Source organism: Rhizomicrobium sp., assembly GCA_037200385.1.
Lineage (GTDB): Bacteria > Pseudomonadota > Alphaproteobacteria > Micropepsales > Micropepsaceae > Rhizomicrobium.
This window is the reverse complement of sequence record JBBCGL010000001.1, coordinates 2,437,725-2,553,067: the sequence shown is the minus strand read 5'-3', so window position 1 is coordinate 2,553,067 and position 115,343 is coordinate 2,437,725. Positions and strand designations below refer to the sequence as shown.

The following is a 115,343-nucleotide window of genomic DNA, read 5'->3' as shown; positions in this document are numbered from 1 at the left end:
CGAACAAATGCGATCCCGGCCCTGCCGCTGCCGGCAATGTCTCGCGCGAGCCGGACATGGCGCTGCCCTTCGCGCTCGACGACGCGCTGGCGCTGCTCAAGGCGGCAAAGACCGTTCCATCCTATCTCGGCGCGGAGACGGTCGCGCTCTATGGCGAGACCAAGCGCCTCGAAGCCAGGCGCTTCGCCGGGATATTCTCGCCCGCCGAGTACGACTGGTATCTGTGAAACGCGCCTGGGCCGCGGACGCGCTTCCGCTAGGGTCTGTACGCGATTGGCGTCAACCCAACCAACAACTTGTCATGGCCCGCGACTGCGGGCCACCCAGTTGGGTTCTGCAAATGCCGGTTATCCTGTGGCGCCTGAGAAGGCATTGCTGGATTTCGCAGGGTTTCACCTGGGTGGCCCGCAGTCGCGGGTCATGACATTTATTTTTGTTATTGGGTCCGGACCCTACGCCTTCGGCAGGCGCAGCTCGGCAACGCTACCGCCGCCCGGCGTGCCATCCAGCCGAAGCGCGCCGCCCATCCGGCGCGCCAGCGACATGGCGATCGCCAGTCCTAATCCTGAGCCGGTCGTCGCACCGCGGCGGTCGAAGCGCTTGAAGGGAAGGCCCGCCAGCGCGGCCTCGTCGCGCGTGAAGCCCTGGCCATTGTCGATGACGCGCAGGACGACCGCGGCCTCTTCCTCGCGCACATCGATCCGCACGCGGCCGCCTTCCGGCGTGTAGCCCAGCGCGTTGTCGATCAGGCTGCTCAGCACGCGATGCACGCCAAGGGCGTCGGCTCGCGCGTCGCAGGCATCGGCGAAACCCAGCTCCAGTGCGATCCGCCGCGAGAAGGCGCGTCCCATCTGCCCGTTTACGCAATCCGACGCGATAGCGCAGGCATTCACCCGCGCGAGCTGCAGCGGGTAACGCCCCGCCTCGACATTGGCGAATTCCAGGATGTCGCCGATCTTGGTGTGCAGGTTGCGTCCCGCCTCGTTGATGTCATGCGCGTACTCGACGTATTTCGCGTGCCCGACCGCGCCGTAGAAACCGCGCTCGATCACCTCGGAAAAGCCGATGATCGCGTTCAGCGGGGTGCGCAATTCATGGCTCATATGCGCGATGAACTCCGATTTGGCGCGGCTGTCCTCCGCCGCGCGGCGCTCCGCTTCGGCGAGCCGCACCAGCAGCCTGGCTTCGACCGGCCGTGTCGCGCGCAGCGAGCGGATCGCCTCCGAGGCGCGCGCCCGCCGCTCGAATTCGCGCACGAACACCGTTGCCAGCGCCGCGCCCGCCAGCGCCGGTCCCAGGATCACGAAGAGATAAAGCGGCAGCGAGCCGGTCCAAGCCGCCAGCGCCGCGTCGTCATCGACCGATGTCCGCACCGTGACCGGCCAGCCCGGCACCGCGATCTGCGTGCCGCCCGCCCGCCAGGCCGGATCGCGCAGCAGCACCTGCCCGTTCCCCGCCAGGGCGGCCCGCGCGAGCAGGCGCGGCGGCACGAGCACACGCGGATCGAACGACACCGCGACGATCTTTTCGCGATAGGGAAAAACCAGCGTGCCCGGCGCGGAGACCAGCGGAGCGCCGGCTGCGGCGGCACCCGGGGGCAGGGCCTGGCTTTCGCCCAGCGTGGTCAGCGCCAGCCCCGAACGGTCGAACACCGTGATGCCTTCGATGCCGTCGGCCGTGCCGGGCGCGCTCCCGCCGTCGGCAAAGCCACGCCCCAGCGCCGCGAGCCGGTCCAGCGTGACGGCCGCCGCGGCCGCGATGTCGGCGGCGCGCGCGTTTTCGAACATCCGCGCCTGGGCGAGCGCATGGGCGCGGTCGTTGCGCATCTGCAGCATCGTCGCCGCCGCGAAGCAGCCGCAGATCAGCGCGACACAGACCAGCACCGTCAGCCGGATGTTCTGTGCCGCCAGCCGCGCGATGCCGGCTGTGAAGGGCACATTCTGGGCTGCACGCGCCGACACGGATAACCCTCGGAAGCGAATCAGTTCGCTTCCGAACGATTATGCGAATCGCCGAGTCGCTGTCACGAAAGTTAACGAGTGGTTACTCGAGCATCTTGGTCGCGACTTCGAACAGGTTCGCCGACAGCCCATCGAGCTTCGTCAGCTTTTCCAGCTCGCCTCGCATCATGCCCTGCCGTGCGGGGTCGTAGCGCCGCCAGGCCTCGAAAGCGCCGGCCATCCGCGCCGCGACCTGCGGGTTGATCTTGTCGAGCGTCGCGATGACCTGCCCGACCAGCGCATAACCCGACCCGTCCGCCGCATGGAAGCGCAGGTGATTGCCCGCGAACGCGCCGACCAGCGATCGCACGCGATTGGGATTCTTGATGTCGAATACCGGGCTGTGCATCAGCGCGCGCACCGCCGCCGCCGTTCCCGGCAGGCAGGAGCCGGCCTGCAGGCTCATCCATTTGTCGAGCACCAGCGGGTCCGCCTTGAAGCGCTCGTGGAAATGCGCGAATGCCGCCTCGCGCCGGGGCGACTCCATCCGGGTCAGCGCCGCCAGGCCCGCGATCATGTCGGTCATGTTGGTCGCCGAGCGGTAATGGGCCTCGGCCAGCCGCGCCGCGTCCTCGTCATCCGCTGCGGTAAGGAAGCGCAGGCAGGCATTGCGCAGTGCCCGCCGCCCGGCATGCTTGGCACCCGGATCGAAGACGCCCGGCGTCACCATCTTGTCGTAGAGCGCTTCGATCCGCGCGCCATGCGCCGCCGCGACGCTTCGCACCAGCGCCATGCGGCCCGCGAAGATGCCGTCCGGATCCGGCGTCTGCATCGCCTGCGCCAGTTCGGTGTCGAGCGGCGGCAGCATCATGTAGGCCGCATAGGCCGGATCGTTCTCCGCCTCCGCCAGCACCACGCCGATCGCTTCGACATAGGGCGCTTCGTCGGTCAGCACGCCGCCATTCGCCGCGGCATTCAGCAGAATCCCCGTCGCGAGCTTCTGCGCCGCCTCCCAGCGATTGAAATCGTCGTGATCCGCCTTCATCTGGAAAGCGAGTTCCTCCGGCGTGAAGCCGGTCACGAAATTCGCCGGCGCCGAGAATCCACGGCCCAGCGAGACAAGCGGCTTCTGCGCCACGTCGACAAAGCGGAAGGTCTGCTCGCTCTGGGTCAGTTCGAGCACACGCTCGTCCGGCCCGGTCCGGCTTTCGCCCTCCAGCGTCAGCGGCATGGGATTGCCGTTCTGCCCGATGAAGCCCAGCCGCACCGGGACATGCAGCGGCTTCTTCTCCGGCTGCCCCGGCGTCGGCGCCAGCGATTGGCTCAGCGTCAGTGCAAATGTCTTCTTCGCGGCGTCGTAGAGGCCCTTTGCCTCGACCACCGGCGTGCCGGCCTGGGCATACCAGCGGCGGAACTGCGTGAGATCGCGGCCGCAGGCATCCTCGAAGCATTTGACCCAGTCCTCGACCGTCGCCGCCTGTCCATCGTGCCGCTTGAAATAAAGGTCGGTCGCCTTGCGGTAGCCCTCCGGCCCCACCAGCGTATGCAGCATGCGGATGACTTCCGAGCCCTTTTCGTAGATCGTCGCGGTGTAGAAATTGTCGATGGTGATGTAGCTCTGCGGCTGCACCGGATGGGCCAGCGGCCCCGCATCCTCGACGAATTGGCGCATCCGCAGCGCCTTGACGTCGGTGATGCGGCAGACGCCATGGCTGCGCATATCGCCGGAGAAGCTCTGGTCGCGGAAGACGGTGAGTCCCTCCTTCAGCGAGAGCTGGAACCAGTCGCGGCAGGTGATGCGGTCGCCGGTCCAGTTGTGGAAATACTCATGCGCCACCACGCTTTCGATCCGCGCATAGTCGTCGTCGGTCGCGGTCTCTGGTGAGGCCAGGAGCAGCTTGTCGTTGAAGATGTTGAGGCCCTTGTTCTCCATCGCACCGAAATTGAAGGCGCTGACCGCGACGATCATGAAGATGTCGAGGTCGTATTCGCAGCCGTATTTCTCCTCGTCCCAGCGCATCGCGCGCTTGAGCGAGTCCATCGCATAGGCGACCTTCGGCTCGTTGCCGTGCTCGACATAGATGCGCAGATCCACCGGCTTGCCCGAGCCGCGGACGAAGCTGTCCTTCAGCACGCCCAGATCGCCGGCCACCAGCGCGAAGAGATAGGACGGCTTGGGGAACGGATCGTTCCACACCGCGAAATGCCGGCCGCCCGCCAGGTCGCCCCTGTCCACCGGATTGCCGTTCGACAGCAGGATCGGATAGGCCGCCTTGTCCGCTTCGATCCGTGTCGTATAGACCGCGAGATTGTCGGGCCGGTCGAGGAAATAGGTGATGCGGCGGAACCCTTCCGCCTCGCATTGGGTGCAGAACATTCCCTTGGAGGTGTAGAGTCCGTTCAGCGTCGTGTTGTTCTGCGGCGAGATCTCCGTGACGATCTCGAGCGTGAAGGCGTCGGGCACGGCCTTCAGCGTCAGCAGGTTGTCGCCCAGCGTGTAATCGCTCCCGTCCAGCCTGCGACCGTCGATCGCCACCGACAGCAGCTTGAGCTCCTCGCCATCCAGCGCCAGCGGCGCACCGGCCGCGCCGGTGCGCGTCACCTTCGAGGTCGCGACCACCTTGGTCGCGAGCGGGTCGAGTGCGAAATCCAGCGCGATCTCGGCGATATGATAGTCCGGCGCGCGGTAGTCCTTGAGATTGATGGCGCGCGGCTCGTCGGTGCGCATGGGCGGTCCTTCGGTTTTGAAGCGCAGATATAATCCTTCGGCAGGACATTGTCACAGCAGCAGTTTGCCATTCTGGACCAACGCGATCGCGCCATTCCCGCGCTGCCGCGGTGGGGCCGGATATGTCGCGGCTGGCTCGATCGGATGTTTCGTGATTACTTTGGTTTTCGAGCGGAGCGCTTGCGGGGTCGAATCGAATGAAGTCGTCGTCGGGCGGTGAACTGGTCGTCTTCATCGGGCACGCCGAAGACGCGAAAGCCGAGGCCAAGTTCGTCTACGGACTGCAGGCCGACTTCCAGCGGGAGTTGAAATTCCGTCTTGAGCATGCGGAGCATCCGCCCTTCACGTCCGTCGACGCATGGGAATGGAATGCGGATACCAACGGCTGGAGTGGCGGCCAGGACATTCTCATCACGCCCCATTTGGAAGATGCCCATTTTGCGGTCTTCGTCTTCAAGGGGCGCGTCGGCAAGGGTACGGTGGCGGAATTGGACCGTTGCCGGGAACTGCGGGAAGACCGGCCGGCCATCGCTGCCGTGTTTCCCAAATCCTTTCCGTACCCCGAACGCGTGGACGATGACGTGGCGCTCGCCGATTGGCTCGACGTGAAGCGCTATAAGCAGAGCCTGTGCCAGGGCTGGGCCGATGCGGGCAGCACGGCGATACGGCCGCTCGACGACTATACCGATCACGAGAGCCTGAAGCAGATCGTCCTTGCGCAGTTCAAGATTGACCTGGGCGAGATCATCAAGCGGGCCAAGGCGCGTGCCGGATTCGCGCATGTCCCACCGCCTCCGGCCTCTGCGATGCCGAAGGAGATTTACGACCGCATCGAGCAGGTCTCGTTCGACCGCAGCCTGCTCCTGTTGCTGTCTGTGGCGGATCTGGACCAGGCCGCGGTTTCGGCGCTGCTGTCCCAGCCCCTGATCCAGAGCGAGCTGCTGGCGGAATCGCTGACCAGCATGCCGCCGGCGCTCCAGCTCGAGCAGCTGGGACTGGCCTCGAACGGACGGCCGACGGTGGGCCTGTTCCTGTGCTGCGCACAGCGCAAGGACCTGATCGACAAATTCTCCTGCTGCAGCCTCAGGATGGTAGTCTATAGCGAGATCAACCGGGCGCAGGCGCAGGTCACGTTCAACGACGAGCCGTCCGGCAGCCTGCTGTCGCTTTTCGAGAAGGGGCTGGTCTTCCTGGAGCGGTCCGCCGGCCTGATCCGCGTGGGGAACGTCGGCTCGACCGATCGCGACGAGCTTGAGATTCCGATCGCCGTGCTGCGCGAGGCGCTGGTGAACGCCTTCATCCACCGCGACTATGAATCGCCCATCGCGCGCGCCCAACCCACCCGCATCGAGGTCTATCCCGACCGTGTCGAGATATCGAGCTTCGGCGGGTTGCCGGACGGCGTGTCGATGAACCTCATCAACAGCGATCCGGAGAAGGTCGGCTCGGTGCGGCGCAACGAGATCGTCGCCAAGATCTTCGTCTGGCGGCAGCATGCCGAGCTCAATGCGAGCGGCGTGGCGCGCATCCAGGCCCTGCTGTCGCAGCGCGGCCTTCCACCGGCGCTCATCGCGGAGGTGGAGGGCGACAAGGTCGTTCGCGTGACGCTGTACCGGCCGTTCCGTCCACGCAGCAAGTTTGAATCCGCCGAGCGAGTCCGGCCTCCCGAGGCGCCGCGGCGGCGCGAGACGGTCTATATCAGCTCGACCATCCGCGACCTGCCGGACCATCGCGAGCAGGTGCGTCTCGCCTGCGAGCGCGCGGGTTTTGCTCCGGTGGAGGTCGAAAGATCCGTCGCGTCGGCGCAGGACGATCTTCAGATGATGTTCGATCGCATCGCGCAAGCGGATGTCTTTATCGGTCTGATCGCACATCGCTACGGCGCGATTCTGCCCGGGTTCGATGTTTCGGCGTCGGAATTGGAATTCGACCATGCCGTGAAACTCGGCAAGCCCGTGCTGATGTTTCTCATGGCGGCCGATCATCCGGTCACCGTGTCCGATATCGAAGTGGACCCAGTCGCGCGAACCAAGCTGAAGGATTTCCGCAGCCGTGTCGCCTCGGAGCGCGTCGTGGGATATTTCCGCTCGGCCGGCGATCTGCGCGCGCTGGTGGTGGAGGCGTTGTCGGAAGTCGAGCTGGCGCTTCACACCGCCCAGCTCGACGGCCGCGCCCAGGCCGACGCCGCCGAGGCGGTCACGCGATATTCGGCCATCCCCGCGCCCCCCGCGCCCTATGTCGCCCATCCCTACACGCTGCTGCAGTCGACCGGCCTGGCCGGGCGCCGCCAGGAGCTGGCCGCCTTGTCAAAATGGGCGGCGCCGTCGCAATCCAAAACTGGCGGTAAACCGATCTTCCTGCTGGCCGGCATAGGCGGCGTGGGAAAAAGCGCGCTGGCCTGGACGTGGTTCAGCAATGCAAGCCCCAGGAAGACGCGGGCAGCCGGATTGTTGTGGTGGAGCTTCTGCGAATCGTCGTTCGAGATGTTCGTGACGCGCGCACTCGCTTATGTAGAAAATATCCCCGAGGCCGATGCCGCCAAGCTCCCCTGGCAGGAGCGGGAGGCGCTGCTTCTGAAGCGGCTTGAGGAGAAGCGCTATCTGATCGTGCTCGACGGACTCGAGCGCATCCTGGGCGCTTATAGCCGCACCGGCGGTCTGCGCGAAGAAGCCGATTCATCGTCATCGGTCGGTCCGCGCGCGACGATCGATCCGCGTGCTGATCACTTTCTGCTCAGGCTTGCCCAAATCCGCCGCTCGCGAATTCTGATCACGACCAGGCTGATACCCGACGCGCTTCAGCTGGCATCACGGTCGGTGCTGCCGGGCTGCGTTGCGATGACCTTGGGCGGCCTCAGCAACCAGGACGCGCTGTCGCTGTGGCAAGGTCTTTCCGTGTCGGGGTCGTCTGACGAGCTTCTGCCGCTCTTCAACAGTGTCGAAAACCATCCGCTGCTGATCCAGATGCTGGCCAGTGCTGTCGCGAACTATCGGAGGGCACCCGGGGATTTCGCGCGATGGCGCGCCGATAATCCATCGTTCGATCCGACTTCGCTTTCGTCGGTTCAGGCGGCTGCCAGCGTCATGGCGAAGGCCTTCGCTGGGCTGAACGGAAAGTCCCGCAAGGTCCTGGAGGCGATCGTGCAATTTCGCGTAGCCGTCGGCTATGACGCCTTAGTCGCGGTGTTGAGCGGTCCGGGCCGGGAAATCCTGTCGCCGGTGGAGCTGGATGTTGTGCTGACAGATCTGGAAGACCGCGGCCTCGTCGCCTGGAATCGTGCCCGCGATCTATACGAAGTCCATTCCATAATCCGCGCCTATGTCCTCAACACGATGACGCGCGGGCCTTCGGGGACAATCCAGGCAGACATCGAAAAATACTTTGCTGCCCATCCTGAACGAGACACGCGCGACAAGTGATGTGTGGGCTCAGTTGAACGCCAAGCAATGCAGCGATATCCCGCTGCGCCACGGCTTCAGGCAATCTTCGCTCGCCGGTATCGGTCCCTTGTCTTCCCGGCGCAGCCGCGCCGCGCGCGCTGCCGTATCGGGATGATCTCCCAGCCAGCTCGGCGGGCAACCCGTCTTGCCGCAGACTTTCTTGTCGAGCCGCTCGAGGAATTCCGCCATATGCGAGGGGTGTTCGCCCATGGCGCGCAGCGTCGCGGCGCCGTCGTCGTCGGCCTGTTGTTCGAAGCCGCGCGAATAAGCCGACTCCACGATCAGCGACGGCAGGATCGCGGTCATCTGGCTGACCTGCGACATGTCGCCGGTGAAGATCACCAGCGTCGCGGGGAACAGCGACGCTTCGTAGACGCGCTGCAGCTGGTGCGCGTGATCGACATGGCTCATCTCATGCGCGAACACGCCTTCGACCTCGGCATCGTTCTTGACCTCCTTCCACAGCTCGTCGGTCATCACGACGGTCCCGTCGGGCAGGGCGAAGGCGTTCGGCCCGATCGGCCCGCCGCCGCGGAACACCAGGCGATAGGCGCCCGCGCCGCCGCCGGCATGCGCCGCGGTGCGCGTGAACAGCGCCTGGGCTCGCGCCTGCTCGGCCGGCTTCAGCGTCGTATCCTTCAGCGCGAAACGGTCCAGCGCACGCAGCGTCTGCTCCGACATCGTATGCGCGACCAGCGGCACGGTCTTGCGCGCCAGCCACTCGGCCGCCATCGGCATCGCTTGCACGAAGAAATAATAGCCGGCGGCCAGCGTGATCGCGGCCGAGAGCAGCGCCACCGGCCAGGCCCGCTCCAGCCGGTCGGTGAGCCGGCCATGGCGGAGCTTGCGCAGTGTCCGCAGCAGCGCATCGGCGCCGTCATTGTCCTCGGTCTCGAAGCGCGCGCCGTCCGGCAGGTCGAAGCGCCGCGTCAGTCTCGCGAGCCGCGCGGTGCTTTTCACGCTGCGTGCCGCGGCCTGCGCCAGCACCGTGCCGCTCTCATCCTCGATCCGCAACATGCGGTCCGCCGTGGCGCTCGCCCGCGCCGGGACGTGCCGGGCGGCATTGGGATGGAAATAGCGTCCTTCGAGCGGCGCGGTCATAGCCCGAACCCGAAATCGAAGAAGCCGGCGATCTCCTCGCCGATCGCGTTCTGCGCCGTCAGCGCCTCGGAGGCGAAGGCATCGAGATCGCCGTCGCCGCGCACCGCATATTTGCGCATGCGATAGCGCGCCAGCCGCACGCGCGCGAACGGATAATAAAGCCCCAGCGTCAGAAGGATCAGGAATGTGTTGCTCAGCACGATCCAGGCCACGCGCAGGCCGGAGGCGCGCGACACCAGCTTGAACCCGCCTTCGAGCGTCGTGTTGCCGATCGACAGATTGGTGACGAGCGTGGTGATGAAGCTGCCGACGAACAGCGATCCCAGCCCGAACACGACGAACGCGATGGGTGCAAAGTCGTTGGGCCCCAGCGGAATGGTCACGCCGCCCAGCAGCTTGTGGATGTGCAGCTCGACCAGCGCGCCCGCGATGGCCAGTGCCGCGACGACCATCGCCACGATCAGGATGAAGCCGAAGAGATAGATGACGTAGATGCGCCGCCCCGGGAAATCGGTCGTGAAGCTGCGGCCGCCGAAGCGGTGGTGGTTGATGTAGAAATAGTCGTGCACCCGCCGCGTCAGCGGCGCCAGCGGAAACAGGGCGAGCGCCGCCGCCGTCCACACCACATAGGCCATGAAGGCTTCGAAATAGGTGCCGCTGAAATCGAACCGCACATTGCGCCACGAGGTGTTGCGGGCATTGAAGCGGATCGACGAATTGGCCAGCCAGGGCATGGCGGCGGCGAGGATCAGGAACCACAAGCCGAAGGTGAAGGGAAAGAAGACGACGCTCAGCGTGTAGCCGACGAAAAGGGTCAGCGCGATGGCGCGGCCGATCAGGATGCGCCAGGGCTTGGCGTGATATTCGAAGGAATGCCCGGCAAGGATGGTGTTGCCGTAGAAATAGCGCTGGGTCCGCACCTTGGCCCAGGCGCTGTAGAGGCCCAGCGTCAAAAGCGTGAGCGCGAGGTTCACGATCCAGATGCGGAAATACTCCGCGCCCCGGCCGCGAAACTCGACGCCGTGGATCGCCGCCGAGCCGTCAGGCTGCGCAGCCGAATCCGTCATGAATGGATGCCCGTTCCCCGTTCATCCATCACTATGATGATGTTGCGCGGTCTTCGCTACCGCCGAGTGTGACAGGCCGGGAAAGAGGTTAATCCGCGGGCTTTTGCTCCGTTTCGGTGCCGGCCCGAAGCGCTCAGCTGTCGCCGTCGATCGCCGTGAGGAGGTCCTGCGCCTCATGCGCCAGCTCGACGAGCTGTTGCGGCATGTCCTCGCCCGAACGCCGCGCCCATTCGATCAGCGAGTTCGCGAAGGCGAGCAGGCGGGGCGAATTGGCGATCATGCGCGCCTGACGCTCGATCCGCAGCGGATCCAGGTCGTATTCCGCGCCCGGCACGCGCCAGCCGCCCCACTCCGCCTGGCCCGTCACGACGACCGGATAGGTTCCGGGCACCGGATGGCGGGCACAGTCTTCCGAAGGCTGCCACTTGTTGCGGGCGCGGACGACGCGCCAGAAGTCGCCGTCCGGCTTGCGCTCGCCGGTCGCCGGCTCCTCGGCCTGCAGTTCGTCGGCGACGAATTCGCGGCCGAGGCCCACGTCGTAATGCACGCGGATCGGCTCATCGAGGCCTTTTGCCCAATGCGGCACGACATGCTCGATCAGCGCCCAGGTGCCGACCGGCTTCACATAGACTCGCTGGTTCTTGTGAAACTGTGCCTTGGCCATGGATGAACCCGCGCTTACCCAGCGTAAGCTGCCACAGGCGCAATTAAGCCCGCGTTAACACGCCGGACTCGCTTTGCTGCATTGCCGTGTTCTATCGTCGGTTAACGACATACAGACGAGGCAGGGAGCCCGATGAATTTCGATTTCTCCGACGATCAGAAAATGCTCAAGGACCAGGCGCGAAAGTTCCTGACCGAGAAATGCTCGACCAAGGTCGTCCGCGGCGTGTTCGAGGGCGGTGCGCATCACGACGCCGCGCTGTGGAAGCAGGTGGCCGAGATGGGCTGGACCGGCACCGCGATCCCCGAGAATTATGGAGGCCTCGGCCTCGGCTATCTCGAGCTCTGCGTGATCGCCGAGGAGATGGGCCGCGCGCTGGCGCCGGTGCCGTTCTCCTCCACCGTCTATCTCTTCGCCGAGGCGCTGCTGATCGCCGGTTCCGAGGAGCAGAAGCATAAATACCTGCCCAAGGTCGCGAGCGGCGAGATCGTCGGCACCTTCGCGCGTGCCGAAGGCCCGGGCGCCGTGCTGCCCAAGAACATCCGGACCACGCTGAAGGGCGGCAAGCTCAGCGGCAAGAAGATCGCGGTGGTCGACGGCCCGATCGCCGATTTCGCGGTCGTGCTGGCGCAGACCTCCGAAGGCGCCGGCGAGCGCGGCCTGCAGCTTGCCCTCGTCGACCTCAAGGGGGCGGGCGTGAAGCGTACCGACTGCAACACGCTCGACGCCTCGCGCGGCCATTCCGACATCGTGTTCGACAATGCCGCGGCCGAGCCGCTCGGCAAGGCGGGCGAGGGCTGGAGCGACATGCAGCGCGTGCTCGACCGCGCCGCGATCCTGATGGCGTTCGAGCAGGTCGGCGGCGCCGATGTCTGCCTCGCCATGGCGAAGGACTATGCGCTCAACCGCTATGCCTTCGGCCGCCCGATCGCCTCGTTCCAGGCGATTAAGCACAAGCTCGCCGACATGTACGTCTTCAACGAGCTGGCGCGCTCCAACGCCTATTACGGCGCCTGGGCGCTCTCGACCGGCGCGCGCGAGCTGCCGCTCGCCGCCGCCTCGGCCCGCGTCTCCGCGACGCAAGCCTTCGACTACGCCTCGAAGGAGAACATCCAGACCCATGGCGGCATCGGCTTCACCTGGCAGATGGATTGTCACTTCTACTACAAGCGCGCCAAGGAGACCGGTCTCGTGCTCGGCCCGCAGCGCGCCTGGAAGGACAAGCTGGTCACCGAACTCGAAACCTCGAACGCGTAAGGCGCGGTCAAAAAATTACGGGAGAATATCAATGGACTTCGAAGACAGCCCCGAAGAGGCCGCGTTCCGGAAGGAAGTGCGCGCCTGGCTCGATGCCAATGCCACCAAACGCAGCGGCAAGCGCGAGATCGATCCGGAAGACATGGAGAACGGCGCCGCGGGCGAGATGGCCGCGTCGAAAGCCTGGCAGAAGACCAAGGCCAAGGCCGGCTATGCCCGCATCACCTGGCCCAAGGGCATGGGCGGGATCGGCGGCACGCCGATGCAGTCGATTATCTTCAGCCAGGAAGAATCGAAATACGATGTCGCGAACGGCGCGCCCTTCGCGATCGGCCTGGGCATGTGCATCCCGACGCTGATGGCCTATGGCGACGAAGAGGCGAAGAAGCGCTATGTCTGGCCGGCCGTACAGGGCGACGAGATCTGGTGCCAGCTCTTTTCCGAGCCGGCCGGCGGTTCCGACGTCGCCAACCTGCGCACCAAGGCGGAGAAGAACGCCGACGGCACCTGGACCATCAACGGCTCCAAGATCTGGACCACGGGCGCGCAGTTCTCGGACTACGGCATCATCCTCACCCGGACCGATCCCAACGTGCCCAAGCACAAGGGCCTGACGATGTTCTACATCGACATGAAGGATCCGGGCGTCGATGTGCGTCCGATCAAGCAGGCGAGCGGCGGTTCGGGGTTCAACGAGATCTTCTTCACGGACGTGAAGGTGAAGGACAGCCAGCGCCTTGGCGAGGTCGGCCAGGGCTGGACCGTGGCGCTCACGACGCTGATGCATGAGCGTCTGGCCGTCGGCGGCGGCCAGGGCGGCGGCCTCGACGTGCCGCAGCTGATGCAGCTCGCGCGCGAGCTCGAGCTGGAAGACGGCCCCGCGATCAAGAACGCGGCGGTGCGCGAGAAGATCGCCGACTGGTATGTCCGTTCGGCGGGCCTGCGCTACACCACTATGCGCACCATGACCGCGCTCTCCCAGGGCAAGCAGCCGGGACCCGAGGCGTCGATCGCCAAGATCGTCGTGGCGTCGAAGCTGCAGGATCTCTCCGCCTTCGCGATGGAGCTCGAAGGCGAAGCCGGCATCCTGCAGGGTGACGGCGCACCGATGGGCGGCGCCTTCCAGGGTGGCTGGCTCTCGGCGCCCGGCCTGCGCATCGCGGGCGGCACGGACGAGATCCTGCGCAACATCATCGCGGAACGTGTGCTGGGCCTTCCCGGCGACATCCGCGTCGACAAGGACGTCCCGTTCAACAAAATCCCGACGGGACGGTAGGAAGACAAACGTCCTCTTCCCCGCCTTTGGCGGGGGAGAGGGTTTGGGGGCGGCAATGCGGGCTCTCTGGATCGCGCGGTACGGATTGCTGCTGAGCGGGGTCGTCTATGCCGCGACCCTGATCCTTGGCCTGCTTCATATCGGCCATGGCGAATGGATGTTCGGCCTCGGCATCTGGGCTGCCCTGGGCATCGGCGTCTGTGCCGTCCTCTGTGTCGTGCTGCAATTCGTTATTTTGCCTTCGATGCGCTCGAAGACGTAGACGCCATGCTCGGCTGCGTCACCGCCGGCTCCGAAAAGATGCGCGCAATTCTAACCCGGCGTTAAGCGTGCCCATGGCGTAATGCGCCTATGCGCATCGCCGTCCTTTTCCTCCTCGCCGCGCTCGGCCTTTCGGCCTGCGGTGCCGCGCCCGACACGCCGCTCGCCCACGCGCTGCTCGCGCTGAAGGCGGGCGACCGGGCCGCCTTCCTGCGCGCGAAGGACGAGGCGCAGGCCGCCGCGCGCCAGGGCTGGCAGCCGCCCGGCGACGCGACCTGCAACATCAGCGCCGCCGACCTGCAGAAACTCGGCGAAGCCTCGCTGATCGACAAGCTCGACCATGCCGAGTTGTTCGGCCTGGATGAGGACGAGCGCTTCGTCTACACGATCCATATCGCGGGCCGCACCGACGCGGCGTGGAAGGACGATTGGGAATCGCCGACCCTCGGCCCCATCCTGCATCCTGGCTTTGCCGAAATTACCGCTGCGATCCACGCCGGCAGCTGTTCCGGGGTCGCGCTCACCGCGGTCACCAACGGAATCCCCGGCGAACGGGAGCGCGCCGAGGTGCTCGGAGACTGGCAGCAGGATCTGCAGGATCGCGACGGCGGCGAGGTGGCTTTCCAGGACCGGATGCACCGCGCCGTCGCTAACCTGGACGGTCGCGGCTTCATTGCCGAATGGCCGCCGAAGCAGGATTCGGACGGCAACTAGAAGCGATGGCGTCCGTCGGTGCCGTGATGTTATGAACCGCGCATGCAACTCTCCTCGCCCTGCATCAAAGTCTGCGTGATCGACGGTCCGACCGATCTTTGCCTCGGTTGCGGCCGCACGCTGCCGGAGATCGCGAGTTGGGGCCGCATGAGCGAGGAACAGCGCCGCGCCACCATGGCGGCGTTGCCGCAGCGGATGAAGGACAAGGGACTTCCCGTCGTGCCGCAGCCCTAGCCGCGCTTGCGCCAGGCCGCCCGGTCCCGCTGCACGGCGCCGGCCATCAGGCGCGCGGCATCGTGCAGCCAGTCGTCCTCCTGCTTGGCCAGATGCTTGCGGATCCGCACCGCCGCGCCGCGCGTGCCGCGATGGATATTCGCGGTCTCCGCTCCCATCGCGTTCAGCACGTCGCGCCGTCCGGCCGCGTCGTCGATGTCGGAAAGCGCGATGCGCTCGCAATGCGGCGCCAGACGCCGCACGATCCAGTTGGTCTCGACGATCAGGAACGGGTCGTGCGGCCGGATCGCGCGTCCCACGATCTCGGCATAGTTGCCGCGCGCGTCCCTCGCACCATCCGTCCAGCAGCGCACCGACGGCCCGCGCGCCTTGGCTTCGCGCGCGACGAGGCTGCGGTCGAGTTCGCGCAGCGCCACGAAACGCGGCAACCCGAGACTGCCCGCGCCGGCCGTCCGCCGCTTGAAGGCGATCTCCGGCGCACCCTTGGGCAGATGTTTGAGCAGCAGCGCCTTGGCTTCGGGCGGCGGCTCGGCATCGTCGGCCTTCTGCAGCCGCTTCCAGAATTTGCGCGGGCTGTGGCGATCGCCCATCGCGATCTCGCGCAGCGAGCGGTTGCCTTCTTCCAGCACGAAGGGCCGCGCCTCGGGCGCCGCCATCGCCTTGGTATAGCCGTCGAGGATTTCGTTGCACGCATGCCGCGCGCCGATCGAAAGACTGCCTTCGTCGATCGCGATCAGCACGCTGGTCGCCAGCCGGATGAGGTCGGCGGCATAGGGCAGGGTGGTCGCCTCGTCGAAATCGTTCACGCCCCATACCAGCCGCGCCTCGCCGTCGCGCCAGGTACCGAAATTCTCCACATGCAGGTCGCCGATGCCGAGCACGGCCGGCGCCTCGGCAGCCTCCGGGCACAGTGCGGGCAGTTGCTGCGTCCACCGATAGTAAGTCGCGCGCAGGAAGCCGAAGGCGCTTTTGCGCATCACGTCGTGCTTGGCCTTGAGATCCTCGGGCACCAGCGGCACGGCTTTGCCCAGCCAGGTCTCGTAGCTTTGCGTCGCTTCGACGATGTCCATGGCGCGCCCTCGCTGGGCTGCCAGTCTAGCTCAAATCGCGTCGCTGAGCTTGTCGCGGCCGAGCGGCCAGGGCTCCAGCACGCGGCCGGCGATCGCGCCCAGCCAGTCCAGCCCTTCGCGCAGCTTCACATTCTCGCCGATCACGATGATGGCCGGCGCGTTGCCGGCCGCCGTCTCGCCGAGCCGGCCCAGCGTCGTGACCGTCACGGTCTGTGCACCGGTCGTCGCATCGGCCACCAGCGCCGCGGCTTCGTCCGCATCGCGGCCACCGGCGATCAGCTTGGCGGCGATCATGCCGATGGTCTTGCGCGCCATGTACAGTACCAGCGTCGGCGAGGCCTTCGCGACCGCGTCCCAGTCGAGATCCGGAATCTTGCCGTCCACGCCATGCCCGGTGATGAAGGTCACCGCATGGTTGGTGTCGCGATGCGTTGCCGGGATGCCGGCATAGGCCAGCCCGCCGATCCCGGCCGTGACGCCGGGCACGACGCGGAACGGCACGCCCGCCCGCACCAGCGCCAGCGCCTCTTCGCCGCCGCGCCCGAACACGAAGGGATCGCCGCCTTTCAGCCGCAGGACGCGCTTGCCCTTCTTGGCAAGCGACACCAGCGTGCGCGAGATATCCGACTGCCGGCACGATTTCACGCCGGCGCGCTTGCCGGCGAAGACCAGTTCGGCGCCCGGCCGCGCCAGCTTCAACAAGGTCTCGTTGATCAGCGCGTCATAGAGGATGACATCGGCACCCTGGATCGCATGCGCCCCCAGCACGGTGATCAGCCCGGCATCGCCCGGCCCGGCACCCGCCAACCATACCCAGCCGCGCTCGAATCCGGGCAGACCCAGCGCTACGGCAAGAGCGCGCGATTCGCTATACAGGGGCTCGGGAGCGGCCATTTCACATCACAGGCGTTGTAGGAGAGATTGTACCACAGCCGATGAACGGAAATAGCCGTCATTCCAGCGACGTCAAACAATTTTATTGCCGAATGCACACGCAACGGCCAAACCGGCGCTGCGTTAGACTAGGAACTCCAAGGAACGGACCCCGCATGACCGAAAAGACCGGAGAAATCGTGCGCGCCGCCGGCGAATATCGCTGCGAGCGCTGCCACAAGACGACCCATTTCGTGAAAGACGACGTCTTCAGCCTCTGTCCGCATTGCGGCTTCGACACTTTCGACATCTCCAATCCGCGGTTCGAGACAAAAGACGGCAAGCTCGGTCCCCACGAGCCGGAGCCCGACGGCACCTGAACCGGGGCCTCCTTCGCCGCACCTCCGTCACACCCTTGCCCTTACGGACCCAGCATGACCATCCGCACCGATCTCAAGCCCAACACCTTCGAATACGAGATGCAGCCCCTCGTCACGCAGAACGGCTTTCGCGAATATGACGCGCGCTGGCTGTTCGGCAAGGAGATCAACCTGCTCGGCGTCCAGGCGCTGGGCCTGGGCCTCGGCACTTATTTCCACGAGCTCGGCATCCAGCCGAAAGTCGTGACCGGCCACGACTATCGGTCCTACGAAATGTCGATCAAGCAGGCGCTGATCATCGGCATGATGCAGGCCGGTTGTGAGGTCGTCGATATCGGGCTCGGCACCACGCCGATGGCCTATTTCGCGCAGTTCGCGCTCGACTGCCCGGCGCTCGCCGTCGTCACCGCCAGCCACAATGAGAACGGTTGGACGGGCGTGAAGATGGGCGCCGCCCGGCCGCTCACCTTCGGTCCGGACGAGATCAAGCGCCTCAAGGCCATCGTGCTGGGAGAGGAAGGCAAGCCGCGCTCCGGCGGTTCCTACCGCATGGTGGAGAATTTCCGCGACGCCTATCTCGACGAGTTGACCAAGGGTCACAAGCTCTCGCGGCCGATGAAGGTGACGGTCGCGTGCGGCAACGGCACCGCGGGGCTGTTTGCCCCCGAAGCCTTGCGCCGGATCGGCGCCGAGGTCGTCGAGGCGCAATGCGACCCGGACTACAATTTCCCCAACTACAATCCCAACACCGAAGACCTCCACATGCTGGACGCCATGGCGAAGGCGCTGAAGGAGAACGGCTCGGAGATCGCACTGGGCTTCGACGCCGACGGCGACCGCTGCGGCGTGGTCGACGACAAGGGCGAGGAGACCTTCGCCGACAAGATCGGCGTGCTGCTGGCGCGCGACATGTCCGCCGCCCACAAGGACGCGAAATTCGTCGCCGACGTGAAGTCGACCGGCATCTATGAGATCGATCCGGTGCTGAAGGCGAACGGCGCCACCACCGATTACTGGATCACCGGCCATTCCTACATGAAGCGCCGTTGCCAGCAGATCGGCGCGCTCGCCGGCTTCGAGAAGAGCGGCCACTACTATCTGTGTCCGCCCTATGGGCGCGGCTATGACGACGGCATCGTCGCCGGCATCGCGGTGCTCGAGATGCTTGACCGTGCCAAGGGCAAGAAGATGTCGGACCTCGTCGCGTCCCTGCCCAAGACCTGGAGCTCGCCGACCATGGCGCCGTTCTGCCCCGATGCCGTGAAGTACGACGTCGTCGCGGCGATGGTGAAGGAATACACGGAGGCCAAGGACAAGGGGGAGCAGATCCTCGGCCAGAAGATCGCCAAGCTGGTGACCGTGAACGGCGTGCGCGTCACGCTGGAAGACGGCACCTGGGGCCTGGTCCGCGCCTCGTCGAACAAGCCGAGCCTGGTCGTGGTGGTCGAAAGCCCCAAGTCCGAGGCCAATATGCGCGGCATCTTCGCCGACATCGACGCCAGGCTGAAGAAGCACAAGGAGGTCGGCGAATACGACCAGAAGATCTGATCGTCGTGCTCAAATCCAGTGCAGCCCCAGTGCGTCGTACAGCATGCGCGCCGCGGTGATCGCGATGAACAGCGCGAAGATCATGCGCAGCGCCCGCTGGTCGGTGCGGTGCGCGATTTTCGCGCCGATCGGCGCCATGACATAGCTTACCGGCGCGATCAGCGCGAAGCCGAGCAGGTTCACATAGCCGAGCGAATAGGGCGGCAGATGCGCCGCGCTCCAGCCGCCGATGACGGCGCCCGCCGTACCGGGTATCGAGATGATCGCCCCGAACGCCGCCGCCGTCCCCACCGCGCGATGGATCGGCACGCCGCACAGCGTCATCGCCGGCACGCCGACCGTGCCGCCGCCGATACCCATCATGGTCGAGACGCCGCCGATCCCCGCCGGCAGCAGCAAGCCGCCGATGCCGCCCGGGAGATGATCCGCTATCCGTCGCGTCTCGCCCCACAAAGCGAGATGCACCGCCACCGGCAACGCCACGACCGCGAAGAACAGCGCCAAAGCCTGCCCCTTCGCCCAGCCGGCCAGGATGCTGCCGATAATCACGCCGACGACCATCGGCACGACCCAGCGCCGCAGCAGTGCCCAGTCGACTGCGCCCTTCGCGTTGTGGGCCCGCACCGATGAGATCGAGGTCGGGATGATGGTCGCCAGCGACGTGCCGACCGCGAGATGCATCCCGACATTCGGATCAAGGCCCAGGAGCGCCAGCACGTGGTAGAGGACCGGCACGACGACGATGCCGCCGCCGACGCCCAGCATGCCGGCCACCAGCCCGCCCGCGACGCCCGACATCAGCAAGCCGATGACCAGCGTGCCGAGCTCGCCGCCCGCGGCGGTCCTGAAGAATTCCATCGCCCATCCTGCGCCGAAGGCAACCAGTGAACCGGCATTCGCAGGCCGGCGCAAGCCGACACCCGCTGCGGGACGTCGTGCCTTCTTCTTGTGTTGCCGCGCGGTCTTGGCAAGCAGCGGCGTGGCGGATTGCGGTGGTACATTGGCGGTGCCGTCGGCGGCGGGCCCTTCGACGGACTTGCGATGAATGGAAAGTCGGTGCGAGGGCTGCTTCGCAGCATAAGCGACGAGCGCGGTGCTGCGGCCGAGCGCGGGGAAGGTCATCGCGCGGGCAGGGCCCGGCAGGCATCGTGGGATGTCCGGACCTCACGAATCCGACACGCCCTCGGCGCGGGCCGCTAGGCCGCGACCGGCTCGGCGCGCTTGAGCAGGGTCAGCGCGTCGCGCAGCGTCTGCACGTCGGCGCCCTTGCGTGTCGCGTTCTCGCTCAGATGCCGCCGGAAGAGGCGCGCGCCCGGCCTGCCATTGAACAGCCCCAGCATATGCTTGGTCATGGCGTTCAGCGGCGCGCCGTCATGCAGCTTGCGCGCGACATAGCGGAGATAGTCGTCCACGGCGGCATCGACATCGCGTGGCGCGCCGCCGAAGAATCGCGCGTCCACCTCCGCCAGCATCGCCGGCGTATGATAGGCTGCGCGGCCCAGCATCACCCCGTCGACATGGGCGAGATGCATCTCGGCCTGGTCGAGCGTGGCGATGCCGCCATTGAGCACGATGGTCAGCGTCGGGTTCTCGCGCTTCACGCGATAGACCAGCTCGTAGTCGAGCGGCGGCACGTCGCGGTTTTCCTTCGGCGACAGGCCCGCGAGCCACGCCTTGCGTGCGTGTACCGCGAACACCCGAGCGCCCGCCGCCGCGCAGGCTGCGAGGACCGCCCGCAGCGATGTCTCGGGATCCTGGTCGTCGACGCCCAGGCGGCACTTCACCGTCACCGGCACGGCGACGGCGGCACGCATCGCCGCGACGCAGTCCCCCACGAGATTTGGCTCGCGCATCAGGCAGGCGCCAAAACGTCCCGACTGCACACGGTCCGAAGGGCAGCCGACATTGAGATTGATCTCGTCATAGCCGAAATCCTCGGCCAGCTTCGCCGCCTCGGCCAGCCGCGCCGGCTCCGAGCCGCCCAATTGCAGTGCGACGGGATGCTCGCTCGCGTCGAACCGCAGCAGCCGCGCCCGATCGCCGCGCAGGACGGCCTCGGCGGTCACCATCTCGGTATAAAGCAGGGCGCGGCGCGTCAGCAGACGATGCAGCACCCGGCAGTGCGTATCCGTCCACTCCATCATGGGGGCAACGCAAAATGCATATCCCTGATCTTGCTGCATTATTTCGCTATATTCCAAAACTTGGACGTCGAAGTGCTCGCTTTCGTATCCGGAAATACGACCTGTTTCGCCACGCTTCAACGCCTGAGTGTGATGGATTTGTGCACGAAAAGAGCACTGCGATGGCCACGATCAAACAGTTATCATCAGGTCGCTTGCAGGTCCAAATTCGCCTTAGGAGACGCGAAGCGACGGAGACCTTTCTTCGGCACGACCATGCCCGCGAACGGGCAACGGAAACAAAAGCGAAAGTCGATCACGGTCGCGCGCCTTCCGGCTGCCGTGCCAAGATCTTCGGCGCTTTGACCGATTTGCCGAAGGCAGTCGGCAAGATGCCCGGCCGGTCGAAGAGCACGACAGCAAAAATGCTGCAGCAGAGGTTGGGCGCGCTTCAAAACCTTGCTGCGCCTGGCGACCGGCGATCGCTTCGGAACGGTAATCCGGTGGCGCCACAATTGGTTGCGGCACTGGGAAAGGTGTTGCGGCTATTCGCATAACCTTTGCGCATCCTGGCGCGAAGATCGGCGCTGATGACCACATTTGCGAGCATCTATGATGAAGGTTTCCACCATGGCAATTCCGCACGGCATAATGATCACCGCCCCGCCTTTGTCGGGAGTCGAAGATATCCTCACGCCGGAGGCACTTACTTTCATTGCCGATCTCGAACGGAATTTCGGCGCACGGCGCATTGCGCTGCTGGAAGCGCGCCGGACACGGCAAGCCACGTTCGATGCCGGCGGTCTGCCCGATTTCCTGCCTGAGACGCGCGCCATCCGTGAGGGGCAGTGGCAAGTCGCGCCGATCCCGAAGGACTTGCTCGATCGCAGAGTGGAGATCACCGGACCGGCGGACAGCCGCAAGATGGTCGTCAACGCCCTCAACTCCGGCGCGCAATCCTACATGACCGATTTCGAGGATGCGCTGGCACCCACCTGGCACAATGCGATCGGCGGCCAGATAAACCTGCGCGATTACTGGTTGGGCCGGATCGGCTTCACGGAGGAGGGCAGCGGCCGCAGCTATGACATTGCCGCCAAGCCGGCGACGCTGATCGTGCGGCCGCGCGGCTGGCATCTCGAGGAGGCGCACGTCGAAATCGACGGCAAGCCCATGTCGGCCGCTCTGTTCGATTTCGGGCTCTATTTCTTCCACAATGCCGCGGTCCAGCTTCGCCGCGGCACGGGACCTTATTTCTACCTGCCGAAGATGGAGAGCCATCGTGAGGCGCGTCTGTGGAACGATGTCTTCGTCCATGCCCAGGCGGCGCTTGCCGTTCCGCAAGGCACGATCAAGGCGACGGTGCTGATCGAGACGCTGCCCGCCGCCTTCGAGATGGACGAAATCCTGTTCGAATTGAAGGAGCACATCGTCGGACTGAATTGCGGCCGCTGGGACTACATCTTCAGCTACATCAAGCGGCTCGGGAAGAACCCCGCCTTCATCCTGCCGGATCGCGCCCAGGTCGTAATGGGCAAAGCGTTTCTCAATGCCTACTCGCTGCTGCTGATCAAGACCTGCCATGCGCGCGGCGCCTTCGCGATGGGCGGCATGGCGGCGCAGATTCCCGTGAAGGGCGACGCGGCGCTGAACGGAGCCGCCTTCGCGCGCGTCCGCGCCGACAAGGAGCGCGAGGCCGGCAACGGCCATGACGGCACCTGGGTGGCGCATCCCGATCTCGTCCCGGTGGCGATGGAGGTGTTCGGCATGCTGGCAGGCCCCAACCAGCTCGAGCGCAAGCGCCAGGACGTTAACATGGTGCGGGACGATCTGCTGGCGCCGCATGAGGGCGTGCGCACGCTGGAAGGTCTGCGCGAATGCTGCCGCGTCGGCGTTCAATATATCGAAGCATGGCTCGGCGGCCGTGGTGCCGTACCACTTTATAACCTGATGGAGGACGCGGCCACCGCCGAGATCTGCCGCGCACAAATCTGGCAATGGATCCACCATGGCGTGACGCTCGATAGCGGCGATACCGTCACCGCCGATCTGTTCCGCGCCATTCTCACAGGGGAAATGGAGACGCTTCGCCTGTCGCTCGGCGAGTCGCGGTGGGACGGCGGTCACTTCGCCGCGGCCATCGCGCTGTTCACGCAGATGGCGACCGCCGCGGATTGCGCCGAATTCCTCACCCTTCCGGCCTACCGGCGGCTGCTCGAAGCCGGCGGCTGACCGGACTGCGGTGCGGCTGCAACACTGGACGAAGGTTTACGCGAAGGCGGGCCGAGGTCTTGTGAAAGCGTGATGTCATGTTAACGTCACCTGCCTGCGTTGTTGGCGAGGTGAGTTGACTGTGCTGCAGACAACCACAGGACTGGGTGTACCACGCTTCCGGACCGAAGATGCGGGAGCTTGCCGCGAATACATCATGGCGACGACCGGTACGCACCGCTTCGAGATCGCGCGCAAGTCCAGTCTTCTCGATTTCGTTCACCAGGAATGCTCGATCGGCCGGATTTCGCTGCACTGCGTTGATCTGAGCACGACCGACGGCTTTCGCATCAGCAAGACCGACGCGGCATCCTATTACTCCTTCCAGTTTCCGTTGGACGGCGAATGCCGGCTCGACGGTTCGTTCGGCAGCGTGATGGCCGGCCCCGGCGACGTCTTCGTGCTCGATCCCGATCAGCTCACGCGGGAGTTCTGGCCCGGCCGGTGCCTGCAATTCCTCATGCGCGTCGACCGCGAAGTCATCGAGCAGGCGGTGGCCGCCGAGCTGGGCAAGAGCCTGACGCGGCATCTGGTGTTCGAGCCGATCATGCGCGATCCCGGCATCTCGTCCTGGCTCGGCTACGTCACCGGCGCCATCCGCAGCGAGAGCGCCGCAGTGCTGACCGACCGGCGGGTCACCAGGAGCCTCGAGCATACGCTGGTCACGATGCTGCTGGCCGGTCTGCGCCACAGCGAGTCCGAAGATTTCGCTCGTCCAGGGCCGACCGCCGCGCCTTATTACGTCAAGCGCGCCGAGACCTATATCCGGGCGCATCTGCGCGACGAGCTGACGGTCGACAAGATCGCGGCGGTGGCGGGCGTCAGCGCGCGGTCGATGTTCTACGGCTTCAGGCGCTGGCGCGATGCGACGCCGATGGCCTATGTCCGCAATGTGCGGCTCGATATCGCCCGCAAGGAACTCGAGAAAGGCCGCACGACCGGCGCAACGGTCAGCCAGGCAGCGATCAATGCGGGGTTCTCCAATTTCAGCCAGTTCTCCAAGATTTACAAAGCCCGGTTCGGCGAGACTCCGTCGGCCACCTTGATGGGTACCTGAATCCGGGTGCCGGCAAGCCGCTGTCCCTTTCTTGTCTCCTGTCCGCAAGCTTTTGTATGTGGCTGCACCTATATAGGGCGGCCGGTTTGATGGACGCCGCCTGCAATTTCACGGGCAACGCGCTTTTGCTAGCGTCGCATATTGCCGGGGTGCCGAACGCAGGCAGGCGACCCAGGCATCGTGTCCGGAGGCTGTCATGAACGCCCAATCCAAGATGCCGCTTCTCGCGCCCTATCCCGAGCTGGGCGAGGCTCCGATTCCCGTCGAGCCGTACCTGTCGCAGGACTATTACGACAAGGAGATCGAAAAGATCTTCCGGCGCGACTGGCTGGTCGTCGGGCGCGAGGAAGAGATCGCCAAGCCGGGCGACTACAAGGTCAAGCGGCTGGACTTCGCCCGCACCTCCGTCATCCTGATCCGCGGCAAGGACGGCAAGATCGGCGCCTTCCACAATGTCTGCCGCCACCGCGGCAACAAGGTCGTGACCGAAACCGGCGGCGAGGAGACGCTCGGCAGCAACAAGGCCGCGGTCGTCACCTGCCGTTTCCATGGCTGGGTCTACAATGCGAAGGGCGAACTGGTCGACGTGCCGCAGCAGCAGAAATTCCCCGCCTGCTTCGACCGCGCCGAAAACGGCCTGATCCCGATCCATGTCGACAGCTGGGCTGGCTTCATCTTCATCAATCTCGCGGAGACGCCGTCCAGGACGTTGACCGAGTTCCTCGGCGGCGTCGTCGAGCATTTCGACGGCTATCCGTTCGACGACATCACGCACTGCCACACCTACTACGCGCACATAAACTGCAACTGGAAGACCGGCATGGACGCCTTCTGCGAGGGCTACCATGTGCCGACGATCCATGCCGGTTCTTTCCCCGGCCTGACCGATTACTGGCAGGGCGATGTCGCGTTCAACGGCGAGCACCGCAGCATCGCCTTCTATTCGAACGGCATGAATCCGCCGACGCCGGTGGGCACGGCGGCAAACGCGCTGTTCGGCGCGTCGATCGCCCTGGCGCGGGACGAGCCGTTTCCGCTTCCCAAGCTGGTCAATCCCGGCCGCCATCCCAATTGGGGCTTCGAGCAGACGACGGTGTTCCCGAACTTCCTGATCCATGTTGGCGCCGGCCTGTGGTTCACGCATCAGTTCTGGCCGGTCGCTCAAGGCAAATGCCTCTGGGAAGGCAAATATTATCTCAAGGCGCCGAAGACCAATGCGCAATACTGGGCGCAGCGCTATGCCGTGATCCTGCAGCGCAATGCCTGGCTGGAGGACACGGCGACCATGGAAGACACGCAGGAGGCGCTGCTGTCGGGCGTGCTGAAGCAGATGAATCTTCAGGATGACGAGATCATGCTGCGCCACCAGTTCCATATCGTGAACGGAAGGGTGAACGGCGAATGACGGGGACTGCTGTGATGACGGGGATATTGCCGCAGGAATTCGCCGAGCTTCAGCCCTTCGCCGGGAAATGGGCCAAGCCGACGGAATATGAGAGGGCCGCCGAGCGCCGCAGCGCGACGCCCGAACAGCTCAAAGCCTTTTACGATGCGATCCTTCTTCGCCTGCCCGACATTCTCGAACGGATCGACCGTTATCCGCTGGGCGAAGTCACGGGCGGTGACCGTCTGCTGCTTCACATGGCCCTCTCTTTGGCGGAGATCGCGCCGCATGTGGAATTCTACAAATCAGACCCGCATGTGCCGTTTGCCTTCAAGGAGGAACGCATGTTCGGGATGCATAGCGGGATCGCAGATTGACCGACCGCGTCATGCCGTCCGCCATGGATGAACTCGGATCGAAAAAGGCTTCGCAAGGCATGGTTGCGCTGTGCCGGACGGACGACGTGCCGGACGAAGGTGGCTTTCGGGTCGAATTGGAGGGGTTGGAGGCGCTGGCGGTGTTCCGCTCCGGCGGCGAATATTTCGTGACGGACGACGAATGCACGCATGGCAACGCCTCGCTCTGCGACGGGGAGGTCATCGGCGAGGAGATCGAGTGTCCGTTCCATCGCGGTACGTTCAATCTGCGGACCGGGGAGCCGACATCTTCGCCCTGCACCATCGCGCTCAGGACCTATCGGTCGGAAATCCGCGATGGCGTCGTCTATGCCGAGATCGCCCGGCCGGGCACGCGCTGAATCGCCGGCCGGCGTTGCGGCGCCGCCTTCTTTGCAGACAGGGGACAGACGGTGCGGTTGCTGTCTAGAGCCGGTGCGCCGCGGCATGGTCGGGTCGGATGGCATCCTCCGAAAAGGTCGCGCATGTCCATCTCGAGCCTTGCCTATGTCGGCCTGAACGTCGCCGATGTCGGCGCATGGACACGGTTTGCGGTCGACATCGTCGGCGCGCAGGACGCCGGCGACGGTGCCGGCGGCGAACGGCAGTTGCGCCTGGACGGGCGGGTCTGCCGGCTGGCGCTGCACGACGATGCCTCCGACGACCTGGCCTATGCCGGCTTCGAAGCGCCGGACGAGGCGTCGGTCGCCGCGCTGGCGGCCGCCTTGCGGGCGAAGGACATCGCGGTCCGCGCGCTGACGGCGGCGGAAGCGGACCGGCGCCATGCGCAAGGCGGCATCGCGGTGCGCGACCCCGATGGCCTGGCGGTCGAAATCGTCCACGGCCTGCGCGAGACGTCGATGCCGTTCCGGTCGCAGACGGGTGCGGCCTTCGTCACCGGCGCGCAGGGCCTCGGCCACATCGTCATCTCCGCGCCGGACGTCGCCCGCAGCCTCGAATTCTACCGAACGCTGGGATTCAAGGTCAGCGATTACATCGAGACCTCGCTGGGGCCCGGCACCCATGTGAATCTGGTGTTCCTGCATTGCAATGCGCGCCACCACACGCTTGCGCTGCTGCCCCTGCCGACGCCCAAGCGGCTCAACCATCTGATGTTCGAGGTCGCAGCGATCGATGGCGTGCTCGAGGCCTATTACCGCGCCCAGCGAAGCGGCTTTCCGATCGTCCGCCACATGGGCCGGCATACCAATGACCGCATGCTCTCCTTCTACGCGCGGACGCCGGCGGGGTTCGACGTCGAATATGGCTGCGACCCGATCCATGTCGGCGCCGACTGGGCGGTGCGGACCTACGACGCCATCAGCCTCTGGGGCCACGAGGCCTGAGCCCGCCGCTCAGAACAGGCCGGGATATTGCCCGCCATCGAGCAGGAGGTTCTGTCCCGTGATGTAGCCGGCGTGCTTGCTGCACAGGAAGGCGCAGGCGGCGCCGAACTCGTCCGGCTGGCCGAAGCGGCCGGCCGGGATCTGCCGGCCGGCGTCGGCGCGGAAATCCTCATAGTCGATCTTCCGCGCCGCCGCGAATTTCCGGTGGTTCGACCGCAGCCGATCGGTGTCGAACTGGCCCGGCAGCAGATTGTTGAGCGTGACATTGTGGGCGGCGACGTCGCGCGCCACGCCGCCGACGAATCCGGTGAGACCCGAGCGCGCGCCGTTCGACAGGCCCAGCAGGCCGAGCGGCTGCTTCACCATATGGCTGGTGACGTTGACGATGCGGCCGAAGCGCCGCGCGATCATGCCGTCGATCGTCGCTTTGATGAGCAGGATCGCCGACAGCATGTTGGCGTCGAGGGCCTTGATCCAGTCCTCGCGCGACCAGCTGCGGAAATCGCCGGGCGGCGGGCCGCCCGCATTGTTGACTAGGATGTCCGGCTGGGGGCAGGCCGCAAGCAGGGCGCCGCGGCCGTCTTCCGTGGTGACGTCGGCCGGCACCGCGTGGACCGTCCCGTGCGTCTCCGCTGCGATCTCGCCGGCAGCCCGTTCCAACCGCGCCTTGTCGCGCGCGGCGATCCAGACGACGACGCCCTCGCGCGCCAGCGCCGATGCGGCGCCGCGGCCGAGCCCGGCGCTGCCGCCGCACACGATGGCGGTGCGGCCTGCTATTCCAAGATCCATGGTCGATGTCCGTCCGGTTGTCTAAAGCTTGGGAAGCACGCGTCTTGCGATGGCGCGTTCGACGAGCCGGCCGACGGCCAGCAGCAGCCGGTCGCGGCCCAGCGCGGTATAGAGCGTGATGCCGAACGGCGTTCCCGTCGCGTCGAGGCCGAAGGGGATGGCCAGCGTCGGGCCGCCGGCCTTGCCGGTCAGCTTGGCGGCGGCGCCCATGGGCGCAATCAGCACATCGGCATCGCCGGCATAGAGCGCGGCATCGATACCGCCCTGGCGGCTAAGCGCGATGTCGCGGGCGCGATCCGCCAGATATTGCGGATCGGAAAGGCCGCGCGTTTCCTCCGCCGCAAGCAGCAGCGACTGGCCATAGGGGATATGCTGCGGATGCGCCTCGTTCCAGCGGATCAGCGCCGCGAGCGATGCGATCCCGCAAGGCGCATTGTAGTCTTCAAGGAAGGCATTGAGCGCCGCCTTGAACTCGGTCCGGAACACGCAGGAGCGGACCTCCTGCATCTGCTCGGCGCTGGGAAGATCACAGGGATCGACGATCTGCGCGCCCGCTTTCGACAATGCGCTCAGCGCCGCTTCGAATTGTGGCATGACGCCGGCGAACTGCTCGCGGTTCGCCATCGCGATGCGCGGCACGCCGATGCGCACATGGCCAAGGCTCTCCAGGCCGCGCCCCCGGGCATTGTCGCACTGCATCTGCATCTGGATCGAGACGGCGTCGCGCGGATCGGCGCCGCCGATCGCTGCGAACACCAGCGCGGCATCCCCGACGCAGCGCGCGATGGGGCCAGGCGCATCCTGACTCGGCACCAGCGGCATGATGCCGGTGCGGGCGATCATGCCGACGCTGGCCTTGAAGCCGACCACCGAGGAATAGCTCGACGGCGTCTGGATCGAATTCTGCGTCTCGCCGCCGATGGCGAGCGGCGCGAAGCCCGCAGCGACGGAGGCGGCCGAGCCGACGCTCGATCCCTGGCCGCGGCCATAGGAGATGCCGTGCGGATTGCGCACGACGCCGCCGGCGCCGCTGAATTCGGCCGGCATGATGTCGGAGACATAGTCGGCGAATTCCGTCAGCTTGGTCTTGCCGAGAATGATCGCGCCCGCGTCCTGGAGCCGGCGGACGAGCGTCGCCGTCGTCTTGGGCACGAAATCCTTCAGCGCGGTCACGCCGGCGGTGGTGGTGTATTCGTCGGCGATGAAGACGTTGTCCTTGATCAGGATCGGAATGCCGTGAAGCGGACCGCGGTCCTGGCCCGCGGCCAGTTCGTCGTCCAGCGCCTTCGCGTCCGCCACGGCGTGGCTCGAGACGTCCTTCACCGCATTGAGCGCTGGCCCTTTCTGGTTGAACGCCTCGATCCGAGCCAGGTACCAGCTCACCGACTCTCGGATCGAGATTTCCTTCTTGCGGAGCGCCGCGCCGATGGCCGCGACCGAACCCGTTAGCAGCAATTGATCGGTGTCGTTGGTTGCCATGGACCCGCTCTCGTTTGGTTGCGCGCAATTGCGCAAAGCCCGGCCATTCTCTCCGGATTCTGTGCGGCGTGAATTCCGCGCCGACGACCGGGCTCGCTTTGTTGCACCAGGGTGCTAGCGTTTGCGCAAATCCGGTCCGCCCCGTGGCGGGGGTGGAGTAGCCTTGCAGCCGCTGAGGGCGGTTACGCGTCCGCGGCGCGAAGTCCTAATGTGTCGAAGGGGATCGGGAATGAGCAGGAACAAGGTTGCGATCGTCACCGGTGCAAGCCGCGGCATCGGTGCGGCAATCGCGCGCGAACTGGCGGCCCAGGGCTTCGCGATTGCGGTGAATTATGCCAGCCGCCGGGACGGCGCCGATACGACGGTCGAGGCCATCGTCAAAGCCGGCGGCAGCGCCATGGCGATCCAGGGTGCCGTCCAGGACACCGCCGACCTCGACCGGCTGTTCGCGGCCGTCCAGGACAAGTGGGGACGGCTCGATGTCCTGGTGAACAATGCCGGCGTCGGCGCCACGGCGCCGCTCGACCAGATCGACGCCGCGCAGATCGACGCCGCGGTCGGGGTCAATTTGAAGGGCATGCTTCTGGCAAGCCAGCGTGCCGCCCGCGCCATTGGGCCCGACGGGGGCTCCATCGTGAACGTCAGTTCGGCGCTTGCGGCGCAGCCGATGCCGGGTCAGGTCATCTACGCTGCCACCAAGGCCGCCATCGAATCCGCGACGCGCGTGCTGGCGCAGGAACTGGGCGGCCGCAAGATCCGAGTCAACGCGGTTGCGCCTGGCCCTGTCGAAACCGATCTTCTGCCGCTGAACGACGATATGCGGGGCTATATCAACAGCAAGACACCGCTCGGCCGTGTCGGTCAGCCCGTCGACATCGCAAAGGTTATCGCTTTCCTGGTCAGCGAAGCCGGCGGCTGGATCACGGGCCAGGTCATCGGAACCGACGGCGGTCTGCGCCTTTGACGGTCACCGGCGCGGGATCGATCCGCCTGCAGGGAGCGGCATGTGAGCAACGCGCCGCATAGCGGCCTTTCCCGGCGCGCCGCCATCCGCCAGGCGATCGCATGCGGCACCGTTGCGGTTCTCTTGCCGGGTTGCCGCGAACAGGCTTCGAACGCCGCGCCGGCGATCTTCACGCAGAGCGAACGGCAAACGCTGGCAGCGATCGGCGAAGCGCTGGTGCCGGGCGCCGCCGCCGCCGGGATCGTCGATTTCGTCGCCGCCATGCTCGCCGATGCCGATCCGATGCTCTGCTACCGCTTCGTGAGCTTCCCCATGCCGCCGGCGGATTTCTACAAGGCCACGTTGGCCGCGATCGCCGATCTGTCTCACGGCGTCATCGACGCCGCGCTGATCGGCCGGATGCTGTCGCCGGATTTGAAAGGCTGGCAGGGACCGCCACCGGCATTGGCCTATTTCGTCATCCGCAACGATGCGGCCGATGTCGTGTATGGCGGCGAAGATGCTTACACGCGTCTCGACGTGCCCTACATGGCGCATATCGCGCCGCCCGGCCGCTGGTAGCGCCATGAGCGAAGCCGATGTGGTGATTGTCGGCAGTGGCGCGACCGGCAGCCTGCTGGCGGCGCGGCTGGGATCGGCCGGCCGTAAGGTCGTGGTCCTGGAAGGCGGACCACAGCGCAGGCTGGAGCAGTTGTACAGTTCGACCGTCTGGTCGCGGCGCCTGAAATGGAACGGTCCGCCGGCACGGATGGCGGGCGAGAATCCGGTGACGTTTCCCTTCGAGGCTGGCTGGGGCACGGGTGGCTCCGCACTGCATCACTATGCGTGCTGGTTCCGCCTGCATGAGAACGATTTCAAGCTCGCCACGCTGTACGGCAAGGGCCTGGACTGGCCGCTCGCCTATGATGATCTGCGACCCTGGTACGATGCGGTGCAGGAAGAAATCGGCATCTCGGGCGATGCCCGGCAGGAAGTCTGGCGGCCGCCGGGGGCTCCCTATCCCATGCCGCCGCAGCCCGTGTTTCGCCAAGGCGAAATCCTAGCCGCCGGCTTTGCCAAACAGGGTCTTCGCGTCGCCCCGCTGCCGATGGCGATCAACTCGGTCGCCTATAAAGGCCGGCCGGCCTGCATCCAGGACGGCTGGTGCGATGCCGGATGCCCCACCGGCGCGCTGGCAAATCCGATTACGATCTTCGGCCAGACCATGCGTCGCACGGGCGTGGAAATCCGCCACGATTGCTTCGTCTCCCGCATCCTGACGGACCCCGCCGGGCGCCGCGCCGATGCGGTGGAGTATTTCGATAAGGACGGCGCAAAACGAACCATCACGGCCAAGCTCGTGATCGTGGCGGCCTTTGCCGTGCAGACGCCGCGCATTCTCCTCAATTCGGCCAGCGATCGTCACCCGGCGGGCCTTGCAAACTCCAGCGGGCTGGTCGGCCGCTGTTTCACGGCCCATGCCGCCACGAATTTCTACGGAATGTTCGCGGACGAAACGGACGTCTATCTGGGACGCACCGGCGGCCAACTGATGTCCCAGGAAAGTTACGCGAAAGACCCGCGCAAGGGATATGTGAGCGGCTACACATGGCGGCTCGGTTCGGCGCTCAAGCTTGCCGACCTCGGCGGTATCGCAAACGCCCGCGCCGATCTGTTCGGCGCGGATTACGCGGCGTTCATGGAGAAGGCGGCAAAGCATCTGGCGACGGCCAGCGTTCTGGTCGAAAACCTGGCCTCGCCGGACAACAGGATCGCGCTCACCGCGGAAAAGGACCGTTTCGGCGTGCCGCTGGCCAAGCTAACCCACACGTTGGGACCGGACGCCAGAATGTGCATGACTGCTGCGGCTGCGGAGGGAAAGGCGATCTTTCAGGCCGCCGGTGCTTCAGAAGCCTGGTCTGCGCCGATCCGCACCGAACACATGATGGGCGGCACGGTGATGGGCAGCGACCCGCGCAAATCGGTCACCGACTCCTATGGGCGCGCGCACGATCTCGACAATCTCTTCATCGCGGGGCCGGGGCTGTTTCCGGCGGTCGGCGCGGTCAATCCGACCTTCACCGCAAGCGCTTTGGCGGCGCGGACGGCAAGCCATATCGTAGACCAATGGTCTGCCCTCGGTGGCGCCTGACCCTTGCTGTAGACACGGTCTGATGAATCGCGCGGTTTGCGGAATGCGGCGGCATGGACAGTAGCGCGCGCATGACAGGATCGGCGATCCTTGCGGTCTCCAACAAGTCGGTGCACCGCAGGGACAGCCATTCGATACGTTGCGGGTAACTATCGACACTGGCCAATCGCCTTGCGGCCGTTGGCTGAGTCGTGGAGTCGCCATGGGGATGGCGACAGAGTTTGAGGGGCAACAGCAGATGACCGCCGATTCCGTCGCCAAAAGACGTCGTTGTATACTTCTCGCCGGTGCCGCCATCGGCGCGCTTTTCTGCAGTATGCCGGCGGCCGGCGCGGCGGACACGATCGAGATGGTGGTCGTGACCGCGCAGAAGACCGCGCAGCCGGTCTCGAAAGTACCGTTGACGATCTCCGCCCTTGCCGGCGACCAGCTCGCCAATCACCATTACGACGATCTCGAGGACTTCAAAGGCCTTGTGCCGGGCTTGAACGTCAACAACTATGCAGGCGAGGCGCGCGTCAACATTCGCGGCATCGGCATGAACAGCCTGAGCTTCGGCGTCGACTCCCAGGTCGCGGTCAATCTCAACGATGTTTATCTGTCCAGCGCACGTGCTGCGGACCAGGCGTTTCTGGACGTCGACCGCATCGAAGTCGTGCGCGGTCCGCAAGGAACGCTGTATGGGCGCAATGCGACCGGCGGCGCCGTGAACATCATCACCAAGCTGCCGACCGACCAATTCGAGGGCTACGCCCAGCTTAAATACGGCAACTACAACGACATCGGCTCGCAATTCGTCGTCAGCGGCCCCCTGGTCGACGACACGGTGCTCGGCCGCTTCGCCTTCAGCAGCGAGGACCATGACGGCTATTCGCTCAATCTCTTCGACGGCAAGCGCTATGACGACGCCCACACCAAGACCGCGCGCGGCACGCTGGTGTTCAATCTCGCGGACGATCTCACGCTCAACCTGATCGCGGACTATCACCAGGAAGACGACGGCAACAATGCCGACCACCTGTTCGGGAAGTCGCCGGGCTTTCCCGTCATGACCGGCGTCTTCCTGGGCGGCTCGACCGTTCCGCTGAATGCCGCCGGACAGTCGGTCGATCCGCGACTGCTCGATATCAACACGCTGCCGGAGAACAAGCAGAAGGTCGGCGGCATCGTCGCCAATCTGACCTGGAAGCTGAACGACGTCCTCACGGTGCGGTCGATCACGGCCTATCGCCAGGAAGACATCGCCCTGACGCTCGATTTCGACGAGACCACGACACCGTTCCCGACCGCCGTGCCGGGCAAGGATTTCGAAGCTTATGAAGGCGAGGCGCAGACGACCGAAGAGCTGCAGCTGATCGGCGATCTGGGCTGGATCAACTGGGTGACCGGCCTTTACTACATGCACGACGACGTCGATCCGGGCTATTTCTACGACGGCGTCAATTTCGGTGCGCCGACGGCCCCGTTCCTCGGCTATCTCCGCCTCGGCGGCACGACGGTGACGGATGCCTATGCCCTGTTCGGCCAGGCGACCGTCAAGCTCACCGACAAGCTCAATTTCACGGCCGGACTGCGCTACAGCTACGAGGAGCGCTCATCCACGTCGCTCCAGGCCATCCCGGCGTTCGGCGCCGTCGCCACCGATGCGCGGTCGGCCGGCTTTCACGATCTGTCGCCGAAATTCACCGTCGATTATCAGTGGTGGGACGGCCTCATGACCTTCGTGACGATCGGCAAGGGCTTTCAGAGCGGCGGCTTCGACATCAGCGCCTCGCCGCCGCTGGTCGCGTTCCAGCCCGAAGTGGTCTGGGACTACGAAGGCGGCGTGAAATACTACAATGACTGGCTTGCTGCCGACGTTTCCGCCTTCCACTACGACTATTCGAACCTGCAGGTGGCGCAGATCGTGAACGGGCTGCCGACGACGACCAACGCGGCGAGCTCGAAGATCAACGGCGTGGAGCTGTCCGCCACCGTGCTGCCGACGACGGGCCTGTCGCTCACCGAGACCTTCGCCTACACCGATGCCTATTTCACCAAATTCGTCGAGAACGACACCTTGACCGGCCTGCCGGTCGATCTGGCCGGCAACCAGCTTCCCGGCGCGCCGAAATATTCGTCGAACCTGACGGTGGAATACACAGTGCCGATCGGCGGCGATTCGCTGAGCCTGCTCGGCGAATGGAATTGGCATGACCGGCTATACTACACGGAGTTCAACTCCGACCAGATTTCCCAGCCTGCGGTATCCACCTTCAATGCGTCCATCCGCTATACGTTCGACGACGGCAACTGGGTGGCGGAGATCTACGGCAAGAACCTGTCCGATGCGCTGATCAAGTCGCAGGTCTGGATCACCGGTGCGGGCTATGGCGCAATGGCGGAGGGCCAGCTGGCGCCACCGCTGACCTTCGGCGCCCAAGTCCGCTATTCCTTCAACTGATTGCAGCGCCCCGAATCGTCTGGACTTCAGGGCGCCGCTCGCCCCGGCTGCGCAACCGGTGGGATACCGGCGCGCCCGCTATCGTCATGGTGCGCCGTTATCGACTTTCTTCTAAAGAATATTGTTTTCCAGAGAGGAGGATTGGCATAGGCTTTTGCGGCGTTCAGGGAAAGCTGCCGATGGCGTTGAGTATGGCAAGCGCGCAAACCGATCGCGGATCGATGCGCATACACACGAACAATGTGCGGGAGTGCCGGGATTATTTTCGCGCAGTCGAGGGCGGCACCCATTTTTTCGACATCGCGCGCCCGCCCAGTTTCGGGGATTTCGAACACCACGAATGGGCCCTGGGGCGGATTTCGCTCAACCGCATCGACATAAGCTGCGCCAGCGATTTCACCGTGACGAAGTCCGCGCCGGTGCCGTATTTCCAATTCAATTTTGTTTTGGAAGGCGCGTGCGAGGTCAAAGGGCGCCACGGCAGGTTGGTCGCCAAGCCGGGCGATATTTTCGTCGTCGATCCGGAGCAGCCCGCCACGGAATTGTGGCAGAGCCGCATGCTGCAATACCTGCTGCGCATCGAACGCAGGGTCGTCGAAAACGCCTTGGCTGCCGAACTCGGCGTGGGGCTCTCCAAGCACCTTGTCTTCGACCCGGTGACGCCGGATCCCGGCATCTGCGCCTGGCTGCACCAGATCGCCAATGGCTGCGTCGACGGTGCCGGCTCGGCCTTGATGGCGAATCGCCGCGTCGCCAAGAGCATCGAGGATACGCTGATCGCCATGGTGCTGGCCGGGTTTCACCACAGCGAATCCGAGGTGCTGGCGCGCAAGAGTCCCAGCGTCGCGCCTTATTATGTGAAGCGCGCCGAGGAGCATATCCGCCTGCACGCCCGCAGCGATCTGTCGATCGAAAGCATCGCCGCCGCCGCCAAGGTCAGCCCGCGGACACTGTTCTATGGCTTCAAGCGCTGGCGCGGGAAGTCGCCGATGGCCTATGTGCGCGAATCGCGCCTCGCCCTGGCACGCAAGGAACTGGAGCAGGGCCAGGAGGCGGGAACAACGGTCAGCAAGGCCGCGATCAATGCCGGCTTCACCAATTTCAGCCAGTTTTCCCGTATCTACAAAGCCCGTTTCGGGGAGACGCCATCGGCCACGCTGCTCGGCCATTAGGGCGCGCGGGCTGCCGGGGATCGTTGCGCGGTCAAGTCAATCGCTGCGCTCCCCCACTAGCCCGGGAGCGCGCCTGCCGCCATTGTTGCCGGGCCGGCCGGGACACGACCACGCGACGACCGCGACCCGCCGGCGCCGCGGCGCCCAGCCGCGCCATCGCACGGAGAGTTTGTCGATGACCACGATGCCCAGACTGCCCCATCACGACAGGCTGCCGGAGCTCGGCACCGGGCCCGTCTCGGTCGAGCCCTATGTCTCGCAGGACTATTACGAGAAAGAGATCGAGAAGATCTACAAGCAGGACTGGCTCTGTGTCGGCCGCGTGGAAGAGATCCCCAAGCCAGGCGACTACAAGGTCAAGCGCCTCGACTTCGCGCGGACCTCGGCCATCGTCATTCGCGGCAAGGATGACGTCGTCCGTGCCTTCCACAATGTCTGCCGCCATCGCGGCAACAAGGTGATCACCGAAACGGGCGGAGAAGAAACCTTCGGCTCGAATCGCGCCGCGGTGGTGACCTGCCGATTCCATGGCTGGGTCTACAACGCCAAAGGCGAGCTGGTGAACGTCCCGCAGGAGGATCGCTTTCCGGAATGCTTCAAGAAGTCGGACATCGGCCTGGTGCCGATCCACGCCGACGTCTGGGAAGGCTTCATCTGGATCAACTTGGCCGAGACGCCCACGCGCACGCTGCACGAATTCCTGGGCGGGCTGGTGGAGCACTATGCCGGCTATCCGTTCGGGTCGATGACCGACGTGCACACCTATTCGGCGCACATCAAGTGCAACTGGAAGACGGGCATGGACGCCTTTTGCGAGGGCTATCACGTACCGACGATCCACGCCGGCTCGCTGCCCGGCCTCACCAATATGTGGAGCGACGACCTGATGGTGTTCGGGGAGCATCGCAGCCTCTCCGCCTATGCCAGCGAGATGAACCCGCCGACGCCAGTCGGCAACGCCGCCAACGACATCTTCAGCGCCTCGATCGCCACCAAGACGGACGACCGCTTCGCGCTGCCCAGGGGCATCAATCCGAACCGCAGCAACAATTGGGGCTTCGAGGAGACGATCGTGTTCCCGAACCTGCTGATCATGGTCGGCGGCGGCTTGTGGTTCACCCACCAGTTCTGGCCGACATCGCAGAACAGCTGCCTGTGGGAAGGCAAATACTATCTCCAGGCGCCGAAGAGCAATTCGGAGCTCTGGGCCCAGCGCTATGCGATCACCTTGCAGCGCAACGCCTGGTACGAAGACACCGCGACGATGGAGGACACGCAGGAAGCCCTGTCGTCCGGCGTCCTGAAGGAGATGCACTTCATGGACGAGGAGATCCTGCTGCGCCACGCCTTCGAGGCGATCGACCGGCGCGTCAAGGGCGCGTGAAGCGAGGGGATATAGGACGCATGACCAGTTTCCCCGAGGAATTTTCCGTGCTCGAGCCGTTCGCCGGCCGCTGGGCGCTGGCGACCGAGTATGAGCGCGGCGCGCAGCGCCGCGGCTCCAAGCCCGCCGAGCTCCAGGCGTTCTACGATGCGATCCTGCCGCTGGTGCCGACGATCCTGAAGCGGGCCGACCAATATCCGGTCGGCAAGGTCGAGGGCGTCGATCGCACGCTGTTCCACATGGCGCTGTCGCTGGTCGAGATCGCGCCGCATGTCGAATTCTACCACGGCAATCCGCAGGTGCCGTTCGCCTTCCAGGAAGACCGCATGCTCGGCGCGCATTGCGCCGACCCCGACTGACGGCGATGGAGGCGATCGAGAACAGATTGCGGCGGCTCGAAGCCTGCGAGTCGATCCGCGAATGCGTCCAGCTCTATGCGCTCGCGGGCGACCGCAAGAACGACGGCGCCACGCTGCGCCATGTCTTCGCGGCCGACGCGATCTACGAGCTGGTCGGCATGGGCCGTTTCGAGGGCATCGAAGCCATCCTGAAAGGCTTGGCCGAGATCGCGCAGTCCGCGGTGGTGTGGTCCTACCACCTGCCGGGCGGTCCGCTGATCAAGCTTGCCGATACGCTCGATCGCGCCGAGGTGTTCTGGTGGGTCTGGTGCCCGGCGCGCGTGCGCAACGACGACGGCAGCACCGCGCCCTACTGGGGCGCCGTCCACTACAATGGCGAAATGATCGAGCAGGACGGCGTGTGGAAATTCCGCCGCCTGCTGTTGGAAACGCGGCTGCGCGTGCCGTTCGAAGGACCGTGGAGCGAGATCGAGGGGCCGTTCCAATGGCCCGGCTGGGCGCACGATCCGCGCAGTCCGGCACGCTAGCCCGCCAGAGATTTTCCGATTGCGACCGCGACGAAAAGCAGCGCGGCGTTCCGAGGAGACGTTTCGTGACTCTTGCCGCCATATCGCTCGACGACAAATTCGCCCTGGCCGAGGGCCGCATCTTCGTGTCTGGGCCGCAGGCCGTGGTGCGCATCGCCATCGAGCAGATCCTGCGCGACCAGCGCGCCGGGCTGAAGACCGCCGGCTTCGTCTCCGGCTATCGCGGCTCGCCGCTGGGCGGCATCGACAACGCCTTCTGGCAAGCGCGCGAGCCTCTGACGGGTTACGACGTCCGCTTCGTTCCCGGCGTCAACGAGGAGGCGGCAGCCACCGCCTGTCACGGCACGCAGCAGGTGCAGCTGGTGGCCGGCAGCGACTACGATGGCGTCTTCGCGCTGTGGTACGGCAAGGGTCCCGGGGTGGACCGCGCCGGCGACGCGCTGAAGCACGGCAACCTCGCCAGCACCTCGGCGCATGGCGGCGTGCTGGTCCTGGTCGGCGACGACCACAACGCCAAATCCTCCACCACCGCGCATCAGTCGGAGCAGGCGCTGGTCGCGTCGATGATCCCGATCCTCTATCCGGCCTCGGTCCAGGAATATGTCGATTTCGGCATCCTGGGCATCGCGATGTCGCGCTATGCGGGCCTCTGGGTCGGGTTCAAATGCGTCAACGATACCGCCGACGCGACCGCCTCGGTCCATGTCGGCCCCGACCGCATCCGCATCGAGACGCCCACCGATTTCGCGATGCCGCCCGGCGGCATCAATGCGCGGCGCCCCGACAACCGCTTCGACCAGGAGCGCCGGCTGGTGCGCCACGGCCTCGCCGCGGCACAGGCCTTCGTGCGGGCAAACCGCATCGACCGCACGGTGTATGACAGCCCGCGGCGCGAACTCGGCATCGTGACGGCGGGAAAGGCGAGCCTCGATACGCTCCAGGCGCTGCGCACGCTCGGCATCGACAAGGAGCGCGCCGCCGCGCTCGGCATCCGGGTCTACAAGCTGGGCATGACCTGGCCGGTCGAGCCGGAAGGCTTGCGCGAGTTCGCCCGCGGTCACCGCGAAATCCTCGTCGTCGAGGACAAGCGCGCCTTCATCGAGCCGCAGGTCCGCGACCTGCTGTTCGACCTGTCCGAAGCGGAGCGGCCGCGCGTGCACGGCAAGTTCGACGACCGGCGCGAGCCGCTGCTGCAGCAGGACGGCGAGCTCAACCCGATCCTGATCGAGCAGGCGCTGGTCAAACGCATCACCGCGCTGGGCATCGTCGATCCGGCACTCGAATCGCGCATGGCGGCGGCGAATGCGGGCGGCCGCCTGGCGCCGGCCGAGGCGGCGACGGCGGTGGTGCGCGTGCCGTTCTATTGCTCGGGCTGTCCGCACAACACCTCGACGCGGACGCTCGCCGACGGCGTCACGCTGGGCGGCATCGGCTGCCACACGCTGGCGACCTTGATGCCCGATCGCCCGACGCAGTCCTCCATGCAGATGGGCGGCGAGGGCATGAACTGGATCGGCATGGCGCCGTTCGCCAAGACGCAGCACGTCTTCCAGAATCTCGGCGATGGGACGTATTTCCATTCCGGCCTGCTGGCGATCCGCGCCGCGGTCGCCGCCGAGGTCAACATCACCTACAAGCTGCTGTTCAACGACGCCGTCGCGTTGACCGGCGGCCAGCCCATCGACGGACCGCTTGCGGTGCCGCAGCTCACCTTCCAGCTGTGGAGCGAGGGGGTGAAGACGATCGTCGTCGTCACCGACGATCCCGACAAATACCCCGCCGACGCGCAATTCGCGCCCGGCGTCACCATCCGGCATCGCGACGACATGGACGCCGTGCAGCGCGAGCTCCGCGACATCGCCGGCACCACTGTGCTGATTTACGACCAGGTCTGCGCGGCGGAGAAGCGCCGGCGGCGCAAGCGCAACACCTTTCCCGATCCACCCAAGCGGGTATTCATCAACGAGCTGGTCTGCGAAGGCTGCGGCGATTGCGGCGTCAAATCCAACTGCGTCAGCATCCAGCCGAAGGAGACCGAATTCGGCCGCAAGCGGCGGATCGACCAGTCGAGCTGCAACAAGGATTATAGCTGCCTCAACGGATTCTGCCCGTCTTTCGTCACGGTGGAGGGCGGCGATGTCGTCAAGCCGGGCGGCGGACGGCGCAAATTCGACATCCCCGCGCTGCCGGAGCCACACATCGTGGCGCTGGAAGACGCCTACAACATCCTCGTCACCGGCATCGGCGGCACCGGCGTGGTGACGGTCGGCGCCATCCTGGGCATGGCGGCGCATATCGAGGGCAAGGAATTCTCGATCACCGACATGACCGGCCTGTCGCAGAAGAACGGCGCCGTGCTCAGCCATGTCCGCATCGCCGACCGGCCGGATGCCATCCTGGCCGCCGGCATCGGGCGCGAGGAGACCGACCTGCTGCTGGCCTGCGATCTTCTGGTCGCCGGCGCGGTCGAGGCGTTCTCCACCATCCGCCCGGCGCATTCGGCCGCGGTCCTGAACACCAACGTGCTGTCGCCGGCCGCCTTCGTCCGCAGCCCCAATCTGGACATCCAGGAACGCCGGCTGGTGGACCGCATCGTGCGCGTTGCGCGCGAAGGCGCGGTGCACGACGTCAACGCGACGGAGATCGCCACCGCGGCGCTCGGCGATTCGATCGCCACCAACCTGTTCATGGTCGGCTATGCGAGCCAGAAAGGCCTGCTGCCGGTGTCGGTCGCCGCGATGGAGCAGGCGATCCGCCTGAATGGCGTGGCGGTGGAGATGAACCGGACCGCCTTCCATCTGGGACGCTGGACCGCGCAGGACGGCGCGGCGGCGCGGCGGGCGATCTTGCCGGCCGAGACACTGCCGCCCGCGCCGTCCGAAGCGACACTGGCCGATCTGGTGGCGCGGCGGACCGCGTTCCTGGCCGCCTACCAGAACGACGCCTATGCCGAAGCCTACCGGCACTTCGTGGCGGACATCGCCGCGGCGGAGAGCCGCCTGCTGCCCGGGCAGGACGCGTTCGCCCGCACCGTGGCGCGCTATCTGTTCAAGCTGATGGCGTACAAGGACGAATATGAGGTGGCGCGGCTTTATACCGATGGAAGTTTCCGGCAGGCGCTCGGGACGCAGTTCAAGGGCCGTTATCGCGTGAGCTTCCATCTGGCGCCGCCGCTGCTGGCACGCCGCAATCCTGCGACGGGCGAGCCGCGCAAGGTCAAGCTCGGTCCTTGGATAATGCCGCTGTTGCATATTCTCGCCGGCCTCAAAGGCCTGCGCGGCACGGCTTTCGATCCCTTCGGCTACACCGCCGAGCGCAAGCTGGAACGCCGCCTGATCGCGGATTACAAGGCGCTGGTGCAGCAGCTGGCCGACGCGCTGACGCCTGCGCGTCTCGACCTGAGTGTCGAGATCGCCGCGCTCCCTGAGCAGATTCGCGGCTACGGTCCTGTCAAAGCAGCCAGCGTCGCGGCGGCGCTTGCGGCGCAGGAGACGCTGCTGTCGCGGCTCGACGCCGCGGTTCCGGGCGGCGCGCCGCTGGCGCTGGCGTCCTGAGACGGCTCGAAGCCCGCGTCCGCGGCCGCCGCGATCTTTGCAGTGAGCCGCAAGTGCGTGCGCGACCGGTACAGCGCGGCGGGGCCAAAGAACGGATCGTCGCTCGGCGCCGGGGTCTCGACAGTCCTGTGCGCCAACATGGGCCATCGGCGGCCGGACGCAAAAAAAGAGCACGCTATGTCTGGAGGACGCGTCAAGGTTGCCGGGGTCGAGGTGTCGACCGATCATTTCATCGGCGGCCGTCGCGTTCCTTCGCGGGAACGTTTCGCCGACCACTCGCCGATCGACGGCGCGCATCTCGCCGACATGGCGGCGGGCAGCCGCGCCGAAATGGACGAAGCAGTCGGCGCGGCGCGAAAGGCCTTTCCGGCCTGGGCCGCTCTCGGCCCGGAAGGCCGGTTGCCGATTCTCCAGCGTTTCGCCGCCGGCATCCTGGAACGCGCCGAAGACCTGGCCGCGGTGGAGACGGCCGACAATGGCTCGCTGCATGCGGGCAACCTGCACCGCCTGGTGCCGCGCGCGGCGCAGAACATCTCCTTCTTCGCGGAGTTCGCGACCCGGCTGGGAAACAAGGTAATCGACCACCCGGAAGCGGAAAACCATGTCCGCTACGATCCGGCCGGCGTGACGGCGCATATCACGCCCTGGAACGGGCCGCTGATGCTCACGACGTGGAAGATCGGTCCCGCGCTGGCGGCGGGAAACACCGCTGTCGTCAAGCCGCCCGAATGGGCACCGCTCACCTGTTCGCTGCTCGCCGACATCGCCCAGAAAGCCGGCGTGCCCGATGGCGTCCTCAATGTCGTGCAGGGGATCGGCGAGGATGCCGGCGCGGCCCTTGTCGAACATCCCGACATCGACCGGATCAGCTTCACCGGCTCGACCGCGACCGCGCGCAGCATCGGCACCGCCGCCGCCGCCTCCATCACGCCGATGAGCGCCGAGCTCGGCGGCAAGTCGCCGTTCATCGTCTGCGCCGATGCCGATCTCGACGCCGCGGCACAGACCGTCGCGCTGCAATATATGAACGCCGGGCAGGTCTGCCTGGCCGGCACGCGCATCGTCGTCGAGCGCGCGGTCGAGGACGTCTTTCTCGAGAAGGTGCGCGCCGCCGCCGCGGCGCAGGTGGTCGGCGATCCGCGCGATCACGCGACGCGGGTCGGGCCGCTTATCCATCCCGAGCACTATGCGCGCGTCTCGGGCTTCGTCGAGCGGGCCAAGGCCGCGGGCGCCCGCACGCTGTGGGGCGGCTCGCACCACAATTTCGGCGAACTCTATTTCCAGCCGACGATGTTCGCCGATGCCGCACCCGACGCCGAGATCTCGCAACAGGAAGTGTTCGGGCCGGTTTTGACCTGGCAGACCTTCGACGGCGACGACGAGGCCATCGCCATCGCCAACAACACGAAATACGGCCTGGCCGCCACGCTGTTCAGCCGCAACGAGGTGCGCGCCATGCGCATCGCCTCGGGCGTGGTCGCGGGCACGGTCTGGGTCAATTGCTTCTTCGTTCGCGACCTGGCGGCGCCGTTCGGTGGCAGCCGCATTTCGGGAATCGGCCGCGAGGGCGGCATCTGGAGCTTCGACTTCTACTGCGACATCAAGAACATCGCGGTTCGCAAGGGCGCGTTCGCGTAAGGGGACAGGGCATGGGTAAAATTGTTGGCGCCGCGGTGGTCTGCCACCAGCCGGCGATCATGGCGCCGCGCGAGTTCCGCGAGCGGCTCGGGCAGGGCGCCGACACCTCGATGATCGCAGGCTTCACGCTTGTGCGCGAGGCGATCGATACGGTGCAGGCCGACACGCTCGTCATCTTCGATACGCACTGGATGACCACGGTCGAGCACATCTATGCCGGGGCCGACCGCTATACCGGCATCTATACGTCCGACGAACTGCCGCTGCTCATCACCGATCACGAATATGATTATGCCGGCGCGCCCGCGCTGGCGCGCGCCATCGAAGGCACAGCCAAGGAACGCAATATCCCGGCCCTGAACTGCACCAACACGCGTGTGGCGCAGCACTATCCCACGCTCAACGTGCTTCATTATCTGAAGAAGGGCGGCAAGGTCGAAGAACGGGTGCTCTCGGTCGGTTCCTGCCAGACGGCGCAGAAGCACAATTTCCTCGATTTCGGCGCGGCGCTGTCCGCCGCCATCGACCGCACGGATGGGCGGGTCGTCCTGCTCGCCTCGGGCGGCATGAGCCACACCTTCTGGCCGCTGGACACGATCTTCGACCATTCGGCCTACACGACCGACAATGTGCGCTCGCCCGAGGCGCGCGCCATGGACGAGCGCATCATCGATCTGTGGCAGGACGGCGACCATGCGTCGGTTATCGATCTGCACACGGAATATCTGCCGTTCAACCCCGAGGGCCAGTTCGGCCATTACCTGATGATGGTGGGAGCGCTCGGCGGCCGGGCGTGCAAGGCACGGGGGCGCAAGATGTCGAATTACGAAAACGCCGTCGGCACGGGCCAGGTGCATATGTGGTTCGACGTCTGATCGGGAGAAAACGATGTCCGTGCTCGACGGCCCGCGCGAAGAACGCCGGCGGATATTCCACGAAGGCCTTCCCGTCTGGGTGCGGGTCGACGGCGAGCGCCTGGTGCTTCCGGACGGCCGCAGCGTGGCCGAGACGGAGGCGACCTATCTTGCGCCCTGCGATCCGACGAAGATCCTCTGCATTCACCTGAATTACGATTCGCGGCGCATCGAGTTCAAGGCGCCGGCGCTGACCACGCCGACCTATTTCCAGAAGCCGACCACCGCGCTCAACGTCCACCGCGGCAAGCTCAATCGGCCGGCCGGCTGCCAGTATCTGAATTACGAAGGTGAAGTTGCGGCGATCGTCGGCAAGCCGATGCGCAACGTCTCGCGCGACGAGGTGTGGGATTGCCTGGCCGGTTTCGCGCCCGCCAACGATGTCGGGGCGCATGACTTTCGCGATACCGATTCCGGTTCCATGCTGCGCGTGAAGGGACAGGACGGGTTCTGCCCCATCGGTCCCGGCATCGTTCGCGGCGTCGACATACGCCGATCTACCCTCAAAACCTTCGTGAACGGCAAGGTGGTTCAGGAAGCCGCCGTCGCGGACATGACGTTCGGCATCGACTATCTGCTGGCCGATCTGGCGCGGCACATCACGTTCCTGCCCGGCGATATCGTTCTGACGGGCACGCCGGCCTTCTCACGCCCGATGTTCCCCGGCGACAGCGTCGAGGTGGAGGTCAGCGGCATCGGCCGGCTGAGCAATACGGTTCAGGAAACCCCGGCGCCAAGCCACCGGATCGGACATCAGCCCACCGATAGCGTCGAGGTCCGCCGCGTAGCACTCGGCTCGTCGGGCGCCGCATCGTGAGTCTGCGGCGATATCGACAGAGGTCTGCGATTGCGTCACTAATGCCGCCGTTCGTCCTAGAGAACGTCCATGACGAGACCGGCACCCGATTCCGACGAGAGTGCGAACGAACTCGAAACCGGCTCCGGCGCGCCCAGCGTCACCGATCGGCCGCTCGAGCGTGCCATCGGTATGCAGATACGCGAGTTGCGCCGCCGCTTTCATCTCTCCGTCGCCGATCTGGCGAGCGCGGCGTCGATCTCGGGCGGCATGCTGTCGAAGATCGAGAACGGCCAGATCTCGCCGTCGCTGGCGACGCTGCAGGCCGTGGCCGGTGCGTTGAACGTCTCGATCTCGACCCTGTTCTCGACCTTCGAGGAGAAGCGGGACTGTTCCTATGTGCGGGCCGACCAGGGCGTCGTCATCGAGCGGCGCGGCACCAAGGTCGGCCATGTCTATCGGCTGCTCGGCCACGCGCTGGGCGGCGACGTCACCGTCGAGCCCTATCTCATCACCTTGCGCGACGAGGCGGCGCCCTACACGGCCTTCCGGCACGCGGGAACCGAGTTCATCTACATGCTGACCGGCGAGGTGGTCTACCGCCATGCCGACCAGACCTATCTGCTGAAGCCCGGCGATGCGCTGCTGTTCGATTCCGGCGCGCTGCACGGTCCGGAGGCGCTGGTGACGCGGCCGATCAGCTATCTTTCGATCATCATCTATCGCCCAGAACCGGACTAGCGGCACCTCTGCCGTTTCTCTGCGGGAATAATTATTTCTCCCCAGTTGACTCTATCCCGCCTTATCTTCTATCGATAAAGCCGCTGGATAAGGAGCGGCCGTGATGTGCGGCATTGTCGGGTTGTTCTTCAAGAACAGGTCGTTGGAGCCCGATCTCGGCATCCATCTGGCCGCGATGCTGCACGTCATGAGTGACCGCGGCCCCGACAGCGCCGGCTTTGCGATCTACGGCGCCGGCCAGCCGGGCCGGGTGAAGCTGACGCTGCGCTTCGCACCGGGAAGCACGCACGACCTGTTCGCGGCTTTCGAAGACGCCTTCGACATCGACGCCGATTATGTGCGGCGCGGCTCGCACGCGATCCTGGTTGTGCCGGCGTCGGAAGAAGCCAAGGTGCGGGCCTGGCTTTCGCAGTCCTGCCCCATGGTCGGGATCGTCGGCGCCGGCGCGCGCATGGAGATCTATAAGGAAGTCGGCGCGCCCGACGACGTGGCGCAGGGCTTCGGCCTGGCGCGCATGGCGGGAAGCCATGGCATCGGCCATACGCGGATGGCAACCGAATCCTCCGTCACCACCGACGGCGCCCATCCGTTCTCGACCGGTGCCGACCAGTGCCTGGTGCATAACGGTTCGCTGTCCAACCACAACGCGCTGCGGCGCATGCTCCGCCGCGAAGGCCTCGCCTTCGAGACCGAGAACGATTCCGAAGTCGCAGCCGGCTATCTCACCTGGCGGATGCGGCAGGGTGCGAGTCTCAAGGATGCATTGACCGCCAGCCTCGACGACCTCGACGGTTTCTATACCTTCGTCGTGGGCACGGAGAGCGGCTTTGCCGTTCTGCGCGATCCGATCGCCTGCAAGCCCGCCGTGATGGCGGAGACCGACGATTATGTGGCGTTCGGCTCCGAATATCGCGCGCTCGCAGTTCTGCCCGGCATCGACCTGGCGCGTGTGTTCGAGCCCGAGCCGGCGACGGTCTATGCCTGGGACCACAACTGATGTCGGTCGTGGATCTGGCGGAAAAATCCGTGCGCGAACTGAACGCAGCGCTGCATGGCCTGTCCGGCGAGACCAACGAAACGCTGTGGCGCGTCGAAAATCCCCAAGGCAAGCATGCGATCGCCGTCGGCGTCGATGCGCCGGTCGCGATCGAGATCGCGGGGCATGTCGGCTATTACTGCGGCGGCATGAACCAGCAGGCCAGCATCGTCGTGCACGGCAATGCGGGTCCGGGCGTCGCCGAGAACATGATGTCCGGCTCGGTGCGCGTCACCGGCGACGCCAGCCAGTCCGCCGGCGCGACCGGGCATGGCGGCCTGCTGCTGATCGAAGGCAATGCCTCGGCGCGGTGCGGCATTTCCATGAAGGGCATCGATATCGTCGTCGCCGGCTCGATCGGCCCGATGAGCGCCTTCATGGCGCAGGCGGGCAATCTCGTGGTGCTGGGCGACGCGGCGGAGGACCTCGGCGATTCGATCTATGAAGCGCGTCTCTTCGTGCGCGGCACGGTCAAGAGCCTCGGCGCCGACTGCATCGAGAAGCCGCTGGGCGATGAGGACCGCGAAGCCCTGGCCAAGGTTCTCGCCAAAGCCGATCTGCTGGACAAGGTGAATCCCGGCGAGTTCCGCCTCTACGGCTCGGCGCGGACTCTCTATCACTTTCACGTCGACAATGCCGGCGCGTATTAGGAGAACGACGTGAGCGGCGCCAGGACGATCCCCAGATATTCGGCGACCTTCGATCCCTATGCCATCTCCGAGATCCAGCGCGCCGCGGCGACCGGCATCTATGACATCCGCGGCGGCGGCGCCAAGCGCAAGCTGCCGCATTTCGACGATCTGCTTTTTCTCGGCGCCTCGATCTCGCGCTATCCGCTGGAAGGCTATCGCGAGAGATGCGGCACCGATGTCGTGCTCGGCGCCCGCCATGCGAAGAAGCCGATCCATCTGAAGATTCCGGTGACGATCGCTGGCATGAGCTTCGGCGCCCTGTCGGCGCAAGCCAAAGAGGCGCTGGGCCGCGGCGCCACGCTGAGCGGCACTTCGACGACGACCGGCGACGGCGGCATGACGGCGGAGGAGCGCGAACATTCCGCGCTGCTCGTCTACCAGATACTGCCGTCGCGCTACGGCATGAATCCCGACGACCTGCGCAAGGCCGACGCCATCGAGGTGGTGATCGGGCAGGGCGCCAAGCCGGGCGGCGGCGGCATGCTGCTCGGCCAGAAGATTTCCCCCCGCGTCGCCGCCATGCGCACGCTGCCCGAAGGCATCGACCAGCGCTCGGCCTGCCGCCATCCCGACTGGACCGGTCCGGACGATCTGCAGATCAAGATCGAGGAGCTGCGCGAGATCACCGACTGGCAGAAGCCGATCTATGTAAAGGTGGGCGCCAGCCGGCCATACTACGACACCGCGCTTGCGGTCAAAGCCGGCGCCGATGTCGTGGTGCTCGACGGCATGCAGGGCGGCACCGCCGCGACGCAGGAAGTCTTCATCGAGAATGTCGGCCTGCCGATTCTCTGCGCCATCCGGCCGGCGGTCCAGGCGCTGCAGGATCTCGGCCTGCATCGCAAGGTCCAGCTCATCGTCTCCGGCGGCATCCGCAACGGCGCCGACGTCGCCAAGGCGCTGGCGCTTGGCGCCGATGTCGTCTCCATCGGCACCGCGGCGCTGATCGCGCTCGGCGACAACGATCCGCGGCTGGAGAAGGAATACACTGCGCTCGGCAGCACCGCCGGCGCCTATGACGACTGGCACGAGGGCCGCGATCCCGCCGGCATCACCACCCAGGATACGGCGCTGGCGGCGCGGCTCGATCCGGTCGCGGCCGGGCGCCGGCTGGCCAATTTCCTGTCCGTGCTGACGCTCGAAGCGCAGACCATCGCGCGCGCCTGCGGCAAGAGCCATGTCCACAATCTGGAGCCGGAAGACCTGGTGGCGCTCACCGTCGAAGCGGCGGCGATGGCACGCGTGCCGCTCGCCGGTACGGCTTGGATCCCGGGCACGAGCGGACTTTGAGGCAAGCAAGGGGGCAGGCGATGGCGGCGACAAATCTGGAGAAGCTGGCGAAGGCGCGGGGCATCAAGTATTTCCTGATCTCGTTCACCGACCTGTTCGGCACCCAGCGTTCGAAGCTGGTTCCGGCACAGGCGATCGATGCGATGGCGAAGAGCGGCGCGGGCTTTGCCGGATTCGCCACCTGGCTCGACCTGACGCCGGCCGATTCCGACATGTTCGTCGTGCCCGATCCGGACAGCCTGATCCAGTTGCCTTGGAAGCCGGAAGTCGGCTGGTTCGCCGGGGACGCCTGGATCGACGGCAAGCCGGTGGCGCACGCCCCCCGCAATGTCTTGAAACGTCTGATCGCGACCGCGGACACCCACGGCTATGAGATTAAGACCGGCGTCGAGTGCGAATTCTTCCTGATCGCGGCCGATGGCGCGGCGATTTCCGACGCCGCCGACAGCCAGTCCAAACCGTGCTACGACCAGGCGGCGCTGATGCGGCGCTACGACGTCATCTCGGAAATCTCCGACGCGATGCTGGCGCTGGGCTGGAAGCCCTATCAAAGCGATCACGAGGACGCCAACGGCCAGTTCGAGATGAATTGGGAATACGACCGCGCCCTCGTCACCGCCGACCGTCACTCGTTCTTCAAGTTCATGGCGAAATCCATCGCCGAAAAGCACGGCATGCGCGCCACCTTCATGCCCAAGCCGTTCACGGGGCTGACAGGCAATGGCTGTCACGCGCATGTCTCGCTGTGGAAGGGGGGAAAGAACCTGTTCGCCGACAAGGGCGGAGAACTCGGCATTTCCACCCTGTGCCGGAATTTTCTCGCCGGCATCATCGCCCATGCCGACGCGATGTGCGCGCTGACCAACCCGACGGTGAATTCCTACAAGCGCATCAACGCGCCGGTCACGCTGTCGGGCGCGACCTGGTCGCCGAACACCGCGACCTGGTCCGGCAACAACCGCACCCACATGATCCGCATCCCGGAGCCGGGCCGGTTCGAATTCCGCCTGCCGGACGGCTCCGCCAATCCCTATCTTCTGCAGGCGGCCATCCTCGCCGCCGGCCTCGAAGGCATTGCGGCCGGGCGCGATCCGGGCAAGCGCCTGGATATCAACATGTACACGCACGGCCACACCATCAAGAACGCCAGGAAACTGCCGCTCAATCTTCTGGACGCGCTGCGGGCCTTCGAGAATTCGGCTGCACTGAAAGAGGCGTTGGGCGGCGAGTTCATGACCGCCTATCTCAAGCTGCGGCACGAGAACTGGAACGATTATGTGCGGCAGTTGACGGCCTGGGAACGCGACACCACGCTCGATTGCTAGGCGGATGCGCTATTCGGCTTTCTCCCTGTTCGCGAACGCGCTCGGTGGCCACAAGAGCTGGCAGCCGGCCTGGCGCGATGCGGCGCCCAAGCCGGCCTACGACATCGTCATCGTGGGCGGCGGCGGCCATGGCTTGGCGACGGCCTATTATCTGGCGAAGGCGTTCGGCCTCGCCAGCATCGCCGTCGTCGAGAAGGGCTGGATCGGCTCCGGCAATGCCGGCCGCAACACCACGATCATCCGCTCGAACTACCGCGAACCCGGCAACCTGCCATTCTACGAACTGTCGATGAAACTGTGGGAAGGGTTGGAGCAGGACCTCAACTATAACGCGATGGTCAGCCAGCGCGGTGTGCTGAACCTGTGCCACTCCGATGCGCAGCGCGACGCCTATGCGCGGCGCGGCAATGCGATGCGGCTGCACGGCGTCGATGCCGAGCTTCTGGATGTCCAGGGCGTGCGTCGGCTCGCACCGTTCCTGGATTTCGACAATGCGCGATTTCCGATCACCGGCGGACTGCTGCAGAAGCGCGGCGGCACCGCGCGACATGACGCTGTGGTCTGGGGCTATGCGCGCGCCGCCGACAGCCGCGGCGTCGACATCGTCCAGAATTGCGAGGTGGTCGGCATCCGGCAGGGACCGCGCGGCGTCGAGGGCGTGGAAACCACAAGAGGCTTCATCGGCGCCCGCAAGGTCGGATTGTCGGTCGCCGGCAATTCCTCGCGTCTCGGCGACATGGCGGGCCTGCGCCTGCCGATCGAAAGCTGCGTCCTGCAGGCGATGGTGACCGAGGGCATCAAGCCGCTGATCCCCGGTGTCATCACCTTCGGCGCCGGACATTTCTACATCAGCCAGTCCGACAAGGGCGGCCTGGTCTTCGGCGGCGATATCGACGCCTATAACTCCTATGCCCAGCGCGGCAGCCTGGCCATCGTCGAGGATGTCTGCGAGGCGGGCATGGCTTTGATGCCGATGCTGGGAAGGCTCAGGGTGCTGCGCAATTGGGGTGGTCTCGTCGACATGACCATGGACGGCTCGCCGATCATCGATTCCACTCCGATCCGCGGCCTCTATTTCAACGGCGGCTGGTGCTATGGCGGCTTCAAGGCCACGCCGGCCGCCGGCCTGTGCTTCGCGCATCTGATCGCGCGCGATGCGCCGCATCCCGCCGCCGCCGCCTTTCGCCTCGATCGTTTCGCCACCGGCCACGTCATCGACGAGAACGGCCTCGGCGCCCAGCCGAACCTGCATTAGCGATGCGGATCGTCTGTCCCTTTTGCGGCGAACGCGACGGCGAGGAATTCGCGACCATCGGCGGCGTGGCCGGCCCGCGTCCGGATCCGGCGGCGCCGGATGCGCCGGCGCAGTTCCACGCTTATGTCCATCTGCGCGACAATCCGGCGGGGCCGCATGCCGAGCACTGGTATCATGCGCAGGGTTGCCGCCGCTGGCTGACGGTGACGCGCAACACCCGGACGCACGAAATCCTTTCCGTTGCGTTGGTGTGGCCATGAGTGCGACGCAGCCGAACCGCCTGCCGGTTGGCGGATTGATCGATCGCACGAAGCCTATTTCCTTTCGCTTCGACGGACGGACCTTGCAGGGGTTTGCCGGCGACACGCTCGCATCGGCGCTGCTGGCGAACGGCATCGGGCTGGTCGGCCGCTCCTTCAAATATCATCGCCCGCGCGGCATCCTGACCGCCGGGCCGGAGGAGCCCATTGCCCTCGTCGAATTGCGCAGCGGGGCGCGGCGCGAACCGAATTGCAAGGCGACGACGGTCGAACTCTTCGACGGTTTGGAGGCGCAGAGCCAAAACCGCTTTCCGTCGCTCGCTTTCGACCTGCTCTCCGTCAATGCGCTGCTGGCGCCCTTCCTGCCGGCCGGCTTCTACTACAAGACCTTCATGTGGCCGCGCGGGGCGTGGGAGAAATTATATGAGCCGGCTATCCGGCGCGCCGCGGGCCTCGGCCGCGCCAGCGGCGAGCCCGATCCCGATGCTTATGAGAAAGCGCATGCCTTCTGCGACGTGCTCGTGGTCGGCAGCGGCCCGGCGGGATTGCTGGCGGCGCTGACGGCGGCACGGACCGGCGCGCGCGTCATCCTGTGCGAAGAGGATTTTGCACTCGGCGGGCGCCTGCTCGGCGAGCGCACGGAAGTGGACGGCGGGACCGGACTGGCCTGGGCCCGTAACACTGAAGCGGAGCTGCGCAGCCTTGCCGGCGTGACCATCATGACCCGCACGTCGGTCGTCATGCTCCATGACGGCAACAGCTTTGCCGCAGTCGAGCGCGTGTCCGACCACCTGCCCGTGCCACCATCGTTCCAACCACGCCAGCGGCTGTGGAAGATCGTGGCGCGGCAGACCGTGATCGCAACCGGCGCCGTCGAGCGGCCGATCGCGTTCGGCGGCAACGACCGGCCAGGCGTGATGATGGCGTCCGCCGTGCAGACCTATGTCCATCGTTTCGGCGTGGCACCGGGCAAGCGAATCGGCGTGTTCACAGCGGGCGACAGCGGCTGGTCGGCGGTCGGCGATCTGCTCTCTGCCGGGATCATCGTCGAGGCCGTGGTCGATCCCAGGTCCGAGGTCGCCGCGCCGGTCACCGCCGCCGCGCGCAATGCCGGCATCCCTATTTTCCTGGGCGGCCATGTCACCACCGCGCACGGCGGACACGGCGTGCGGCGCGTCGACGTGCGCAGCCAAAGCGGGCAGACGCAAAGGATCGCGGTCGACCTTCTCGCTGTCTCGGGAGGCTGGAATCCGGCGCTTGGCCTGACATCGCATCTTGGCGCGCGCCCGATCTGGTCGCAGGATATCGCCGCTTTCGTTCCCGGCAAGCTGCCGCCGAACACGCAAGTTGCCGGCGCGGTTCGCGGGATATTCGCGCTCCCCGACGTGCTGGCCGATGGCGCCGGGGCTGGTGCGGCCGCAGCCGAAGCTGCTGGCTTTCGCAGCGGCGCGTTGCATCTGCCGTCCGCATCGCGGGATGCAACCGCACTCAGGCCCTGCTGGCGTTCGCCCGGCGCATCGGGAAAAGTCTTCGTCGATTTCCAGAACGACGTGACCGATAGCGACATCGCGCTGGCACATCGCGAAGGCTATCGCAGCGTCGAGCATCTGAAGCGCTACACGACGCTCGGCATGGGCACCGATCAGGGCAAGACCGGGGCGCTGCTGGGACAGGCGCTGCTGGCGGACGCCGCCGGGCGCAGCATCGCCGAAGCCGGTACCCCGATCGCCCGCCCGCCCCAGGTGCCGGTCGCGATCGGCGTGCTGGCCGGGCTGCATCGCGGCAAGGATTTCCGCCCGGTGCGGCTGACTGCCGGCCATGACTGGGCGGAGGAGCAGGGCGCCGTCTTCGTCGAGGCCGGCCCGTGGCTTCGGGCGCAATGGTTTGCCCGCGCCGGCGAGAACGACTGGCTTCAGAGCGTCTCGCGAGAGGCTTCCGGCGTCCGCGCCGGCGTCGGCGTGTGCGATGTCTCGACCTTGGGAAAGATCGATATCCAAGGCCGCGACGCCGGCCGGTTTCTCGACTTCGTCTACATCAACCTGTTTTCGACGCTGCCGGTGGGCAAAGCCCGCTATGGCGTCATGCTGCGCGAAGACGGCTTCGTCCTCGACGACGGCACGACCTCGCGGCTTGCGGACGATCATTTTTTCATGACCACGACGACGGCCAATGCCGCGCGAGTCATGCAGCACCTGGAATTCTGCCACCAAATCCTGTGTCCCACGCTGGATGTGCAGATGATCTCGGTGACCGAGCAGTGGGCGCAATATGCGATCGCCGGCCCCCGCGCCCGTGACGTGCTGGCGAAACTGATCGATCAGGGGCAGGATGTGGGCGACGCCGCTTTCCCTTATCTCTCCGCCGCCGCGGTTACGGTGTGCGGCGGTCTGGCGGCGCGTTTGTTCCGCATCTCCTTCTCAGGCGAGCTCGCCTATGAACTCTCGGTCCCGGCCCGCTACGGCGACGCGGTCATTCGCGCCATCATGGCAGCCGGCGAGCCCTTCGCGATCGTTCCTTACGGCACCGAGGCGCTCTCGGTCCTGCGCATCGAGAAGGGCCATGTCGCGGGCAACGAGCTGAACGGCCAGACCACGGCCGCCGATCTCGGCCTTGGCCGGATGATGTCGGCCAAAAAGGACTATATCGGCCGGACGCTTGCGCAGCGGCCCGCGCTCGTGGCGGCCGATCGGTCCGTCCTGGTCGGCATCAAGCCTATCGATCGTGGGCAGCGGCTGCGCGCCGGGGCGCATTTCCTGGCGATGGGCGCGCCGGCGGCGCCGGAGAGCGACGAAGGGCATCTCACGTCGGTCGCCTATTCGCCGGCACTCGGGCATTGGATCGGCTTGGGGCTATTGAAACGCGGACGCGCGCGGACGGGCGAACGGATCAGGGCCTATGACCCGGTGCGCAACGGCGACCAGGAGGTCGAGGTCTGCGCGCCGGTCTTCGTCGATCCCGAAGGAGCAAGACTGCGTGGCTGATACCGGCATGCCCAAACGACCGGCTCTCGAAGGCCTGGCGAAACCCGGCCGCTTCGGCGCGGTCCAGGACGCGGTAGGTGTTCGGATATCCGTACGGGACGACCTTCAGATCGTCGGTGTCGCCGTGCGCGACGGTGTGCGCGATGCGTTCGACGCGCGCACGCAGGCGCTGCTCTCCTTCGCCCCGAAGGACGGTCCCGTCCGGTGCGGCAACGGCCATACAAGCGCGCTGGGAATCGGGCCGGGACGCTGGCTCTTTCTTCGCCGCGACGGCCACGGAGGCTTCTCGACCAGGTTGGCTGCCGCTCTCGCTCCGCTCGCATCGGTGAGCGACCACAGCGACGGCTATGTGACCTTTAGGATCGAAGGCGATTGCGCGCGACGGGCCTTGGCCAAGGGCGCGCCCTTGGATCTTCATCCTGCCGCGTTCGGCGACGACCGCGTCGCCGTGACGCTCATCGCGCATATCGGCGCCGTCGTCTGGCGCGAGGGCGAGCAATTCCACATCGCCGTCTTCCGCAGCTATACCAGGAGCTTCTGGCATTGGCTCAGCGCAAGTGCGGCCGAGTTCGGCGCCGAGCTCGTCTGAAAGGAGTCACCCGATGACCGACCATTCCTTTGTCGTGACGCTGTCCTGCCCCGATCGCCGCGGCATCGTCGCCGCCGTAAGCCGCTTCCTCCTCGATCATGGCTGCAACATCGTCGACAGCGCGCAATTCGGCGATGCCGCGGCGGGCCGCTTCTTCCTGCGCATCCTGTTCGCCTCCGAGGAAGGTGCCGCGCGCGCCGCCTTCGAGCGCGACTTTGCCCCGATCGCGGATACCTTTGAGATGGACTGCGCATTCCATGACGCCGCCCGCAAGACGCGCATGCTGGTGATGGTGTCCCGCCTGGGCCACTGCCTGGTCGACCTGCTCTATCGCCACCGCATCGGCGCGCTTCCGATCGAGATTCCGCTGATCGTGTCCAACCATCGCGACTTCGAGGACGTCGCGGCGGCAAGCGGCATACCGTTCCTGCACATGCCCGTCATGGCCGAGAACAAGCGCGGGCAGGAGGCGGCTTTGATGGATCTTGTCGCGCAACACAGGATCGATCTCGTGGTCCTGGCGCGGTACATGCAGGTGCTGTCGGAAGACGTCTGCCGGGAACTTCGTGGACGCATCATCAACATCCACCATTCCTTTCTGCCCAGCTTCAAAGGTGCGTGGCCCTATCGGCAGGCGCATGCGCGGGGCGTGAAGCTCGTCGGCGCCACCGCACATTACGTGACGCCGGACCTAGACGAGGGCCCGATCATCGAGCAGGCGGTCGAGCGCGTCAGCCACGCGATGTCACCGGCGGACTACGCCGCGATGGGCCGTGACATCGAAAGCGTGGTGCTCGCGCGCGCCGTCAAATGGCACGCGGAGCATCGCATTCTGCTTCATGAGAACCGGACGATCGTATTTGCATAGCTTGCGCTGTTCGCAATCACGAAAGCCGGGGGCAACGCGGCATTCCATTCTTCGAGATCTGCATACGGCCGTAAATCTATCCCGTGCCCCAACACTTGCGATCGTCGAAGGCGCGATCTGCGACTGCCCGTCTTCCAGCCTCGCGACCTATTTCAGAACCTCTACTTGGTACGGGAAGGTGAAGGATCGCAGTGCCTCCCGAATATCATGTTCATCATCCGCGCTCGCGACGATTCTGATCGTCCCGCCGCCAATGCCATCTTCCCGCAGTTCGATCGACGTAGGACCGATATTCGCGGCCTCGAGAATATCTCGAGTCACCAGAACAGACTCCTTATGGCGAAGCGTCGGCTTGTGGATCTTTCCGACCGAGGTCAAAGGGAGCGCATCGAGAATCGTGATCGCTTTCGGCATCGCCGCACGCTCTCCAATGTTCCGAGCGACATGTGCCAGCAAGCGCGTCTCGTCGACCGATGCACCGCTGCGCAGTTGCACATAGGCGACGGGCAACTCTCCCACGCGTGCATCCGGCCGGCCGACAGCGGCCGCAAGTGCGACATCGGGATGTGTATAAAGGGCTTCCTCGATGATCGCGGGATCGATGTTATGGCCGCCGCGGATGATCAGATCCTTGGCCCGTCCCGTGAGCCATAGATAACCATCTTTGTCGAGTTTGCCGAGATCGCCGGTGTTAAGCCATTTGCGCCTGTCTCCGAGGTCCACCCATGCCCGCCCGTTATGTTTGTCGTCCAGGTACCCGGAAAAGATGTTCGGACCTGCAATCGCGACCACACCGATCTCATCGGCAACGGCATCTCGAACATAGCCGCCGCTTTCGTCGAGAATCATCGTTCGAATTTCCTGAGCCGGGAGTGGAAGCCCGACCGAGCCGGGACGATGCTCGCCATCGATCGGATTGAGCGAGGCCACGCAGCAAGACTCCGTCAGCCCATATCCCTCGGAGATGGATATCCGGCATGTTTGTTCGAAGCGTTGGAGAACCTCGGCGGAGAGCGGTGAAGCCCCGCAGATGGCGAACCGGAATGAGGACAGGTCATATCCGGCACTGGGATGTTCGAGCAGCGAGACCAAGAGCGTCGGCACCGCGCTGAAGGCCGTCACGCGGTGCTGTTCGACGATTTCCCAAAATCGCGGAATAAGATCGCGCGTCCGATATCCCTGCGGCGTCCCCAGCAGAACCGAGGCGCCGACAAAGAACGGCACCAATCCCGTTATGATTACGGCGTTCACGTGAAAAAGCGGAAGGCCGCAAAACAGCACCGATTCCTTATTGAGAGCCGGCCCCAGCATACGGCGCGTCATCCACACATTTGCCACCACCTGTCCGTGTCTGCGAACCGCGATCTTGGGCAGCCCGGTGGTGCCGCCGGTGCAGAAATACGAGGCCACGTCGTCGGGCGTTATCTTGCGGCCGCTCTCAAGCCGATCCGCGCGCGAAGCGGAGAACATTTTCATGAAGTCGTGTATGCCGACGCGGCCGGAGAGCGATTGGAACCGGGCGCGCCGTTGTTCGTCATGAACCGAATCCGCGTGCGAGATCAGGACCACGTTCTCGATCGTCGGCGCCTTGGCTACCGCATCGATCACCTTGCCGATCAATTCGGGATCGTAACCGACCGTAACAAGCAGTTTCGCCTGCGCCGCCACCAGCAAGGCGGCGATGGCATTTGTCTCCAGGAGGGGGTTGAGCGGCATGGCGATGCCCGCCGCTTCCGCGCCCCACAGCACCAGGTGTGTTTCCGGCACGTTCGGCAACAGCAGCGCGACCACGTCGCCGGTTCCGATGCCAAGAGTTCGGAACATGTTCGCCGCGCGGGTAGCACCCTGGAAGAGCTCGCGATAGCTCAAGGTCTGCGTCTGCCTATGCGTTTCGACCGAGTCGAAGTACGAGATCGCGACCCGGTCCCCATGCGCCGCGGCCGAGCGGCGAAGGAGGTCATAGCTGCTTTCTGGAAGATCGTCGGGAAGCCCGTGCTCTCCGATCGAGCGAACATTGGCCAAGGTCAGAACCGGCTGCCCCGCCGCGTTTGATTCACCATCCGCATTGCGCGTGAAATCTGCTTTGCCGACGCCTCTGAAGCTGGAGCTGATGCCGGTCAAAGGTGATCTCCTGATCGTCGCATTTGAATTGCTGGGACGGTATCCGGCCGTGAACCGGTACTGATGACCACAGTAACTTGCGAGACGCATCGTGTAAACGTTTACACATGCCCCGGAATGGCGCATCGCCAAATCGCACGAAGGGGCCCGATTCAAGGGGGTGCGGATTCTTGCCGGAGACGGGTCGCCTTGTTATTCAAGGCGGACATTGCGACGCTCGCCCGAGATTGCTGTCGCGCGTTCCGGCGTTGCGACGTGTCGTGATCTTGGTGCTTGGCAGGCGACCCCGCGGACATATTTCAGAGGCATCGGGAATGGCGAAGAAACGCGGCACCAGAGTCAACTCGCTCGATGTCGCGCGTCTTGCCGGTGTTTCCATCGCGGCGGTCAGTCGCGCGTTTACCACGGGCAGCAGCATCTCGCCGAAGCTGGCGGAAAAAGTCCACACCGCCGCCCGGCAACTCAATTATGTCCCGAACAGCCTCGCCAGCAGCCTCGTCACGCAAAGGACGAATATCGTAGCGCTGATGCTGCCGGGCCTCGGCAATCAGGTCTATGCCGCCATGCTGGCGGAGGCCAGCCGCCGGGTGGAGGAAGTCGGCAAGCAGCTTCTTCTGTTCACGCCCCTCACGGAAAAAGACTTCGACCGCTCTTTGCAGAGGATGTTGGAATATCGCGTGGACGCGATCGTGATCGCCGCAGCTTCCATTTCGAGCCGTATGGCCGTGCTCTGCCTCGGCCGGGACGTCCCGGTCGTGATGTTGGGCCGTCACGTGCCAAATCTTCCCGTGCATAGCGTGCGCGGCAATGCCGAGGATGCCGGCGTGAAGGCGGCGGAGCTGTTGCTCGCGGGCGGCGGCAAGCGGTTTGGAATCATCTCGGGCTCTCAAACCCTCACGACGCTTGCCGAGCGGCAGCAGGCGATATTGCGCCGGTTGCGGCAGACGGACGATGCGCGCGATGTGCCCATTGTCGACGGCAAGCTGACGTATGAAGGCGGGTACCAGGCCGCCATGGAAATTTTGGCGCGAAAAAACCCTCCGGATTCGATCTTCGGCCTCACCGACATCATGGCAATCGGCGCGATGGATGCCATTCGCCATGAGTTGCGCTTGCGCATACCGCAGGATGTCGCCGTTGTCGGTTTCGATGACATCCCTGAGGCGGCGCAGGCCAGCTACCGCTTGACTACCCTGCGCACGCCGGTCCGGCAGATGGTCGACCATATGATGGCGCTCATCGCGCCGGAGGCCGCACTGGAAGAGCCTCAGACGATCTTGATCGATGCAGAGTTGATCCTGCGCGATTCGACGCGACCTGTTCGGGCTGTGCCGTCCGCTCGGCGCCGCATCCGCGCCTGAAACGGCGCACCGTCCCAGCTTCAACCGAACGGCTCTTGCGCCTGCGGGTACGAAGTGATATCGGTTTTGTAAATATATACAAAAAAAGAAGGGGAGGGCATGCAATGAAAAATGGTCCTTGGTATGTCGCGTTGGCGTCCTTGTTCGCGCTGATGGCGACCGGTGCGCGCGCGCAGGATTTGGCCGTCGCGGCGCAGCCCGGCGAAGCGTCCCATCCGCCCAAAAAGGCCGAGACGACCGGCATCGAGACGATCGTCGTTACGGCGACCCGGCGCGACGAACGTCTGCACGACATACCGGCGCAAGTCAGCGCGCTGAGCGGCGACACGCTGAAGAAACTGAACGCAAAGAACGTCGTCGACTTTGCGGCACTTACGCCCGGCTTGAGTTTCGAGTCGAGCTCGCCCGGCACGAACCTCGTTGCCATTCGCGGCGTGACCACCGGTCAAGCCCAGTTGAACAGCGCCGTCGGACTCTACCTCGACGATGTGCCGCTCGGGTCGAGCACGCCGAACGGCGCCGGCGCTTTCACCCCGAATATCGGTTTGTTCGACCTCAACCGAATTGAAGTGTTGAACGGCCCGCAAGGAACATTGTTCGGCGCCAACGCGCTCGGCGGAACGCTGCGCTATATCACCGACGCTCCCAACCTCGATTCATTTTCGGGTATCGCGGAAGCAGAGGGCGCATATACGGATGATAAGGGCGGCGGGAGCGGGGCGCTGCGCGGTGCGCTCAATGTGCCGATCATCGACGGGCGACTTGGATTCCGTGCCGAAGGAGTCGATGAATATGATGCCGGATATATCGATGATCCGGACCATGGCCGGCACAATTTGGGAGACGCCCGCACCTATCAGGGGCGTGCCTCGCTGCTTTTCCAGATCGATGACGATTTCAGCGTTCAGTTGAACGGCTTTGGCCAGAAGGTGCAAAGCAACGGCCTGGCCGCCGCCTATATGGACCCCGTGACGGGCAAGCCGGTCCAGGGACCCTACGAAATCTCCTCGGCGGTCCCTCAGCCCTCACAGGTCGAGCTTTATCTGGGCAGCGCCGTCGTAAACGGCGACCTTCATTGGGCGAAGCTGACGTCCATCACGGCATGGCAACACAGCCAGCTTCATGACGACTCCGATCTGTCCGTGGCCTATGGCGCGGTCCTCGGTGCCGTATTCGGGCCGGCCGCCATTCAGCCCTATGTTCTGCGGGTCAATGCCTGGACGGACCGCTTCACGCAGGAAATACGCCTCACCTCGGAGTCGGACCAAGCCTTCGAATGGATCGTGGGTGCGTTCTATTCGTCCGAGCAGACGTTTCAGTCGGACAATATCCTGAACGAGGCCGATCCGAACGGATTTCTCTTTGGTTTGCCGATCGGGCAGTTCCTGCTGCCGAGCAAGTCGCGCGACATTGCCCTCTACGGTGACGGCACGTACCATTTCAGCGACCAACTCGATGCGACGGTCGGCATTCGATACAACTGGAACGATCAGGTCTTCACCTCGCATGGGTCGGGAGCTCTGGTGAATCCCGCCAACCCGTTCGGCACATTGTCGGTGACCGGAAAATCGAACGACCAGGTCGCGACATATCTGTTCAATCTGCGCTATCGGCCGACCGAAGACACCATGATCTATGGCCGGATCGCGAACGGCTATCGGCCGGGCGGTCCAAACCTGATCACGGGCGGCGCGGGAAGCGGCAATGCATCGTTTCAGCCGGATCGGCTTTGGAACTACGAGCTTGGTCTTCGCCAAAACTTCGGCGATGGCGGCAGCTTTGTGAATCTCAGCGCCTATCACATCGACTGGTCCGACATTCAGCAGGTCACGAATATCGGCGGCGTCAATCAGTTGATCAACGCGGGGAACGCCCGGATAAATGGCGTTGAAGCGTCGGCCTCGGTTCATATCCTCTCGGGCCTCAACGTGGATGCCGCGGCCGCATACACGGATGCGAAGCTGAACGATCCGACACCCATATTGGGGATCGGCTACCCTGGCGCGCGCCTGCCGCTGACCGCGCATTTCACGTTCACCGCCGCACCCCGTTATGATTTCGAACTCGGCAACGCGTTCACCGGCAGCGCGATTTTGGCCTTCCGATATGTGGGCGACCGCACCGCGGGATACGCCGGCAGCGCCGTCGAGCCGCTTTACAAATTGCCGTCCTACGAAACGGTGGATCTGGATCTGTCTCTGCGAAACGCGGCGGGGTGGGAGCTGGACCCGTATCTCAAGAACATCTTCGACGCACGCGGCCAGATTTCCGCGAACACGGTAACCAACCAGTACGTTCCTTCGGCGCCCGTGCCGGTGGTGATCGAACAGCCGCGAACCGTGGGCATCGTGCTGAGAAAAGAATTTTAGGGCGGACCGAAATGGTCACATCGGGTTCGATATGAGCGACGCAGCGATCCGGCCGGACGTCCGTGCCTTCCTGGAGAACCTGTCCAGGACACCGCTGGCGCGGCTGGAGGAACTCGGTGTGGAAGGCGCGCGCGCTCTTTCGAAAGAGATTCGCGCCGCGCGCGGGGCCGCCGACCAAAGCGGCGTGATCGTGCGGGACGTTTGCGCGCCATCCGCATGGGGAAAGATCGGCTTGCGATGTTACGAGGCGGAAGGCGAGCCCGCGAGCGGACCCATGATCGCGTATTTCCACGGCGGCGGCTTCGTGCTCGGCGATCTGGATTCGCACCATGATTTGTGCCTCGCCATGGTCCGCGCCTTGCGGCTTCCCGTCGTCTCGGTGGATTACCGGCTGGCGCCCGAACACCCGTGGCCTGCGGCGCCGGATGACGCGGAAGCCGCGGCGCGTTGGATCGCCGCGAACGCCTTGGACGCGCTCGGCCTGAGGGCGACCGGGCTGGTCCTCGCCGGGGATAGCGCGGGTGCGAATTTGGCCGCGGTCACCGCACATGCGCTGGTGGCGCGACCGGCGGCGATACCGCTTTTCGCGCAATTCCTGATCTATCCATGCGTAACACCGCGGCGGGCGACGCGCTCCCTGACGGAAAACGGCGAAGGATTTTTCCTGACGCGCGCCGCGATTGCGTGGTTCGAGGCCAATTATCGCGCGCCATCGGATGACCCGCGCTTCAATCTGCTGGCGTTCGATCAATCGGGCATGCCGCCGACGCTGCTCGTGACCGCGAGCCTCGATCCGCTGCGGGACGAGGGACGGCGCTATGCCGGAACGCTCATCGAGGCCGGTGTCCCCGTCATCTTCCAGGAAGCGTTCGGCAACATCCACGGATGTTTCGGCATGATCGCCGCCATACCGTCGTCGTCGAAGGATATGGACAGGGCGTTCGAAGCCTTCCGCTCGCTCATCTCCGAAGCCGCGCCGCCGCGCGCTATGGCTCGGACATCCGCCAAATAGGTTTTTCTCTTGCCGGAGACTTCGCATGGACATTGTATTGCCGCCGAAGATTGCGGAGAGAAGCGACGTCGCTCGGGTCTTCAGGCATCTTGCCGAATTGCTCCTGACGCCGCCTCCGCCCGGGACAGCCGATCCCATCGCCTTCATGCGGAAGAATATCGAGCGCTACGGAAGCCTGGAACCCGTGGCCGGAGTCGACGGCGTGGACATCCAGCCCGTTTCCGCGGCAGGCGTGCCGGCCGAATGGCTCCTCCCGGCGGAATGGAAATCCGGACCGAGTGCCCGGCTCGTTTATCTTCACGGCGGCGGCTGGGCCGCGGGAAGTATTGAGTCCCACCGTCCTTTGGCCGCTTCGCTCGCCAAACAACTTGGCCATCCCGTCTTGCTGGTCGGCTATTCCCTCGCGCCGGAGCGGCCTTTCCCAGCGGCGCTGCAAGATTGCGCGAAAGTCCTGGCGTGGGCCCGAACGTCTGGCCCCGACGGGGCAAGCCCAACGCATTGCCTTGGCCTTGCGGGCGACTCGGCGGGTGGAAACATCGCCGCCGCGACGGTCGTGAAGACCATCGAAGAAGGTGGCGAGCGGCCGGATCGGCTGCTGCTTCTGTCCGCCTCGCTGGATCTTTCGCCGCAACCGGGTCGCGCGGACATCGTCGATCCGATGGTCGATCCGTCTCTGCAGGAGCCGGCCTTCCAGGGAATCCTGGCTCTGTATGTCCAGGGAAAATCGACGGCAGCGGATCCGCTGGTTTCACCGCTCCGCGCGTCCGACGAGACGCTCGCCAAATTCCCACCGACACTGCTTCAGGTCAGCAGCAACGAGTTTTTGCTGTGGGACGCCCAGCAATTCGCGCGAAGGCTGGTCACTAACGGCGTACGCGCCGGCTTGAGCGTATGGCCTGGGATGCCACACGTCTGGCAGCTTTTTCAGTTTCTGCCGGAAAGTGCAGAGGCCCTCGCGGAAGCCGCAGCGTTCCTGGGTGCCGGGGCGCTGCAAGTCTGAAAGCGGGTCGCCACTGCAGGAGTATTTTTTCCACGGAGATATTTGAGAAATTCCCCCGACCTTGATCCGGGTCAGCACGATCGCGGCGCTCCTTCACGACAATGAGAAGTTCGCCAACCGGCTCGAAAAGGCAGGCGCCGCTCGCCGTGGCGCCCAGTTCGGCGCGCGCCGGTGCGACATGGGAATTTTCGATGACGGCTTCAGGTCAAGGGCTCTTCGGCCGTCGGAGGTCGTCAGTCCCTTGTCCGACTGTCACGTGCGGTTCTGTAGCCCAGCCGCTCCCTCAGCCGCGGGATGGCGAAGTCCAGGAACACGCGCAGCTTCAGCGGTGTCTGGCGCTGGCTCGGGTAGATGATGCTGGCCGGGAGCGGGGCCGGCTCATAAGCTTCCAGCACAGGCGTCAGCGCGCCGGTCCGCACGAGGTCGTCGATGAGATAGGAAAGCGCGCGGGCGATCCCGATGCCGTCCACGGCGGCGGCGACGGCGGCCTCCCCCAGGTTCACCGAAAGGCGGGATGCGACCGCGATCGTCTGCGGCGGGCCTTCGCCGAAGAACTGCCAGTGGCGCGCCGTCGCATGACCCTCGTGAACCACGCAGTCGTGCTTCTCGAGATCCGCCGGTTTCTTCGGCGTGCCCCGCCGCTCCAGATAGGCTGGGCTGGCGCACAGGGTGACGCGGATCAGCCCTACGCGCGCGGCCATCAAGCTGCTGCTGTCGGCCAGCTCGCCGATGCGGATGGCGAGGTCGACATGCTCTTCGACGAAGTTCACGTGTCGGTCCGTGAGCTGCAGCCGAATCTGGATGTCCGGAAACGCCTCAAGGAATTCCTCGACGACAGGCAGGACATGGCTGCGCCCCATCACGGCGGGCGCGCTGATGATCAATTCGCCTTGGGGGGCGCGGTACTCGCCGGACGCCGTGCGTTCGGCCTCCGTGATCTCCTCCAGGATGTGGCGGCACGACGCGACATAGCCGCGCCCGGCGTCGGTCAGGGCCAGCTTGCGATGACCCCGGTGGAACAGCCGGATGTTCAGATGCGCCTCCAGTTCGGATATGCGCCGGCTGACCGTGGCCAAAGGAATCCTCAATCGGCGGCTTGCCGCCGAGAGGCTTCCCGTATCGGCAGCGGTTACCAGAACGGTCATGGCTTCGAGACGGTCCATCCGGCCTTCCGGATTTGGGAGGATCAATCTTGAAACTAGGCACTACGAGCCCGGATTGGAACCATTTACGTTGCCTGGGATCGTGGTTCCCGCAGTTGGCGGGGCCGTCATTGCAGGAATTGGCTGGCCATGGCTGCGCTCGAAGACGATTTCCGGTCGAGACTGCGGGACGCATCCGGCAGGGCTGCCTTCAACACCTGGCTTGGCCTGGAAGTCGACCAAGCCAGCGAAGGCGAGGTCGAACTCAGTCTCCGTTGGCGGCCGGAGTTCGGACAGTACAGTGGCTATCTCCATGCCGGCATCATCTCGGGGCTGATCGACACGGCCTGCGGCTTTGCCGCCTCGACCCTGTCCGGCCGGGTGCTGGCGTCGCAACTGTCCGTCCGTTTCCTAAGGCCGGCTGTCGCCGATGTCTTCGTCGTCAGGGGAAAGGTGGTCAAGCCCGGCCGCCAGCAGATCTTCGCATGCGGCGAACTCTGCGCCCGCGGCGCGCCCGACAAGCTCCTGGCCGTCGGCGACGCCATCCTCGTCCCGGTCGCCTAGGGGCCTCGCTAATCCTTCCAGGATTGGAAGGTCATCTCTCAAACCTCGACACTACTGCTGGAGTTTGGAAGGGCCTACATCCCAGCAAGCATGAGACCCAACCATGCAGCAAGGCGGGAATGTGATGAAGGCTATCCAGTATCAGTCCTTTGGCGATTACAACGAAAACCGCCTGGTTGATCTGCCGCGTCCCGTGCTTCGCGACGGCGAAGTGCTCGTCGAAATGCGCGCCGTCGGGGTCAACCCGTTGGACAACACATTCCGGTCGGGACACATCTTCTTTGCGACGCCGGCGAACCTGCCCCGCGTGGGCGGCCAGTCTGGTGCCGGCATCGTGGCCGAGACCAAGAGCGATGCTTTCAAGATCGGCGATCGCGTCTTCGTAGCCGCGCCCGGCCTCGGCCTCATGGTCGATGGCACTTGGCGCGAGTTCGTGGCCGCGCCGGCGGCAAGCCTGTCGCTCATTCCTGACCGGATCGACGACGACCACGCCGCGGCCTACCTCGCCGGCGCAGGATACCTGACGGGCTATCTGGCGCTGACGGAGCTCGCGAAGTTCAAGCCGGGGCAGTCTGTCCTGGCGCCCGCGATCGGCGGCGCCGTCGGCATGGAGACCGTTCAGGTCGCCCGCCGTCTCGGCGCCTCCCTCGCGATCTCGACGGCCGGGAACACCGAGAAGGCCGAACGCGCGCGTGCGGCCGGGTATGAGCACGTCATCGATCTCTCCAAGGAGAGCCTCAAGGACGGGGTCCTGCGCGTCACGGACGGCAAGGGCGTCGATGTCATCGTCGACGGGGTCAGCGGAAAATTGACCGGTCCGGCGCTGGCGTCGCTGGCCTCCGGCGGCACCTATGTCATCGCGGGCTACGCCGGCGGACGCGAGGCGGAGGTCAACGTCACCGACATCATCTGGAAGGCGGCGACCATCCGCGGGTTCACGTTCCGGCTCTTCGCGCCGCAGACGGTTGCGGCCGCCAGCGCGACTCTCGCCGGCTTCCTGAAGGACGGGACGCTCCAGCCCACGATCGCCAAGGTCTTCCCAATGTCTGAGGCGCCCGAAGCTGTCCGCTTCCTGATCGAGGAACGCCCCTTCGGCCGGGTGATCATGAATCCGCAGCGCTGATTGTGCAGCGCGCCAACATCCGCCAACCGCATCGAGGGACCTCTGGCATGGCCAGCTTCAACTTCACGGTCGAGGAGGGCATCGCGACGCTGCTCCTCTCCAATCCGCCGCAGAACCGGCTCAACAGCGCCACCTCGGCAGACTTTCGCGCGGCGGTGGAAAGGATCCAGGCGGACGACAGCATCCGCGCCCTGGTCATCCGGGCGGAAGGCGACAACTTCAGCTATGGCGGCGACATCAGCACTTGGCTCGATGTCGACCCCGCTGCGATTGGCGCCAATATCGCCGAAGGGCTCCACGGGCTTCGCGCGTTCGAAGCGCTTCGGGTGCCGGTGATCTCCGCGGTCCAGGGCATTTGCCTTGGCGGCGCGTTCGAGATCGTGCTGCGCACCGACATTATTGTCGCCGCGGAGAATGCGCGGTTCGGCCACTCCGAGCAGACGCTCGGGCTCATCACCCTCATGGGCGGCGTTCAGAGAGTCGCCGAGCGCGCCGGCCGGGCGCGGGCTCTTCGCTGGGCCATGACCTCGGAGCGCGTGCCCGCGCGGGAAATGCTGGAAGCGGGCGTGATCACCGAGGTCGTCCCGGACGACCGGCTGGTCGCCGTGGCTTACGAATGGGCCCGGCGGCTCGGCAAGGGACCGACGCTCGCCCACGCCGCCCACAAGAAGATGCTGAGCGCCTGGTCGAACGGCGGCGTGGCTGCGGCCGACACGGTTATCCCGGAACTGGCCGAACAACTCTGGAAGACGGAAGACGCCCGCCGTGGGATCGCTTCCGCGCAGGACGCCATCCGCCGCGGCGTGGAGCGTCCCGTCCTCGACTTCGACGGCCGTTGAAGGCGGCGTTCGTCGCGACAGCGGCGCGGTGGCTAGGAGCGTGCGCCCGCGCGCGTGCCATCGCGCCGGGCGCTTAGTGAACCTCCGTCCTGTACATGCCATCCAGCGCGGCACATACGTCCGTCGACAGCGGGAGCTGCGCCGCCGCCAAGTTCTCGCGGAGATGTTCGACGGATGACGTGCCGGGAATCAGAAGGATATTGGGCGCGCGACGCAGGAGCCAGGCAAGCGCGACCTGCATCGGCGTTGCGCCGATCTCGTTCGCCACGTCCGACAAGCTCGACGATTGCAGCGGTGTAAAGCCGCCGAGCGGGAAGAACGGAACATAGGCGATGCCCATATCCGTCAGTTCGTCGATGAACGCGTCGTCGCCGCGCTGGATGAGATTGTAGTGATTTTGCACGCAGGCAACCTTGGCGATGCCGCGCGCCTGTTTGACCTGGGCGGACGTCACGTTGCTGAGGCCGAGATGCCGGATGAGGCCTTGCGTCTGCAGATCGGCAAGCGCAGCGAACGGTTCCTCGACCGATCCTTCGCTGGGCTCGTGGACGCGTCCCATGACGCGCAGGTTGACGACGTCGAGCGTGTCGACGCCCAGGTTCCGCAAATTGTCGTGGACGGCGCGTGTGAGGTCCGCGGGTGTCATCGCCGGGTTCCATGACGCATCGCTTCCGCGCACCGCGCCGACCTTGGTCACGATCACAAGGTCTTTCGGATAGGGGTGAAGCGCCTCGTGTATGATCTGATTGGTGACATGCGGGCCGTAAAAGTCGCTGGTGTCGATGTGGTTCACCCCGCTCGCGACGGCTTCGCGCAGCACGGCAACTGCCGCCGCGCGATCTTTCGGCGGCCCGAACACGCCGGGCCCGGCAAGCTGCATGGCGCCATAGCCCATGCGGTTTACGGTGCGGTCTCCAAGAGAAAACGTGCCGGCGGCGATGAGATCGGTCATTTCAATTCTCCGATTGGGTGCAAGCGCATTATGCGAAGGCAGATCACCATGGGATCGTTTCGTTTTCCCGGCGTGTGAGCATACCAGTCGGGCCTTCCCGGCCAAGCCGTGCGACGCGCACCGCCTCGCGGGTCGGCCACGGACGGCCTTTCAACGGCCTGATTGGGTTTCGGTGATTCCAGGATCTCTGCGACGTGGTGGCCTATTCTCTGATGCCCGAGACTCTCGCGGAATTGCGATCTTGCATCCGAAACCCGTCTTGGGCGTTTACCGCCGGCTATCCTTGGATGATCGTCATGAACCGCCCCTTGAACGGCCAGGCCGAACGAAGCCGCTCGCCCTGGACGCCTGCGCCGCAGGTCGACGCACCGCCGCTCGACACCAGCCGCCCCGTCGACCTGATCGTGGTCGGAGCGGGCATGGCGGGTCTTTCGGTCGCCTATGAAGCGCTGCGGCGCGGGCGGGAGGTGACCGTTCTGGATCGCGGACAGCTCGCAAGCGGGATGACGGCCCGCACCACCGCCCATCTGGCATCTGCGCTGGACGACCGCTTCTACGAGTTCATCGCGTTGCGCGGCCTCGAGGATGCGAAGCTTCTCTATGCGAGTCTGACGGCGTCGATCGACCGGATCGAGCAGATCGCCCGGACCGAAAGCATCGATTGCGATTTCGCGCGGTGCGACGGCTATCTCTTTCTCGGTGAGGGCGACGACAAGGACGTTCTGGAGAAGGAATTCGAAGCCTGCCGGCAGATCGGATTCAAAGGCATCGGCTGGGCCGATCGGGCGCCGATGCCCGGTGTCGACACCGGCCGCTGCCTGCGCTTCGAGAACCAGGCGCGTGTCCACCCGCTCAAATATCTGGATGGGCTGATCCGGGCCCTCCAGCACGGCGGCGCACGCCTGCACGCCTTCACGGCGATCGACAGCATCGTCCAGAGCGAGATCGGCGTCACCGTGGCGACGCGCAACGGCCACAAGATCGTGGCGCGGGACGTCGTCGACGCCACCAACGCACCGATTGCCGGCCGGCTGACATTGCAAACCAAGATGGCGCCCTATCGCAGCTATGCGATCGCGCTTTCTGTACCCAAGGGCGCCGTCACCGATGCGCTCTACTGGGATACGCTGGACGCCTATCACTATGTTCGCCTGCAGCCAGGCGAAGCGAGCGACCTGTTGATCGTCGGCGGCGAAGATCACAAGACCGGCGAAGCCGACGATGCGGACAGCCGTTTCGCAGCTTTGGAAGCCTGGGCGCGGGCGCGCTTTGCGCATCTGGGCGATATCACCCACAGATGGTCCGGACAGGTGCTGGAGCCCTACGATTTCGCCGGCTTCGTCGGGCGCGATCCCGACAACGATCATATCTATTTCGTCACCGGCGATTCCGGCCAGGGCATCACCAACGGCGCGGTGGCGGGCCTGCTCCTTCCGTCGCTGTTCGACGGCGCTCGGCACCCTTGGCAGGATTTGTACGATCCGGCGCGGGTGACGCTCAAAGGCGCGGGCGCCTACATCGCAGAGAATTCGACCGCCGCAAAAAACATGACGGAGCATCTTGGCGGCCCATTGCGGGATTCGGCGGACGCGTTGAAGCCGGGTGAGGGCGGCCTGGTGCGCGACGGGGCGAGGACGATCGGTGCGTTCCGCGACGAGCAGGGCGGACTGCACAAGGTCTCGGCCACCTGCACGCATGCCGGCTGCGTGGTGCATTGGAATTCGCTGGAACGGTGCTGGGACTGTCCTTGCCACGGCTCGCATTTCGGGATCGATGGCGAGGTGCTCAACGCGCCCGCGACGTCGCCGTTGGACAGGATTCCCTAGCAGGGGCGCGCTCGGCGTCGAAGCACTAATCCGGGGAACGTAGAGACTTGGCCGGATTGAGCCGGGCCTCCGCACGCAGGCCGCGTACGAATTCTTCGGCATAGGGCACGATCGCAAAGACGAGGAAGCCGATCAGCGGCGGTGTCAATGCGCCCCATGAGGGCGGCTGCTTCAGTCCGAGCGAGAAATCCGCCTGCGCCGGGCCGAATCCGAACAGCGCCTCCGCCTGCGGCCAATGCAGGATCGCGAGCAGTAGAAGAGCCGTCAGCGGCATCATCTCGAGTACCGAATGGACCTGCTGCTCGAAAGCGGTCACCTGTCGCGTCGCCATGGCGAGCTTCAGATCGACATGGCTTGTGATCTCGTGGGCCACGAGGCACACGATCATGAAAGCGAGAAGCAGGGCGTCGATCTTGAGGAAAACGGCGCCGAGTACCGGGATTCCCACTTCGCCGAGCATCAGCCAATGCAGCGCCGATTCCTTGGCTCCATTCGCAGATTCGATATGCGTGGCGCGATGACAGCAATAATCCGCAAAGCCCGCCAGCACCCAGACCGGCAGGACGATATACATGAGGACGTCCCAGACCGGGATCAGCGGATACATTCTACGGATTTCTGGCCTTCAGCGGATGCGAGGCTTTGGCCTCAGGCGCCGATACGTCCCGGCTCGTCTTCTTGCCGGCGGCCTTGAGATCGCGCTTGTCGTCGGCAATCTTCTTCATCGGTCGTCTCCGGCACCCATGGGATTCAACCTGCGGGTCGCTGAGAAGTTCCGTGATGCCATCCCGTGCAGAGATGTTTTCGCGGTCCGGCGTCGTGCGCAGATAGAGACAGGGATCCGGCGCCTCCGTCAGTGCGATACCGCCGCGTTCACGGCCAGGGCGATGAGGACCGTGTTGAAAAAGAACGACACGAAGCCGTGCAGCGTGACGGCATTGCGCATCGCCGCGCTTTTTACCCCGACATCCGAGGTCTGGGCCGTCATGCCGATCACCATCGAGAAATAGAGGAATTCGGCGACGCCAGGGTCTTCCGTTCCGGGGAATTCAAGCGGCGGCTGCCGCTTCTGTCCGCGTCCGGGCTTGGCATAGAACAAATTGGAATAGTGCAGCGTCTCGTTGAGCTGGATCACCAGCCAGCCCAGCGGCGCGCCGGCCAGCGACAAGGCGGTCCAGCCCGGACCGGCCGGCGGCTTGGTGTTTAGCGTCATGAAAATCGCCTCGCAACAATAGGCGATGACCGCGAAGATGATCAGCGAGACGACCAGTGCGCCCTCGTCCTCGACCTGCGCCCGTGCTTTCAGCTTGTCGGGACTCATCCACGGCACGGTGACGGCGAAAGCGGCGATGAACGACAGGAAGAACGCATCTGCCGCAATCGCCACCGGCATGCGCAGGTGGAAGAAGAGCGCGATGGCGAGGGCTGCCGCACCGAGCGCGAGCGAGGCATAGAATTTCGCGTGATGATGCCAGTGATGCGAGAATGTGATCGGCGCCCGAAGTTCCACGTATGCCCCTGCGTCGGATGCCGTCAATTTTGAACGCATGGTTCCGCAAACCGATCCCGATAGGAAAATCGTACGGGCGATGCTTGCAAGGAAGTAATGATGGATGCGCCAAGGAACGGCCCTGCGCGCCTCCCGTTCTCCAGAGCATCACACCCGATGGAGGCGCAAATGGCGAAGACGGTTGGAGATTTCCTGTTCGAACGGCTTCGCCAGTGGCAGGTGCGTCGCGTCTTTGGCTATCCCGGCGACGGCATCAACGGCATCGTCACCGCGCTCGGCCGGGCCGGCGATGCGATCGAATTCGTCCAGGTGCGGCACGAAGAAGAAGCCGCTTTCATGGCCTCGGGCCATGCCAAGCTGACCGGCGAGGTCGGCGTCTGCCTTGCCACCTCCGGTCCCGGCGCGATCCACCTGCTCAACGGCCTTTATGACGCCAAGCTCGACCGCCAGCCCGTCGTAGCCCTGGTCGGCCAGCAGGCGCGCGCCTCGCTCGGCGGCCATTTCCAGCAGGAAGTCGATCTGCTGTCGTTGTTCAAGGACGTCGCGTCGGATTTCGTGCAGGTCTGCAGCACGCCGGTCCAGGCGCGCCACTTGATCGACCGTGCTTTTCGCATCGCCAGGGCGCAGCGCACCGTCACCGCGATCATCTTTCCCAACGACGTGCAGGAATCGCCAGCCGCCGAACCGGAGCATGCCCACGGCACCATCCACACCGGCACCGATTTCGCGCTGCCCGTGATCGTGCCGGCGCAATGCGATCTCGAACGCGCCGCGGGCATCCTCAACAAGGGTGAGCGCGTCGCCATGCTGATCGGCCGCGGTGCGGCGAATGCCGAAGACGAAGTGGTCAGGGTTGCCGATGTACTGCAGGCTGGCGTCGCCAAGGCGCTGCTCGGCAAGGCCGTGCTGCCCGACGATCTGCCGTTCGCCACCGGCCAGATCGGCCTGCTCGGCACCAGGGCGTCCTACGAATTGATGCGCGATTGCGACACGCTCCTGATGATCGGCTCGACCTTTCCCTATGGCGAATTCCTGCCCAAGGAAGGTCAGGCGAAGGCGGTGCAGATCGACATCGATCCCACGATGCTGTCGTTGCGCTATCCGATGGACGTCGCGCTCCAGGGCGACGCCGCGCCGACGCTGCGCGCGCTGCTGCCGCTGCTTCAGCCCAAGCCGCGGAGCAAGTGGCGCGGGACTATCGAGAAGAACGTCGCCGCGACCTGGGACGAGGAGGACAGAAAGGCTCACCTCACCGCAGACCCGCTGAATCCCGAACTGTTCTTCTGGGAATTCACCAAGCACCTGCCGGAGCGCGCGATCATCGCCGTCGACACGGGCATGTCGACCACCTTCTTCGCCCGCGCGGTGAAGCTGCGTCGTGACGTGAAGCTCGCGATCTCCGGCACGCTGGCGACGATGGGGCCGGCGATCTCCTTCGCCGCCGCCGGCAAGTTCGCCTTCCCCGATCGACCGGCCTTCGCCTTCGTGGGCGATGGTGCGATGCAGATGCTCGGACTCAACGCCTTCGTCACCGTTGCGAAGTATTGGAAGCAATGGGCCGATCCGCGCTTCGTGGTCGCGGTGCTGAACAACCGGGACCTCAATATGGTGACGTGGGAATTGCGCGGCCTCGGCGGCGCGCCCAAGGTCGCCGCGACTCAGGACCTGCCCGATCTCGACTATGCCGCCTATGCCAGGATGCTCGGCCTTGCGGGCTTTACCGTCGACAAGCCCGGCGATGTCGACCGCATCTGGCAGGAAGCGCTGGCCGCCGGTCGGCCGGCGATCATCGACGTCAAGGCCGATCCCAACGTTGTCGCGCTGCCGCCGCACGCGACCTTCGAGCAGACAAAAAACTTCTTTCTCGCGATGGCCAGGGGCGACGAGGACCGCGACGCGGTGCTGGCCCAACTCTACAAGCAATTGGCCATGGCTTGATCCTCCAACCCGCGCTTCCGGTGGCATTGGCGGCGGTTCCGTGCATCGTCGGGCGGGGCTGGTCGCGAATCCGCTTGCGGATTTAGAGGCCCGGCGGCGCAGTCGATTGGCGAAACACCAGTTCGTGCTCGAGGCGGCGTTCCAAGGGTGCGCCCTCGACATGTTTTCGCACGAGCATCGATACCGCGGCCGCCGCCATCTCCGTGATCGGTTGCCGGCACGTCGTGAGCGGCGGCCAAACCACCCGCGCGACCAGCGAGTCGTCGAAGCCGGCGACGGAAAGCTGCGCCGGCAGGCGCAGGTTGAAGCGCTGGCAGGCCGCGAGGACCGCGGCGGCCATGTCGTCATTGCTCGCGAAGATCGCGGTCGGCTGGTTCGCCAGCGACAGCAGGATCTGCGCCGCCTCCATCCCGGATTGGTAGGAGAAATAACCCTGCACGCACAATTCGTCGACGAACGGCAGTCCCGCCTGATCGAGCGCCGAGCGATAGCCCTCGAATCGCGCATGCGACGCGCCGTGATCCGGATGACCCTTGATGAAACCGATACGACGATGGCCGAGGCCGATGAGATGGGCCGTCATGTCGCGGGCGGCGGCATGATCGTCGATGCTGACGCTGGGCGCGTCCGCCATGGGACGCTCGGGCGCGATGCGCACGAAGGCGGTGTGCTCTTGCCGCAGCGCCGCGATGACGGCCGGTGAATCGCAAAGCGGCGGCGTCAGGATCACGCCGTGCAGCGAAGACTGGACGACCAGCGCACGCACCGCCTCGCCCAGGCCGGGATCCTGGGTGTTCAGCTCCTCGACGATCAGGTGGTAGCCGTCCTCGCGGCAGCGCGCCAACGCGCCGAGTTGGATGCTGGCGATATAGCTGGCCGACGGATTGTCGTAGAGAAGCCCGATCAGCAGCGACCGCTCGCTGGCGAGGCCGCGCGCGAAGACGTTTGGGCGGTAGGACAGCGCCGCCACCGCTTCGGTCACCCGCGCCCTGGCCGACGCGCTGACATTGGGATGGTGATTGACGACCCGCGACACCGTCTTGATCGAAACGCCGGCATGCCTCGCGACGTCGTAGATGCTGGCCGGCTTGTTAGCGATGGCCGCGGCGCGGTCTGCGGCGGGCAGGGCAGGTGGGCGATGCGTCTTCACATATTGGTTCCGGACTGACACCGCGCATGGAAAGCCATGTCAGCCTGCGGAGGCGCGGTCGCCGCGAGCATCGCGACCATCTGGTACTCCACAAGCTACAGAGAACACGATGGGTAAGGATAACATAGGTGGTGCTGTTGACAACGCTGTCACAAATGGACGGAATTCCGGGGCGGGCTCACCTGGCGGTCGGGCGCCGGAGCTTCGTGCGTCGCTGATCACACACCGAAAACAGGACTGGCCCGATCAAGCGGCCGGCCGGAGGGCGAATTGAACGTCACCGCACGCCGCATGCTGCTTCTGTCCATGGCCGGACTGGCATTGAGCGCCACGTCCGCCGAAGCCGAAGTGGCTACCCCCGCGCCGCCCATGGCGATCCACCCCGAACTCTGGCCGAAGCTGCGCAGTCCGGTGATGGACGATCCCACGATCGAGGCGCGCATCGCCGATATGCTCGCGAAGATGACGGTGGAGGAAAAGGTCGGCCAGACGATCCAGGCCGATGTCGCGTCGGTGACGCCGGCCGACGTCAAGCAATACCATCTGGGGTCCATCCTCGACGGCGGCAATTCGGGTCCCTACGGCAATGACCGCGCGCTCGCGCCCGACTGGCTCAAGGAAGCCGACGCGTTTTACGCCGCATCGATGGACGTTCCGGCGGGGCATGTGGCGATTCCGGTGATCTGGGGATCGGATTCCGTCCACGGCAATTCCAACATCATCGGCGCCACGATTTTTCCGCACAATATCGGTCTCGGCGCGGCGCGAGACCCCGCGCTCCTGCGCAGGATCGGAGAGATCACCGCTGTCGAGACGCAGGTCGTCGGCCAGGATTGGACTTTCTCGCCGACCATCGCGGTCGTGCGCGACGACCGCTGGGGCCGAACCTATGAGAGTTATTCCGAGGATCCGAGCATCGTGCGGGAATATGCCGGCGAGATGGTGCAGGGCATCCAGGGCGTGCCGGGCGCGCCCGATTTCCTGCGCAACGGGCACATCATCGCCACGGCGAAACACTATCTCGGCGACGGCGGCACCGATCTCGGCCACGATCAAGGCGACAACCTGTCGAGCGAAGCCGATCTGCGCGACATCCACGCGGCGGGTTATCAGGCTGCCATCGCGGCCGGCGTGCAGACCGTCATGGCCTCCTATTCGAGCTGGCACGGCCAGAAGATGCATGGCAATCATGCCCTGCTGCAGGACGTGCTGTTCGATCGGTTCGGCTTCAACGGCTTCGTCGTCAGCGATTGGAACGCACACGGCCAGCTGCCGGGCTGCACCACGACGAACTGCGCGGCGGCCTTCCTGGCCGGCATCGACATGCTCATGGCCCCGGACAGCTGGAAGGGCCTCTATGAGAGCACGGTCGCCCAGGTGAAATCCGGCGCGATCCCGATGGCGCGCCTCGACCAGGCGGTGGCGCGCATCCTGCGCGTGAAGCTGCGGGCCGGCGTGTTTGAAGCAGGCAGGCCGTCCGTGCGGACCTATGGCGGCCGATGGGACCAGCTCTCGTCACCGGAGCACCGCGCCGTCGCGCGGCAGGCGGTGCGGGAGTCGCTGGTGCTCCTGAAGAACGAGCATGGTCTTTTGCCACTCCAGCCCGGACTCTCCGTGCTGGTCGCGGGCGACGGCGCCGACGACATGGGCAAGCAGACCGGCGGCTGGACGATCTCCTGGCAAGGCACCGGCAACAGCCGTTCGGACTTCCCGCATGCCCAAACGATCTATGAAGGCATCGCCGAACAGGTGCAGGCCGGCGGCGGCGACGCGGATCTCAGCGTGGACGGCAGTTTCCGCAAGAAGCCGGACGTGGCCATCGTCGTGTTCGGCGAAGCCCCCTATGCGGAGTTCATGGGCGACCGCGACAATCTCGCTTTCGAGCCCGGCGATCCGCGCGACCTGCGTCTGATCCGCGCCTTGCATGCGCAGGGCATCCCGGTCGTCGGCATCTTTCTTTCCGGCCGGCCGATGTATGTGACGCGCGAGATCAATGCCTCGGATGCGTTCGTCGCGGCGTGGCTGCCCGGTACCGAAGGCGGCGGTATCGCGGACCTGCTGTTCCGTCGGAAGGACGGTTCCATGCCGTACGACTTCCGCGGCCGGCTCTCCTTCTCTTGGCCGCGTGCGCCCGACCAGGCGCCGCTCAACGTTCCGGCGCCCGATGCGTCCGATGCCGAGAAGCAGGCCTACAATCCGCTCTTCGCGTTCGGCTATGGGCTCAGCTATGCGCAGCCGCGCGACATCGGCAATCTGCCGGAGGCACCGGGCGGCGACATGGTTGAGGCCAATGTCGATCGCTATCTCGAGGCCGGCCATGCGGCGCCGCCATGGTCGCTGGCGATCGTCGGCGGCGACGGATCGTCGGCGCCGGTCATGCGGCTGCCGGCGGCCACGCCTGCGCTGACGCTCGCCAGCGCCGATCACCTCAAGCAGGAGGACACGCTGGTTGCTGCCTGGACGGGTACCGGGCGAGCCGGCCTGGCGATCTCCGGAACGCCGATCGATCTGTCGCGGCAGACCAATGGCGACATGGCGCTGCGTCTTGAGCTGCGGGTCGACGAAGCGCCATCCGTTCCCGTGATGCTGGAGGCCGGCTGCGGCACGAACTGCCATGCTGCCGTCGACGTCGCGAGCCTCTTGCGGTCCGTTCAGGGAAAGGGCTGGACGAGCATCGCGGTGCGGCTCGCTTGCCTGCGGCAGGCCGGCGCGAACATGGCTGCGATCTCGACGCCTTTCGTCCTGACGAGCACCGCACGCCTTACGCTCAGCCTGTCGTCGGTGCGGCTTGCGCCGGGCGAGGGACCGCCCGCTTGCCCGGCTGCGTCGCAGTCGTGAAAGCGACTTCGGCAAGCCGGAGACGCTAATTCGCGGTGTCTTTGGCCGGCGGCTGATAGGCGGAGAACGCGCCCAGCTGGCACGGCAGCTTGGTCTGCAGCACGCGGATGATCTGCTGGTTGGCACAGATCTCGTCGCCGCGGATCACTTCGTCGAAGCCGCCCCAGAATTTGAGTTGCGGGCATTCGCGCCGCAGCGTGTTCTTCCAGACGCGGCCGTCCCGCATGCGGAACAGGATGGTGCGATCGTCGAGAACGGTCGTGCCGCTGACCGCGGAGGCTTCCAGGCAGATCTTGTTGCCATCGGGTTCGGCAGCCTGGGAAGCGCATGCCGCTATGGCTGCGGCGAGCGCGGCCAAAAGTACGTTGCTTACAATCTTCATGGCAATCTCCCTTGTTCCTGGCCCAATCTATCGTCTCGGTTCTGCGGCCGATTTTCGTTCGACCAGCGTATGGGCGACGACGTGGTCTTCCGGCGCGATCGCGCCGCCCGAACGCCGGCTGCGGATGTCGCGCGCGATGAGATCGAGCGCCTGCCGTGCAATGGTGGAGATCGGCTGGCGGATCGTGGTGAGCTGCGGCCACACCGCCACGGCCATCGCGGTATCGTCATAGCCGACGATGGAAAGATCGCGCGGCACGTCGAGACCCTTGCGATGCGCGACCGCGATGGCCGCCGATGCCATGTCGTCGTTGCAGGCGAAGATCGCCGTGGGGATGTTGCGCGGTGCGAGGAGCTTCTCCGCCGCAGCCTGGCCCGAACTGTGGGTGAAATGGCCCTGCACGATCAAGGACGGCTCGATCTTGCAACCCGCTTCGCGCATCGCCGCCTCGAACCCCAGCTGGCGCGCCGCGCTGGCCGAATGGCCGGGATGGCCTTTGATCAAGCCGATGCGACGATGTCCCAGGCCGATCAGATAGCGCGTCATGTCGCCGGCCGCCCGGAACTCGTCGATCCGAACACAGGAGGCTTCGCCGCAGAAACGGCCGGCCGCGACCGCGACGACCGAGACCCCAGCTTTCGTCAGGTCGGCGATGAGCTCGGAGGATTCGCAGACGGGCGAGGGCAACACCATGCCGGCAAGGCCGCCCTTGATCAGCTTGCGCACCGCCGCGCGTGCGGCGACCGGGTCGCCGGTCTCGCATTTTTCCAGCACCAGTTGGACGCCGTTGCGGCTGGCGGCCTCGAGCGCCCCGACGAGGAAGTCGCTGAAATAGGTCGCGCTCGGATTGTTGTACAGCAGTCCGACGCGCGCGCCTTCCGCGCTGGCGAGGCTGCGCGCCGCAGGGTTTGGGAGATATTGCAGATCCTTGACGGCTTTCAGGACCATGTCGCGCGTCTCGGCCCGCACATAGCCTTCCCCGTTGACGACGCGCGAAACCGTCATCTTCGAAACGCCGGCACGCGCCGCAACGTCGTAGATCGTGGCGACATTCCGCGTCCGGCGGCCTTGCTTCCGCAGAGCGTCAGACGTGTCGGCCATTCGAACCGCTCCCGTCTCGTCGAGATCGTCGGCACTTTCGGAGGTCGGGGCGCACTCCGCAAGTCCTCGGGCAAGTCCACGCTTGCCGCGGCGCGTACGCAGCGTTGGTTCGGGGCGACCAGCCTTGCTCGTGACGAGCGCAAGACAGGAGTCATCGGCACGATTGCGCCGGCGTCGCTCTCCGCATTCCGTCGTCACGCATGGCAGGCATCGCAAATGCGCCTGCGGCGCCGGACCGTCATCGCGCATATGTCTGCATGCGCGATGCCCGTTGGCGAAACATCGCGGGCGGTCTGCGTTCGGAACGCAGCCATCAAGAACGCTGCTCACCGTTGCGTAACTGCAACAATTCCTCCGAAATTCGAACGATGTTTCGCATGACAATTCGCCACCTCTGGTGTGACAGCGCTTTCTTTGGTAGCGTTACCTTGTTATCGCTCACAAAGAGGGGGAGTGGGTTGACAGGGCAAACGCCCGAATCCCGATCCACATCTCCCCGTTCAGGGATTGCAAACGCCAGGGACGATTTTTCCCAAGCGCTTGATTTGTAAAGCAAAGCTCAACCGGGTCGCCGTGGGTGTTCGCCACCGGCTCGTCGGGCGGAGCTGTATGCGGTTCGGGGGCTGCCGGACCGCGGATCGAGAGCAACCGCGTGAACGCGCAACCTGTGCGATCGGCGGATAAGAGGAGGGAAACCATGAGCACTCTGCGACGGGAATCGCTGGCCGGCATGCGGGCGGCGGAATTGTTGCGTTCGGCCCTCCTTGGGGGAGCCTGCCTTGCGGCCCTGATGTCCGTTCCTGCGGCGGCGCAGGAAGCTGCGGACGGCACCGTCGAAACGGTCGTCGTCACCGGCCTGCGCGGCTCGCTGCAGCACAACCTCGACATCAAGCGCGACGCCGACGGCCTGTTGGACGCGATCTCCGCCGAAGACCTCGGCAAATTTCCCGATTCCGATCTTGCCGCCGCCATGCAGCGCATTCCCGGCGTCTCGGTCAGCCGCGGCGTCAGTTCGCTGGGAAGCACCGGCGCGCCGACCTCGACCGGCGCCGCGACTGAGATCACCGTTCGTGGTTTTGGCCCGACATTCAACGAGACGCTTTACGACGGCCGCCAGGTTTCGACCGCCATCGGCAGCCGCGGCTTCGATTTCAGCGCGGTCAGCGCCGATTTCGTGAGCGAGATCGATATTCTCAAATCGCCGGACTCTTCGCTCTCCGCCGGCGCGATCGGCGCGACGGTCAATATCAAATTTCCCAAACCGTTCGACAGCCCCGGTCTCAAACTGGTCGGATCGTTCTCCGGTTCCTATTCGCCCGAGAGCGGACAACCCGCGCCGAGCGGCGACGTGCTGTTCAGCGACACATTCGCGAACGATACCATCGGCGTGTTGGTGGATTTCGCCTATACCGACAACCGGACACGCTCCAACCACGTCAACATCCAGGGTTGGGAAGGCTCGACATTCGCGCCTTCGCAATTCGCCGGTGCCGCGCCCGGCGCCTCGACGACGCCCAGCGTGAACGGCTGGGCAATCCAGGACTACGGCGTCTATCAAGAGCACACGAACGAGGTCCGCGAGAACGGCCGTCTCGTCCTGCAATGGCGCCCCGTCGACGCCCTCGAATTTACGCTCAACGACAACTACTCGCGCGACAATCTCAAGCAGAACCAATACGGCTACAGCGTCTGGTTCAACCAGGGCAGCCTGCAGGACATCGTGGCGAATTCCGACGGCACCCTTGTCAGCTTCAACCAGCCGGGTACGCCGACCGACTTCCAGGGCCAGATCAACGCGTCGGTCATCCAGAACAATGAGACCGGCTTCAATGCCAAATGGACCGTCAACGACAAGCTGAGCGCGACGTTCGACGCCGACTTCGCCGAATCCTGGCTGAATCCCGGCGGCCAGCTCACCTATATCGACGCCGATGTGGGCTATGGCCCATCAGGCGCGGGCGGCCTGTTCGGCACCGATGTCGGAATCGCCGGCGTCGGCATCAACAAGCTTCCCTATCCGACCAGCATCGGTCCCAACGGCAATACGGCCGACTTCCTCGGTGCCGGCATCATCGGGTCGCACGTCCTGCCGATCGGCAGCACGCGCAACTACGATCAGGTCGGCCAGGCGAGGCTGGAAGGCGCCTGGACCGAGCAGCATCTTCAGCTCAGGTTCGGCGTTTCCTATGTCTCGGATCGCGAAAGCCTGTCGGAATACGACGACTTCGCCAACAACGATTGGCAGGCTTATTCGGGCTATGGCCCCGCGTCGGGCAATATCGGCCCCGGCCGCGGCGTCACGCTGCCGCAAGGCCTGTTCACGCAGAGCTTCAGCACCTCCGGCTTCATCAACGGGTTCGGCAACAACGGCAATCTGCCGGCGCAGATCCTGCAATTCAATCCGCTCGCCGTGCAAAGCTATCTGCAGAGCCTCGGCAACCCGCAGACGACGGTCATTCCGGGCGCCAATACGACCTGCTGCTCGCCGCCCTTCGACGGCGTCTATCGGATCGTCCTCAGCCCGGGAAGCTACCGGAAGATCTACGAAGAGACCCTGGCTGCTTATGTGACGCTCGCGATGCAGACCAGTCTCGGCGGCATGCCGCTGAAGATCAATCTCGGCGCCCGCGAGGAGACGACGTCGGTCAATTCCTCCGGCCTGGGCCAGCTGCCGCAGACGTTTACCGTCCAGTCGGGCGATCACACGGCGTTCAACATCAATTACTTCCCCGCGACGCTGCAGACCGGAACCAACCGGTATACGCATCTGCTGCCCAACCTCGACCTGGCGCTGCAGGTGACGGACGATCTGCAGTTGCGGCTGGATGCGTCGCGGACGCTGACGAAACCGCCTCTGGCCGATCTCACGCCGGTCCCGTCCGTCACGGCGTCGCGCGTCGGCGACGTGGCGGCGACCAGCGGAAACCCCGACCTGATGCCCTATACGTCGGACAACATCGACATCAGTGCGGAGTATTATTACGCGCCGAACTCGTATGTGGCGATCGACGGCTTCACCAAGTACGTGGACAACTTCATCGTCAACGGCTCGACGCAGGAGACGTTCGCCGGCGTCACCGATCCGACGACGGGTGCCGACGTGTCTTACACCCTGACCGCGCCCGTCAACGGTCCGTCGGCAAAGGTCTACGGCTTGGAGCTCGCTCTTCAGCACGTGTTCGACGACAGCGGCTGGGGTTTCCAGGCGAACGCCACGCTCGTCGGCACGAACAAGCCGTACAATCCGAACGATCTGTCGGTCAGCGGCTTCGCCGTCACGGGCCTCGCGAACTCGGCGAACCTCGTCGGCTTCTACGACAAGGACGGCTTCCAGGCGCGCGTCGCTGCCAATTGGCGCGCGAGCTATCTGGACCATTTCGGCCAGCTCCAGAACGGCTCGAAGTTCGGAATCGAGCCAACCTTCGTGAACTCGACGATCCAGGTCGATTTCAGCACGAGCTACGACATCACCGAGAACGTGAACGTCTTCTTCGAAGCGCTCAATTTGAACGATGCGACCTACAGCACGCATGGCCGCTTCAAGGAACAGCTCCTCGATGCGGTCGACTACGGCCGCTCGTTCCGGCTCGGCGTGCATTGGAAGCTTTGATCCCCCCGACTCGGGACCGCCAAGACTGCTTGGCGGTCCCCCTTTTTTTGCGATACGATGCTTGAGGCGTCTTCGAAACCGGGCTTGTGCTGAGCATGGTGCGGCCGATCCATAACATCGTCATCGTCGGCGGCGGCACGGCGGGCTGGTTGACCGCCGGCGTCATCGCGGCGCGCCATCAGGGGCGGATGAAGACCGGCTTCACGGTGACGCTGGTCGAGTCGCCGAGCATCGGCATCATCGGCGTCGGCGAGGGCACGTGGCCCACCATGCGCGCGACGCTGGAAAAGATTGGCGTATCGGAGACGGATTTCTTCCGCGAATGCGATTCCGCCTTCAAGCAGGGCGCCAAGTTCGCCCGCTGGACCACGGGCGCGGCGGACGACGCCTACTATCATCCCTTGATGCTGCCGCAGGGCTTCACACAGCTCAATCTCGCGCCGCACTGGCTGGGCGGCGGTGGCGGCGACCGGACCTTCTGCGACGCGGTGTGTCCGCAGGGCGCGCTTTGCGACGACGGGCTGGCGCCCAAGATGATCACCACGCCGGAATACCAGGCGGTCGCCAACTATGCGTACCATCTCGACGCCGGCAAGTTCGCGCCGTTCCTACAGAAGCATTGCACGCAGAAGCTCGGCGTGCGGCACGTCCTCGCCGACGTCGAATCCGTGATCCAGGCGGAGAACGGCGATATCGCAAGTATCCGCACCAAGCAGGCGGGCGAGATTCCGGGCGATTTGTTCGTCGATTGCAGCGGCTTCTCGGCTCTGCTGCTGGGCAAGACGCTGGGCGTTGGCTTCAAGGACTGCAGCGACGTCCTGTTCTGCGACACCGCGCTCGCCGTGCAGGTCCCGTATGAGCGCGCGAGCGATCCGATCGCGTCCCACACGATCTCCACCGCGCAATCGGCCGGCTGGATTTGGGATATCGGGCTGCCGACGCGTCGCGGCACCGGCTATGTCTATTCCAGCCGCCACAGCAGCGAAGACGCGGCGCACGAAGAGCTGGCGCGCTATGTCGGGCCCCGTATCAAGGAGCTGTCGGTCCGCAAGATTCCGATTCGTTCCGGGCATCGCGAGCTCTTCTGGAAGAACAACTGCGTGGCGGTGGGCCTTGCCGCGGGATTCCTGGAGCCGCTGGAGGCCTCCGCCATCGTCCTTGTCGAACTGTCGGCGAAGCTGATCAGCGAGCAGATGCCGGCCAATCGCGAGGTCATGGACATCGTCGCGGCGCGGTTCAACGAGGTCACGGGCTATCGCTGGGGCCGCATCATCGACTTCCTCAAGCTGCACTACGTCCTCACGAAGCGGACGGACAGCCGATTCTGGATCGACAATGTCGATCCGGCGAGCGTCCCCGACCGGCTGAAGAACTTGCTGCATTTGTGGAAGTACCGGTCGCCTTGGTTCTTCGACGAATTCGACCGCCTGGAGGAGGTGTTCCCTGCGGCGAGCTATCAATATGTGCTCTACGGCATGGGCTTCCGGACCGAGGTTGAGCCAGAGGATAATGAGGGAACGCAATCGATGGCGGCGCGGCTGATCAGCGAGAACGCGACGCTGACAAGGCAGCTCCGCGCCAAGCTTCCCAAGAATCGCGATCTGCTGCAGAAGATCTTCGATCACGGCCTGCAGCCGATCTGAAGCGGAGCGCCTCGAGCAACGTGACCAACGTCGTCATCCTCAACAGCCAACTGCATCGCACGCTGCGCGTCCAGGCCGGCGCCTCGGCCCGTTTCGGCGACGACCGGCGCTTTGTCCAGGTCATCGCGAACGAATTCCCGCTGCTCGCCATTCACTATCCCGTCTTCTTCGCAAAGGACGCCGACACCGGCGCGTTCTATTGCGGCGCTATGCTGGGTTTCGACGAAGGGGAGAATCTTTTTCTGGAAGAGGGGAGGCCGCAGAGCGCCTACCGTCCTCTCAACCTCCAGCGGGGACCATTCTACACTGCCGGCAACGAGCTGGCGGTCGATCTCGACAGCCCGCGCATGGACGGCGAGGCCGGCGAGGCGCTGTTCACGCCCGCGGGGGAGCCGACGGCCTATCTGGAGAGCATCAAGGCCGCGATGCGGGAGCTGCGTGACGGCCTGGAACGCACCAAGATCTTCATCGACACGCTGATGACGCTGAAGCTCATCGAGCCGGTCAATATCAAGGTGGGATTCGACGATGGTACCAAGCGCGACGTGGTCGGCCTCTACACGATTTCCCAGGATGCGCTGCGCGGCCTGCCCGACGCCGATGTGCTGGAGCTGTTCCGGCGCGGCTATCTCCACCTCATCTATCTGATGATAGCCTCCCTGAAGCAGGTTCCGGTGCTGGCGCAGAAGAAGAACCGGCGGATTCTGGCGCAAAGCGAAAGTCTCGGACTCGCGCGTCTCTGATTGGCAGGAAGGCGCGATGACGGGGCTCGGGGAAATCGCCGGCAGGGAGATACCCGACGCCCAGGTCTTCCGGCGCGAGATCGTCGAACCCTGCAGGCCGGTCGTCCTCCGCGGGCTGGTGGGCGACTGGCCGGTCGTCGCGGCTGCGGCACGGTCGCCATTGGTGCTCGGGGAGTATCTGCGGACCTTCGGCGGCGCTGGGGAGGTGGAGGCCTTCGTCGGTCCCGCCGCCATCGCCGGCAAATACTTTTACAGCGACGACCTCAGACGGTTCAATTTCGAGCGGAAAAGGATGCGCTTTTCGGACGCGCTCTCCACGATCCTATCGGGTCTCGACGATCCGGGCTCGCCGTCTCTCTATATGGGCTCCGTTCCGACCGAAAACCTTCTTCCAGGCTTCGCCACCCGGAACGCGATGCCGCTCGTGCCATCGTCGGCCGGACCGCGCATCTGGCTGGGGCATGCCTCGAACGTTTCGGCGCATTACGACGCCTTCGACAATCTCGCCTGCGTCATAGCCGGCTTGCGCCGCTTCACGCTGTTTCCGCCCGAGACGATCGGCAAGCTGTATGTCGGCCCGATCGACAACACGATGGCGGGCCAGCCCGTCAGCCTGGCCGCATCGTCTTCCCCCGGCGACGCCGGATTTCCCCTCTTTCGCGAGATCGAGGACCAGGCGCTGACCGCGGAGCTCGCGGCGGGCGACGCGCTCTATCTGCCCAAGCTGTGGTGGCACAAGGTGGAAGCGACGGCGCCGTTCAACGGGCTCGTCAACTATTGGTGGGACGCTTTCAGCGCCGGACCGGACGCGCCCTATACCAGCCTGCTGCTCGCCATGATCGCCATCAGCGAGCGGCCGCCGGCCGAACGCCAGGCCTGGAAGGCGTTTTTCGATCACTATGTCTTTCGCAGCGACGGCCATCCCCTGGCGCATCTGCCGCCGGAGCTGCACGGCCTCCTGGGCCCGCTCAAGCCGGACAATTACGGCCGGATCCGCGCCCGCATCATGCATCTGCTGCGGAACGTGTAAGCGCTATTCCGACCGGCAGTTCTGCCGGATGAAATCCTCATGCGCCGGCATGACATCGGCGCAACGTGCGATCACGCTGCGGATGTCGTCGAGGTTTCGCTGCACCAGGACCGGATCGAGCGCATCGGCCATCGGCTCGTGGCGGCGCGGCACGATGCCCTGTCCGGTCAGGATGTAGAGCCAGCTTTGCACCGGGAAGAGCTCGTTATCCTCGCGCAGGATGCGGCCATAACCGCGGAAGAGCGCGATCCGCTCCGCCAGGCTATCGGGATGCGGGATCGCCCGGCAGTGGCGCCAGAACGGCGTGTCCTCGCGTTCGTTGGTTGTGTAATGGAGCAGGAGCAGATCGCGGATCCGCTCATATTCGAAGGCGAAGATGCTGTTGTAGCGATCGATGTCGGCGGGCTCGAAATTGCGGTCGGGAAACATCTTGAGGAGCACGGCGATGCCGCGCTGGATGAGATGGATGCTCGTGGATTCGAGCGGCTCCAGGAAGCCCGCCGCCAGGCCGAGCGCGACGCAATTCTTGTTCCAGGATTTCCGCCGCCGGCCGGTCGTGAAGCGCAGTTGCAGCGGCTCGGCCAAGGCCGGGCTCTCGAGATTCGACAAGAGCGTTTCGCGCGCCCGCACATCGTCGAGGAATTCGCTGCAATAGACATAACCGTTGCCGACCCGATGCTGCAGCGGAATGCGCCATTGCCATCCCGCATCGCGCGCCGTCGCAGCGGTGTAGGACGACAGCGGTCCGTTCCGCACGCAAGGCACGGCGAGCGCGCGGTTGCAGGGCAGCCATCTGCTCCAATCGTCATAGCCGCTGTGTAGCGCCTCCTCGATCAGGAGGCCGCGAAATCCCGAGCAGTCGATGAAGAGGTCGGCGGCGACTGTCCGGCCGTCCTCGAGCGCGATGGATTCGATGAATCCGTCCTCGGCCCGCATATTCACGCCGCTCACCTTACCCTCGGTCCGCACGACGCCCCGCGCCTCGGCATAGCCACGCAGATAGCGCGCGAACAGCGAGGCATCGAAATGCAGGGCATAGGTGATCGATTCCAGTGGCGTCCCCGGTGCCCGAACCGGCCGCATGAATTTGCCTGCGGCCGCGGCTGCCGCCTGGAGCGAGTATTCCTCGAGCCGGGCGGCCCCGCCCTGCCTGCGCATCTTCTGCCAGTAGCCGGCGAAGGGAACGCCCTCCAACTCAAAGCCGGTTTGGCCGAAGGGATGGAAATAGGTGTGCCCGAGCCGCGTCCAGTCCTGGAACTGGATTCCGAGCTTGAACGTCGCCTTGGTCTGGCGGATCAGCTCGTTCTCATCGATCCCGAGCACGCGGATGAAGTCCATGATCGGCGGAATGGTCGCCTCGCCCACCCCGACCGTTCCGATCTGCTCCGACTCAATCAATTCGATCCGGCAATGCATCCGCGCGACGAATTTCGCCAGGCTGGCGGCCGCCATCCATCCGGCGGTCCCGCCGCCGACGATCGCGATGCTCCGAATGCGGCTGTCGGACAAGGAGACCCTCCGCTCCAACCGCCAGTGTCGCAGAAACCGCGCAGTCGGAAAAGCGATGCGCTCGAATGCCGAGCGCATCCGGCCGGCCGTCAAAAGTACCGTGACACCTTCACCAGTGCGTTCGCTGCCTCCGGCAGGCTGCCGAAGTCGGAACGGCGGGTGCCGAACGTCACGTCCACCAGCCCGCCCAGCGTCCAGCTCCGCGACGCGTAGTAGTCCGCGCCGATCTGCGCGATGCCCGAGCCGTCGCGCGTATCCGCCTGGACGAAGCCGCTCAGCGCCAGATCGCGCACGAACGCGTCCTGCCACGCCGCCCGGAAGAACACGCCGCCGCGCGCCAGCGGCTCCTGCTGCTCGCCGGCATAGGAGCGTATGAACCACAGCGCACCCCGCTCCGCCGCGCTTCCAGCAGTCCCCGCTGCGAACCAATTGTGCCAATCGGCATCGGAGAAGCCGGCCTGATGATAGTGATATTCGAGATTGAAGGTCATCTCGTCCGGCGTCGCATAGGACGCACCGATCGCCAGGTCGTTTTGGAACGGATGTGCGGCGCTCTGCGGGATGATCGCCGCGGCCGGAAGCGCGGCCGTGGCGCTGCCGAACGCCAGCGCGTCGTGGACGAGGCTTGCGCGGTTGCCGCCGGCCCATTCGACGTAGCCGACAAGCGATCGCCCGAAGACGCGCGTCAGGTTGAGGCCGAAGCGGCTGGAACCGGCCTCGCGGTAGTAGAGGAATTCCGGGCTGACATCGGCGAACAGCGTCGCGCTCGCCTTGACCAAGATTCGTGTCTGCGCGTTCGTGCGGTCGAACATCGGATCGAAGCTGGGCAGATTGTCGTTCCGGTAGACCGGGCTCGCATCCCGCAGTTTCGGCGCCAGCGCGACGGTCAGCGTCGCATCGTTCCAGACATGCTGTCCGAGCAGCATGACGGTGCCAAGCCGGTCTTCGCGCAGCACCGAAGGATCGGCCGTCAGGGGCTCGACGACCGCGCGCGTCTTGAAGACATCGGTCGGATTGAAGCCGAGGGCCACGCCGCTCTTCAGATTTATGCGCCCCAGTTCGATGAAATCGCCCTCCGCGATCTGCCAGGCGAGATAGCCTTCGCGAAAATCATGGCGGACGCTCTCGTGACTGGGGAACGATAGCGTGTCCTCCGCGCGGAAGTTCAGCCGGCCGCTGTAGATGACGCTCACCCTATCGGACAATTTCCAGTCGATCCGTGCGTCGAGGAAAAGGCGTTCCTCCCAGGACGGCGCGGCGGAGGGCGGCAAGGGCACGGCCAGGGCCGAGCGGTCGGAATAGGTCGCGAGATCGTCCTGCAGATACAGCGACCGCAGCGCGCCGGGCTCCGCGTCTGTCGGGGCGACCAGGCGTGCCGCGGGCGGGATGCGGTCGAGATCGCCGTCGTCGCCGGCCGTCGCGGGCGAGGCGCAGGCGAGAAGGCTCGCGCAAACCACCGCGCCGACGGCTCGCGATCTCACGGTGCCTTCACATGCGGAAGATAATCGCGCTGGAACCAGGAATCGGGAATATCCTGATAATGCGGCTCGGCGAAATCGACCGTCGTGACCAGCGTGCTGTCCACCGCGTCGATGATGACTGCCTGGGTCGGGCGCACACGGTCCAGGCTCATCGTGAAATTCCGGTAGTAGAGAATTTTCAGCAGCCGGCCGCTATCGGAGTAGAATTTCGCCTTTATGGGGAAGTGCGAGCTTCTCTCCACCCAGTATTCGACGCGATTGTAGGTGGCGCCGTCATTCGCTGCCTTGAGGTCCAGATGCCAGCAATCGCGTCTCTGGCGCCCGGCGTCGTCGATGGTCTCGTCGCCGGCCAGCGCCGCCGTGTAGTTGGCGGCGAGATTCTCGGTCAGGATGTCGCCGGCCGACGCTTGGCCGGTCAGGGTCTGCTGCGGCGGGATACGGATGCTGTCCTTGGAGGCGGGATCGTAGAACCACAGCACGTTGCCGCGAAACAGGACCATCTTGCCGGCATCGCGGGGCGGGTCGACATAGATCACCAGGTCGCGAAACTGGTGCGTCTCGGGATCGAGCTTGGAATAGACGCTGAAGACGTTTCGATCCGTCGGCTTTCCCGACGTGTACTCGATATTGGTGACGGTCAGGCGGAACGGCTTGGCCGGATTGCGCACCGCGTCGGCGCCCATGACGATGTCTTGCGCGCTCTCGGCCTGCGCGGTGCCCGCGAGCAGCATCAGCGTCAGCAGGATTCTCTGCAGGCCCTCAAACATGGCGCAGCGCGTCGACGATCGGCAGGCGCGCCGCGCGGTTGGCGGGAAGAAGGGCTGCGACCGTGGCGACGGCGACCAGCACCGCCCAGACGGCTGCGATCATCGAGGTCGCGCCCGCGAGGTAGAGCTTGAGGGGAATCGGATGGGCATCCCCCGGCGGCAACCATGTCAGGCCGGATTTGTTGACGAGATGGGTTACGGCAAAAGCGAGGAGCACGCCGGCCGTCGCGCCGATAAGGCCCAGCAGGGCGCCTTCCAGCAGGAATTGCCGCCGGATACGGCTGCGGCGGACGCCCAGCGCCCGCGTCGTCCCGATCTCGTCGGTCCGTTCGACCACGCTCATCCCCATGGCATTGGACACGGTGAAGAGCACGACGATCCCCATGATCACCGCGATGAAGGAGAAGACGGCGCGGAAGAAGCCCTCGGTCTGGCCGTAAAAGCCGTTGATCTCGAAGAAGTCGCGCGTCTCGAGATTGAGGTGATGCTCGCGGATCAGCGCCTCCAGCCTCGCGCGCGCGGCTGCGATATCCGCGGTGTGATGCAGCTGCAGGATGATCGCGGAGATCTTCTGCTCGCCGCGGCCGTAGACGAGGTGCTGGGCCTGGGCGAGATGCATCACGATGTAGTTGTCGTCCATCTCGCGCGCCCCCTGCTTTTCGACATGCTGCAGCTTGAGGGAGACGATGTTGGGGGCGCCGCCGGCGGTCGATGACAACAGGTTGATCGTCGGCACCGCCGGCGGCGCGTTGTGCGCAGGCGCGTCGCCCTGGATCAGCGACGTGAAGTCCTGCGCGGGAAGCGCGCCCAGTTCGGCGGCGCTCCCATGGGTCGGCGCCGACCTCGGCGGCGTGGGACAATCCGCGAGATGCAGCCTGCGGCAAAGGCCGAGGATGCGGGCCAGACCATAGCCGATGACGCCGAGCTGCGGATCGCCATCCGCAAGACCTTCGTTGGAAATGGCGTCGTCGCGCGCGCCGTAGTCATCCCATTGCTGCAGGCGCGCCCGGTCGGACGGAATGAAGCCCGCGGCGAAGAAGGTTTTGGACTCGTCGTTCAGCGGATTGCCCGCGATCCCGGTCAGGAACTGGACCGGCGTCACGACGGCCGTCAGCGCCGCGAGCCGGGGATCGGACTCGATCAGCTTGAGGACGGCGCGGTAGTCGTCCATGCCCCAGATCGCCGGATTGCCGGTGCCGAAATCGGCAAAGCCCTTGCGATAGACCTGCAGATGGCCGGTGCGCTCGACCGTCGCGGTTTGCAGGACATAAAGGTCGTATTGCGCATAGGCGCCGAACACCAGCATCGCCGCGGCACCCAGCGCGATTGCGAGCAAGGTCATCATCGAGCGCCGCGCGTTGCGGAAGATGTTGCGAAAGGCGATCTTGAACATCATGGCCGTGGCCCCTGCACCGACAGCATGCCGTCGCGGATCGTGAAGATGTCGTCGGCATGGCCGATGAGCTGCGCGTCATGGGTGGAGAAGATGAAGGTCGTGTGCTGCTCGCGCTGCATCCGCCGCATCAGCGCGATGATGCCGGCACCGGTCTGGGAATCGAGATTGGCCGTCGGCTCGTCGGCCAGTACGATCCTGGGATGCTTGACGAGTGCGCGGGCGATGGCGACACGCTGCTTCTGGCCGCCGCTCAGCGCGTTGGGCCGCTGGCCGCGCTGCGCCGTCAGCCCGACGGCCTCGAGCATCGCGAACGTCCTGTCGCGGCGCGCGGCCGCCGGCACGCCGGTCAGCAGGAGCGGATATTCGACGTTCTCATAGGCCGTCAGGACCGGGATGAGACTGAAGCCCTGGAAAATGAAGCTGACATTGCGGGCGCGGAAATCGGACAGCGCATTGTCCGCAAGCTTGCCGACGTCCTGGCCGGCGATCTCGACCGTGCCGGCCGTCGGCACGTCGATACAGCCGATCAGGTTGAGCAGGGTGGTCTTGCCACTGCCCGACGGCCCGACCAGGATGGTGAAGCGCTGCGGTGCGATGCGCAGCGAAATGCCCTTCAGCGCGGGCACCTCGGTCCTGCCGCTGCGATAGGTCTTGGCGACATTGCTCAGCCGCACGGTGGATTGGGCAGGCTCGATCATCGTGGGGTCCGCCGGCGTCCTCTCGCTCGTACATAAAGCCCGCGTGGAATTGTCGAAACTGAATAAGATGCATTCGCGATATCGATAGATCGGATATCACGGCACGCCCAAGACCACGATCCCGAAGTGGTGTTGCGGCGATTGCAGCAGGATCGTCCTAGCGATGGAATTATCCCATACGCCACGGCGTGAAAGGCGCTAGACTGCGGCGAGTCTGAAACGATGGGGTTGGCCGTGATCGCATTGCGGATTAATGGCGAAAGTCATTCGGTCGACGCGTCCCCCGACACGCCCTTGCTCTGGGTCCTTCGCGACGTCCTCGGCATGACCGGCACCAAGTTCGGCTGCGGCATCGCCCAGTGCGGCGCCTGCACGGTGCATCTGGACGGCAAAGCGGTGCGTTCCTGCATGCTGGCGGTCGGTTCGGTCGGCAACAAGACGGTCACGACAATAGAAGGGATCGGCGCGACGCCGGCCGGCGCCAGGGCACAGAAGGCGTGGCTCGACCTCGAAGTCGTCCAGTGCGGCTATTGCCAGTCGGGCCAAATCATGTCGGCCGCGGCACTGCTGGCGTCGACGCCACATCCCGACGATGCCGATATCGACGCTGCGATGGCCGGCAACATCTGCCGCTGCGGGACCTATGTCCGCATCCGCGCCGCGATCAAGAAGGCCGCCGCCGAACAGGTTTGAGGGGAATGCGCTCATGACGGTCCACGCTGTTCCGGGACGAGCCAAGAAGCTGTCGCGCCGCACCTTCCTTGGGGCGGCGGCGGGTGGCGGCCTAGTGCTTGGCTTCCACATGCCCCTCGCCCAGGCAGCGAATACCGCTTTCGGCCTCCCGGCGGAGCCCGGTCCCTTCGCCCCCAACGCCTTCATCCGCATCCCGCGCGACGGCAAGGTCACGCTGGTCATGCCGCAGGTCGAGATGGGGCAGGGGGTCTACACCTCGATCTCCATGATCATCGCCGAAGAGCTCGATCTGGCGATGGACAGCATCGTGCTCGAGCACGCGCCGCCCAGCGATGCGCTTTACGGCAATCCGGTGTTCCAGCTGCAGGCAACCGGCAATTCCAATTCGATCCGCGCCTTCTGGCTGCCGCTGCGCAAGGCCGGCGCCGCGGCGCGCGCCGTGCTGGTCCAGGCCGCAGCCGCGCAGTGGAAAGTCGATCCCGCGAACTGCACGACCGACCGCAACACCGTCCTGCACGCCGCGACCGGCCGCAAGCTCACCTATGGCCGGCTCGCCGACGCGGCGGCGAAGCTCAAGGCGCCCGCCGACCCGCCGCTGAAGGACCCCAAACACTTCAAGCTGATCGGCAGGCCGCTGAAACGGCTCGATACGCCGGACAAGGTCAATGGCAAGGCGCTCTACGGCATCGACATGATGCCACCCGGCGTGAAATTCGCCACCCTTGCCGCCTCGCCGACCTTCGGCGGCAGGGTGAAGCATGTCGACGACCGCGCCGCGAAGATCCTGTCGGGCGTGCGCCAGGTCGTCGTGCTCGACGATCTCGTCGCGGTGGTCGGCGATCACTACTGGGCCGCGAAACAGGGTCTCGATGCGCTCGACATCACCTGGGACGACGGTCCCAACGCCCATGTCGACAGCGCGCTGGTCTGGAGCCGTCTCAAATCCGCCAGCGATCGCACCGGCGTCGTCGCCAAGAAGGCGGGCGACGCCGCCAAGGCGCTGGAGGACGGCGAGCGGATCGCGGCGCGCTTCGAACTGCCCTTCCTCGCCCATGCGCCGATGGAGCCGATCAATTGCACGGTCCTGGTGAAGCCGGATTCCTGCGAGGTGTGGACCGGCACCCAGGTCTGCGCCCGCGCCCAGTCGGCGGCGGCCAAGATCACGGGCCTACCCCTCGGTAAGGTGATCGTCCACAATCAGCTGCTGGGCGGCGGCTTCGGTCGCCGGCTGGAGGTCGACGGCGTCGAGAAGGCGGTGCGCATCGCGCAAAAGGTCGACGGCCCGGTCAAGGTCGTGTGGTCGCGCGAAGAGGACATCCAGCACGACCTGTATCGCCCGTCCTATTACGACCGGCTCGAAGCGACGCTGAAGGACGGCAAGATCGACGGCTGGCACCACCGCATCACCGGTTCGGCGGTGGTGGCACGCTGGCTGCCCCCTGCTTATGCCGCGCTCGGCGACTTCGACGCGGTCGACAGCGCGATCGACATCCCCTATGCGATCCCCAACCTGCGCGTCGAATTCGTGCGGGAGGAGCCGCCGGGCGTGCCCACGGGCTTCTGGCGCGGCGTCGGCCCCAACAACAACGTCTTCGCCGTCGAAAGCTTCATGGACGAGCTCGCGAAGAAGGCGGGTAAGGACCCCCTGGATTTCCGCCTCGGCATGCTCGGCCAGACGCCGCGGCTGAAGGCAGCGCTGCAACTCGCGGCGCAGAAGGCCCATTGGGGCACGCCGCTGCCGCCGCGCGTCGGCCGCGGCATCGCCGCCCAGGTCTCCTTCGCCAGCTTCATCGCCACCATCGCGGAGGTGGAGGTCGACGCGAACGGCGAAGTGCGGGTGCGCCGCGTCACCAGCGCCGTGGACACCGGCATCGCGGTCAATCCCGACACCATCGTGGCGCAGCTTCAGGGCGGCCTGATCTTCGGCATCACGGCGGCGCTCTACGGCGAGATCACGATCGAGAACGGCCGGGTCCGGCAGAGCAATTTCAACGATTACCGCATGTTGCGGATCGACCAGGCGCCGGCCATCGACATTCACGTCATCAAGAGCGGCGAGGCGCCCGGCGGCATCGGCGAAACCGGCACCACCGCCGGTCCGCCGTCCGTGCGCAATGCGATCTACGCAGCGACCGGCATCGCGCTTCGGCGTTTGCCGATCGATCGCGACGTCCTGGCGGGGAGGAAGCCGGCATGACCTGGTTCAATCGCTTAGGCGCCGCCTGGCGCTACGCCATCGTCGGCGTCGCGGCGCTTGTCGTGCTGGGCGCCATCGCCTTCTGGTGGATCGTGCTCGGGCCGGGCCCGCTCGATTTCGCCGGCGGCCGCACCGTCGTGCTCGCGGACTATCATGGCGCCGATCCCACCGGCGTGCCGCCCGAGCTGGCGCAGGCCGGCCTCGTCCGGCGCGGCGAATATCTCGCGCGCGCCGCGGATTGCCGCGCCTGCCACACCGCGAAAGGCGGCACGCCCTATGCCGGCGGCCTCGCTTTCGTGCTGCCCTTCGGCACGATCTATTCGGCCAATATCACGCCCGACAAGAGCACCGGCATCGGCGGCTGGAGCGACGCCGCCTTCCTGAACGCGATCCACAAAGGCATCGACGACGAGGGCAGATCTCTCTATCCCGCCATGCCCTACGCGTCCTACACCGGCATGACCGATGCCGATGCGCTGGCGATCAAGGCCTATCTCTTCAGCCTCAAGCCTGTGCACAACGCGGTACGGCCCAACGCACTCGCCTTCCCCTTCGACCAGCGTTGGCTGGTCGGCTTCTGGGGTACCTTCTTCAATCCCGACAGGCGTTTCGAACCGAACACCGCACGCAGCGCGCAATGGAACCGCGGCGCCTATCTCGCCGAGAACATGGCGCATTGCGGCGAGTGCCACACGCCGCGCAATCTCGCCTTTGCCCTGGACAACCGGCGCAAATTCGCGGGCGAGATCCAGTCCGGCTGGCGCGCCTACAACATCACCGGCGACAAGGCTGCGGGCGTCGGTGCGTGGCGCGCGGCGGAGCTTGCGGACTACCTGACCCTCGGCCACGCCGACGGGCGCGGCTCGGCCGCCGGCCCGATGGGCGAGGCGGTGGACAACAGCTTCAAATATCTGACGCAGGGCGACATCGCCGCCATCGTCGCCTATCTGCAGACCGTGCCGCCGGTCGCCTCGCGCAACTTGCCGGCACCCAGGACGACGCCCGCACCCGCCTCGCACCGCGAAGGCGTCGCCGCCAGCGACGATCCGCGGGGCAAGGCGCTGTTCGCCGGCGCCTGCATGAGCTGCCATGACTGGACCGGCGTCAGCGCGCTCACCCACACCGCGACGCTTACGGGCGTACGCGCTGTGAACGATCCGACCGCGACCAATGTTGCGCAGGTCGTGATCGCCGGCTTCTCCATGAAGACGCGCGACGGCAAGGTCTTCATGCCCGCTTTCGGCAGCGTGTTCTCCGACGCCGAGGTCGCCGCGGTGAGCAACTACGTCACGGCGCGCTTCGGCGCCAAGCCTTCGGCTCTCACCGCGAAGGACGTCGCCAGGCTGCGCAAGCAGGCGGGTTAGGTCTCAGACCGCATAGGTCGCGGTCATCGTGACCTCGGCCTTGAGCAGCTTCGAGACCGGGCAATTCGCCTTCGCGGTGGCGGCGGCGGTTTCGAGCACCGCGCGGTCGGCGCCCTTGGCTTCGACCGAAACATCGAGATGCGAGGCGGTGATCGCGAAGGCGCCGTCCACCTGCTTGAGTTCGACGGTCGCGGTGGTCGCGATCTTCGCGTCGACGATCCCGGCCTTGCCCAGCTCGCTGGACAACGCCATCGAGAAGCAGGAGGCATGGGCTGCGCCGACCAATTCCTCGGGATTCGTCCCCTTCACATCGCCGAAGCGGGTGTTGAAGCCGTAGGGCAGCTTGTCCAGCGCGCCGCTCTCCGTCGAGATCGTGCCCTTACCGGTCCGTAGATCGCCGTTCCATTCGGCGGAACCTTTGCGTTTCATCATGTTCTCCTGGAAAAAGGCAGGCGCAGCACAGCACATTCCCATCTCTCGCGCCACGCGGATGTCCGGCAGTGCGCTTCCAGATGGCTCAGATGTGGATGGCGTGGCCGAGCGCGCGCAGGGCGGCTTCGTGGAACGCTTCGCCCAGCGTAGGATGGACGTGGATGGTGCCCGCGACATCTTCCAGCACCGCGCCCATTTCGAGGGCGAGGGAGAATTCGTTCGACAGCTCGCTGACATGGGCGCCGACCGCCTGGATGCCCAGCACGCGGTGATCGGATTTGCGTGCCAGGATGCGCACGAAGCCGCCGGCGTCGCCGGCATCCATCGACAAGGCGCGGCCGTTCGCCATGAAGGGGAAGATCGCGGTGACGACGTCCTCGCCGGCTTCGTGCGGGCTCATCCCGGCGCTGACGATCTCGGGCTCGGTGAAGCAGACGGCGGGCACGGTGACGGGATCGAAGCGCCGTTTATGGCCGGCGATGATCTCGGCGACCATCTCGCCTTGCTTGGCGGCCTTATGCTCCAGCATCGGCTCGCCGACGAGGTCGCCCACCGCCCAGACGTTCTTCATGGAGGTGCGGCACTGGTCGTCGACCTTCACGAAGCGGCCTTCCATGTCGATCGCCATATTCTCCAGGCCCCAGCCTTCGGTCGCGGGCTTGCGGCCCACGGTGACGAGGATGTTATCGGCCGCGATGTCGACCACGCTGCCGTCCTTCAGCTCGGCGGCGAGGCCGGTCTCGCCCAGGCCCTTCGCCTTGGCGCCCAGATGCAGGGTGACGCCGTTCTTCTCCAGCCATTTGGCGACCGGCGCCACGAGCTGTGCGTCGTAGAGCGGCAGGATGCGGTCCAGTGCCTCGACCACCGTCACTTCGCAACCGAGCTTGCGGAAGGCGATGCCAAGCTCCAGGCCGATATAACCGGCGCCGACCACGGCCAACCGCTTCGGCAGCACGGGCAGCGACAGTGCCTCGGTGGAGGAGATCACCTTGCCGCCGAACTTGAGGAACGGCAGCTCAATCGGCTGCGAGCCGTTGGCGAGGATGACGTGTTCGGCCGTGATCGTGACCTCATCGTCCTTGGTCTTCACCGTGCAGGTCTTGGCGTCGGAGAACTGCGCCCAGCCCTCCACCACGCGCACCTTGGCGCGCTTGAGCAGCGCCGCGACGCCGGTGTTCAGGCGGCGCACCACGCCGTCCTTCCATGCCACGGTCTTCGCGAAGTCGATCTGCGGCGCGGCCGCCAGCGAGATGCCGTTGAGCGGCGTCTTCGCCGCATGCGCCATCGCTTCGAATTCTCCCGCGACGTGAATCATGGCCTTGGAGGGGATGCAGCCAATGTTGAGGCAGGTGCCGCCCAGCCGCGCCGCTTCCACCAGCACGGTGTCGAGGCCGAGCTGGCCGGCGCGGATGCCCGCGACATAGCCGCCCGGGCCGCCGCCGATGATGAGGACCTTGGTGGTGATGTGTTCGGACATCGTTCAATCCATGAACAGCGTGGCGGGATGCTCCAGCAGTGCCTTGATCTTCTGGATGAAGGCGGCGGCGTCATAGCCGTCGACCACGCGGTGGTCGAAGGAGGAGGACAGGTTCATCATCTTGCGCACCACGATCTGGCCGGCGCGGACGACGGGCCGCTCGATGATCGCATTGGGGCCGATGATCGCCACTTCCGGATAGTTGATGACCGGCGTGGTCGCGACGCCGCCCAGCGCCCCCAGGCTGGTGATGGTGATGGTCGAGCCGGACAGATCGTCCTTGCCCGCCTTGTTGTCGCGTGCCGCGGCGGCGACCCGCGACACTTCCAGCGCCGAATCCCAGATGTCGCGCGCCTCGGCATGTTTGACGACCGGGACGATCAGGCCGTTGGCGGTCTGTGTGGCGATGCCGATATGGACCGCGGCATGGCGGTGCACCACGCCGGCCTCATCGTCGAAGCGGGCGTTGATCTGCGGATATTGCGGCAGCGTCTTCACCAGCGCCCGCATCAGGAAAGGCAGTACGTTCAGCTTGGGCTGCTCGGCGCGCTTGGTCGCGTTGAGATGCAGGCGCAGGTCTTCGAGCTCCGTCATGTCGATCTCCTCGACATAGGCGAAGTGCGGGATGCGGCGCTTGGCGTTCTGCATGCTCTCGGCGATGCGGCGGCGCAGGCCGATGACCTTGATCTCCTCGACGCCTTCGCGTTGCGCATAGGCCGTCCCGCCGGTGCTCCGCGCATTGCGGCCGTCCGAGGCGATGAAGCTGTCGAGGTCTTCCTGGGTGATGCGCCCGGCCGGGCCGGTGCCGGGGACGAATTGCAATTCGATGCCGCGATCATGGGCGCGCTGGCGCACGGCGGGCGAGGCAAGCGGCTTTTCGCCTTCGGGACGCAGGGCGGGGCGGGCGGCCACGGGCGCAGGCGGCGCAGACGGTGGCGGCGCTTCCTTCTTCGGCGGCGCTTCGGCTTTGGGCGTGGCGGCGGGTTTGGCCGGCGCCGGTTTCGGCACGGCCGGCGCAGCGTCCGCCTTGGCATTGCCGGCGCCTTCGACTTCGAGCTCGACCAGCGGCGATCCGACCGGCGCCATCTGGCCCGGCTCGCCATGCAGGGCGAGGACCTTGCCGGTCACCGGCGAGGTCATCTCCACCGTCGCCTTGTCGGTCATCACGTCGACCATGTTCTGGTCTTCGTGGATCATGTCGCCGACCTTCACATGCCAGGCGACGATCTCCGCTTCCGCGGTGCCTTCGCCGACATCGGGAAGCTTGAACACGAACCGTCCCATATCAAGCCTCCATCGTGCGCTTGAGCGCCTCGATCACGCGCGCCGGTCCCGGAAAGTACTGCCATTCGAAGGCGTGCGGATAGGGCGTGTCCCAGCCGGTGACCCGGTCGATCGGCGCTTCGAGATGATGGAAGCAGTTCTCCTGCACCAGCGCCGACAGCTCGGCGCCATAGCCGCTGGTGTGCGTCGCCTCGTGCACGATCACGCAGCGCCCGGTCTTCTTCACGGACGTGACGATGGTCTCGAGGTCGAGCGGCACCAGGGTGCGCAGGTCGATCACCTCCGCGTCGATCCCCGCTTCCGCAACGGCGGCCAGGGAAACGTGCACCATCGTGCCATAGGCGAGGACGGTGACGTCGGCGCCTTCACGCAGCACCGCCGCCTTGCCCAGCGGCACCCGGTAATGCTCCTCCGGCACCTCGCTGGCCGGATGCTTATTCCATGGCGAGACAGGGCGGTCGCTGTAGCCGTCGAACGGGCCGTTATAGATGCGCTTGGGCTCCAGGAAGATCACCGGATCGTCGTCCTCGATGGCGGAGATCAGCAGGCCTTTGGCATCATAGGGCGTCGAGGGGATCACGGTCTTGAGGCCCGCGACATGGGTGAACAGCGCCTCGGGACTCTGGCTGTGGGTCTGGCCGCCATAGATGCCGCCGCCATAGGGCGTGCGCACCACCATCGGCGCGGTGAAATCGCCCGCCGAGCGGTAGCGCAGCCGCGCCGCCTCCGACACGAGCTGGTCATAGGCGGGATAGATGTAGTCCGCGAACTGGATCTCGACCACCGGCCTAAGGCCATAGGCGCCCATGCCGATGGCCACCGCCACGATGCCCGCCTCGCCGATGGGCGTGTCGAAGCAGCGGGTCAGGCCGTGCTTCTTCTGCAGGCCGTCGGTGACCCGGAAGACGCCGCCGAAATAGCCGACATCCTCGCCGAAGGTCAGCACGTTGGGATCGCGCCCCAGCATCACGTCGAGCGCGGAATTGAGCGCCTGGATCATGTTCATCGCGGGCATGGCTCAGACTCCCATCTGCTGGCGCTGACGGCGCAGATGCTCGGGCATGTCCTTGAAGACGTCCTCGAACATGGTCTTCAGGCTGGGCGCTTCGCCATGGCCGAGCGTGCCGATCGCCTCGGCCTGGCGGTTCGCGTCCTTGACCTGCTCCACCGCCTCGCGGTGCGCTTCCTGCTGCTGTTCCTCGCTCCATTCGCCGCGCGCGACCAGATGGTGCTTCAGCCGCTCGATCGGATCGCCCAGCGGCCACAGCTTGGCCTCGTCGGAGGGGCGGTAGCGGGAGGGATCGTCGCTGGTCGAATGGCCTTCGGCGCGATAAGTGACGTGCTCGATCAACGTCGCGCCCAGATTGGCGCGGGCACGCTCCGCCGCCCATTGCGTTGCGGCATAGACGGCGAGGAAGTCGTTGCCGTCCACTCGCAGCGCCGGCAGGCCATAGCCAATGCCACGCGAGGCGAAGGTGGATTCGTTGCCGCCCGCGATGCCCGCGAAGCTCGATATCGCCCACTGGTTGTTGACGACGTTGAGGATGACCGGGGCGCGATAGACGCTGGCGAAGTTGAGGGCGTGGTGGAAATCGCCCTCGGCGGTGGTGCCGTCGCCGATCCAGCTCGCGGCGATGCGGTCGCCGCCCTGATAGGCCGAGGCCATCGCCCAGCCGACGGCCTGGGGAAACTGCGTGCCGAGATTGCCGGAGATGGTGAAGAAGCCGAATTCCTTGCTCGAATACATGATCGGCAGCTGGCGGCCCTTCAGCGGGTCGGCGGCGTTGGAATAGACCTGGTTCATCATCTGGACCAGCGGATAGCCGCGGGCGATGAGCAGGCCCTGCTGCCGGTAGGAGGGGAAGCACATGTCCTCGCGGTCCATCGCATAGGCGGCGGCGATGGCCACGGCCTCTTCGCCGGTGCACTTCATATAGAACGACGTCTTGCCTTGGCGCTGTGCCCGATACATGCGGTCGTCATAGGCCCGCGTGACAAGCATGTGGCGCAGGGCGCGGCGCAACGTATCGGCGTCCAGCTTCGGGTCCCACGGTCCCAGGGCCTGCCCCTTGTCGTCGAGCACGCGGATGAGCGTATAGGCCAGATCGGTGACGTCCTGCGCGTGGACGGCGATGTCGGGGCGGCGCGCCTCGCCGGCGCCGGCGAGCTTGAGGCCGCTGAAATCGGGCGCGTCGCCGGGACGTGCCGGCGGTGCCGGCACACGAAGGGAGAGACGGGCTCTGTTCTTCATGGGGTCTCCGAATTGAGGCGTCTGGGCGATAGGCACCGCCTCGGGCACGCTCCATTTCCCGTCGGCGCCGATTCCTATGTCGTGTCTCAGACCGGGCCGCAACACGTCCTTTTCCGCGCAACAAACGATGCGGAATGACCTCGCCTGCGACAGGGAATGGCCGGCGACGGGGGGCCGCTGGGAAAAAACAGGAAGCCCGTTGCGGACCGTGATTTGGCCCCGGTGCATGATTTGCCGATCTTAGGCGGCGCGCTTTCCGCGCGGGCTTCCGAGACGCGCAAAGTGCATGCAACGCCAGCGGGCGCAGATGGCGCCCGCGCAGGTCACGCCGAGGCGCAGCCACGACGCGACGCTGTGATGTCCCTGTCGAGGCCGCGGCGGGTATCCGATGTGCGACGCCGGCCTGCGTCCTCCGGGAAGCGGCGATAGAGAAGGGGCGCCGAACCGGGCTCCGGCCGCCGAAAGCCATTGAACCTCTGTGAAGAAATAGGCCGCTGCACCGGAGTGCAGCGACCAAGTTGGGAATTCCGCCTTGAACGCGGCGAAACACAGGCCGTCGGCTCACGCCTTCGCCCCGCGCTTCCATAGATGCGCGAGAGGCGAGATTCCCCTATCGGGGCGAAGCGACACGACGATGCGCGGCAGGAAGAAGAGCGCCCGCCGCGCGGCCATGGCTTCGGTCACGGCGGTGACATAAAAAGGCAAAGGCGCTTGACGGACAAACATATTGCTGTCGCAATCCGGCAATGGACCGGGTCGGACGCATTCGCTGGTTTGCGAGAGAGATACTTCCGCACGAAGCCTCTGTGCGGCGTTGGCTCGCGCGGAAATTGCGCGGCATGACGGCCTTCGACGTGGACGAGGTGGTGCAGGAAGCCTATGCCCGGCTTTGGGCGGCGGATATCGAGCACATCAACAACCCGCGTGCTTATCTTTTCGTTACCGCCCGGCATATCGTCGGCGAGGCGTTGCGCCGTTCGCGAATCGTGTCCATCGAATTGATCGCGGACATCGACTCGCTGAACATCGCGGACGAGGATTGCGGACCCGAGCGCAGACTCGGTGCCAGAGAGGAAATCGAGCGCCTGCATGAGATATTGCAGAAAATTCCGTCGCGCTGCCGGCGCGCATTTGAACTCAGGAAATTCGAAGGACTGTCACAAAAAGAAATCGCCCAACGCATGGGCATAGCGGAAAGCACGGTGGAAAAGCATCTATCCAAGGCGCTGAAGCTGATCATGCAAGCGGTGACCGCGCAGTCCGATGAAGGGGAGAACGGTTGGAGGAGCATGCGAGCCAATGAACGGCGTCGCAAGAACGAATAAGGCCGATTCCGAGGCCACCAGATGGGCCGTCCGTTTAGACGCAGACAATTTGACGGAGACCGAAACCGAAGCCTTGGAAAACTGGCTGGCGCAGGATCCGCGGAATGTCGGAGCCTTGGTGCGCGCGCAGGCCGTTTGGGCTTCGGTCGACCGGTTGCGCGCGATGGGGATGCGCGCATCATCGGTGCCCGCCAAGCCGCGCCCGTTGGCGCGCCATTGGATTGCGGCGGCGGCAACGCTCCTGATCGCTGTGGCAGGCTGGAACGCTTTCAGTTTCTTCCACGGCCGTTTCACGACGTCGCACAGCGAGGTGCGCCAGGTGGCGCTCGAAGACGGTTCGATCGTAACGCTGAACAGCGATTCCGTCGTCAAGGTGGACTACCAAGGCAATGTCCGGTCGGTTTATCTGGAAAGCGGCGAGGCCTCGTTCAAGGTGGCGCACAACAAGGCGCGGCCCTTTGTCGTGCATGCGGGCAATCTTCTGGTGCGCGCGGTCGGCACGAAATTTACCGTGAAGCTGAAGGAGGGCGAGGACGTTTCCGTCGTCGTCGACGAAGGCGCCGTGGAGGTCAAACGCGCGGACCAGTCCAGACCCGCCAAGAAGCTGGCACGCGATCAGGAGTTGATCGCAAAAAAATCGTACCCGATGGTGGTGGCCAGCGTCGATCCGCATGAGCTGATGCGACGCCTGTCCTGGGAGCGGGGTTGGCTGATCTTCGACGGCGAAACGCTGGCCGAGGCGGCGGAACGGGTAAATCGCTATACCGACGAACCCGTGGTCATCGACGACGACAGGCTTGCCGAGCGCTCCTTCGTCGGCGCGTTCCGTATCGGCGATGGCAAGGCTTTCGCGCAATCGGCCGCCGCCGCCTATGACGCCACTGTGCGCGAAGAGGGCGGCGCGATCCACCTGACGCGGCAATAGAAGTTCGCCGTTCGATGGCGGAATTCGCCGGCCGGCTCATCCCTGTCTCACGGGGCCGGACATCCACGAACCAGAGAAAAGTCGTCGCGCCGGCCCCGGTGATGGCGCGTATCGCCCGCATGCGGGCGCGTGCGCAGGGATTTGGGGACGCCGCGTGCGAAGAGCGAAGGTCGCATTTCTGATCTTGAGCGCCGTTTGCCTTCCGTGCACCGGCGGGGCAGCCGACAGTCCCGGTCTTTCGCATACGGGCGTTGCCATCGCCGATACGCTTCGCGATCGCGCGCTGGCCGGGCAGTCGCGCGCCTTCGACTTTGTCGGCCGCCTGACCACGCTCTTCGGCCCACGGCCCGCAGGCTCGGCGGCTGAACGGGATGCTGCGCAATGGGCGGCGGACGAGCTTCGCCGCCTGGGCTTTCAAAATGTGATGATCGAACGCTTTCCCATGACGGCTTGGGTCCGGGGACGGGAAAGTGGGGAAATCGTGGCCCCGCATTCCCAGCCGCTTGTCGTTGCCGCGCTGGGCGGCGCGCCGCCCACGCCGGAAACGGGCATCGAAGGTCCGGTGGTGCTGTTTGCCTCGCTGGATGCACTGATGAGCGCGCCCGCAGGATCGCTCTGCGGAAAAATTGCCGTGGTCGAGCAGCGTACGCCGCGCATGCAGGACGAAGACGCCTATCAGGTGACGGCCCGGGCGCGCGCCTTGGGTCCCATCGAGGCCGCCAGGCGTGGCGCCGTCGCCTTTCTGCTTCGCTCCATCGGAACCGACAGCCACCGCCTCGCCCACACCGGCTCGACGCACTATGTCGACGGCAAGGTGCCGATTCCGGCCTTCGCACTCTCCGCGCCCGATGCCGACCAGCTCGAACGCCTCGCAGCGCTGCAGCGGCCGGCCACGGTGCGGCTTTTCTCCAGTGCGCATTACGTGCCCGGCGCGATGTCGCAAAATGTGGTGGCGGATATTCCGGGCACGGACCGCGCCGGCGAGATCGTCTTGCTTGGAGCGCATCTGGATAGCTGGGAGTTGGGCACCGGCGCGATCGATGACGGGGCGGGCGATGCCATCATCGTGGGCGCGGCGAAGCTCATCGCCGATCTGCCCGAGCGCCCGCGCCGCACGATCCGGGTGGTGCTGTACGGAGCGGAAGAAGCGAACGAACCCGGCGGACGTCCGCTGGGCAATCACTTCTACGTCCTGAAGCACAGCGACGAGATCGCAAGGCATGTCCTGACCGGCGAAAGCGATTTCGGCGCCGACCGCGTCTATGCCGTTTCCCTGTCCGACAAGATGGCGAACAGTCCCTTCGGCAAGGCGGTACGTGATGTGCTTTCGCCGCTCGGCATCCTTCCGGCAAGCAAGGGGCCCGGCCGCGGCGGTGTCGATGTCGGCCCGCTCGTCGAAGCGGGGGTTCCGGATTTCCTGCTCGAACAGGATGGAACGCGTTATTTCGATATCCACCACACGTCGGACGACACGCTCGACAAGATCGACCCGGAACAGCTCAACCAGAACGTGGCGGCATGGGCCGCCCTCGTCTGGCTTGCCGCCGATAGCAGCACCGATTTCCGCGCAATTGAGAAAGAGGCTCAGCCATGAAACGCATCCTTGCGGCCGTCGTCCTGTTCGGTACGGGCATGCTCGCCATCGCGGCGACCGGTGCCGAGCCGGCGTCGCCCACCTATTTCCTGCAAGTGGGATCGGTGCTGGCCGATCCGGAGAGCGGCCGCGTCGACCACGACAAGACGATCGTCGTGCGCGACGGCAAGATCGTCGACATCCGCGACGGCTTCCAATCCGGCGACGGCACGGTGGTCGATCTCAAGGATGCGTTCGTGCTGCCGGGCTTGATCGACAGCCATGTGCATATCCTCGAAGAGGATGGCCCCAACAGCAAGATGGAAAAGGTCACCAAGAACTCCGCCAATCTCGCCATCGACGGCGTGCATTTCGCCTGGCTCACGCTCCAGGCCGGGTTCACCACGGTCCAGGACCTGGGCGAGGACAATGAAGGGATCTTCGCCCTGCGCGACGGCATCGCAAACGGGGTCGTGCCGGGCCCGCGCATCGTGGCGGCCGGCAACGTGCTGAGCATGCCCGGCGGCGACGGCGACGTGTACGGGTACCGTCAGGACGTGAACGCCGTCATTCGCCGGCCGAACATCTGCTCGGGCATCGAAGAATGCAGCCGGCGGGTGCGCGAGCAGATCGGCCGCGGCGCCGATGTGATCAAGATCATGGCCACCGGCTCGGTTCTGTCCGATATTCCCGTGGGCCTCGATCAGCAATTCACCGAAGCGGAAATGCGCGCGATCGTCGAGACGGCGCATGCGATGGGCCGGCGCGTATGCGCCCACGCGCATGGCACGGCCGGGATCAATGCGGCCTTGCGCGCGGGCGTGGATTCGATCGAGCACGGCACGTTCCTCGATGCCGACTCGATCAAGCTCTTCAAGGAGCACAATGCGTGGCTGGTGCCGACGATGATGGGCGGCGCGCAGGTGACGAGCTGGGGTCACGATCCGAACAGCTATCTCAGCCCCGTCTCGCGCGCCAAGGCGATCAAGGTCGGGCTGCAGAGCATCGACGCGACCCACCGCGCGCATGAAAGCGGCGTCAATATCGCGTTCGGCACCGATTCCAGCGTCAGCCCGCACGGGCAGAATGCGGGCGAGTTCCTGCTGCTGGTCAAGGCGGGCTTCACGCCGCTCCAGGCGATCCAGGCGGCCACGACGAAGGGCGCCAGGCACTTGAATCTTTCGAACGAGATCGGATCGCTCGCGCCGGGCAAGCAGGCCGACATCGTCGCGGTGAACGGCGATCCTCTGAAAGACGTGGCGGTCCTTCGGCATATGCGCTTTGTGATGAAGGGCGGCGTGATCTACAGGCAGTGACGCGGCTTGCATCGGCGGACCGGCATGGCGGCGCTGTGCGAGAGTTGACGCCCTGAAGAACCGGCGATGGCGGATTCCTTCGTTCCGTCAATCCCATATGGCGGGGCCGCCAATCAGGCCGGCGATTGTTTCTGCGGGCTCGCTGCAGGAATTGGGAGGACGGATTGAAGGACAGCATCATCGCGCGGCGCAATCGCGGCCTGAGTGTCGCGTTTCCCGCGCCGCATTTTCCTTTCGAGCTGGGTGAGAATGTGATCGCCTTCGATTCCGGCTTTGCGTCCCCCGATCTGCTTCCCGACCTCACCGCCTGTGCTCACAAAGCATTGACCGCCGAGCGCGCGGTTTCGCTGCAATATTCGCCCAACCACGGTCAACCCGCGCTCCGGGCGTGGATCGCGGGCCACATGAACGAGGATGGCTGCAGCCTGACGGCGGACCACATCCTCATCGTCAACGGTGCCAAGCACGGGCTGGAGCTTGTGTGCAAGCTGTTGCTGGACGAGGGTGACTGTGTCGTGGTCACCGCACCGACCTATTTCTCCGCCGTTCCGATCTTCTCGGCGTTCGGAGCGCAGTTTCTGGAAGTCGGTGTGGATGAAAGCGGGCTGGACGTCGAGGAGCTCGATTCGCTATTGGATCGGCGCGAAACCGACGGGCTGGCGCCGCCGAAGTTCATCTACAACATCACCGACTTCCACAACCCGAGCGGCACCACCCTGTCGCGCGAACGGCGCCAAGCGCTGGTCGCGCTTGCCGAACGGCGCGGCATCTTTCTCCTGGAGGACAATCCTTACCGGAAGGTCCGTTTCGACGGCGACGCCATTCCGACGCTGAAGGCGCTGGATCGCAGCGGCATCGTCATCCATACCGGCACCTTCTCCAAGCTGGTCGCGCCGGGCCTTCGCATCGGCTGGGTGGCGGCGGGCGAGGGCGTGATCGCGCGCCTGATCCAGCTCAAGGCGGACGGGGGAACCTCGGCGCTGCTGCAGAACATCGTGCTCGAATTCTGCGCCTCGGCGGAATTTCCACGCCATGTGGCGCGCGTGCGCGAGACTTATGGCGAACATCGCGACCGGATGATCGCCGCCCTGAAGCGGGAATTGCCGCAGGCCACGCTCCGCGCGCCCGATGGAGGCTATTATATTTGGGTCGAATTGCCCGCGGGCTTCGATACAGACGACTTCACGCGCCGGGCCGCCGACAAGGGCGTGAACATTCTGGCCGGCAGCAAGTTCTTCGCAATCCGGGACGGTTATCCCAGCAACCGCGCGCGCGCAACCAGACATATCCGCCTGTCCTACAGCTTTGCCACGCTGGATCAGATCGACGAGGGCATGCGCCGTCTCGGGGACGTCTACCGGGGCGCTGCATGGGCCGGCTGATCGACATCGTCGGCAACAGGCTTGCCGCCGCGCGTGCACATATATCCGCGGACGCCATATCGGCCCCGATCGTCGAATATCGCGATGTCTCGAAAAGCTATGACGGGCGCACGCTGGCGCTCTCCGGTCTTTCCTGCGCGGTGCGCCGCGGCGAATTCCTGACCTTCCTGGGTCCGTCGGGCTCGGGCAAGACCACGGCGCTGATGCTGCTCGCCGGCTTCGAAGGGCCGACCGGCGGCGAAGTTTATGTGCGCGGCGCGCCGGTTTCCCGCGTGCCGCCCTATCGGCGCAATATGGGCGTCGTCTTCCAGAACTATGCCCTCTTTCCCCACATGACGGTTGCGGAGAACATCGCCTTTCCGCTGAAGGCGCGCCGCATGTCGTCGGCGTCCATCGCGGTGCGCCTTGATCATGTGTTGCGGCTGGTGCGTCTCAGTGGCCTGGAAGCGCGGCGCATGTCGCAGCTTTCGGGCGGGCAGCAGCAGCGCGTCGCGCTGGCGCGCGCGCTGGTCTTCAGCCCCGATGTGATCCTGATGGACGAGCCGCTCGGCGCGCTCGACCGGCAATTGCGCGAGCGGCTGCAGTTCGAGATCAAGGAAATCCAGCGCCAGCTCGAACTCACGGTGATCTATGTCACCCACGATCAGGCAGAGGCATTGACCATGTCGGATCGGATCGCCGTATTCCGCAATGGCGAATTGCAGCAGATCGCGGCGCCGCAGAGCCTGTATGACGACCCGTGCAATGCATTCGTCGCCCAGTTCGTCGGCGAGAGCAACACGCTGCGCGGTCTGATCTCGGAGCTGCGCGACGGAAGCTGTCTTGTGCGGACTGACGGCGGGCGCTGGATCAGTGCGCTCTGCGTGGGCGAGGCGAGACCCGGCGCGCGCACCACGGTATCGGTGCGGCCGGAACGCGTCGGCATTGTCGGCGAGGGCGCCGAGGGCGAGAACGTCTTTGCCGCCGACGTGGAGGACATCCTGTTTCTTGGCGATCACATCCGTGTGCGTATGGCGCTGCCGGGCGACGGCCATATCGTCGTGTCCTTGGCAAATCCTCCATTGGGCCGCGGCATCGCGGCGGGGCAAAGGGTGCTGGTGCGCTGGCAGGTCGGTGATTGCCGCGCCTTTTGCGGTTCCGCCAACAGTCTTCCTGCCGGCGAAGCGCAGGACAGAGACGCGCCATGATGCGGCGCGGGGACTGGTCGGCATTCCTAGGGATGCTTCTTCTTCTGGGCGTTGCCGCATGCAGCAAGAGCGAGCCGCGCCCATTGACCGTCGTGGGCTGGGGCGGCACGTCGCAGGACGCGCTGCGCGACGCCTATTGGGCACCGTTCCAAAAGCAGACCGGGATCGCGTTGCGCGAAGACGCCTGGCACGGCGGCGTCGGCATCCTGCGGGCGAAGTCGCGGGCGGGCGATCCGGGCTGGGACGTGGTCCAGGTGGAGACGGAGGAACTGATCCTCGGATGCGAAGAGGGTATCTTCGCGCGGCTGGACTGGAAGGCCCTTGGGGGACGCGAAGCCTATATCAAACCCGCCGTTCAGGATTGCGGTGTCGGCGCGATGGCATGGTCCTACCTCATCGGTTACGACGGTGACCGATTCAAGGATGGCCCGAAGACCTGGGCGGATTTCTGGGACGTCAAGCGCTTCCCGGGCAAGCGCGGATTGCGGCGGACGCCGAAATACACGCTCGAAATCGCGCTGATGGCGGACGGCGTGAAACCGGCCGACGTCTATAAGGTGCTTTCGACGCCGCAGGGCGTGGCGCGCGCTCTGCGCAAGCTCGACGCGATAAAGCCTTATGTCGTGTGGTGGTCGTCGATTTCGCAGGTGCCGGACCTTCTGGCATCGGGCGAGATCTCCATGTCGGTAACGAGCCCCGGCCGCCTCGTCGTGGCGAACCACAACGAACATCGCAATTTCAAGCTCGCCTGGGACCAGAACATCTATGCGGTCGATTTTTGGGCCATCCTGAACGGCGGTCCGCGGCAGGCCGAAGCCCTGAAGCTGATACGCTACATGGGCGAACCGGAAAATCAGGTGCGCCTTGCCAAGCTCATTCCGACCGGCCTGACCAACAAGAAAGGCATAGCGCTCGCGGGGCCGCAGCTCGAGCAGGAGACGCCGCTCGGCGCCGGCCATATGGAACGCGCGCTCGAGCTCGATGCGAGGTTCTGGGTGGAGAATGCCGACCAGCTGACCCAGCAGTTCAACGCCTGGCTCGCCAGATAGGTGGACAATGGCCCCCCTTCGCTTCCCTGCGGTCCGTTTGCGGCGGCCCGGTCTGCCGCATGCCGCCGCGATGCGGCGCGCCGAGCGCCCGTTTTTCGTCCGGCGCATGGTGCTCGTGGCGCCGCTTTTCCTGTTCCTGCTGCTCAATTTCTTGGCGCCCATTTCTCTGATGCTGATGCGCAGCGTCGAAGATAGCGAATTGCCCTCGGTGTGGCCGCAGACCGCGGCATCTCTGCGAAAAGCGGATCCATCGGTACTGCCCGACAAACAGCTGGCAGGCACCTTGCTGACCGAGCTTGCAAAGTCATACGCCGATGGGCGGCTGAGCGAAGTGGCCAACCGCCTCAACTACGACGAAGCGGGATTCCGAACGCTTTTGTTCCGCACCGCGGAACATCTTGGGGAAATAGACCGCGCAAGACTTCCCGCCTCGCTGCTCGGCTTCGATCGGCGATGGCGGGAGCCGGAAACCTGGGCGGTGATGCGGCATGCCGCGGGGCCGTCGACCAGTTTCTATCTTCTCGCCGCGGTCGATCGCCGCCTGGACACCGATGACAAGATCGTGCGTTCTCCCTCCGAACGCGCCGTCTTCGTGCAAGTGCTGGTGCGGACATTCTGGATCAGTGCGGTGGTTGCGCTGCTGTGCCTGGTGCTGGGATATCCGCTGGCCTATCTGCTGGCGACGCTTCCAGAGAAATACAGCAACGCTCTCATGATCCTGGTGTTGCTGCCGTTCTGGACTTCGACCTTGGTACGCACGACGGCGTGGATCGTGCTGCTGCAGACCCATGGTGCGGTGAACGATTTTCTGCTGGGCGCCGGCGTGATCGGCCAGCCGCTCGCTCTTATCTACAACCGGGTCGGCGTCTATGTGGCGATGACCCATGTCTTGCTGCCTTATTTCGTGCTCCCGCTCTATGCGGTGATGAAAGGCATCTCGCCGGTCCCGTTGCGCGCCGCGCTGTCCCTGGGCGCGACGCCCATGCGGACGTTCTGGTCCGTCTACGCGCCGCAGACCGGGCCGGGCATCGCCGCCGGCGGGCTGCTCGTGTTCGTCCTGGCGCTGGGCTATTACATCACGCCGGCGCTCGTTGGCGGCCCGGCCGATCAGATGATCAGCTATTTCATCGCCTTCTATACGAACCAGTCCCTGAACTGGGGCATGGCGGCCGCGCTCGGTCTGGTGCTGCTGGCCGCGACGCTTCTGGTGATGTGGCTGAACGGGCGCATAGCCGGGGAACGGCTGTCGGTGTGGCGGGCATGATCGCGGCGATCTACTTGACGCGTGCCGACCGCGTGCGCCGGGCCGCCCTTTTTGGGTTTTGCGCGCTGGTTCTCGGGTTCCTGGTGCTGCCGATCCTGGCCATCCTGCCGCTGTCGTTCAATGCCGGCTCGTTTCTGAGCTATCCGCTCTCGGGCCTTTCCCTGCGCTGGTATCGCGAAATCGCGACGGCGCCGGAATGGGGCCGCGCGCTGTCGAACAGCCTGGTCGTGGGCCTGGCGACGGCGCTGCTGGCGACATCGCTGGGAACGCTGGCGGCGCTTGGCCTCTCGCGTCTTCCGAAACGGACGCGTTCGCTGCTTGGCGTCTTTCTGCTTTCGCCGCTCTTTGTTCCGGTGATTATCACGGCGGTCGCGGTCTATTTCCTTTATGCGCCGCTGCATTTGGCCAATACCTATATGGGCCTTGTGATGGCGCATACGACGTTGGCGGCGCCCTATGTCGTCATCGTGGTGCAGGCCTCGCTCGAAGGCTTCGACCACAACCTGCTGCGGGCCGGGGCGAGCCTCGGCGCATCGCCGGCTCGTGTATTCGTACGGCTGCTTCTTCCGATGGTTGCGCCCGGGGTGGCCGCCGGCGCGATTTTCGCCTTCATGACGTCCTTCGACGAAACCGTCGTTGCGATTTTCCTGGCCGGCCCGGAGCGGCGGACCCTGCCGCTTCAGATGTGGGACAGCGTCCGCGACCAGGTCACCCCCGCCATTACGGCCGTGGCGACGGTGCTGGTGATCGTGTCCGCCGGCTTGCTGGCCGCAGCCGAGGCAATTCGCCGGAGCCGGGAGAGGCGGACGGTGTGATCGGGGACCTTGGCGCCCCGACCGCACCGCGCATGCTGCGGGATCTTTACGGTACTTCTTTCATCGCGTGTGGCGGATTTCCAATTCGGGTGCATCGCATCAGATAGGGCCATGCGTTCGCGATGTTGCGAGTTTTGGCAAGGGGGACAGATGAGATCCGGGGCAGGTTTTATTTGGATCGGACGCCGCAGCACATTGTTGCTGGGTGCGTCTTTGCTGGGGATGTTGGGCGCGACGGCCGCGGCCGCGCAAACGGCCAAGCATTTCGATATTCCGGCCGAGCCGGCGGGACAGGCTATCCGGGCGATCGCGGAGCAGTCGGGGTTGCAGGTGCTTGCGCCGAGCGAGGATATCGCCGGCATCCAGACCAATCCCCTGCATGGCGACTATGCACCGGAGGATGCTGTCCGGCGGCTGTTTGCGGGCACGGGCCTGCAGGTGGTGCAGGCCGGCGCAAGCACATTCACCATCCGTCGTGCCGCCGATACTGCGAGCCGCGAGGGCGATACGACGGTCGTCGAAACGGTGACGGTGACCGGCTCGCGCATCAAGCGCGCCGGTTCCGAGACGTTGGAGCCTGCATTCGTCACCAGCGGCAAGGAGCTGCGCCAGCGCGGCTATACCAACATCCTCCAGGCGTTGGACGAAACGCCGGGGTTTGCGCCATCGGGCGTCGATCCGGTCGGCATGAACCAATCTTCTTTTGGTGAAGGCCAGAGTTTTGCGGACTTTTTCGGGCTCGGCTCCCAGCGCACGCTGACGCTGGTCAATGGTCGGCGCTTCGTCACATCGAACACGGCGGGCGGCGGCGGTGCGCAGACGACCAGCGCGGGCCTGCAGGTCGATCTCAACACCATTCCGGTCAGCCTCGTCGATCACGTGGAGACCGTCGCCATCGGCGGGGCGCCCGTCTACGGCGCCGACGCCATCGCCGGCACGATCAATATCGTCCTGAAGGATCACTTCAACGGCGTGGAAGTCGGCGGCCAATACGGCATCACGGGACATGGCGACGGCGAGTCCCAGTCCTATCATGCGCTGGTCGGCGGCGACATCGACGACGGCCGCGGCAACGTGGTGCTGAGCGCGGAATACAACAGGCAGCTTCCGCTCATGCTGTCGGATCGCACGGGGCTCCATATCGCACTGCCGGACCCGACCGGCGGTCCGCCCACCGAGAGCGTGGCATCCAACATCGTGGTGGGTGCCTTGACCGAGGGCGGTCTTCCGTTCCTCCATGTCGCGCCGGGATATCCGATCGGTCTTCCCGGTCATCCCAACGACTATATTTACGATTCCGGCGGCACGCCGCTGCAATTCGGCAAGAACGGCTTTGAGCCCTTCAACATCGGTCCCAACCTGCTGGGCATGCCGGGCGTGCCTCTGTACAACGAAGGCGGCGACGGCATGGACTATGCCGATCGCTTCACGCTGGTGGCGCCGACCACGCGCGTGCTGCTCAACGGCATCGCGCATTATGACCTGACCAGCAACGTCACCTTCTTCCTGGAGGCGAACTACGCGAACAGTCAGGGCGAGGAGATGAGCGACCTCGAAGCTTACGCATCGCCTTTGCTCAGCGGCACCGCGATGAGCTTTTCGACGGACAATGCCTTCCTGACGCCCGACGAGCGGACCACGCTGATCGCAAACGGCGCGCCAGCCGGCGGCACGTTCCAAATGGCGCGCAATTTCAACGACCTGCTCCAGTACCAGGGTTACCTGGAGCGCAACACGGTCGATCTCTATCGCGTGGTGACCGGACTCAAGGGCACGTTCAACGCATGGGGCAATGATTGGTCGTGGGACGCGTCCTACGAATACGGCGACAGCCGTGGGACGACCGTTTCCAACTATATAAATGATTCGCGCCTGCAGCTTGCGATGGACGCCGTCAAGGATCCCGTCACGGGCGATATCGTCTGCGCCAGCGGTGGAAGCTGCGTGCCGATCAACCTGTTCGGCGAAAACAATTTCAGCAGGGCCGCGGCGCAATACGTTCTCGATCCCACCCAGGCGATCAGCGAGAACAACGAAACGGTGGCGACTGCCAATCTGTCGGGCAATCTGCCGTTCGGCATCGCCGAGCCGATCGCTTTCAACATCGGAGCCGAGTATCGCCAGGAGCATGGCGAATTCGATCCCGATGCCACCTTGAAGGCGGGAACGAGCCTGTTCGGACTCGAAGTGATAAGTCCTTATCAGGCGATTTCGGGCACCTACTCCACGCGAGAAGTCTATGGCGAGACGGTGGTGCCGCTGATTTCCGACAAGCAGGATCTGCCGGTCGTCAAATATATGAGCTTCGAAGGCGCCATCCGTTCGGTGGACAATTCGATCACGGGCAACGCGATCACATGGTCTGCAGGCGGCCGTCTCGCGCCGCGC

Annotated in this window: 94 protein-coding genes (2 of these 94 cut by a window edge); 65 read left to right on the top strand and 29 right to left on the bottom strand. The window is 65.3% G+C overall.

Going from position 1 to position 115,343, the window contains the following annotated elements; genetic code table 11:
* Positions 1-227, top strand: the end of a protein-coding gene (locus tag WDM91_12125; protein MEI9995335.1) for a glutamine synthetase family protein. The gene continues 1,174 nt to the left of window position 1, outside the view; the window shows 227 of its 1,401 coding nt (coding positions 1,175-1,401); its start codon lies beyond the left edge, outside the window; the stop codon is at positions 225-227.
* Positions 228-452: 225 nt separating this feature from the next.
* Here WDM91_12125 and WDM91_12120 read toward each other — a convergent pair whose 3' ends face one another.
* Positions 453-1,961 carry a HAMP domain-containing sensor histidine kinase gene (locus tag WDM91_12120; protein ID MEI9995334.1) on the bottom strand — a complete coding sequence of 503 codons (1,509 nt, stop codon included), beginning with the start codon at positions 1,959-1,961 and terminating at the stop codon, positions 453-455.
* A gap of 82 nt (positions 1,962-2,043) precedes the next feature.
* Positions 2,044-4,668 (bottom strand): aminopeptidase N, encoded by a 2,625-nt coding sequence (pepN, locus tag WDM91_12115; protein MEI9995333.1) that lies wholly within the window; start codon positions 4,666-4,668, stop codon positions 2,044-2,046.
* 197 nt (positions 4,669-4,865) lie between these two features.
* Here pepN and WDM91_12110 point away from each other — a divergent pair, with 197 nt between their 5' ends.
* Positions 4,866-8,087 carry a DUF4062 domain-containing protein gene (locus WDM91_12110; GenBank protein MEI9995332.1) on the top strand — a complete coding sequence of 1,074 codons (3,222 nt, stop codon included), beginning with the start codon at positions 4,866-4,868 and terminating at the stop codon, positions 8,085-8,087.
* A gap of 9 nt (positions 8,088-8,096) precedes the next feature.
* On the opposite strand, the gene WDM91_12105 is transcribed toward WDM91_12110, so the two are convergent.
* The 3 genes from WDM91_12105 to WDM91_12095 all read right to left on the bottom strand — a co-directional run bounded on the left by WDM91_12105 (position 8,097) and on the right by WDM91_12095 (position 10,940).
* On the bottom strand, positions 8,097-9,209 hold the full coding sequence (locus WDM91_12105) for a M48 family metallopeptidase (protein MEI9995331.1): 1,113 nt from the start codon (positions 9,207-9,209) through the stop codon (positions 8,097-8,099).
* Entirely contained in the window at positions 9,206-10,276 is a 1,071-nt protein-coding gene (locus WDM91_12100; GenBank protein ID MEI9995330.1) for a YjgN family protein, read from the bottom strand. The genes WDM91_12105 and WDM91_12100 overlap by 4 nt, the downstream gene beginning before the upstream one ends.
* A gap of 133 nt (positions 10,277-10,409) precedes the next feature.
* Positions 10,410-10,940 (bottom strand): hypothetical protein, encoded by a 531-nt coding sequence (locus WDM91_12095; GenBank protein MEI9995329.1) that lies wholly within the window; start codon positions 10,938-10,940, stop codon positions 10,410-10,412.
* Positions 10,941-11,072: 132 nt separating this feature from the next.
* Between WDM91_12095 and WDM91_12090 the strand changes: the two genes are divergently transcribed.
* The 5 genes from WDM91_12090 to WDM91_12070 all read left to right on the top strand — a co-directional run bounded on the left by WDM91_12090 (position 11,073) and on the right by WDM91_12070 (position 14,682).
* Positions 11,073-12,197: an acyl-CoA dehydrogenase family protein gene (locus WDM91_12090; GenBank protein MEI9995328.1), complete on the top strand. Its 1,125-nt coding sequence runs from the start codon at positions 11,073-11,075 to the stop codon at positions 12,195-12,197.
* A gap of 31 nt (positions 12,198-12,228) precedes the next feature.
* Positions 12,229-13,473, top strand: a complete 1,245-nt coding sequence (locus WDM91_12085; protein ID MEI9995327.1) for an acyl-CoA dehydrogenase family protein — start codon at positions 12,229-12,231, stop codon at positions 13,471-13,473.
* 55 nt (positions 13,474-13,528) lie between these two features.
* Complete coding sequence (locus tag WDM91_12080) at positions 13,529-13,735, top strand: hypothetical protein (GenBank protein ID MEI9995326.1); 207 nt, start codon at positions 13,529-13,531, stop codon at positions 13,733-13,735.
* An 89-nt stretch (positions 13,736-13,824) separates the two neighbouring features.
* Positions 13,825-14,448, top strand: coding sequence for a hypothetical protein (locus tag WDM91_12075; protein ID MEI9995325.1), 624 nt, complete (start codon positions 13,825-13,827; stop codon positions 14,446-14,448).
* A 42-nt stretch (positions 14,449-14,490) separates the two neighbouring features.
* On the top strand, positions 14,491-14,682 hold the full coding sequence (locus WDM91_12070; GenBank protein MEI9995324.1) for a DUF1289 domain-containing protein: 192 nt from the start codon (positions 14,491-14,493) through the stop codon (positions 14,680-14,682).
* On the opposite strand, the gene WDM91_12065 is transcribed toward WDM91_12070, so the two are convergent.
* Both WDM91_12065 and cobA read right to left on the bottom strand, forming a co-directional pair.
* Positions 14,679-15,752 (bottom strand): DUF2252 family protein, encoded by a 1,074-nt coding sequence (locus WDM91_12065; protein MEI9995323.1) that lies wholly within the window; start codon positions 15,750-15,752, stop codon positions 14,679-14,681. The two genes, WDM91_12070 and WDM91_12065, sit on opposite strands and share 4 nt — an antisense overlap.
* 30 nt (positions 15,753-15,782) lie before the next feature.
* Positions 15,783-16,646 carry a uroporphyrinogen-III C-methyltransferase gene (gene cobA, locus WDM91_12060; protein ID MEI9995322.1) on the bottom strand — a complete coding sequence of 288 codons (864 nt, stop codon included), beginning with the start codon at positions 16,644-16,646 and terminating at the stop codon, positions 15,783-15,785.
* Between the two features lie 155 nt (positions 16,647-16,801).
* Here cobA and WDM91_12055 point away from each other — a divergent pair, with 155 nt between their 5' ends.
* Positions 16,802-17,005: a hypothetical protein gene (locus WDM91_12055; GenBank protein MEI9995321.1), complete on the top strand. Its 204-nt coding sequence runs from the start codon at positions 16,802-16,804 to the stop codon at positions 17,003-17,005.
* A gap of 54 nt (positions 17,006-17,059) precedes the next feature.
* Positions 17,060-18,553 carry a phosphomannomutase/phosphoglucomutase gene (locus WDM91_12050; protein ID MEI9995320.1) on the top strand — a complete coding sequence of 498 codons (1,494 nt, stop codon included), beginning with the start codon at positions 17,060-17,062 and terminating at the stop codon, positions 18,551-18,553.
* Between the two features lie 9 nt (positions 18,554-18,562).
* On the opposite strand, the gene WDM91_12045 is transcribed toward WDM91_12050, so the two are convergent.
* Together WDM91_12045 and dusA are read right to left on the bottom strand one after the other, a co-directional pair.
* Positions 18,563-19,675, bottom strand: coding sequence for a sulfite exporter TauE/SafE family protein (locus tag WDM91_12045; protein ID MEI9995319.1), 1,113 nt, complete (start codon positions 19,673-19,675; stop codon positions 18,563-18,565).
* A 74-nt stretch (positions 19,676-19,749) separates the two neighbouring features.
* A complete protein-coding gene (gene dusA, locus WDM91_12040; GenBank protein ID MEI9995318.1) occupies positions 19,750-20,697 on the bottom strand; it encodes a tRNA dihydrouridine(20/20a) synthase DusA in 948 nt (315 codons plus the stop codon).
* A 14-nt stretch (positions 20,698-20,711) separates the two neighbouring features.
* Between dusA and WDM91_12035 the strand changes: the two genes are divergently transcribed.
* The 7 genes from WDM91_12035 to WDM91_12005 all read left to right on the top strand — a co-directional run bounded on the left by WDM91_12035 (position 20,712) and on the right by WDM91_12005 (position 27,129).
* Positions 20,712-21,233, top strand: a complete 522-nt coding sequence (locus WDM91_12035; protein ID MEI9995317.1) for a hypothetical protein — start codon at positions 20,712-20,714, stop codon at positions 21,231-21,233.
* A gap of 73 nt (positions 21,234-21,306) precedes the next feature.
* Positions 21,307-22,908: a malate synthase A gene (aceB, locus tag WDM91_12030; protein MEI9995316.1), complete on the top strand. Its 1,602-nt coding sequence runs from the start codon at positions 21,307-21,309 to the stop codon at positions 22,906-22,908.
* A 196-nt stretch (positions 22,909-23,104) separates the two neighbouring features.
* Positions 23,105-24,004 carry an AraC family transcriptional regulator gene (locus WDM91_12025; protein MEI9995315.1) on the top strand — a complete coding sequence of 300 codons (900 nt, stop codon included), beginning with the start codon at positions 23,105-23,107 and terminating at the stop codon, positions 24,002-24,004.
* 196 nt (positions 24,005-24,200) lie between these two features.
* On the top strand, positions 24,201-25,409 hold the full coding sequence (locus WDM91_12020; protein MEI9995314.1) for an aromatic ring-hydroxylating dioxygenase subunit alpha: 1,209 nt from the start codon (positions 24,201-24,203) through the stop codon (positions 25,407-25,409).
* The gene (locus WDM91_12015) at positions 25,406-25,765 is read left to right on the top strand and encodes a hypothetical protein (GenBank protein MEI9995313.1); all 360 of its coding nucleotides are present in this window, start codon (positions 25,406-25,408) and stop codon (positions 25,763-25,765) included. Before WDM91_12020 ends, WDM91_12015 begins: the two co-directional genes overlap by 4 nt.
* Positions 25,762-26,145 (top strand): non-heme iron oxygenase ferredoxin subunit, encoded by a 384-nt coding sequence (locus WDM91_12010; GenBank protein ID MEI9995312.1) that lies wholly within the window; start codon positions 25,762-25,764, stop codon positions 26,143-26,145. Before WDM91_12015 ends, WDM91_12010 begins: the two co-directional genes overlap by 4 nt.
* A 123-nt stretch (positions 26,146-26,268) precedes the next feature.
* Positions 26,269-27,129 carry a VOC family protein gene (locus WDM91_12005; GenBank protein MEI9995311.1) on the top strand — a complete coding sequence of 287 codons (861 nt, stop codon included), beginning with the start codon at positions 26,269-26,271 and terminating at the stop codon, positions 27,127-27,129.
* A 9-nt stretch (positions 27,130-27,138) separates the two neighbouring features.
* On the opposite strand, the gene WDM91_12000 is transcribed toward WDM91_12005, so the two are convergent.
* Both WDM91_12000 and WDM91_11995 read right to left on the bottom strand, forming a co-directional pair.
* Positions 27,139-27,918: an SDR family oxidoreductase gene (locus WDM91_12000; protein ID MEI9995310.1), complete on the bottom strand. Its 780-nt coding sequence runs from the start codon at positions 27,916-27,918 to the stop codon at positions 27,139-27,141.
* A gap of 21 nt (positions 27,919-27,939) precedes the next feature.
* The gene (locus tag WDM91_11995) at positions 27,940-29,397 is read right to left on the bottom strand and encodes an amidase family protein (GenBank protein MEI9995309.1); all 1,458 of its coding nucleotides are present in this window, start codon (positions 29,395-29,397) and stop codon (positions 27,940-27,942) included.
* A gap of 229 nt (positions 29,398-29,626) precedes the next feature.
* Between WDM91_11995 and WDM91_11990 the strand changes: the two genes are divergently transcribed.
* The 22 genes from WDM91_11990 to purU all read left to right on the top strand — a co-directional run bounded on the left by WDM91_11990 (position 29,627) and on the right by purU (position 56,316).
* Positions 29,627-30,361 carry a glucose 1-dehydrogenase gene (locus WDM91_11990; protein MEI9995308.1) on the top strand — a complete coding sequence of 245 codons (735 nt, stop codon included), beginning with the start codon at positions 29,627-29,629 and terminating at the stop codon, positions 30,359-30,361.
* A 42-nt stretch (positions 30,362-30,403) separates the two neighbouring features.
* A complete protein-coding gene (locus WDM91_11985; GenBank protein ID MEI9995307.1) occupies positions 30,404-30,922 on the top strand; it encodes a gluconate 2-dehydrogenase subunit 3 family protein in 519 nt (172 codons plus the stop codon).
* Between the two features lie 4 nt (positions 30,923-30,926).
* Positions 30,927-32,492 (top strand): GMC family oxidoreductase, encoded by a 1,566-nt coding sequence (locus WDM91_11980; GenBank protein ID MEI9995306.1) that lies wholly within the window; start codon positions 30,927-30,929, stop codon positions 32,490-32,492.
* A 238-nt stretch (positions 32,493-32,730) separates the two neighbouring features.
* A complete protein-coding gene (locus WDM91_11975; GenBank protein ID MEI9995305.1) occupies positions 32,731-34,935 on the top strand; it encodes a TonB-dependent receptor in 2,205 nt (734 codons plus the stop codon).
* Between the two features lie 86 nt (positions 34,936-35,021).
* Positions 35,022-36,107, top strand: a complete 1,086-nt coding sequence (locus WDM91_11970; GenBank protein ID MEI9995304.1) for an AraC family transcriptional regulator — start codon at positions 35,022-35,024, stop codon at positions 36,105-36,107.
* Positions 36,108-36,282: 175 nt separating this feature from the next.
* Positions 36,283-37,491, top strand: coding sequence for an aromatic ring-hydroxylating dioxygenase subunit alpha (locus tag WDM91_11965; GenBank protein MEI9995303.1), 1,209 nt, complete (start codon positions 36,283-36,285; stop codon positions 37,489-37,491).
* A gap of 20 nt (positions 37,492-37,511) precedes the next feature.
* Positions 37,512-37,850, top strand: a complete 339-nt coding sequence (locus tag WDM91_11960) for a hypothetical protein (GenBank protein MEI9995302.1) — start codon at positions 37,512-37,514, stop codon at positions 37,848-37,850.
* Between the two features lie 5 nt (positions 37,851-37,855).
* Entirely contained in the window at positions 37,856-38,377 is a 522-nt protein-coding gene (locus WDM91_11955) for a nuclear transport factor 2 family protein (protein ID MEI9995301.1), read from the top strand.
* A gap of 65 nt (positions 38,378-38,442) precedes the next feature.
* Positions 38,443-41,931, top strand: coding sequence for an indolepyruvate ferredoxin oxidoreductase family protein (locus tag WDM91_11950; GenBank protein MEI9995300.1), 3,489 nt, complete (start codon positions 38,443-38,445; stop codon positions 41,929-41,931).
* A gap of 177 nt (positions 41,932-42,108) precedes the next feature.
* Positions 42,109-43,569: an aldehyde dehydrogenase gene (locus tag WDM91_11945; GenBank protein MEI9995299.1), complete on the top strand. Its 1,461-nt coding sequence runs from the start codon at positions 42,109-42,111 to the stop codon at positions 43,567-43,569.
* 11 nt (positions 43,570-43,580) lie between these two features.
* Positions 43,581-44,444: a hypothetical protein gene (locus WDM91_11940; protein ID MEI9995298.1), complete on the top strand. Its 864-nt coding sequence runs from the start codon at positions 43,581-43,583 to the stop codon at positions 44,442-44,444.
* 13 nt (positions 44,445-44,457) lie between these two features.
* Complete coding sequence (locus WDM91_11935; protein ID MEI9995297.1) at positions 44,458-45,300, top strand: fumarylacetoacetate hydrolase family protein; 843 nt, start codon at positions 44,458-44,460, stop codon at positions 45,298-45,300.
* A 69-nt stretch (positions 45,301-45,369) separates the two neighbouring features.
* A complete protein-coding gene (locus WDM91_11930; GenBank protein MEI9995296.1) occupies positions 45,370-46,020 on the top strand; it encodes an XRE family transcriptional regulator in 651 nt (216 codons plus the stop codon).
* Between the two features lie 103 nt (positions 46,021-46,123).
* Positions 46,124-47,017: a glutamine amidotransferase family protein gene (locus WDM91_11925; GenBank protein ID MEI9995295.1), complete on the top strand. Its 894-nt coding sequence runs from the start codon at positions 46,124-46,126 to the stop codon at positions 47,015-47,017.
* A complete protein-coding gene (locus tag WDM91_11920; GenBank protein MEI9995294.1) occupies positions 47,017-47,706 on the top strand; it encodes a hypothetical protein in 690 nt (229 codons plus the stop codon). Before WDM91_11925 ends, WDM91_11920 begins: the two co-directional genes overlap by 1 nt.
* 9 nt (positions 47,707-47,715) lie before the next feature.
* Complete coding sequence (locus WDM91_11915; GenBank protein ID MEI9995293.1) at positions 47,716-49,038, top strand: FMN-binding glutamate synthase family protein; 1,323 nt, start codon at positions 47,716-47,718, stop codon at positions 49,036-49,038.
* Positions 49,039-49,058: 20 nt separating this feature from the next.
* A complete protein-coding gene (glnT, locus tag WDM91_11910) occupies positions 49,059-50,363 on the top strand; it encodes a type III glutamate--ammonia ligase (protein MEI9995292.1) in 1,305 nt (434 codons plus the stop codon).
* A 4-nt stretch (positions 50,364-50,367) separates the two neighbouring features.
* On the top strand, positions 50,368-51,618 hold the full coding sequence (locus WDM91_11905) for a sarcosine oxidase subunit beta family protein (GenBank protein MEI9995291.1): 1,251 nt from the start codon (positions 50,368-50,370) through the stop codon (positions 51,616-51,618).
* Positions 51,619-51,620: 2 nt separating this feature from the next.
* Positions 51,621-51,878 carry a sarcosine oxidase subunit delta gene (locus WDM91_11900; GenBank protein ID MEI9995290.1) on the top strand — a complete coding sequence of 86 codons (258 nt, stop codon included), beginning with the start codon at positions 51,621-51,623 and terminating at the stop codon, positions 51,876-51,878.
* A complete protein-coding gene (locus tag WDM91_11895; protein MEI9995289.1) occupies positions 51,875-54,859 on the top strand; it encodes a sarcosine oxidase subunit alpha family protein in 2,985 nt (994 codons plus the stop codon). Before WDM91_11900 ends, WDM91_11895 begins: the two co-directional genes overlap by 4 nt.
* A 7-nt stretch (positions 54,860-54,866) precedes the next feature.
* Complete coding sequence (locus WDM91_11890; GenBank protein MEI9995288.1) at positions 54,867-55,448, top strand: sarcosine oxidase subunit gamma family protein; 582 nt, start codon at positions 54,867-54,869, stop codon at positions 55,446-55,448.
* Between the two features lie 13 nt (positions 55,449-55,461).
* Positions 55,462-56,316 carry a formyltetrahydrofolate deformylase gene (purU, locus tag WDM91_11885; protein MEI9995287.1) on the top strand — a complete coding sequence of 285 codons (855 nt, stop codon included), beginning with the start codon at positions 55,462-55,464 and terminating at the stop codon, positions 56,314-56,316.
* Between the two features lie 147 nt (positions 56,317-56,463).
* On the opposite strand, the gene WDM91_11880 is transcribed toward purU, so the two are convergent.
* Positions 56,464-58,437 (bottom strand): acyl-CoA synthetase, encoded by a 1,974-nt coding sequence (locus WDM91_11880; protein ID MEI9995286.1) that lies wholly within the window; start codon positions 58,435-58,437, stop codon positions 56,464-56,466.
* 314 nt (positions 58,438-58,751) lie between these two features.
* On the opposite strand from WDM91_11880, the gene WDM91_11875 reads away from it, so the two are divergent.
* The 4 genes from WDM91_11875 to WDM91_11860 all read left to right on the top strand — a co-directional run bounded on the left by WDM91_11875 (position 58,752) and on the right by WDM91_11860 (position 64,179).
* Positions 58,752-59,798 (top strand): LacI family DNA-binding transcriptional regulator, encoded by a 1,047-nt coding sequence (locus tag WDM91_11875; GenBank protein MEI9995285.1) that lies wholly within the window; start codon positions 58,752-58,754, stop codon positions 59,796-59,798.
* 104 nt (positions 59,799-59,902) lie between these two features.
* Complete coding sequence (locus tag WDM91_11870) at positions 59,903-62,167, top strand: TonB-dependent receptor (GenBank protein MEI9995284.1); 2,265 nt, start codon at positions 59,903-59,905, stop codon at positions 62,165-62,167.
* 31 nt (positions 62,168-62,198) lie between these two features.
* Complete coding sequence (locus tag WDM91_11865; GenBank protein MEI9995283.1) at positions 62,199-63,179, top strand: alpha/beta hydrolase; 981 nt, start codon at positions 62,199-62,201, stop codon at positions 63,177-63,179.
* Positions 63,180-63,204: 25 nt separating this feature from the next.
* Positions 63,205-64,179: an alpha/beta hydrolase gene (locus tag WDM91_11860; protein MEI9995282.1), complete on the top strand. Its 975-nt coding sequence runs from the start codon at positions 63,205-63,207 to the stop codon at positions 64,177-64,179.
* Between the two features lie 233 nt (positions 64,180-64,412).
* On the opposite strand, the gene WDM91_11855 is transcribed toward WDM91_11860, so the two are convergent.
* Positions 64,413-65,342: a LysR family transcriptional regulator gene (locus tag WDM91_11855; protein ID MEI9995281.1), complete on the bottom strand. Its 930-nt coding sequence runs from the start codon at positions 65,340-65,342 to the stop codon at positions 64,413-64,415.
* A 129-nt stretch (positions 65,343-65,471) separates the two neighbouring features.
* On the opposite strand from WDM91_11855, the gene WDM91_11850 reads away from it, so the two are divergent.
* From WDM91_11850 to WDM91_11840, 3 genes are all read left to right on the top strand, one after another.
* Positions 65,472-65,885: a PaaI family thioesterase gene (locus WDM91_11850; GenBank protein MEI9995280.1), complete on the top strand. Its 414-nt coding sequence runs from the start codon at positions 65,472-65,474 to the stop codon at positions 65,883-65,885.
* Positions 65,886-66,009: 124 nt separating this feature from the next.
* Positions 66,010-67,008, top strand: a complete 999-nt coding sequence (locus tag WDM91_11845; GenBank protein ID MEI9995279.1) for a zinc-binding alcohol dehydrogenase family protein — start codon at positions 66,010-66,012, stop codon at positions 67,006-67,008.
* A gap of 47 nt (positions 67,009-67,055) precedes the next feature.
* A complete protein-coding gene (locus WDM91_11840; protein MEI9995278.1) occupies positions 67,056-67,847 on the top strand; it encodes an enoyl-CoA hydratase/isomerase family protein in 792 nt (263 codons plus the stop codon).
* 73 nt (positions 67,848-67,920) lie between these two features.
* Here WDM91_11840 and WDM91_11835 read toward each other — a convergent pair whose 3' ends face one another.
* The gene (locus tag WDM91_11835) at positions 67,921-68,904 is read right to left on the bottom strand and encodes an aldo/keto reductase family oxidoreductase (protein MEI9995277.1); all 984 of its coding nucleotides are present in this window, start codon (positions 68,902-68,904) and stop codon (positions 67,921-67,923) included.
* Between the two features lie 191 nt (positions 68,905-69,095).
* On the opposite strand from WDM91_11835, the gene WDM91_11830 reads away from it, so the two are divergent.
* A complete protein-coding gene (locus tag WDM91_11830) occupies positions 69,096-70,625 on the top strand; it encodes an FAD-dependent oxidoreductase (protein ID MEI9995276.1) in 1,530 nt (509 codons plus the stop codon).
* 25 nt (positions 70,626-70,650) lie between these two features.
* On the opposite strand, the gene WDM91_11825 is transcribed toward WDM91_11830, so the two are convergent.
* Positions 70,651-71,232, bottom strand: a complete 582-nt coding sequence (locus WDM91_11825; GenBank protein MEI9995275.1) for a hypothetical protein — start codon at positions 71,230-71,232, stop codon at positions 70,651-70,653.
* Between the two features lie 246 nt (positions 71,233-71,478).
* Positions 71,479-72,135 carry a DUF1345 domain-containing protein gene (locus WDM91_11820; protein MEI9995274.1) on the bottom strand — a complete coding sequence of 219 codons (657 nt, stop codon included), beginning with the start codon at positions 72,133-72,135 and terminating at the stop codon, positions 71,479-71,481.
* A gap of 168 nt (positions 72,136-72,303) precedes the next feature.
* Here WDM91_11820 and WDM91_11815 point away from each other — a divergent pair, with 168 nt between their 5' ends.
* Positions 72,304-74,073, top strand: coding sequence for a thiamine pyrophosphate-requiring protein (locus tag WDM91_11815; GenBank protein ID MEI9995273.1), 1,770 nt, complete (start codon positions 72,304-72,306; stop codon positions 74,071-74,073).
* A gap of 82 nt (positions 74,074-74,155) precedes the next feature.
* On the opposite strand, the gene WDM91_11810 is transcribed toward WDM91_11815, so the two are convergent.
* Positions 74,156-75,223 carry a LacI family DNA-binding transcriptional regulator gene (locus WDM91_11810; GenBank protein ID MEI9995272.1) on the bottom strand — a complete coding sequence of 356 codons (1,068 nt, stop codon included), beginning with the start codon at positions 75,221-75,223 and terminating at the stop codon, positions 74,156-74,158.
* A gap of 270 nt (positions 75,224-75,493) precedes the next feature.
* Here WDM91_11810 and WDM91_11805 point away from each other — a divergent pair, with 270 nt between their 5' ends.
* Positions 75,494-78,061, top strand: coding sequence for an exo 1,3/1,4-beta-D-glucan glucohydrolase (locus WDM91_11805; GenBank protein ID MEI9995271.1), 2,568 nt, complete (start codon positions 75,494-75,496; stop codon positions 78,059-78,061).
* Between the two features lie 25 nt (positions 78,062-78,086).
* Here the strand turns inward: WDM91_11805 and WDM91_11800 are convergent, their stop codons facing one another.
* A complete protein-coding gene (locus WDM91_11800) occupies positions 78,087-78,443 on the bottom strand; it encodes a hypothetical protein (protein MEI9995270.1) in 357 nt (118 codons plus the stop codon).
* 27 nt (positions 78,444-78,470) lie between these two features.
* Positions 78,471-79,544 (bottom strand): LacI family DNA-binding transcriptional regulator, encoded by a 1,074-nt coding sequence (locus WDM91_11795; protein ID MEI9995269.1) that lies wholly within the window; start codon positions 79,542-79,544, stop codon positions 78,471-78,473.
* A 697-nt stretch (positions 79,545-80,241) separates the two neighbouring features.
* Here WDM91_11795 and WDM91_11790 point away from each other — a divergent pair.
* The 4 genes from WDM91_11790 to WDM91_11775 all read left to right on the top strand — a co-directional run bounded on the left by WDM91_11790 (position 80,242) and on the right by WDM91_11775 (position 86,570).
* The gene (locus WDM91_11790; GenBank protein MEI9995268.1) at positions 80,242-83,154 is read left to right on the top strand and encodes a TonB-dependent receptor; all 2,913 of its coding nucleotides are present in this window, start codon (positions 80,242-80,244) and stop codon (positions 83,152-83,154) included.
* A 95-nt stretch (positions 83,155-83,249) separates the two neighbouring features.
* Positions 83,250-84,797: a tryptophan halogenase family protein gene (locus WDM91_11785; GenBank protein MEI9995267.1), complete on the top strand. Its 1,548-nt coding sequence runs from the start codon at positions 83,250-83,252 to the stop codon at positions 84,795-84,797.
* A gap of 20 nt (positions 84,798-84,817) precedes the next feature.
* A complete protein-coding gene (locus WDM91_11780) occupies positions 84,818-85,540 on the top strand; it encodes a SapC family protein (protein ID MEI9995266.1) in 723 nt (240 codons plus the stop codon).
* Between the two features lie 16 nt (positions 85,541-85,556).
* Positions 85,557-86,570 (top strand): cupin-like domain-containing protein, encoded by a 1,014-nt coding sequence (locus tag WDM91_11775; GenBank protein MEI9995265.1) that lies wholly within the window; start codon positions 85,557-85,559, stop codon positions 86,568-86,570.
* Positions 86,571-86,573: 3 nt separating this feature from the next.
* Here WDM91_11775 and WDM91_11770 read toward each other — a convergent pair whose 3' ends face one another.
* The 5 genes from WDM91_11770 to WDM91_11750 all read right to left on the bottom strand — a co-directional run bounded on the left by WDM91_11770 (position 86,574) and on the right by WDM91_11750 (position 92,421).
* Positions 86,574-88,079 (bottom strand): tryptophan halogenase family protein, encoded by a 1,506-nt coding sequence (locus WDM91_11770; protein MEI9995264.1) that lies wholly within the window; start codon positions 88,077-88,079, stop codon positions 86,574-86,576.
* 89 nt (positions 88,080-88,168) lie between these two features.
* Positions 88,169-89,560, bottom strand: coding sequence for a hypothetical protein (locus tag WDM91_11765; GenBank protein MEI9995263.1), 1,392 nt, complete (start codon positions 89,558-89,560; stop codon positions 88,169-88,171).
* Entirely contained in the window at positions 89,557-90,327 is a 771-nt protein-coding gene (locus WDM91_11760) for an outer membrane lipoprotein-sorting protein (protein ID MEI9995262.1), read from the bottom strand. Before WDM91_11760 ends, WDM91_11765 begins: the two co-directional genes overlap by 4 nt.
* On the bottom strand, positions 90,320-91,723 hold the full coding sequence (locus WDM91_11755; GenBank protein ID MEI9995261.1) for an FtsX-like permease family protein: 1,404 nt from the start codon (positions 91,721-91,723) through the stop codon (positions 90,320-90,322). Before WDM91_11755 ends, WDM91_11760 begins: the two co-directional genes overlap by 8 nt.
* Entirely contained in the window at positions 91,720-92,421 is a 702-nt protein-coding gene (locus WDM91_11750) for an ABC transporter ATP-binding protein (protein ID MEI9995260.1), read from the bottom strand. Before WDM91_11750 ends, WDM91_11755 begins: the two co-directional genes overlap by 4 nt.
* Positions 92,422-92,643: 222 nt before the next feature.
* On the opposite strand from WDM91_11750, the gene WDM91_11745 reads away from it, so the two are divergent.
* From WDM91_11745 to WDM91_11735, 3 genes are read left to right on the top strand one after another with little or no spacing between them, the layout of a single operon-like run.
* Positions 92,644-93,114 carry a (2Fe-2S)-binding protein gene (locus WDM91_11745; protein MEI9995259.1) on the top strand — a complete coding sequence of 157 codons (471 nt, stop codon included), beginning with the start codon at positions 92,644-92,646 and terminating at the stop codon, positions 93,112-93,114.
* 13 nt (positions 93,115-93,127) lie between these two features.
* The gene (locus tag WDM91_11740) at positions 93,128-95,311 is read left to right on the top strand and encodes a molybdopterin cofactor-binding domain-containing protein (GenBank protein ID MEI9995258.1); all 2,184 of its coding nucleotides are present in this window, start codon (positions 93,128-93,130) and stop codon (positions 95,309-95,311) included.
* Positions 95,308-96,675: a cytochrome c gene (locus WDM91_11735; GenBank protein ID MEI9995257.1), complete on the top strand. Its 1,368-nt coding sequence runs from the start codon at positions 95,308-95,310 to the stop codon at positions 96,673-96,675. The genes WDM91_11740 and WDM91_11735 overlap by 4 nt, the downstream gene beginning before the upstream one ends.
* Before the next feature lie 3 nt (positions 96,676-96,678).
* Here the strand turns inward: WDM91_11735 and WDM91_11730 are convergent, their stop codons facing one another.
* The 5 genes from WDM91_11730 to WDM91_11710 all read right to left on the bottom strand — a co-directional run bounded on the left by WDM91_11730 (position 96,679) and on the right by WDM91_11710 (position 102,119).
* Positions 96,679-97,104, bottom strand: a complete 426-nt coding sequence (locus tag WDM91_11730; protein ID MEI9995256.1) for an OsmC family protein — start codon at positions 97,102-97,104, stop codon at positions 96,679-96,681.
* A gap of 88 nt (positions 97,105-97,192) precedes the next feature.
* The gene (gene lpdA / locus WDM91_11725; GenBank protein ID MEI9995255.1) at positions 97,193-98,584 is read right to left on the bottom strand and encodes a dihydrolipoyl dehydrogenase; all 1,392 of its coding nucleotides are present in this window, start codon (positions 98,582-98,584) and stop codon (positions 97,193-97,195) included.
* Positions 98,585-98,587: 3 nt separating this feature from the next.
* Positions 98,588-99,868 carry a dihydrolipoamide acetyltransferase family protein gene (locus tag WDM91_11720; protein ID MEI9995254.1) on the bottom strand — a complete coding sequence of 427 codons (1,281 nt, stop codon included), beginning with the start codon at positions 99,866-99,868 and terminating at the stop codon, positions 98,588-98,590.
* Position 99,869: 1 nt separating this feature from the next.
* On the bottom strand, positions 99,870-100,883 hold the full coding sequence (locus WDM91_11715) for an alpha-ketoacid dehydrogenase subunit beta (protein MEI9995253.1): 1,014 nt from the start codon (positions 100,881-100,883) through the stop codon (positions 99,870-99,872).
* A 3-nt stretch (positions 100,884-100,886) separates the two neighbouring features.
* Positions 100,887-102,119, bottom strand: coding sequence for a thiamine pyrophosphate-dependent enzyme (locus WDM91_11710; protein MEI9995252.1), 1,233 nt, complete (start codon positions 102,117-102,119; stop codon positions 100,887-100,889).
* A gap of 746 nt (positions 102,120-102,865) precedes the next feature.
* Between WDM91_11710 and WDM91_11705 the strand changes: the two genes are divergently transcribed.
* The 10 genes from WDM91_11705 to WDM91_11660 all read left to right on the top strand — a co-directional run.
* Positions 102,866-103,444, top strand: coding sequence for a sigma-70 family RNA polymerase sigma factor (locus tag WDM91_11705; protein MEI9995251.1), 579 nt, complete (start codon positions 102,866-102,868; stop codon positions 103,442-103,444).
* Positions 103,419-104,369 (top strand): FecR domain-containing protein, encoded by a 951-nt coding sequence (locus WDM91_11700; GenBank protein ID MEI9995250.1) that lies wholly within the window; start codon positions 103,419-103,421, stop codon positions 104,367-104,369. Before WDM91_11705 ends, WDM91_11700 begins: the two co-directional genes overlap by 26 nt.
* Before the next feature lie 481 nt (positions 104,370-104,850).
* On the top strand, positions 104,851-105,963 hold the full coding sequence (locus tag WDM91_11695) for a M28 family peptidase (protein MEI9995249.1): 1,113 nt from the start codon (positions 104,851-104,853) through the stop codon (positions 105,961-105,963).
* Entirely contained in the window at positions 105,960-107,258 is a 1,299-nt protein-coding gene (locus WDM91_11690; protein ID MEI9995248.1) for an amidohydrolase family protein, read from the top strand. Before WDM91_11695 ends, WDM91_11690 begins: the two co-directional genes overlap by 4 nt.
* A gap of 164 nt (positions 107,259-107,422) precedes the next feature.
* Positions 107,423-108,640 (top strand): PLP-dependent aminotransferase family protein, encoded by a 1,218-nt coding sequence (locus WDM91_11685; GenBank protein MEI9995247.1) that lies wholly within the window; start codon positions 107,423-107,425, stop codon positions 108,638-108,640.
* Positions 108,628-109,827: an ABC transporter ATP-binding protein gene (locus tag WDM91_11680; protein ID MEI9995246.1), complete on the top strand. Its 1,200-nt coding sequence runs from the start codon at positions 108,628-108,630 to the stop codon at positions 109,825-109,827. Before WDM91_11685 ends, WDM91_11680 begins: the two co-directional genes overlap by 13 nt.
* Before the next feature lie 32 nt (positions 109,828-109,859).
* Positions 109,860-110,876 carry an ABC transporter substrate-binding protein gene (locus WDM91_11675; GenBank protein MEI9995245.1) on the top strand — a complete coding sequence of 339 codons (1,017 nt, stop codon included), beginning with the start codon at positions 109,860-109,862 and terminating at the stop codon, positions 110,874-110,876.
* 7 nt (positions 110,877-110,883) lie between these two features.
* A complete protein-coding gene (locus tag WDM91_11670) occupies positions 110,884-112,140 on the top strand; it encodes an ABC transporter permease (protein MEI9995244.1) in 1,257 nt (418 codons plus the stop codon).
* On the top strand, positions 112,137-112,955 hold the full coding sequence (locus WDM91_11665; protein MEI9995243.1) for an ABC transporter permease: 819 nt from the start codon (positions 112,137-112,139) through the stop codon (positions 112,953-112,955). The genes WDM91_11670 and WDM91_11665 overlap by 4 nt, the downstream gene beginning before the upstream one ends.
* A 150-nt stretch (positions 112,956-113,105) precedes the next feature.
* Positions 113,106-115,343 carry the 5' portion of a TonB-dependent receptor gene (locus WDM91_11660; GenBank protein ID MEI9995242.1) on the top strand. It continues 1,083 nt past the right edge of the window, so only the first 2,238 of its 3,321 coding nucleotides appear in the window; its start codon is at positions 113,106-113,108; its stop codon lies off the right edge, out of view.

Bases quoted from the DNA above. Each gene is read 5' to 3' on its own strand.
- pepN (MEI9995333.1), bottom strand. From the start codon at position 4,668: ATGCGCACCGACGAGCCGCGCGCCATCAATCTCAAGGACTACCGCGCG.
- WDM91_12110 (MEI9995332.1), top strand. From the start codon at position 4,866: ATGAAGTCGTCGTCGGGCGGTGAACTGGTCGTCTTCATCGGGCACGCC.
- WDM91_12105 (MEI9995331.1), bottom strand. From the start codon at position 9,209: ATGACCGCGCCGCTCGAAGGACGCTATTTCCATCCCAATGCCGCCCGG.
- WDM91_12100 (MEI9995330.1), bottom strand. From the start codon at position 10,276: ATGACGGATTCGGCTGCGCAGCCTGACGGCTCGGCGGCGATCCACGGC.
- WDM91_12095 (MEI9995329.1), bottom strand. From the start codon at position 10,940: ATGGCCAAGGCACAGTTTCACAAGAACCAGCGAGTCTATGTGAAGCCG.
- WDM91_12090 (MEI9995328.1), top strand. From the start codon at position 11,073: ATGAATTTCGATTTCTCCGACGATCAGAAAATGCTCAAGGACCAGGCG.
- WDM91_12085 (MEI9995327.1), top strand. From the start codon at position 12,229: ATGGACTTCGAAGACAGCCCCGAAGAGGCCGCGTTCCGGAAGGAAGTG.
- WDM91_12080 (MEI9995326.1), top strand. From the start codon at position 13,529: ATGCGGGCTCTCTGGATCGCGCGGTACGGATTGCTGCTGAGCGGGGTC.
- WDM91_12075 (MEI9995325.1), top strand. From the start codon at position 13,825: ATGCGCATCGCCGTCCTTTTCCTCCTCGCCGCGCTCGGCCTTTCGGCC.
- WDM91_12070 (MEI9995324.1), top strand. From the start codon at position 14,491: ATGCAACTCTCCTCGCCCTGCATCAAAGTCTGCGTGATCGACGGTCCG.
- WDM91_12065 (MEI9995323.1), bottom strand. From the start codon at position 15,752: ATGGACATCGTCGAAGCGACGCAAAGCTACGAGACCTGGCTGGGCAAA.
- cobA (MEI9995322.1), bottom strand. From the start codon at position 16,646: ATGGCCGCTCCCGAGCCCCTGTATAGCGAATCGCGCGCTCTTGCCGTA.
- WDM91_12055 (MEI9995321.1), top strand. From the start codon at position 16,802: ATGACCGAAAAGACCGGAGAAATCGTGCGCGCCGCCGGCGAATATCGC.
- WDM91_12050 (MEI9995320.1), top strand. From the start codon at position 17,060: ATGACCATCCGCACCGATCTCAAGCCCAACACCTTCGAATACGAGATG.
- WDM91_12045 (MEI9995319.1), bottom strand. From the start codon at position 19,675: ATGACCTTCCCCGCGCTCGGCCGCAGCACCGCGCTCGTCGCTTATGCT.
- dusA (MEI9995318.1), bottom strand. From the start codon at position 20,697: ATGATGGAGTGGACGGATACGCACTGCCGGGTGCTGCATCGTCTGCTG.
- WDM91_12035 (MEI9995317.1), top strand. From the start codon at position 20,712: ATGCATATCCCTGATCTTGCTGCATTATTTCGCTATATTCCAAAACTT.
- aceB (MEI9995316.1), top strand. From the start codon at position 21,307: ATGGCAATTCCGCACGGCATAATGATCACCGCCCCGCCTTTGTCGGGA.
- WDM91_12025 (MEI9995315.1), top strand. From the start codon at position 23,105: ATGGCGACGACCGGTACGCACCGCTTCGAGATCGCGCGCAAGTCCAGT.
- WDM91_12020 (MEI9995314.1), top strand. From the start codon at position 24,201: ATGAACGCCCAATCCAAGATGCCGCTTCTCGCGCCCTATCCCGAGCTG.
- WDM91_12015 (MEI9995313.1), top strand. From the start codon at position 25,406: ATGACGGGGACTGCTGTGATGACGGGGATATTGCCGCAGGAATTCGCC.
- WDM91_12005 (MEI9995311.1), top strand. From the start codon at position 26,269: ATGTCCATCTCGAGCCTTGCCTATGTCGGCCTGAACGTCGCCGATGTC.
- WDM91_12000 (MEI9995310.1), bottom strand. From the start codon at position 27,918: ATGGATCTTGGAATAGCAGGCCGCACCGCCATCGTGTGCGGCGGCAGC.
- WDM91_11995 (MEI9995309.1), bottom strand. From the start codon at position 29,397: ATGGCAACCAACGACACCGATCAATTGCTGCTAACGGGTTCGGTCGCG.
- WDM91_11990 (MEI9995308.1), top strand. From the start codon at position 29,627: ATGAGCAGGAACAAGGTTGCGATCGTCACCGGTGCAAGCCGCGGCATC.
- WDM91_11980 (MEI9995306.1), top strand. From the start codon at position 30,927: ATGAGCGAAGCCGATGTGGTGATTGTCGGCAGTGGCGCGACCGGCAGC.
- WDM91_11975 (MEI9995305.1), top strand. From the start codon at position 32,731: ATGACCGCCGATTCCGTCGCCAAAAGACGTCGTTGTATACTTCTCGCC.
- WDM91_11970 (MEI9995304.1), top strand. From the start codon at position 35,022: ATGGTGCGCCGTTATCGACTTTCTTCTAAAGAATATTGTTTTCCAGAG.
- WDM91_11965 (MEI9995303.1), top strand. From the start codon at position 36,283: ATGACCACGATGCCCAGACTGCCCCATCACGACAGGCTGCCGGAGCTC.
- WDM91_11960 (MEI9995302.1), top strand. From the start codon at position 37,512: ATGACCAGTTTCCCCGAGGAATTTTCCGTGCTCGAGCCGTTCGCCGGC.
- WDM91_11955 (MEI9995301.1), top strand. From the start codon at position 37,856: ATGGAGGCGATCGAGAACAGATTGCGGCGGCTCGAAGCCTGCGAGTCG.
- WDM91_11945 (MEI9995299.1), top strand. From the start codon at position 42,109: ATGTCTGGAGGACGCGTCAAGGTTGCCGGGGTCGAGGTGTCGACCGAT.
- WDM91_11940 (MEI9995298.1), top strand. From the start codon at position 43,581: ATGGGTAAAATTGTTGGCGCCGCGGTGGTCTGCCACCAGCCGGCGATC.
- WDM91_11935 (MEI9995297.1), top strand. From the start codon at position 44,458: ATGTCCGTGCTCGACGGCCCGCGCGAAGAACGCCGGCGGATATTCCAC.
- WDM91_11930 (MEI9995296.1), top strand. From the start codon at position 45,370: ATGACGAGACCGGCACCCGATTCCGACGAGAGTGCGAACGAACTCGAA.
- WDM91_11925 (MEI9995295.1), top strand. From the start codon at position 46,124: ATGTGCGGCATTGTCGGGTTGTTCTTCAAGAACAGGTCGTTGGAGCCC.
- WDM91_11920 (MEI9995294.1), top strand. From the start codon at position 47,017: ATGTCGGTCGTGGATCTGGCGGAAAAATCCGTGCGCGAACTGAACGCA.
- glnT (MEI9995292.1), top strand. From the start codon at position 49,059: ATGGCGGCGACAAATCTGGAGAAGCTGGCGAAGGCGCGGGGCATCAAG.
- WDM91_11905 (MEI9995291.1), top strand. From the start codon at position 50,368: ATGCGCTATTCGGCTTTCTCCCTGTTCGCGAACGCGCTCGGTGGCCAC.
- WDM91_11900 (MEI9995290.1), top strand. From the start codon at position 51,621: ATGCGGATCGTCTGTCCCTTTTGCGGCGAACGCGACGGCGAGGAATTC.
- WDM91_11895 (MEI9995289.1), top strand. From the start codon at position 51,875: ATGAGTGCGACGCAGCCGAACCGCCTGCCGGTTGGCGGATTGATCGAT.
- WDM91_11890 (MEI9995288.1), top strand. From the start codon at position 54,867: ATGCCCAAACGACCGGCTCTCGAAGGCCTGGCGAAACCCGGCCGCTTC.
- purU (MEI9995287.1), top strand. From the start codon at position 55,462: ATGACCGACCATTCCTTTGTCGTGACGCTGTCCTGCCCCGATCGCCGC.
- WDM91_11875 (MEI9995285.1), top strand. From the start codon at position 58,752: ATGGCGAAGAAACGCGGCACCAGAGTCAACTCGCTCGATGTCGCGCGT.
- WDM91_11870 (MEI9995284.1), top strand. From the start codon at position 59,903: ATGAAAAATGGTCCTTGGTATGTCGCGTTGGCGTCCTTGTTCGCGCTG.
- WDM91_11865 (MEI9995283.1), top strand. From the start codon at position 62,199: ATGAGCGACGCAGCGATCCGGCCGGACGTCCGTGCCTTCCTGGAGAAC.
- WDM91_11860 (MEI9995282.1), top strand. From the start codon at position 63,205: ATGGACATTGTATTGCCGCCGAAGATTGCGGAGAGAAGCGACGTCGCT.
- WDM91_11855 (MEI9995281.1), bottom strand. From the start codon at position 65,342: ATGGACCGTCTCGAAGCCATGACCGTTCTGGTAACCGCTGCCGATACG.
- WDM91_11850 (MEI9995280.1), top strand. From the start codon at position 65,472: ATGGCTGCGCTCGAAGACGATTTCCGGTCGAGACTGCGGGACGCATCC.
- WDM91_11845 (MEI9995279.1), top strand. From the start codon at position 66,010: ATGAAGGCTATCCAGTATCAGTCCTTTGGCGATTACAACGAAAACCGC.
- WDM91_11840 (MEI9995278.1), top strand. From the start codon at position 67,056: ATGGCCAGCTTCAACTTCACGGTCGAGGAGGGCATCGCGACGCTGCTC.
- WDM91_11830 (MEI9995276.1), top strand. From the start codon at position 69,096: ATGAACCGCCCCTTGAACGGCCAGGCCGAACGAAGCCGCTCGCCCTGG.
- WDM91_11825 (MEI9995275.1), bottom strand. From the start codon at position 71,232: ATGTATCCGCTGATCCCGGTCTGGGACGTCCTCATGTATATCGTCCTG.
- WDM91_11815 (MEI9995273.1), top strand. From the start codon at position 72,304: ATGGCGAAGACGGTTGGAGATTTCCTGTTCGAACGGCTTCGCCAGTGG.
- WDM91_11800 (MEI9995270.1), bottom strand. From the start codon at position 78,443: ATGAAGATTGTAAGCAACGTACTTTTGGCCGCGCTCGCCGCAGCCATA.
- WDM91_11795 (MEI9995269.1), bottom strand. From the start codon at position 79,544: ATGGCCGACACGTCTGACGCTCTGCGGAAGCAAGGCCGCCGGACGCGG.
- WDM91_11790 (MEI9995268.1), top strand. From the start codon at position 80,242: ATGAGCACTCTGCGACGGGAATCGCTGGCCGGCATGCGGGCGGCGGAA.
- WDM91_11785 (MEI9995267.1), top strand. From the start codon at position 83,250: ATGGTGCGGCCGATCCATAACATCGTCATCGTCGGCGGCGGCACGGCG.
- WDM91_11775 (MEI9995265.1), top strand. From the start codon at position 85,557: ATGACGGGGCTCGGGGAAATCGCCGGCAGGGAGATACCCGACGCCCAG.
- WDM91_11760 (MEI9995262.1), bottom strand. From the start codon at position 90,327: ATGTTTGAGGGCCTGCAGAGAATCCTGCTGACGCTGATGCTGCTCGCG.
- WDM91_11755 (MEI9995261.1), bottom strand. From the start codon at position 91,723: ATGATGTTCAAGATCGCCTTTCGCAACATCTTCCGCAACGCGCGGCGC.
- WDM91_11750 (MEI9995260.1), bottom strand. From the start codon at position 92,421: ATGATCGAGCCTGCCCAATCCACCGTGCGGCTGAGCAATGTCGCCAAG.
- WDM91_11745 (MEI9995259.1), top strand. From the start codon at position 92,644: ATGGGGTTGGCCGTGATCGCATTGCGGATTAATGGCGAAAGTCATTCG.
- WDM91_11740 (MEI9995258.1), top strand. From the start codon at position 93,128: ATGACGGTCCACGCTGTTCCGGGACGAGCCAAGAAGCTGTCGCGCCGC.
- WDM91_11735 (MEI9995257.1), top strand. From the start codon at position 95,308: ATGACCTGGTTCAATCGCTTAGGCGCCGCCTGGCGCTACGCCATCGTC.
- WDM91_11730 (MEI9995256.1), bottom strand. From the start codon at position 97,104: ATGAAACGCAAAGGTTCCGCCGAATGGAACGGCGATCTACGGACCGGT.
- lpdA (MEI9995255.1), bottom strand. From the start codon at position 98,584: ATGTCCGAACACATCACCACCAAGGTCCTCATCATCGGCGGCGGCCCG.
- WDM91_11720 (MEI9995254.1), bottom strand. From the start codon at position 99,868: ATGGGACGGTTCGTGTTCAAGCTTCCCGATGTCGGCGAAGGCACCGCG.
- WDM91_11715 (MEI9995253.1), bottom strand. From the start codon at position 100,883: ATGCCCGCGATGAACATGATCCAGGCGCTCAATTCCGCGCTCGACGTG.
- WDM91_11710 (MEI9995252.1), bottom strand. From the start codon at position 102,119: ATGAAGAACAGAGCCCGTCTCTCCCTTCGTGTGCCGGCACCGCCGGCA.
- WDM91_11705 (MEI9995251.1), top strand. From the start codon at position 102,866: ATGGACCGGGTCGGACGCATTCGCTGGTTTGCGAGAGAGATACTTCCG.
- WDM91_11700 (MEI9995250.1), top strand. From the start codon at position 103,419: ATGAACGGCGTCGCAAGAACGAATAAGGCCGATTCCGAGGCCACCAGA.
- WDM91_11690 (MEI9995248.1), top strand. From the start codon at position 105,960: ATGAAACGCATCCTTGCGGCCGTCGTCCTGTTCGGTACGGGCATGCTC.
- WDM91_11680 (MEI9995246.1), top strand. From the start codon at position 108,628: ATGGGCCGGCTGATCGACATCGTCGGCAACAGGCTTGCCGCCGCGCGT.
- WDM91_11675 (MEI9995245.1), top strand. From the start codon at position 109,860: ATGCTTCTTCTTCTGGGCGTTGCCGCATGCAGCAAGAGCGAGCCGCGC.
- WDM91_11670 (MEI9995244.1), top strand. From the start codon at position 110,884: ATGGCCCCCCTTCGCTTCCCTGCGGTCCGTTTGCGGCGGCCCGGTCTG.
- WDM91_11665 (MEI9995243.1), top strand. From the start codon at position 112,137: ATGATCGCGGCGATCTACTTGACGCGTGCCGACCGCGTGCGCCGGGCC.